Source organism: Kibdelosporangium aridum (assembly GCF_900176515.1).
Classification (GTDB): domain Bacteria; phylum Actinomycetota; class Actinomycetes; order Mycobacteriales; family Pseudonocardiaceae; genus Kibdelosporangium; species Kibdelosporangium aridum.
This window is the reverse complement of the sequence record NZ_FWXV01000011.1, coordinates 230,687-346,029: the sequence shown is the minus strand read 5'-3', so window position 1 is coordinate 346,029 and position 115,343 is coordinate 230,687. Positions and strand designations below refer to the sequence as shown.

Below are 115,343 nucleotides of genomic sequence, written 5' to 3'. Positions count from 1 at the left end.
GTTGGCCATCACCACCGTGTGGTGGACACTCGGCTTCAACTTCGTGCTGTACCTGGCTGGTCTGCAGGAGATCCCGCGTGAGCTGTACGAGGCCTCGGCCATCGACGGCGCCGGACCGTGGCAGCAGATCCGCCTGATCACCGTGCCGCTGCTGGCCCGTACCACGTCGCTGGTCGTGGTGCTGCAGGTGATCGCTTCGCTGAAGGTGTTCGACCAGATGTACATCATGACCCAGGGCGGCCCGAACTTCGCGACCCGTTCGCTGCTGCAGTACGTCTTCGACATCGGGTTCACCGACTTCCGCAGCGGCGCCGCCGCGGCTGCGTCCACATTGTTCTTCGTTGTGGTGCTTGCGGTGTCGGCCTTCTGGCTCGTCATGACCCGCCGCCAGGAACCGGAGCTGTAGACATGGCAATCCTCGCGCACAAAGACGCCCAGCCGCTGACCGCCACACAGGCGGAGCGCTACGCCGCGTCCGCGGACCGCCGCACACGCCTGTTCAACCGGTGCTGCACCGGGGTGCTCATCGCGTTCGCTCTGCTGTGGCTCGTGCCGCTGGCCTGGGCCCTTGACACCGCCCTCAAACCCAACGGCGAGACCATCGACCCGACCTGGGTCATCGAGAACCCCACTCTCGCCTCGTTCCAGACGATCCTCGCCGAGGGCAACATCATCAACTGGTACGCCGCGAGCTTCATCATCTCGGCGCTCGCGGCGACCGGGACGGTGCTCACCGCCAGCCTGGCCGCTTATGCGTTGTCCCGCATGCGGTTCCGGTACCGCTGGCTGGCGTTCTGGTTCATCCTGATCGGGATCATGATCCCGCGCCAGGTGCTGATCGTGCCGCAGTTCCGCGAGCTCGGCGCTGTCGACTTGTTGAACACGTACTGGGCAGTGATCCTGCCCGCGATCCCCACCGCGATCGCGGTGTTCGTCTTCAAACAGTTCTTCGACGGAATTCCCAAGGACCTCGACGAGGCAGCGCGCATCGACGGAGCGAGTTTCTTCCATACCTACCGGCGGATCGTGCTGCCCCTCGCGCGCCCGGCCGTGTCGGCGGTGGCGATCTTCAGTTTCGTCTGGGCGTGGAACGACCTGCTGTGGCCGCTGCTCGCGCTGACCAACCCGGACATCATGACGATCCCGGTCGGTCTGGCGACGGTGCAGGGCTCGTACGGGATCCGTTACGCCGACACGATGGCCTCGGCCATTCTCGGCGCACTTCCACTGGTGCTGGTGTTCCTGCTTTTCCAGCGCCGCATTGTCGAAGGAATCGCCGGCACCGGCCTGAAGGGATAGTTCATGCAGCACGTCGCGTTGACGATCGACCCCGCGTTTCGCATCGGCGAGGTGGACCCACGCCTCTACGGGTCCTTTGTGGAACACATGGGCCGGTGCGTCTACACCGGAATCTACGAGCCGGGCCACGCCACCGCGGACGGTGAGGGGTTCCGGGGCGACGTCGCCGAACTGGTCAGGGAACTCGACCCGCCGCTCATACGGTACCCGGGCGGGAACTTCGTGTCCGGCTACACCTGGGAAGACGGCGTGGGCCCGCGGGAGAAGCGGCCGGCCCGGCTCGATCTCGCCTGGCGCTCGGTGGAGACCAACGAGGTGGGCCTCGACGAGTTCACGAAATGGACCCGCAAGGTCGGCAGCGAGCCGATGATGGCGGTCAACCTCGGCACCAGGGGCATTGAGGCGGCCCAGAACCTCGTCGAGTACACCAACCACCCAGGCGGCACCTACTGGTCCGATTTGCGCCGCCGGAACGGAACCGCGGAGCCACACGGCATCAAACTGTGGTGCCTGGGCAACGAGATGGACGGGCCGTGGCAGATCGGCCACAAGACCGCGGAGGAGTACGCGCGACTCGCAGCCGAGACAGCGAAGGCGATGCGGCGGGTCGACCCGTCGATCGAGCTGGTCGTGTGTGGCAGTTCGCACCAACGGATGCCGACGTTCGGCACGTGGGAGGCGACTGTGCTCAGCGAGACGTACGACCTGGTCGACTACGTCTCACTGCACAGCTACTACGAACAACGCGGCGACGATCGTGGCAGCTTTCTCGCCAGCGGGACCAACATGGACCGGTTCATCGAGTCGGTCATCGCCACCTGCGACCACGTCCGTGGCGCAGGACAGCACAAGAAGCGCGTCAACCTCGCCTTCGACGAGTGGAATGTCTGGTACCAAAAGAGGTTCGCCGGTCCGGACAACCTCGACGTGGCCACACACCCGCGCCTCATCGAGGACGAGTACTCGGTGGTCGACGCGGTCGTGGTCGGCAGCCTGCTGATCTCCTTGCTGCGCCACGCCGACCGGGTGAAGATCGCCTGTCTCGCCCAGCTCGTCAACGTCATCGCACCGATCCGGTCCGAACCGGACGGTCCGGCGTGGCGGCAGACCACCTTCCATCCGTACGCACTGACATCCCGCCATGGGCGCGGGGTCGTCCTGCGGGTCGAGCCCATCAGCCCCACCTACGAGACCTCATGGATGGGGGAGGTACCGGTCGTTGACGCCACCGCAGTCCACCACGAGGAATCCGGTGCGGTCACGCTCTTCGCGGTCAACCGCGACCAACACGAGCCACTGACACTCGACATCGACATACGGTCGTTGCCGAGCCTGGCGATCGGCGAGCACGTGGCGCTGTTCGACGAGGATCCCGACGCCACCAACACCCGCGACAACCCGGACCGGGTCACCCCGACCCGATTGGCCGACGTGAAGACCGCCGACGGAACGATCACCGCGGTGCTGCCTGCACTGTCCTGGAACATGATCCGGCTGCGGACCGCGTAGGCGCCAGGCGACGGACCAACGACGGTGCCTAGAAGGTGGCTTCTCCATCGCCCTCGGCCATGTGCTCGCGCAGCCAGCGCTCGGACGTACCGACATGGATCAAAGCGGTCGCGTGCGCCGCAGCTGCATCACCGTCGACCAACGCCTGATAAATCGCGGTGTGCTGGGCCAAGGTGAGAGGTGCCGCGTTGTTGTCGGTCATGCCCCGCCATACCCTTGCCCGCAAGGTTCTGCTGGAGATCCCGTCCAGCAGCGTCGCCAGCGCCTCGTTGCCCGTGGCGGTGATCACCGCGCGGTGAAAGGCCGCGTCGTGGAAGTTCAGCAGTTCGACATCGTCGGCGGCCGCATGCATCGCCTGCAGGTGCTCGTGCACGACCGCCAGATCGGCCTGCGATATCCGGGTCGCGGCCAGTGCCGTCGCGGCGGGTTCCAGCAGCCGACGGACCTCCATCAGTTCAAGCAGTGTGTTGCCCTGCATGAGTTCCACCGCGCTGCCCAGCCCCGCCAGCAGCAGGCTCGGCGCGAGGCTGGTGACGTACGTGCCGTCACCACGACGCACATCGAGGACACCGGCCACCGCCAACGCCTTCACAGCCTCACGCACCGGGCTGCGCGACATGCCGAGCTCCGCGGTCAGCTCATGCTCGGCAGGCAGCTTCGCACCAGCCGGGAACCGGCCAGACCGAACCAGCTCACGGATCCGCGAGATGGCCTCGTCGGTCAGTGACATCTCGGCTGAACTCCTCGACACCTCAGGCGGCCGGACGGATATCGGGCCTGGTCCATCCCATCGTAGTGACGTGGTGGCCGGTAGTCGCGTGGTTGCGGTGGCGTCAACCTAACAAACATATGATGTATCGACGCTATTCGGATCGAATCTGGACATTCTTAGGTTGATGGCGTAGCCATACATGTGATGTCTCCGCAGTGGTGAGGACCGAGCGAGAGGTGATCACGTGGTCGAAGTGATCAGTGCCATCGAAGCCTTGGACGTTCGGTTCCCGACCTCACTCAGCTTGGACGGGTCGGACGCGATGAACCCGGAACCCGACTACTCGGCGGCCTACGTGACCATCCGGACGAGCGCCGGTGAGGAAGGGTACGGCCTCGCATTCACTGTCGGCCGCGGCAACGACGTCCAAGTCGCTGCCGTCCGCGCGCTGGTGCCGCTCGTGCTGGGCATGCCTGTGGCCGACGCGTTCGCCGATCTCGGAGCGTTCTCTCGTCGCCTGACTGGAGACAGCCAGTTGAGGTGGCTGGGCCCGGACAAGGGAGCCATCCACATGGCCGCGGCCGCGATCGTCAACGCGGCCTGGGATTTGCGGGCACGCCGCGAAGGCAAACCAGTCTGGCGCCTGCTCGCCGAGATGTCGCCCGACGAGTTGGTGGACCTCGTCGACTTCCGTTACCTCCAGGAAGCGCTTACCCGCGATGAGGCGCTGGACATCCTCCGCCGCGCCGAACCAGGGCGTGCCGCTCGCCAGGCCGAACTGCTCGCGTCGGGCTATCCCGCGTACACCACGACTCCAGGCTGGCTCGGCTATTCGCCGGAGAAGCTGGCCACGCTCGCGGCGGCGGCGGTCAACGACGGATTCAGCCAGATCAAGCTCAAGGTCGGTGCCGATCTGCACGAGGACGTCAGGCGGCTGCGGCTGGCGCGTGAGGTCGTCGGGCCCGGTATCCGGATCGCCATCGACGCCAACCAGGCGTGGGGCGTCGGGCAGGCCATCGACTGGCTGCGGCCGCTGGCGCAGTTCGACCCGTATTGGATCGAGGAACCGACGTCGCCGGACGATGTGCTGGGGCACGCCGCGATCCGCCGGGCGGTGGCGCCGATCAAGGTGGCCACCGGCGAACACACGCACAACGCCGTGATGTTCAAGCAGTTGCTGCAGGCGGATGCGATCGACATCCTGCAACTCGACGCCAGCCGGGTCGCGGGGGTGACCGAGAACATCGCGATCCTGTTGCTGGCGGCCAAGTTCGGCGTTCCCGTGTGCCCGCACGCGGGTGGTGTCGGGCTCTGCGAGATGGTGCAGCACCTGTCGATGTTCGACTTCGTCGCGGTCAGCGGTACGCAGCAGGACCGTGTCATCGAGTACGTGGACCACCTGCACGAGCACTTCGTCGACCCGGTGCGAATCGAGGCCGGGAGATACCTCGCGCCGCTGACACCCGGACTCGGCGCCCGGCTGCACGCGGATTCCGTTGCTCGCTACCGGTTTCCCGACGGCCCGGCGTGGCGCGAGACCAAGGCGGTGGTCGCGTGAGGGGCCACCTTCGCCAGAGAACCTGTCAACGAGGAGAGGTCATGAAGTTCCAGCACCTGTGTGCCGGCGTGCTCACCGCAGCCGCGTTGGCCGCTTGCAGCGGCGGGGGTACCGCCACCTCGTCCGGGGCGACCGTCGTGGGCGTCGACTATCCACGCTCCGACACCGACTTCTGGAACGCCTACATCAAGTACGTGCCGCAGTTCGGCGGGCAGTCCGGGCTGGAGTTGAAGACCACGAACTCGCAGAACGACGTCGCCACCCTGACCGCGAACGTGCAGACGATGATCAGCCAAGGCGTCAAGGGCGTGGTGATGGCGCCGCAGGACACCGCGGCGGTCATCCCGACGCTGCAACAGTTGGCCAGTAAGAAGATCCCGGTCGTGTCCGTGGACACCAGGCCGGATCAGGGCAACGTCTACATGGTCGTCCGGGCGGACAACCGGGCGTACGGCGAGAAAGCGTGCCGGTTCCTCGGTGCGAAACTGGGTGGTGCGGGCAAGGTCGTGATGCTGCAAGGCGATCTGGCCTCGATCAACGGACGGGACCGCACCGAGGCCTTCAACGAGTGCATGAAGGCGAACTTCCCCGGGGTCACGGTCTTCGGCGAGGCCACCAACTGGGACGCGAACACCGCGGCCCAGAAACTCCAGGTCCGGCTGACCGCGAACCCGGACATCAAGGGCGTCTACATGCAGTCCAGCTTCGCGCTCGCGGGAACCCTCCAGATTCTCAAGCAGCGCGGGCTGCTCGTGCCCGCCGCTGACCCGAAGCACGTGTTCATCGTGTCCAACGACGGTATTCCCGAGGAACTGGACAAGATCCGGGCGGGGGAGATCGATGCCACCGTGTCGCAGCCCGCTGACCAGTTCGCCAAGTACTCGCTGCAGTACATCAAGGACGCCATCGACGGCAAGACGCCGGTAGCGGGCAAGACCGATCACGACAGCACGATCGTGCAGGTTCGGGAGGGCCTGATGGAGGACCAGCTGGCCGCGCCGCTGGTCACCGCGGACGGCGGCACCTTCGGGCCGGTAACCAGTGTCAAGGTCGACGACAAGTCCTTGTGGGGCAACAGCAAGAGCTGATCGCGCCTGCGGAGGAGGAGACGAAACATGAGCACGGTGCCGGTCGCCGAGGCACGTCAGCTGGTCAAGCGGTTCGGTGCCACGGTCGCGCTGGACCATGCCGACCTTACTGTCCTTCCTGGACATACACACGCCCTCGTCGGTCGCAACGGCGCGGGCAAGTCGACTCTGGTGTCCATCCTCACTGGACTGAGCGAACCGGATTCCGGGACCGTACAACTGGATGGGCGACCGGCGCCGGGACTGTCCGATCGGGACGCCTGGCGTGCCAAGGTCGCCTGCGTGTACCAGAGATCGACGATCATCCCGGAGCTGTCGGTGGCCGAGAACGTCATGCTGAACCGGCAGGAGACCCGCGGTGGCCTCATCCGTTGGCGTTCGGTCCGCAGGCAGGCCACTGAACTGCTCGAACGCTGGTCGGTGGACGTCGACGTCCGGCGGATGGCGGGGGAGCTGGGTGTGGAGCAGCGGCAGTTCGTCGAGATCGCGCGATCGCTGTCGTTCGGCGCGCGGTTCGTCATCCTCGACGAGCCGACCGCACAGCTTGACGGGGCCGCCATCACCCGACTGTTCCGGCACATCACCGAGTTACAGCGGCAGGGCGTCACGTTCCTGTACATCAGCCACCACTTGGACGAGGTCTACGAGATCTGCGACACGGTCACGGTGTACCGCGACGCCAGGCACGTCATGACCGCACCGGTGGCCCAACTGCCCAAGGCCGATCTCGTCGCGGCGATGACCGGTGAGAACGCCGTCACGGCGGAAACCCGGGCCACATCGGTCAAGAAGGGCTTGCGACCGGTGCTCGAGGTACGCGAATTGAGCCTCGATTCCTTGTACCACACCGTGTCCTTCGACATCGCGCCAGGCGAGATCGTCGGCTTGGCCGGGGCAGGCGGCAGTGGCAAGACCGAACTCGCCGAGACCCTCACCGGGCTGCGCAAGGCCAGCAGCGGATCCATCCTCATCGGAGGCGACAGTCCTCGTCCCGGCGACGTTCCGGCGGCACTCGCCGCCGGAATCGGGTTTGTCCCGGAAGACCGTCACCACCAGGGTTTCGTGCCCGAGATGTCCATTGCGGACAACATCACCATGACGGTGATGGACCGGCTCGGACCGGGGGTCTTCGTGCGTGCGGGCGAGCGTGACCGGCTGGCCGGGGCGATGATCACCCGGCTTGAGGTCAAGACCCCAGGCCCCGAACTGCCGGTGTCGGCGTTGTCCGGCGGCAACCAGCAGAAGGTCGTCATGGCCAGGGCACTGGCCGCGGATCCCCGCCTGCTGGTGCTGATCACGCCGACCGCCGGAGTGGACGTGCGCTCCAAGGAGTTCCTCCTCGGCAAGGTCGCCGAAGCCGCCGCCCAAGGCACCGCGGTGCTGATCGCCTCCGACGAACTGGACGACCTGAGGCTGTGCGACCGGTTGCTGGTCATGGTGCATGGACGGCTGACCACCGAACTGCCCGCAGGCTGGCAGGACCGAGATGTCGTGGCCGCCATGGAAGGAGTCGACCTCGATGCCTGACAGTCCCGCCGCGTTACGCGTCGAGTCGCGGACCGAGTCCGGTGCCGTGCCGTCACGCCGAATCGCCCTCGCCCGCCTGCGCGACTTCGCGCTGGTACCCGGGATCATCGCCATCGCTGTCGTCGGACAGTTGGTCAACCCGGTGTTCCTGCAATACGACAACGTGATCAACATCGTGCAGACCATGTCGGAGATAGCACTGCTGGTGCTCGCCCAGACCATGGTGCTCGTCGTCGGCAAGATGGACCTCTCATTGGAGTCCACGTTCGGCCTGGCGCCGGGAGTGGCGGCCTGGCTGACGATCACCGGCGGTCATTCCCTTGGCCTGCTGCCCGGCTGGGCCGCGCTGCCCGTGGTACTCCTCGTCGGGGTACTGGTCGGCGCGCTCAACGCCCTGCTGATCGTCCGGTTCGGGCTGAGCGGGTTCGTGGTCACCCTCGGCATGCTGATCGTCCTGCGCGGCCTGCTCACTGGTGTCTCAGGTGGACAGACGTTCTTCGGCCTGCCCGATTCCATGCTGTACCTCGGAACCACGCTGTGGGCCGGTATCCCGGCATCGATCTGGCTGTGCCTGCTGTTGTTCGCCGGTGGCATCATCCTGTTGGGCCACACCCGGTTCGGCCGCAGTCTCTACGCGATCGGCGGCAACGTGGACGCGGCGAAGGCCGCGGGCATCCGGACCGATCGCATCATCTGGATCGTCCTCATCACGGCCAGCGCCCTCGCCGCACTCGGCGGGCTGTTGCTTTCCGGCCGGCTCGCTTCCGTGGCCGCCGCACAGGGCGACGGATACATCTTCACCGTGTTCGCGGCAGCGGTGATCGGCGGCGTCAGCCTCAACGGCGGCCGTGGCACCATTTTCGGCGCCTTCACCGGAATCCTGCTGCTCTACATGATCCAGAACGTGCTCACCCTCGCCGGTGTGCCCGCGCAGTGGATCGGCGCACTCAACGGCACGATCATCCTGGTCGCGCTGGTGATGTCGCGCATCACCAGCGGCAAACGGCAGAACTAGCACAGTGTTGGCGCCCTCGCTTGGTGGTCCAGTTCTAACTCCTGCTTGGTTCTGCGCTGGACTCGTCGGTATCGCGGGTGTCCGACAGGCCGCTGAGCAGGTCGGCGACGGTGTGGGCGCGGATGCCGGGAAGGGGGTCGGTGGTGAACCTGCTCGCCACCGCCCGTACGTAGTCCTCGGCCGGCGTCGCGAGGCCGTCGTAGACCTCGGCGAACAGGTTTCGGGCGGGCTCTCGCAGCCAGCCCGGCGGGAGCAGTTGGATGGGTAGCTGGGGGTCGAGGATGGGCAGGCGGCGGTAGCTGTCCATGACTTCGGTACGGGCCCGCACCGCGTCAGCGCCGACGATCCGGGCGGCGTGTATCCGGTCCGGCAGTGGGCTCCACTGCCGGATGAAGGATTCGTACTGCCGGGCAATGGCGTCCGTGTCCCATGCGTCCATGGGGTCGCGGCGGATCGTCGAGTCGAGGTCGACGTGCCGGGCGCGGAACACGGTCAAGGTGCCGAAAGTGAGCCGGGCCAACTGTGTTCTGGTGCGTTCGGTGAGATCGCGTGGTGAGATCCAGAGGCCGTCGTACAAAGGGGCGTAGCCGAGCCATCGCAGGCGGCTGCGCAGTTCGCGCCGCTGGGTGACCGCGTCCCGCGGCAGCGAGAAGGCGATCAGCGTCCACTGTTGGTCCCAGGTCTTCGTTCCGGCGGCCGAGGAGACGATCGCCCTGCCGCCGGTGGACAACACGAGCGCGGCGGCGGATGTCAGCCGGTAGGAACTGTTGCGGCCTTGCCTGCTGACCTCCAGCACGCCGCGCCGGGCGAGCCGGCTGATGGCTGCCCGGGCACCCGCGTGGCTCACGCCGGCCTCGCCCAGGAGGGCCACGATGGCAGCCGACGGCAACGCGGCCCGGCTGGCGAGGGTGTAGTCGGCCAGCAGCGTCACGGCCAAGCCCTGTGGCGCGTTTCCGGCTTGCCATCGGGGAAGCCGGACCGTTTCGCCAGGGAAGATCTCCTCGATGTCGTACGGGCTTGTCACAGCGACGGCTCCGGCAAGGTTCAGGCGGACCTTTCGACACCTGACTGTAGACGGCCTGAGCCGTGCTGTCGGTCTGCGTGATCACCTTGTGTCGCACGGGTTCTCACCGACCGGGACGGTGCATTGACACTTTCTGTACCGAGGTACATGCTAAGTGTCACGCGATGGTCATGGTGGCCGATCCAGGCACCAGGCACAGCAGTCGCTGCCCACTCCGCCTGGCACCTGATCGCGTGGCACCCAAGGCGCGCGTCGCCTCTGTGACTGTTGCTACGCCGACTGGTCGACCCACGCGGCTTGTCGGCGGACACACCACGCGTACTCCAGCCCTGTAACGCGGGTCGTGCACGCACGCCCGCACTCAACCGCGCATGTCGGCAGTTTCCGCGCGGAACAAAGGAGTTCGGCAATGAAGATCAGACGAAAGCTCTCAGTCGCCGCAGTCGTGTCACTGGCCTTGGCCGGTCTCGTCCTCCCGATGGCCACTCCCGCGGCCGCGGCGTCGTTGACCGAGGTCACCAGCTTCGGCAACAACCCAGGCGGGATGCGCATGCACATCTACGTGCCTGATTCCCGTCCGGCCAACCCAGCCATCGTGGTGGCGATGCACGGCTGCGGTGGCTCGGGACCCGGCTTCTACTCCAGCAGTGAGTTCGCCTCGCTGGCCGACCGGCAGGGGTTCATCGTCATCTACCCGAGCGCGCAGCAGCAGGCCGGGTTCGGCAAGTGCTTCGACACCTGGTCGGACGCGGCCAAGCGCCGTGGCGGCGGCAGCGACCCGGTCTCGATCGTGTCGATGGTGACCTATGCCCAGCAGCGCTACGGCGGCGACCCGAACCGGGTCTTCGCCACCGGATCATCGTCCGGCGGCATGATGACCAACCACATGCTGGCTGTCTACCCGGACGTGTTCAAGGCAGGCGCCGCGTTCATGGGCGTGCCCTTCAACTGCTTCGCCGGCGCGGCGGACTTCCCGCCCGGGCGAAGCAAGTGCACAGGCGGAAGCATGAACCGTACCCCGCAGCAGTGGGGAGACGCGGTCCGGCAGGCCTACCCCGGCTACACCGGCCCTCGCCCGCGCATGCAACTGTGGCACGGCACTGCCGACACACTCGTGCCGTACTCGTTGCTGGAAGAGGAAATCGAGCAGTGGACCAACGTGTTCGGGCTGAGCCAGACGCCGACGTCCAGTGACACGCCTCAGCCCAATTGGAACCGCCGTCGCTACGCGAGCAGTTCCGGCACTGTCCCAGTGGAGGCGTACAGCATCCAAGGCGCCGGGCACAGCCTGCCGTCCGGTGGCATGGCCGCGCAGGCCATCGCGTTCTTCGGACTCTGAACGACAACCTGATCTGACCGCGATGAAGGGCTCGCCGACCGGCGAGCCCTTCGTATCTGTACGAATCCCTAATGGTGATGCCAAGTGACGTACGTGCAACCGTCGACGTCAGCGGGCACGGTGTGGGCGTTGGGGATGTCGACTGGTCGGCACCACAGGTAGTGCAAGCCAAGGCGTTCGGTGCCCACTTGCCCGGCGGTGATCGCGAACCCGTTGCCGAAGGCCCAGTCGGGGTTGTCAGTGAGCTGCCCGGTCGACATCCCGCGCTGCCAGAACTCCTGCAGCGCCCGCTGCTGGTCCGGTTTGAACAGCACCAGGCCGAGCTTGGCGTGTGGTTTCACCGAGCACGTCGCCCACTCCGCGACGAACGGCTCGTACCAGGAATACCGCAGTGGACCGAGATAGTCGGCCAGTTCCTCCTTCGACGCCGTCTTCACGTCGTCGCACTCGTCGGTGGATCGCTGCACCCAGGCGGACACATCAGGCAACGACGTGAAGTGCTGGCCGAGCGCCGCGGCGCCGGAGCTGGCCGCCGGAACGACACCGTGGCTGTGGGACTGCGGCTCGCTGGAACAGCCGGCCAGCAGAAGCACAGCCACGGTGACGATTCGCCGCATGCGGGTCATTTCCTTTCGCTGCTGGGAACGCGCGTCAGGATGTGGCACAACTCGTTCCGTTGAGCGTGAAGGTGGTTGGTGCGGTGGCGGTCGATGCGGTGATCGTGCCGTTGAATCCGAACTCGACAGTCGCACCCGGCGCGATGACGCGGTTGGAACCGCCGTTCTGTGCGCTCACCTCGGCCGCTGGCTGGGAAACCTGCGCGTTCCACGCGTGGGTCACCTTCTGCCCGTCGGCGTGTGTCCACTGCAGAGTCCAGCCGTCGATGGCGGCCGAACCGGTGTTGGTGACCTTCAGGTTCGCCGTGAAGCCGCCGGACCACTGACTGGGCACGGTGTAGCCGACCTGGCAGTTGCCAGGCGGTGGCGTGGATGTCGTGGTGAAACTGACCACTGTGGACGCGGGGGAGCGGTTCCCGGCAGCGTCCTTGGCCACGACGTAGTAACCGTACACGGTCTGCGGCGACAGGCCGGTGAGGGCGAGCGAGGTGCCGCCGGAGGAGGAGACGAGCACGTCGGTGGTGCCGGTCCGGCGGTATACCTCGTACTCGGTCACGCCGACGTTGTCGGTTGCCGCGGGCCAGCTCAGCTGTGCCGTCGTACCGGTGACGCCGCTGACGGCTGGGGTTCCGGGCGCGGTGGGCGGCTGGGTGTCCGGAGGTCCGCTGCTGCCGCCGAAGTTCACGTCCGAGCAGTTGTAGAACGCCTCAGGGCTGTCCGACCGCTGCCAGATCGAGTAGATGATGTGCCTGCCGGACTTGTTCGGCAGCCGCCCGCTCCACGTGTACTCGGCGCCTTCCGGCCCGCTGCCGTTGATCGGCGGGTTGGTGACGCTGTTGAACGGCGCTGACTCCAGGTCCGACCACTTCAACGGCTGGCTGGGGTTCCAGCCGTCACGGGTGATGTACTGGCTCCATGTGCCGGGGTGCGGCGCCCAGGCGTTGTACCGGAACGTGATCGCGGCGCCGGACTGCAGCTGGGTGGTCGGCCAGTCCGTGCGGGCCAGGTTGTAGCCGTCGTACTTGGTGGTGGGGCCGCACAGCTTGCCGTCCGGGATGATCTCGCGGTGCCTGCCGCCCGCGTTGCTGATCAGGTTGCCGAACCAGTCCCACAACGGTTGTTTGCCGCCGATGGCCACGGCCGCCTTGCACGCCGGGTTCTGCGGGTTCAGGTCGCCGCCACCCCCGGCTTTCCCGTCGACGTAGCAGGCATGTGTTCGGGTGGACGGAAACGTCATGCCGCCGTGGGCCTGTGCTGTTGTGGCTGGAACGACCAGCAAGGCGCCGACCACGGCCGAGCCAAGCACAGCGGCAAGGAACGCGCCGTTGCGTCGATGTCGCACGAGATGTCTCCCTCGGGTGCAGGGGTGAGGATTTCTGGGAGCGCTCCCAGAAATGGGTAGCATCCGGAGCATTCGGGTGTCAACCCGCCGCCCGCGACCAAGATCGCTTACGGCACAGCTCATTCCCGTCACTCAGGGGCTGAAATCGAAGCGCCCCATGAACATCGGGACCAGTTGAAACGTCCGCGGCCGGCGGCGATTTCGACGAAACTGCCACACCGCCGCTCGCCGCGAGCGGCCCGTGATCGGCGCGATCAGGAACTGTTGGGTACCAGTCGCCATCGATTGTCGGCTGAGCCGTTGTCCGGGTCCTGCACCGCCTGGGCGCCTGCGCTGCTGGAGCCGTTGAGGATGCCCAGGAGTTTGCCGCTGTTGACGTTCCGGATCTTGTACGTGCCGTCGCTGTTGTCGATCAGAGTCCACTTGTGGTCGGCGGTGCCGGTGTCGGACCACTGCAGGACACGGGCGTTGTCCGCGGTCGACATGTTCTCGACGCCAAGGACCTTGCCGCTGTTGAGGTTGCGGATCCGGACGTTGCCGCCGTCGGTGATCAGTTGCCAGTTGTGGTCGGCGGTGCCGTTGTCGTGCCACTGCACGGCCATGGCGCCGTCCGCGAGGGACATGTTCTGGATCCCGAGCACCATGCCGCTGGCCGCGTTGACGAGCCGGTAGCTCGCGGAGCCGCTGGCGACGCTCCAGTAGACGGTGTAGTTGTAGCCGTGCGCGTCGTGGAACGCGCCAAGGTTCACGGTTGTGCCGTCGGCGGTGGCGGTGAAGGCGAGCGACGAGGTGCTGGTGCGTGTGATGGAGTTGACGTTGAGTGATGGCAATCGGTTCAACGTGGTGCTGCCGTAGTTGCCTGCCAGGACCGCGGGGCCGTAGGTGATGGCTGCGACATTCGGATTGTCGTTAGCGGGCCGCATGATCACTCGCATGGGCAGGCGGAGGGTGACTGTGTCGCCGGACGTCCATGTGCGGGTGAGGTTCGCGTAGCTGCCGGGAGTGGCTGCGATGTTCTGGGCCACCCCGTTGACGCTGACGGTTGCGTTGCTGGTCCATCCGGGGATGCGCAGGCGCATTGTCCACGAGCCGCTGACGTTGCCCGTCACGCTGATGGTGGTCGTGTCGCTGGCCGGATAGTTGGTGGTCTGGGTGACCGAGATGTTGCGAGCCGACCACGTCAGGACTGACGGCGTGTAGAGGTTCACCGTCAGGGTTGTGCCGTTGTGGAAGTAGATGGAGTCGGCGAGCTTGGTGTTGGTCTCCAGGCCTGTGCCCTGGCAGCACCAGAAGGTGCCGTAGTCGGTGCTCCAGGTGCCGCCGCCCCACGCAGGCCCGGTGTTGCCGCGGCGGTGACCGGGGTTGAGGCCGGTGAAGTAGCAGATGTGGCCGTGGCTGTCGGTCGGGTTCTGCTGGCCGATGAGGTGATTGAGCAGGGCACGTTCGTAGTAGTCGAAGTAGCCGGCGTCATTGGGGTCAAGCAGCCAGAGTTCCCTGGTCAGCTTCAGCATGTTGTAGGTGTTGCACGCCTCGGCGGTGTCGGTGTTCAGGTAGGAGGCGATGGCGTTGGGCGCACGGAAGTGCTCAGCCTGGCTGTTGCCTCCGATGACGTAGGTGTGCGCTGCGACGGTGATGTTCCAGGCGTTGCGGGCGATGTCCCGGTAGCGCGTGGTGCCGGTGGCCTTGTACTCACGAATGGCACCGATCCACTTGGGTACCTGCGTGTTGGCGTGCAGGCCATTGAGCTGGTCGCGGTTTGCGGCCAACGGGTCGAAGACGGCCGCGTGGTCGAATCGCTGCGCCGCGACGAGCCAGCGGGAATCACCCGTCTGCTGGTACAGATCGGCCAGCACGGCGTTCATCCCGCCGAATTCTGTTCGCAGCACGGTCTGCATCTGGCTGTAGGACAGCCTTCCGGTGCGCCAGTCCACCCATCCGGCGAACCGGAGCAGCACGTCACGCGCCTGGGTGTTGCCGATGTACCGCCACGCGTCCAGCAGACCGGCCAGCGTCTTGTGGATGGCGTAGTAGGAGACGGCCTTGGGCGTGCCTGCCTCAAGCGCATCCAGATCCGACTCCGGGAACCCCGCCAGGTAACCGGTGGAGAAGCCGGCCGCGGAGTTGTTCGCCTGGCACTTGGCCAGCTCCGCGACCATGTGATTTGCCTTGTCACGGCATGTGGTGTCGCCAAGAACGGCCCACGCCTGCGCCCACGCGGTGAGGAAATGCCCCTGACTGTGGGTGCGGAACGGGAAGTTCGGCGCTTCCCAGCCCCCGAGCGGGGTCGCGCCGTTGGTCGAAAGCCGGTGATTGGCACGGAAGTTGTACAGCAGCCGGTTGACGTCGACGAACCGCAGGTAGGACAGGGTGCGGTTCTGGTTGTCCAGCCAGCGGCCCGCGGTGAGCCGGACCTCTCCGAGGTCGAAGGGATGGGCCGAGACGCCGATGTCAGTGCGGACCGGAGGAATGGCAGCCGCCTGCGCGGGCGTGGTGAACAGCGCTGGTGCGGTGGTGGCCACACCTGCGACACCCAAGGCCTGAAAGAGCTTTCGCCGGTTCAACGGTGAGGACGACATTGTTCTCCCAAGATCGCGGATTACGGCGTTGTCAGATCGAAGCGCCGGACTGTGACCGTGCCGCCGAGGGCCTGGGTGGCGTGGTTGAAGATGCCGTACCGGTAGCCCATGAAGAACTGCCATGTGTTGTTCAGCGTGAAGGCGGGGCCCAGTGCGGTGAAGGTGACTCCGTCGGTGCTGTAGGAGAAACGGGCTTGCCGGTTCGCCCCGGGGCGGATGTCGGCCTGGATGCGTAGCCAGATCCTGCCACCTGACACGTTGGCGCTCGCGGCTTCGGTGCCGGTACCTGTGGTGTTCCAGTTGCTGTCCATGGTCAGGTTGTTGGTCATCACGACCCGTGTGCCGCCGTTGTCGCGTTTGACCCCGACCCACGCCGAGGATTGGCGGAGCATGGCCAGCCCGGCGCGGTCGCCGTCACGCATGCCGCTGTAGTCCAGTTCGATCGTCGCTGTCGACGTGGGGCCTTGGATGCGGTGCGTCAGTGTGTTGCGGGCGGAGTACAGGTCGTTGGTGACGGTCGCGGTCTGCAGCCGCAGACCGTTGTCGACCGACCAACGGGAATTGTCGGGGTTGTGGTTCCACTCCCATTGCGGCCCGAGTGTGGTGCCTGGGAACGTGTCAGTGCCCGTGAGGGGTTTGACCGTACGCGGCGGTCGAGGCACGTTGGGATAGGGGTAGTTCACGCCCCACGTGCCGTTGACGGTTTGCAGGACAGGCCATCCATCCGAGGTCCATGAGATCGGTGCCAGTGCGGGGACTCGGCCGCCGGGGTACGCGTCTACAAAGGACATGTAGTGCCACTGGCCGTTCTGGGTCTGCACGAGCCCGCCCTGGTGCGGAACACCGCCGCCCGGGATCGGTCCGGGAAGGTCGAGAAGGAGTTGCCGCATGGTGTACGGGCCGAACGGGCCGTTGTCGGACTTCAGGATGTACTGGCCGTTGGCCGGGCGGGTCAGGAAGATGTAGTAGCTGCCGTTGCGCTTGTAGAAGCGGGCTCCTTCCAAGGTGCCGACGTTCGGGGGCGTGCTGAACACCTGCTGGGCCCGAACCTGGCTGCGCCCGTCGGCCGACAGCTGGGCGACGCTGATCGTGGTGTTGCCGTAGGCGACGTACATGGTGTCGTTGTCGTCGATCAGCAGACCGGCGTCGTAGTAGCAGTTGTCGATCGTGGTGTGCCGGGTCCACGGCCCTTCGACAGTGCTTGCCGTGTAGATGTAGGTGTTGTCGAAGTCGATGCAGCCTGCCCAGTAGAAAGTCTTGTTGCTGGGCCGGTAGTTGAGGGTCGAGGCCCAGATGCCACGGACGTAGCCGCGGCTGCCGTTGAGGTCGTACTTGGATCCGAAGTCCAGGGAGGGGACGGAGTGACCGGCGAACTCCCAGTTGACGAGGTCGTAGGAGCGCAGGATCGGGGCGCCGGGGGAGTAGTGCATTGTCGATGCGGAGGCGTAGTACGTGTCGCCGACGCGAATGATGTCGATGTCGGCGAAGTCCTGCCAGACGACCGGGTTGGTGTACGGCGTCGACGGTGGCCACTCGCCGCTGCCGGTGCCGACTCGGACGAGTTGCCACTGCTGGTTGGCGCCGTTCCAGTCGGTGTACTGGACGACGTTGGCGCCATCCATTGTGGACGCGTTCTGCACTTCGACGGATTTGCCGCTGTTGCGGTTGATCAGGCGGACGTATCCGCCGTCGGAGTCGCTGAGACGGAACTGCTGGTTGGCGCCATTGCCGTCGGCCCACTGGACGATGCCGGCGCCGTCCGCGGTGGACCAGTTGGAGACATCGAGAACCTTGCCCGAGTGGCGAGACTTCAGACGGTAGTAACCGTTGCCGGAATCGACGAACTGCCACTGCTGGTTGGCGCTGTTGCCGCGGGTCCACTGGGTGATCCGGGCGCCGTCGTTGGTGGCGAGGTTGTAGACGTCCAATGCCTTGCCGCTGTTACGGTTCACCAGGACGTACCAAGCGCTCGTGTCGACTGTGGCTGCCGTACTCGGTGTCGCACCGAGCGCGGCCACAACACCGCTCACCAGGACCGTTGCCATGATCGACGCCAGCCTTGACCGCCAGCCACGTCGCTGTACGGCAGACATCGTGTATCTCCTTCCGGGCAGGTGCGGGCAGATCCGTGCCGAACGGCTGTTGTGAGTACTCAGAAATCCAAGATCAACCCGCTGAAGCGGATCCGTCGGATGTTCCCGGGCTAGGCCACGGAGACCCGATATCGCGGCGGCAGTCCCTGTTTCGGACGATGCTGGGCCATCGCGAGCGGTAGGACCATCGGTGGTTCAGGACGAACCACCTGCAGTGCGCTCAGCGTGAGTGTTAGCGCTAACATAACTGTCCGTTCGTCGTGCAGGCGCGAATCGGCTCATGGGTGGGCGAAGCCAGGGGCTCCAAGGATGGATGCAACCCTGGCAATGCTTGCCCTAGACTCTGAACGACAACGTTCCAATAGTCAAGACGCGTAATCGGCCTGGCTCTTGGCGATCAAGCGCTGTGACTGTCCAATGTGGAGCACTGACGGCCGGCTCTGCCGTCCAGGGGGCATGTCGTCCACGGCCTGAAGTTCGAAACTTTCGCCTCTGGGATCGGTGTGACCAAACATATGATGTCTGGCTAACGGGATGCTGGGTGGTCCCTATCGTCTTTCCGCAAGGAATGCCTAGGTCGTGCGGTGTCTGTGGGTATAGGGCTGGACGGATGTGGGCGCGTCCTCTATACATACATATGTTGTTTGCGATCCTGGTGAGTCGAAGCGGATCAATGGACTGGTCGCCGCTCATCGGCAGGACAAGGGAGTCCACAGTGGAACAACATTCGTCCTGTGCTGCGCCTGACGTTCACACTCCCATGTGAAGGACTGCCTGTGGGCGCCTCTTCTTCGCAGGAGCCGTGTCGATCATGAGTGTTATCGCTGACACGAGCCTTGTGCACTGATGGAGCGCCTTGGCGGACCGGGTCGCACTGCCCGCACGTGAGTCCGGTCAGTCCCAACACAGCAAGGACCAGTGGAGGATCGACATGCCGGATGTGACGCGACGGCAAGCGATGAAGTTCGGAGCCGCGGGTGCCGGAGCGGTGCTGTTACCGGCCCAGTGGACGGCGGACGCTCGAACCATCGACGCGCAAGCGGCCGACGATCTGGCATTGTGGTACGACAAACCGGCTGGCACGGACTGGCTCCGAGCGCTGCCGGTCGGCAACGGACGGCTCGGTGCCATGGTGTTCGGCAATACCGACACCGAGCGGCTGCAGCTCAACGAAGACACGGTCTGGGCTGGCGGCCCACACGACTACAGCAACTCGCGGGGCGCCGGAGCCTTGCCGGAGATCCGGCGCCTGGTGTTCGCGAACCAGTGGACGCAGGCGCAGGATCTGATCAACCAGGCGATGCTCGGCAACCCGGCGGGCCAGCTCGCGTACCAGCCTGTCGGCGATCTCAGGCTCACGTTTCCCAGTGCTGGCGGGGTGTCCGGTTACCAGCGGCGGCTCGATCTCACCACCGCCACGACGGTCGTGACCTACGTGGCGAACAACGTGCGGTACCGGCGTGAGGTTTTCGCCAGCGCTCCGGACCAGGTGATCGCCGTGCGACTGACCGCGGAGACCCCGGGTTCGATCTCGTTCACGGCTTCGTTCAGCACTCCGCAGCGCGCCACGGCATCCAGCCCTGACAACACAACGATCGCCCTGGACGGCCGTTCCGGTGACCAGCGAGGCATCGCCGGCTCGGTGCGGTTCCTCGCTCTGGTCAAGGCCGTCACCGAAGGCGGAAGCACCACCAGTTCGGGCGGCACGCTCCGAGTGTCCAATGCGAACAGTGTGACCCTGCTGATCTCGATCGGCACGAGCTACGTCGACTACCGCAACGTCAACGGTGACTACCAGGGCATTGCCCGCAGGCACCTCAACGCCGCCCAGGGCACCGCGTACGAGACTCTTCGAAGCCGGCACATCGCCGACTACCAGAAGCTGTTCGGGCGCACCACCTTCGACCTCGGCCGCACCCCGGCGGCCGACCAGCCGACCGACGTCCGGATCGCGCAGCACAACAACGCGAACGACCCGCAGTTCTCCGTCCTGCTCTTCCAGTACGGCCGGTATCTGCTTATTTCCTCCTCGCGGCCCGGAACGCAGCCGGCCAACCTGCAGGGCATCTGGAACGACCAGATGGCCCCGTCGTGGGACTCGAAGTACACCATCAACGCCAACCTGCCGATGAACTACTGGCCAGCCGACACGACGAACCTCGCCGAATGTCACGAGCCGGTGTTCAAGATGATCAACGACCTCACAGTGACTGGTGCCCGTACCGCGCAAGTGCAGTACGGCGCCCGCGGCTGGGTCACGCACCACAATACCGACGCCTGGCGCGGATCGTCGGTCGTCGATGGCGCGTTCTGGGGGATGTGGCAGACCGGCGGCGCCTGGCTGGCCACGATGATCTGGGACCACTACCGGTTCACCGGTGACGTCGCGTTCCTGCGCGCCAACTATCCCGCGATGAAAAGCTCCGCCCAGTTCTTCCTCGACACCCTGGTCACCGAACCGAGCTTGGGATACCTCGTCACCAATCCGTCGAACTCGCCGGAACTGGCACACCACGCGAACGCGAGTGTGTGCGCGGGGCCCACAATGGACATGCAGATCCTGCGTGACCTGTTCGACGGCTGCGCTCGCGCCACCGAAGTGCTGGGTGTGGACGCCGAATTCCGAGGGCAGGTCGTGGCCGCACGCAACCGGCTGGCCCCGATGAAGGTGGGCTCGCGCGGGAACATCCAGGAGTGGCTGCACGACTGGGTGGAGACCGAGCCGGGCCACCGGCACATATCGCACCTGTACGGCCTGCATCCCAGCAACCAGATCACCAAACGCGGTACGCCCCAGTTGTTCGAGGCCGCCCGCAGGACTCTGCAGCTGCGTGGCGACGCCGGAACCGGCTGGTCGCTGGCCTGGAAGATCAACTACTGGGCCCGCATGGAGGAAGGCGGCCGAGCACACGATCTGCTCCGGTTCCTCGTGACGCCGGACAGGCTCGCCCCCAACATGTTCGACCTGCACCCGCCGTTCCAGATTGACGGCAACTTCGGCGCGACGTCCGGCATCGCGGAAATGTTGTTGCACAGCCACAACAACGAGCTGCACCTGTTGCCCGCGTTGCCGTCGGCGTGGCCGACCGGAAATGTCCAGGGCCTGCGCGGGCGCGGCGGGTACACGGTCGGCGCCGCGTGGACCGCGGGCCGGGCCATGGAGCTGTCCGTCACGCCCGACCGCGACGGCACTGTCCGCGTCCGCAGCCGGATGTTCACCAGTGGCTACGAACTGCATGACCGCACCAGTGGCAACCAGATCCAGCCGCAACGGATCGAGCCCGACCTGATCGAGTTCCCTGTCCAGGCCGGACACGCCTACCGCGCGACTGCCGTCGGATCGCCGCCCTCGGACCCCGAACCGGGCGTGTACTACAGGTTGACGGCTGCGCACAGCAGCAAGGCCGTCGACATCAACGGCGGGTCCACGGCTGCTGGTGCGACGGTGATCCAGTGGTCGGCCACCGGTGGCCCCAACCAGCAGTTCGACTTCCTCGACTCCGGTGGTGGCCACTACCGGATCCGGGCCCGGCACAGCGGCTTGGTGCTGCAGGTCGCCAGTACGAGCACCGGGGCCGACATCACCCAGCAACCGGACACCAACGCCACAAGCCAGCAATGGCGCGTGGCCGACCAGGGCGGCGGCACGGTCAGTCTGGTCAATAGGCAGAGCGGCCTGGCGATGGACGTGTGGAACATGTCGAACGCCGACGGCGCCCGCATTTCGCAGTGGACAGTCACCGGGGCGGCAAACCAGCGGTTCCAACTGCAACGGTCCTAGCGAACGGTGGACAGTCCGCAGTGGACGTTGTGTCACCCTTGGACCTTGGGCTGGCGGCGGGGACCCTGAGAGACTTCGCGGTCCGGTGGCGTCCACCGGACCGCGACAGTCAGATCTCAGACACGCACGATCCGCCATAGTTGGTTCTGGCTGCCGGTCGGCGGCCACTGCTTGGCCTGCGCTCCCATCTGCGTGCCACGGCCTGCGCCGTCGAGCAGGAAACCGGTCGCGCGGTTTGTGAGCGTGAACAAGCCGTTGCCGACTTCGACCGGGATCCATTGCAAGGCAGAGCTGCCGTCCCACCAGCGTTGCCCCACCCATGATCCGGCTGTCGTGGCTCCTCGGCCGTCGACGGTGAGACCGTTGGTCCGGTTGACCAGCCGGTAGTGACCGTCCCCGGTCTCGATCAGCTGGAACTGCAGGTTCGTGCTCGGGCTGCCGGGTTCCCACAACTTCATCGCGGTTCCTGGGTGGACCGGACCGCCACTGTCGAGCACCAGCGAGTTCACATGGTTGACGATCCGGTAAGACGCCGATGGATCGAACCGGGCCGCCACGGGTCCTTGCCCGGTCGAGGGCTGCGGCGGTGGTGAGTTCGTCGGGGATGGCTTGCTGGCCGGTGGTTGCGGCGTCGACCGAACCGGTTGCTTGTATGTCTCCGGTGGTGCCGCCACAGACGGTGCCACCACGGTGAGTTCTGTCGCCGCGATTTCCGTCGCAGTCACCGGCGGCACAGGGTCAGTGCTGTCTGGCAACGGTACGACGATGCCGGAGGCTCGATCGTCTGAGTCTGACACGATCACGGCCAGTGTCGTGGCGACGACCGCGACCATGACACCGGCCACTACTCTTTTTGCCCTGCGCCCCACGCGGATCTCCTCTGTGCTCGATCATTTGCGTGCTCCTCCTGTGCTCCCGCGAGAAGGCGTATTGCGGGCACGGTGGACAGTCAAGTGATCATGTGCGCGCGGCATCGTTTCCATGTACCTTCGCGGCAGGACAGGGGGCTTGAAGTGGAAAAGCGACAGGTGATCCATCTCGACGTGCGCGCGGACACCGACGAGACGCTCGAACAGGTGGCCACGAGGGTCGGGCAGGCGCTGAACTGCACCTTCGCCGAAGTTGAGCAGCCGAAGAATTGGTATCCCCATGTCGCCGAAGTGTTCGGTCTCAAACTCCGGCTGATCGGCGTTGTCGGGATTGACCGCAAGAAGGTCGCCAAGCTCGTCGGTTACGTCAGCGACAGAGGCTTCTACGTTTCAGGCAAGGGCCTGTCGGAGCACGACCAGGTGGACATCTCCGCCTACATCGCCGACCTCCTCACCATGCGCACCGGCCTGCAGTGGTACCGGCCTACTGCCGAAGACCGCGCCGCCGAAGGCAGATGGGCCTCCGCGTACGACGACTGGCTCGGCGGCATAGAGGATCAACGCCGTATACAAGATCTCTACGAATGACACGCCTCGAGGCGAAGCAAAACGGCGCTTAGTTGCCACGATCGGGCGAGGTGGGGCACCCGCCGAACCGCAACAGCGTGTGCTTCGTATGGGAGTCGGTTGGCGATCGCCACCGCCGGAAACCACACGGAGAGACGCGAAAACATGAGTCGGGTTCGGAAAATCTCTGTCGGTCTCACAGTCGCCGCATTCGCGGCCGTCGGTCTGGGCGCTGCCGCAGCGCCTGCCGCCGCAACACACGTTCCCAACGTGCCCGAAGTTCTGAAAGTGCCGGACGGCAACAAGCTGATCGCGGTGATGCCCGCCCGAGGCGTGCAGACCTACCAGTGCACGAACAGCGCGTGGACGTTCGTTCAGCCGGATGCGATCCTCACCAACCGAGGCCGTCCTGAGGTTCTGCACTCCAAGGGCCCAGTGTGGACCTCGGTGCTCGACGGCAGCTCGGTGACCGGTGCCGCCGTCGCGAACTCACCCGTCCCGAACGCCATTCCGGAGCTACTGCTGCGGTCCACCGGCAACCGTGGCCCGGGCAAGCTCAGCACGGTCACGTTCATCCAGCGCTTGAAGACCAAGGGCGGCCTCGCTCCCACCGGATCGTGCACTGAGGGCGTCACCGCCTCGGTGCCTTACACCGCTGACTACGCCTTCTACAACCCCGCCTAATGCTCTAAGGGCATAGCGTTCAGTCGACCCCACCGGCGATGCACAGCCGGTGGGGTCGGCTGGATTCCGATCAGCCCCGGCGCGACCTCGACTTATTGGGTAACCGTGTTCGGTGAACAGCCCACTCCCCAGGGAGACACATGCTGATCGGTGACATCGACATCCATCCCTTCACTGACGGGGTCTTCCGGGCGTCGCCCGCTTACTTCGGTGACCACGCCCGGCCGGACGGCCACGAGGACCTCTTCACCCGGCACGGAATGGCCTGGCTGCCCATCGGCTGCTTCCTCGTGCGAACCCGTGACCGGACGATCCTCGTCGACGCTGGCATGGGGCCCGACATAGCCGACGCAAGCCCTCGGCGGCTGCTCATCGGCGGCCAGTTGCCGCTCGGGCTGCGTGCCCTCGGCGTCGCGCCAGCCGACGTCACCGACGTGGTCTGCACCCACTTGCATTCCGACCACTGCGGCTGGCTCTTCGACACCGACGCCGTCCCGATGTTTCCCGACGCCACCATCTGGTTCGGGGCTGGGGACTGGGACCACTTCGTCGAAGGCCCAGCAGCGATGCGCGAGCACATCCGGCACGGTTTGCTGGCTGCCTCGCAGAGCGGCGACCGACTGAGGCTTGTCAGCGGCGACACGACCATCGCGCCCGGCGTCACTCTGACCTTGACCCCGGGGCACACACCCGGGCATGTCTGCGTCATCGTTTCCTCCGCAGGCCAGCGCGCGTTGCTGCTCGGCGACGCGATCGTCTGCCCGGTCCAGCTTGATGAGCCCACCTGGCAGTCCATGGGCGACGTCGATCCCACGCTCGCCCGGCAGGTTCGCGAGCGGCTGTTTCGCGAACTGGAGGACGGCGTGACCCTCGGCGCAGGCGCTCACTTTCCCGAACTGCGGTTCGGCAGGGTTCTTGCCGGAGAAGGGCGACGCTGGCTCACCTGACGGGCGCGACCCGCGCGCCCGAAGGCCTGGATGAGGACGCGGTCGTCAGTCTTCGGCCGGGGGTTGCTCTCCGAGCATCGCCGCGGTGGCCTCTTCGACGATGTCGCGCATGGCGCGCTCGGCGGCAGCGGCGTCGCTGGCTTGCACCGCCTGCGCGACGTCGGCGTGCCAGCGGATCGCGCCCCTGAAGCCGGAGCTTCACCACACTGCTGAATCAGTCATTCCAGGATGAACGTGGCGGCGTCCCGGCCGGCTGCGTCGCTGATCGGCTGGAGGTTGAGCAGTGAGTCGCTGTGCCGGATGTAGCGTCCGGGGTAGTTGTGCGACTCGAAGGACACGCCGGAACTGTTCGCCAGCCCGGTGCGGCGGAAGAAGCTGGCGTCGCCGCGGAATGCCGTGGTGGTGTCGTCGCGTTCCACCCATAGCTCGAAGTTGCGGTGCCGCAGGTAGTAGCCGGGGAAGTTGGTGGACTCCAGCGACACCGTTCCCGAACCGGCGAGGCCGGGAACGATCCGGAACTGCGTGTCCGCCACCGGTTTGACGTTCGACTCCACCCGGGCACGGAAGTCGTAGTGCCGGACGAACCGGTCCGGCAGGTTGTAGGACTTCAGGCGGACCGGTGTACTGCCGTCCGGCACCGGGATGCCGAAGTCCGGTGTGCCGTCAGCGTTCCAGTAGACCTTCTGCACACGGGTGCGCCGATTGGGGTCGTTGAGGGGATCACCGCTGATGTCGCGGTAGTTCCTGTCGTGGTAGACGAGGATGTCGCTCTGGCCGTCCTCGGACACGGTGAACGAGTTGTGGCCGGGGCCGTACTGGCCGGTGGCGTCGTTGCTGGCGAAGACGGGGTTGGCGGTCTTGGTCCACGACGCCGGGTTGAGCAGATCGGCCGACGCGGACGCGGTGAGCAGGCCGAGGCAGTAGTTGGCATCGGTGGCGCTCGCCGAATACGTCAGGAAAATCCTGCCGTTGCGCTGGATGACCGACGGCCCCTCATTGACACGGTGGCCACGAGTCTCCCAGTTGTACGTCGGCACCGACAGCCTCGCGACCGTGCCCGTGATCGTCCACGGGTTGGCGCCCATCCGCGCGAGGTAGAGGTTGGTGCCTGAGCCCACCGCCGGGTCGTTCTGGGCCCACGTCAAGTACCGCACCCCGCCCGCTACGAACGTCGAGGCGTCCAACGAGAACGTGTCCAATGGAGTCATGATCCGGCCGCGTTCGGTCCATCCGCCGGTGAGCGGGTTCGCGCTGGAGTTCTCCAGTACGTACATCCGGATGCGCCAGACGTCGTCTGTCCGGCCCGCGGCGAAGTAGATGTACCACTTGCCGTTGATGAAGTGGATTTCCGGGGCCCAGATGTGTGCGCCCAGCTCACCGCTGGAGTGTTTGCGCCAGATGACGGTTTCCGGTGCGGTGGCGAGTCCTTGCAGCGTGGTGGCTCGCCGCAGCACGATCCGGTCGTACTCCGGCACTGTGGCGGTGAAGTAGTAGAAGCCGTCGGTGTGCTTGACGATGTGCGGATCGGCGCGCCGGTTGGCGATCGGATTCGTGTACTGCACTGCGGGCGAGGCATTCGCCTGCGTCACAGGCAATCCCGCGATCAGCGCAACGACCGTCGAAGCCAGCACGGCCGCACGGCGGAGGATCGTCGTCATTGACTGTCCTTCCCGTCAAGTTGTGATCCGGAAGGCGGCGTCGCCACGAACTCGTCGTGCCTGGCGCGCACCCGGTCGAGGAAAACGTCGATCACACCATCCCCGATCCGTACCACGCCTTCGACTCGGTTCTCGCCGGGCACCGACCGGATTTTGCCTGCCGCACTTGCCAACGCGTCCATCTGCTGCCGCGCCGCCGCTGCGGCTGCCCGGTCGCCCGCGGTGATGGCGTCCAGCGTGTCCAGGCCGCTGCTCATGGCGCGCGCCCAGAGTTCGGTGGCGTCCAGCCAGTTTGCTGCGTCATCGAGAAAGGCCTTGTCGGTGACGGTGGCGCGGATCGTCGCTGGCGCCTCGATCATCTGCCTGACGTAGCGGCGCAGTTCATCAGGATTGCCGTCGATCCGTGCACGCAAAGCCGGGGCCTGGGGCTGCCACGGCTGAGGACCGAACGTCGGCGCGAGGTGGTTGAGGTCGAAGAAGACCAGCAACGCCCGTGTACCAGCCGGGTTACCGCCTGCCAGGTACGACGCCGCCTGGGTCCAGCTGGCGTCGCGGTTGTAGGCCTGGTCGTTCCACATGAAGTCGGCCATGGTGAAGACGGCGACCTTGCTCGCGGCTGCCTGGTTCATCGGATTGGACACGATACCTGCGACGTGACGTGAAAGGCCTGCCTCACGGTGGTCGTACGGCGCGAGCAGCAACCGGCCGGCGGACTGGCTGTAGTCGTTCACCGGATAGTTGTCCCAGACAAAGACGTTGCGGCCGAACAACGCGGACGCTCGCTGCGCCTGATCGACCGTGATGCTGGGCGGCACAACGTCGGTTCCGGTCCACATCACCAGGATCGCGGGATCGAGCGTCGCGCGGATTACCTGCTTGTAGGCGGTGTCGGTCAGATCGCCGTACTCAGTCGGAACCATTTGCAGCGGATGCGTTCCGGGATGAGAGGCGACGAAGTCCCGCTGGACATGGTTGAGAAGGTCAACTTGAGCCCGGGCGGCCGCCGCACGTCCGGGCGCGCCGTAAGTTTCCTGATCTCCCTGGCAGTTCCAGCGTGTGTAGCTGATGTCGTCCAGCGGAATGGAGAAGGCGCGGGTGCCGAGGTCATACATGGCTTGCAGCTTTTGGGTGAGCGCCGCCCGGTCCAGTTCGCTCGAGTAGCAGATGGACGTTCCAGGGGAGAGCGCGTACGTGAACCGCACATGGTGGTCAGCGGCGGCTTTGACCAGCTCGCCTAGTTCTTTCAGCGTGTCCTGCGGATACGGCTCACGCCACCGCTCGCGGTGGAATGGATCGTCCTTGGGCGCGTAGATATAGGTATTGGCTTTGACCGCGCCATAGAACGCCAGCTGAGCAAGGCGTTCACTGTGGGTCCATGGCGAACCGTAGAAGCCCTCGATCGTGCCGCGCAACGGCATCGCCGGATAGTCACTGACCATGACGCCGGCGATGCGCCAACGGTGGTGCGCGCCAACGAACAACTGCCGCAATGTCTGCACGGCGTAGTACTGTCCGGCAGCGTCCGCGCCACCCATAGCCACAACACGCCTGCTGGTGACGTTCAGGGCGTAAGCCTCAGCGCCGTGCGGGATCGGTGTCCTGCCCAGCGCGGCCACGATGTCCGGCCGATCGAGCGGTCCAAGGTGGATGGTCAACGGGGCCTTGCCGGACGCCTTGGCACGGACATCGATGTCGCGCACGCCACGCTCACGCAGGGTCTTGTCGAGCAGGACACGCGCGACCGGGTCGGTGGTGTCAGTGACCACCAGTTCCGCTCGTCTGCCGACGACGACGTCCGGTCCGCCGCGCCGGATGTCCTGCGGTGCTGGCGAAACTGCCGGAAAGTGGCCGTTCGGGTCGGCCGTGGCGTGTACCGGGACCGAGGCGATCAGCGCCATGGCCACCAAGAGCGGAACGGTTCTGCTGGCCATGCGATCTCCTCGCCCGCGGCAGCGTTAGCGCTAACACTTCGAGCCAGTATTGAGCAGACCGTGACGGGCCGTCAACGTCGCAACGTGGCGGACGGCGACTCGCCGAAGCGTGCACGGTAGGCAGCGGCGAACCGGCCAGCATGGGTGAACCCGTGGCGCAGTGCCACGTCGATGACCTTGATCCCAGCAGCGGGATCGAGGCTGAGCAGCTCGTCGTGCGCGTGTTCCAGACGGCGCTTGCGTACGTAGGACATGGGTGTCGAGCCCAGTTGCCTGCGGAACGCAGCGTGCAGCGAGCGCGCGCTGACGCCAGCGAACGCAGCGAGGTCCGCGACCGTGAAAGCGGTTTGCGGCGCTGAGTCGATGAGTTCGGTGACACGCCGGACGACCCTGGGCGCGGGCAGTGTACGAGCACCGAAGATCCGGTCGGTGTAGTTGTTCGGCTGACCGAGCAGCAGCGCGGTCAGGATGCCGTGCTCGATCTCCGCGGCCAGTACGGGTGGCGGCCCTTGTTTGCCGCACAGTTCCAGTGCCCGCTGGAAAGTCCCCACCGCGGCCACGATGCCTTGGCCGCCGTCAGCGAGGTCCACCTCGCCGGTGAAGCGCACTGGCTCGTGCGGCGCGGTGTCCAGCAGCGTGCGCAGGTGCCTCTCGATCATGGATTTGTCGATGGTCAGCATCAACTGCCGCATCCCGGGGCTCCACCGCATGGTGAGCTCTTCGTGGAAACAGAACACGGCGCCGCGGCCGGGATCCGCGACCGTGGTGGCTCCGCCGTCGTCGACGAACATCTGGCCGCCGTGCACGAAGTTCACCGTCACCAGGTGGATCGGGGGAGAGCAGCCGATTTCCACCGCCGAGCCGTACACCGAGGACATCAGGCCGAGCCCGTTCATCGATCGATGCCGTACGCGAGCCAGGAACGGACGGTCGCGGTCCAGCACCGTCATCCGATGCGCACAGCCCAGGAATTCCTGCGTCCGGACCCGTGCTTCGAAAGGGTCATCGGTGTGGATCGACAGGGCGTACGGAACGTCGATGTCGCCCATCGTCACCTCCGCCCGGACTGACGTCTGGCTAGCAGGATCGAGGCTGCGTGCGAGCAAGGTCAAGTGTTCGATGCGGAAACTGGCCCGACAGTGCGGAAAGTGGCTCGTCGAGGTGTTCAGGCACCTTCTAGGGTCGTTGCGCCGGCGCGAATGCGGAGGTGGGGGATGTCGAAGACCGAACATCTGGACTTTCCCGGTGGCCGCGTACAGGTGCTGCGCGGCGGCGACGGCCCACCTCTGCTTTTCCTGCACGCCGCTGGTGGCGCAGGCCAGTGGCACGAGTTCCACGAGCTGCTCGCCCGCCGGTTCGAGGTGTTCGCGCCCGACCATCCCGGTTTCGGCGGGTCCGACGACCTGGCCGAGATCGAAGGAATGGACGATCTCGTGTACCACTACCTCGACGTCATCGAGCGGCTCGGGTTGGACCGGCCGAACGTCGTGGGTGCGTCCTTCGGTGGTTGGCTCGCCGCCGAGCTGGCCGTGGCCGCTCCACACGCTGTGGGCTCGATGGTTCTGCTCAGCCCGGCTGGGCTGCGGCTTCCCGGGCACCCGATCGCGGACTTGTTCCTGATGACGCCACAACAGCTGGTCGCTGCGCTGTTCCACGGTCCGGCCAAAGCCGCAGGAATGTTTCCTGCCGAGCCCGACATCGACGCGATACTGGCGGGCTACCGCGACATGACGGCACTCGCCCGGTTCGCGTGGACTCCGTTCCTGTGCAACCCGAAGCTGGAGCGCAGACTGCACCGCATCACCGCACGCACCCAAGTGGTCTGGCCGTCCGACGACAGGTTGATTCCTATCGCGCACGGCCACCGGTACGCGGAGTTGATCCCGCACGCCGATTTCACCGTGGTCGAGGACTGCGGGCACGCCATGTACTTCGAACGCCCGGCCGAATTCGCCGCGGTCACCAGTGAGTTCCTGGCCGCCGAGCTGAACGGGGTGAGCCGGTGAAGTTCGTCTTCTTCCACCTGATGCCCTACCCGTACCTGCCCGACGACTTCGACGAGAAGTACCCGTCGCCGTCCCTCACGTTCCCGAACAAGCACTTCGACCGCGAGGCCGGGCATCGGCTCTACCACCGTTACCTGGACGAGCTCGAGTACGCCGAGCGGCTCGGGTTCGACGGGATCGCCGTCAACGAACACCACCAGAGTGCCTACGGACTGATGCCCTCGCCCAACATCATGGCCGCCGCCCTCGCCCGGCGCACGCAGCAGGCACGGATCATGGTGCTGGGCAACGCGATCGGCATCCGCGGCAATCCCCTGCGCGTGGCGGAGGAGATCGCCATGCTCGACCACCTGACCGACGGGCGGGTCGTGTCCGGGTTCGTCCGCGGGATCGGCTGGGAGTACTTCGCCCACAGCGTCAACCCGACGCGGTCACGCGACCGGTTCACCGAGGCACACGACCTGATCATCAAGGCGTGGACGTCGGACGAGATGTTCCAGTGGATCAGCCCGAACTACGAATACCGCTACGTCAACGTCTGGCCCCGGCCGTTGCAGCAACCGCACCCGCCGATCTACATCCCGGGCGCGGGCAGCACCGAGACGATGCGGTTCGTCGCCGAACGCCGCTACACCTACATGTCGGTCTACGCGCCGACGCGCGTCGTCCGGCGCTGGTTCGACGGATACCGCCAAGCCGCCGGGGAACTGGGCTACGTGCCCGATCCGGAAAAGATCGCGCTGTCCATCCCGATCTACGTCGCCGACAGCGACGACGAGGCACACCGGGAAGCCCGCAAGCACCTGATGTGGCTGTTCCACAAAGGACTCAAGCAGGGGTTCGAGCTGGTGTACCCGCCGGGGTACATGACGCCCTCGTCGTTGCGTGGCCTGCTGATGGCCGGGATGAAGCCGTTCGCCGAACTGTCCTATGAGGAATTGCTGGCTGAGGGGTACGCGGTCGTCGGGAGCCCGGAGACGGTGACGGCCCGGTTGCGTGAGCTGCACGACGAACTCGGCTTCGGCCAGCTCATCGGGTTGTTCGCGCTCGGCGGCATGACGCACGAACAGACGGTTCATGGCATGGAGTTGTTCAGCGCCGAGGTCATGCCGGCCGTGCGACCGTTGGGTGTCGTGGATCCAACGAGCACCCCGGTATGAGCCAGGCCCGGTGTCGCGTGGCGCACCGGGCCTGGTGCACTCGGTCAGGACAGGGCCGGGGTCAGCCAGTCACGCTCGCTCTTGGCATCGGCGGTCAACGTAGCCGGTGGCAAACCTGCTCACGGTCGTCGATGGGCGACCGTGAGCAGGGCAGGTCAGTTGTTGAGGGTGATCGTGATCTGGCTGCTCCCTGGTGTCACCGTCACCGTCCGGCTGGAGGAGTTGTAGGTCCCGCCTGCCACGCTCGTCACCGTGGAGCTGGCGAAGACGGGCAGTTGAAGGAAAACCGGACCGCCGGGCAGAGTGCCGGTCAGGCTGACGGTGATCACCCGACCGGTGCTGGGGCGCGTGGTGGACAGTGAAACCCCATAGGTGGAGCGGGCGCCAGTGGTGATGTTGTAGGAGGACGTGATGTTGTTGACTGCCACGGTCTGGCCGGGGGCGATCCAGGTGTCGGGAATGCCTCGGCCGATGTAGAGCGGCTTGCTGTACGTGAACGGCCCGCTGCCGGTGGCGGTGAGGCCTTCGGCGGCGATGGCACGGATCAGGGCGAGTTGCTGGTGGGCGATGGGCCAGGCGTAGGGGATCGCGCCGAACTGTGGCCCGGCGTGGTTGCCTGCCCAGATGTTGCTGGGGCTTGGGCCGCTGCCGTTGGCTTCCCACCAGGCGTTCGGGCCGCCGGTGGTGTTCTGGATCTGCCAGGCGTAGCTGGTGATGGCCAGGTCGCGGTACTGGTTGGCGTAGAGCCCGCCCTCGGCGTACGCGGTGTTGTATCCGGTGCTGTAGCCGGGAAAGGAACCCATGGACGGGAATGGGACGCGGCCGGCCAGCCGGTTGTAACCCCAGGCGTACATCCGGTCGAGTTGAGCCGGGTCGCCGATGATGCCGGACATCGCGCCGCCCATCAGCATGGTGTCCCACTGGTTCTGACCGGACCAGCCTGCCTGGGCCCAGTTGGCGTCGTTGTACGTGTTGCACCGGTTCGCGGTGTTGGGCCGATGCACTTCGCAGGGCAGGAAGTTGAACCCGCCTGCCTGCTGGTTGCGGGCGATCACGGTGTTCAACGCGTTGTGCAGGCTGGTGTACGCCTGCTGGGCCCACTGCGCCTCGGCGGTCTGCCCGATCCGCGTCGCGATGTACTTGTACGCGGCAAGGCCGATCAGCGCTGAGTAGTTGGACAGGATCCATTTTCCGGTGGAGTCGTTGTCGAAGTTCGCCTTCAGTGTCCCGTCGGTGTCCAATTGGGACACGAAGTGGGTGCGCATCATCGTGCGCAGACTCGGACCGAACTGAGTCTGGTTGTCGTTGAAGAACTCGCTGACGAACGCCGTGTCATTGGTCTTCATCAGATAGACCGCCCACGCCCACGGCGTCTTCCACACGCCGTCCCAGTACCAGTTCGCGCCCACCGACGGGAAGCCGGGACGCTCCGAGGCGCGGCCGGTGAGCAGCAGGTTCTGTGCGTCGGAGAAGTCACCGGTGGTGAACCGGGCGACCAGCTCACCGGGGATGTCGTGGTTGAGCAGCCAGGCGTAGTTGTTCGCGCCGGAGAACGGGGCTTTGCCGACCTGCATCATCAGGTGGTACACGGTGCCGGCCCGATAAGCGTTGCGCAGTGCGGTTCCCGGATGGGCCAGGCCGGTGTTCGGCAGCGTCAGATTGGGTAACGCAGGTTGCGCGGTGTCGTTGACGCGCCCGTTCCAGAACGCCGCCATCTGGCCGTATGCCGTGTCATAGCCTGGCGCGGACGAGGTCAGTGTGGCAGTCGACGGGTAGGAAACGTTCGTCCCGAACCGGTCGATGGCCGCGACGAAATCGTGGTTGCGAGTCTGACCGGGCGCTACCGTGTCGGCGACCGGCGTCAGCCGGACGAGGTTCGGCCAATGAAGTGAGGTGAGGGCCTGATGATGCCTTACACCACTGCACGTCGGCACATGCTTGACCGTGCGGGTGTATTGGCTGCGTCCCAACGATGTGCCGTATGACCAGCGCTATCCGGACGGCATCGCGCGCGTCATGGCCGAGGCGCAGCAGTACTACAAGCAAAAACTGAACCGTTGGTACGGCGGAATGGTGCACGAACTCGGGCACACTTTCGGGCTGCCGGACTCGTCGTACACCGACGGCACGCCGATGTCCGCGTCCTTCTACAACTACCCGAACACGCACTTCAACGAGCAACAGAAAAACGCGATCCGCAACGGCCCGCACGGCAGTTTCCTGTTCTGAACTGTCTCTTGTGGATGATGCGGGCGGATTTCCGGCGGGTCAGTCCTCGGGACGGGGTTCTTGGGTCACGTCCGGGGTGGTCGACTTGGCGTTGATCGTGGCCTTTTCCTTGCCGTTGTCGAGGCCGTCGTCAGGCTTGGTGTCAGAGGGTGGCGTGGTCTCGGTGGGCTTGTCTGTTTCGCCGAGGACTTCGCGCGAGCCCTTCTTACGAGCCAGGAAGAAGTAGGTCAGCGCGCCAACGAACAGCAGGATCGAGACCCACACGTTCACCCGGACGCCGAACACAGGCGTCGCCGGGTCGGTACGCATCAGCTCGATCCACGTCCGTCCCAGGGTGTACGCCGCGACGTACAGAGCGAAGGCTCGGCCGTGACCGAGGCGCTGCTTGCGGTCCACGTACACCACAAGCGCGGCGACACCGAGGTTCCACAGCAGTTCGTAGAGGAACGTCGGGTGCACCGGGCTTTCCGGCAGCGGGATGCCGTTGGAAATGCCGTTGAGCTGATCGGCCTCGCCGCGGGCATTGACGCGCTGGTAGATCTCCAGGCCCCATGGCAGCGTGGTGTGCGCGCCGTACAACTCCTGGTTGAAGTAGTTGCCGATCCGGGCGATCGCATGCGCGACCGCGATACCAGGAGCGACCGCGTCGGCGAACACCGGCAGCGGCAAGCCTTTACGTTTGCAGCCCAGCCACGCGCCGACCGCGCCGAGGGCGATCGCGCCCCAGATGCCGAGACCGCCCTCCCAGACGTACAGCGCGCGGACCGGGTCCTTGCCTTCGCCGAAGTACAGGTGATAGTCGGTGATCACGTGGTACACCCGGCCGCCGATCACGCCGAACGGCACGGCGAACATGGCGACGTCGACCACTGTCCCGGCAGCGCCACCCCTGGCTTCCAGGCGCTTCTGGCCCCACCAGATGGCCACGACGATCCCGATGATGGTGAACAGTGCGTAGGCGCGGATCGGGAAGGGACCGATCTCCCACACACCCTGCGGCGGGCTCGGGATGGTCGCCAGAAACGCAGTCGAGGCGGTCACGGGGCTCACCGTAGCGGTCGGCGAACCCTTGAGGGTCTGGTTTGGGCACATGGTTGTTGTCCAGAGACTCACGTGCGAACGGTCCTGCCCACATGGTGTGCGAGGCAGGACCGTTCGAGGTGAATCAAGCAGCGCGCCGAAACCCGGTTATCGCGGTGATGGCTCCGAGGCCGGCGAGGATTCCGATGGCGACGAACGCTGTGTGGAAGCCGTCGAGACCGGTTCCGGCCACGAGAACTGTTGATATGGCGGCAACACCTGCCGCGGCGCCGATCTCGCGCGTCGTTTCGATCAAGCCCGAGGCGAGTCCTGATTCCGATTCGGTGACACCGGACAGCGCGCCGATTTGCAGCGAGGGCACGCAAAGCCCGAAGCCGAGTCCGGCGAGCAGGAACGCTGGAAGCAGGTCGGTGACGTAGTTGCCGTCGGCGGGAACCTGGGCAAGCCACACCATTGCGGCGGTCAACAGCGTCAGGCCAGTTCCCAGCAGGAGACGGACGCCCATGGCGGCCGCGAGGCGGCCGGCGATCGAGGCTGTCACGAACTCGGTCACCGTCGTGGCCAGCCACGCCAGACCCGTTTGCGTTGACGAGTAGCCGAGTTCCTGCTGCATCAACAGCGATCCGAGGAAGATGAACGAGAAGAACGCGCCAAACGCGAGCAGCGCGGTGAGGTTCGCCGCGACGAGCGTGCGGTGCCTCAGCGCACTGGCCGGCACGAGCGGGGCGGGCGAACGCTTCTCGATCCGCACGAACGCCGCTATCAGCACGCCGGCCGCGACGAACCACGCCAGCGTGGAGGCAGAGGTCCATCCGTGGGTCGAGGCATGGTGAAGTGCGTAGACGAACGTCAGCAGTCCGCCGGTCACCGTGCTCGCCCCCGCGACGTCAAGCCGCCCGGAACGGCGACGGGGCTGATCTGCAGCAAGGCAGGTGATGGCGAGCGCGATGAGCACGAGGCCCACGGGCACGTTGATGAAGAACGCCCACCGCCAGCCCGGGCCAGCGGCAATGAGACCGCTCGCGACAACGCCGACAGTTCCGGCCACTCCGCCGACTGCTCCGAAGACACCGAGGGCCCGATTGCGTTCCCGTCCTTCGCGGAAAGTGACGGCCAACAGCGACAAGGCTGCCGGTGCCACGAGTGCGCCACCCAGACCTTGCAGCCCACGGGCTGTGATCAGCACGCCGCCGTGCTGCGCCATGCCCGCCAGCAACGATGCGGCAGTGAACAAGCCGAGACCGGCGAGCAGGATGCGGCGTCGTCCCAGCAAATCGGTCATCCGGCCACCGACGAGAAGGAATCCGCCGAGGAGCAGGCCGTAGGCGACGACAACCCACTGCACACTGCTTTGGCTGACGCCGAGGTCTCGCTGGATCGAGGGCAGCGCCACGTTCACGATGGCGATGTCGAGGCCCACCATCGCCTGGGTGGCACACGCCAGTCCCAGTACGAGCTTTTGGTGAGCGCTTGCCTTCTGCTGGCCCGTGGTTTTCACGGGGCTGTTGATGACAGACATGGGTTCGGTGTCCTTCGCGGCTCGCGGCGGGTCAGTGCTCGTAGGCGGGAATGGGCTGACCGATGCCGGTGGTGATCAGCTGCGGCAGGCTCCTGGTGATGTAGAAGGTCCAGCCGCGCGAGCAGGCTTCGAAGCACGCGGATTCCGTCGCGGTGAGGCCTTCGTGCGTGAAATGCAGTGTGGTGCCCTGCGCATCGGTGGTGATTTCGAAGATGACGTCGGTGCCGGTCCACTCGTGGTGGTCGTCGATGAAGTCGAGGTAGGAGTCCACGACGTGCCAGACCACTCGGCGGCCGGGCACGACCTCGGTGACCTGGAACCGGGCGAACCGGATGCCCGTCTTGGTCCGGGCGGCCTCGCCGGGGTACTTGCTGTCGTCGGTGAAGACGAACTCGTCGCGCGGCGCGGCGCTGTTGCCGATGAGATTCTCGCTCCACCATCCGCGGACGTTGGTGATGGCCTCGAAGACCTCGTCCGGCGTCTGGTCGACGGTCATGGTGGCGGTCAGGTACTCGGTGTTCGACATCGTTCTTGCCTCTCCGTCTGGTGGTTTTGCCCCACCGACGAACCAGGCCCGCCCGGGATCGACATCGATCAGCGAAAAACTTCGAAAAACTTGGCCGCGATGGTCTTTGTGCTGGTCAGAGCGCAGAAAGGCGACTCGTCAGATAGCGGCGTTCGGCGTCGGTCGGCGCCAGACCCAGTGCCTCTTCGTAGTACCTGGCGGCCTCGGCGAGGCGGCCGTCCCGGCGGAGAAGATCAGCGCGGGTCGCGGGCAGCAGGTAGTAGCCATCGAGCTTGCCGGACTCGGCGAGCTCGTCGACGAGGGCGAGTCCGGCGGAGATGCCGTCGGCCATCGCGATCGCCACGGCGCGGTTGAGGTCGACCACGGGGGACGGCGCCAACCGCGCGAGCTCTGCGTAGAGGGCGGCGATCTGCGGCCAGTCGGTGGCCGCGGCGTCAGGCGCCGTAGCGTGACAGGCGGCAATCGCGGCCTGTACCTGGTACGGCCCGGGACGCCGCATGGCCAACGCTTCGTCAAGCGTCGCAACGCCTTCGGCGATCAGGGCGCGGTCCCACAGGGATCGGTCCTGGTTCTCCAACGTGACCAGCACGCCGTCGTCGGTGCGATTCGCGCGCCGGGCTTCGAGCAGCAACATCAACGCCAACAGGCCGCGTGCCTCGGGCTGACGCGGCATCAGATGAACCAGTACCCGGGTGAGGTGGATTCCCTCAGCCGCGAGCGCCCTGCGTCCGTCCTGTTCGTCGTAGCCCTCGTTGAAGATCAGGTAGAGCACCGCGAGGACGGCTGTCAGCCGCTGCGGCAGGAGCTCCGCTGGTGGAACCCGGTACGGTATCCCGGCTTCGACGATCTTGCGCTTGGCGCGTACCAGGCGTTGCGCCATCGTCGGCTCGGCGGTCAGGAACGCCTTGGCGATTTCAGCTGTGCTCAGTCCCGCCAACGTGCGTAACGTCAGGGCGACCCGCGCGGGGAACGGCAGTGCGGGATGGCAGCACGTGAAGATCAGTCGCAGCTGCTCGTCCGGAATCTCCTCGGCTGGCGGCTCAATCGGACTGCGCTCCAGTACAGCGAGCTGCCGAACCTTCGCCGCCCCCGTCGTGTCACGCCGCAGCCGATCGATCGCCCGGTGCCGGGCCGTCGTGGTGAGCCACGCACCCGGACGATCTGGAACCCCATCGCGCGCCCACGTGGTCAGCGCGGCGGCGAACGCGTCCTGCGCGCAGTCCTCTGCCAGATCCCAGTCTCCGGTCAGCCCGATCAGCGTGGCGACGACTTGGCCCCACTCGTGCCGATACGCCGCATCGACCGCTGCTCGAACCGCCTCTGGCGCGGTCATTCCCACACTGGGCGGACTTCGACACAACCCCAGCTCGCGTAGGGGTGCCGCGCCGCGATCGCGATCGCGTCGTCCAGATCGGCACATTCGATGATGTCGATACCGCCGACGAAGTCCTTCGTCTCCGCGAACGGGCCATCGGACACCAGAGTCTCTCCGTCGCGGACGCGCACCGTCGTCGCACTGGCCACCGGACGCAGCCGCGCGCCACCGAGGCTGGCTCCCCGCCGTTCCACCTCCGCGTCAAAGGCTTGGTACGCCGGGTCCGCCGCGATCTCCTCCATGGTCGGCGACGCCTTCTCATCGTCACAGATCAGCAAGACATACTTCATGACCCCACTATGCCCGACATACTCGAACGCCACGCCTTGGCCGACAGCCGGCCAAGGCGCTACCCGGCGTCAGCGATTCAGGAGTGCGGGCATGTGTGCCGGTACTCCTCGATCAGTGAACTCGGTGGTGGTGGCGGGCAGAGGAACTGTTCGTAGCGGGTGTCGTTGTCGATGAACCGCTTCAACCACGAGATGCTGTACTTCGCGATCGTGGTGTTGGCGGATGTCGGCGCGGAATGGCCGGCGTTGTTGAGTTCAAGGTATGCCTTGTCCGGTGTGGACGAGAGGCTTTGGTAGAACGGCTCGGAATGCGCGCTGACCGACGCTGTCGTGTCGTTCTCGGCACCGACGATGAGCGTCGGAACCTGTACCGATGACCAGTTCTTGGTGGTGTGCCACGCGGTGAGCGGAATGGCCGCCTGAAGAGCCGGCCGCGTGGCCGCGGCTCGCAGGCTGCCACCGCCGCCCATCGAGTGGCCCATCACGCCGAGCCGGGTGCCGTCGATCCTTGAGCGGACGGAACTGGTCTGCACCAGATAGTCCAGTGCCGCAAGCAGTTGAGCACCGCGCTGGTCCGGCTGGTCCAATGTGGACAGGGTGTCGATGGTGATCACCACGAACCCCTGGGAGGCCAGCCGCGGGCCGTACCAGGCGACGCTGGTTTGGCGCGCGGTGAATCCGGGGGAGATCGCGACGGCACCGAACGTGCCCTCACTGGTGGATGTCGGGTAGTAGATCGTGCCGCCGCCGAACCCTCGGACAGCACTCGCCGCCACAGTGGTCTGCGCGATGGCGAACGGTCCGCGGGACGCCTCGATACTGGCGACGGTAGGAGCGGGACCGCGTTCGTAGGGATTGGCGGCCGCCTGTGCCTGTGCCGGACTGACAAGCGTGGCGATCGTCAACGTGAGCAGGGCGAACAGACTTCGAGTATGCACGTCGTCGTACACCTCATAGGTCGCAGGGAGACCGAAGCCCCTTTACGTTACCGGCCGGTAGGCAACAGGCGAAAGCGACGAATTGGGGTTGTTCGCCCCGAGCTATCCGCGCAGTGCCGGTGCGATCCAGCGGCGGACCAGAGATCGCAGCTGATCGTCAGTGAGCGCTGGTGTCGAGGGGTACTGCAGGAACGACAGGAAGAGTCGCATCAGGATCTCGGCGAGTCCCTTGAGGTCCTCGTCGGTGGTGACGCCGACGGCAGGCCAGTCGACCGGCACGTTGCGCAGGATCCGTGCGCCAAGGGCGAAGGACATGGGAGAGGTGACCGCGACGGTGAAGACGTCGGCTTCGCCTGCCTGCAAGAGCAGGCCGAGGTAGGGCTCGTTGGGGACGGTCCGGACGCCGAACACCACGGACTCCACGGCAACCTCGGCGGCGCTGTCGAACTTGGCCAGGTGACGTTCCATCCGCCCCGCGAACTCTTCGACTCTGGCGAGGGCGACGGCGCTGAGAATGTCCGTCAGGCTCGGGAAGTAGCGATAGACGGTCTGGCGGGTCACTCCGGCCTCGGCTGCGACGTCGGAGAGGTTGGTCTTGGCGAGCCCGAAACGGTCGATGCACGCCGTCGCCGCCTCGACGATCCGGCGGCGTGCCTCGTCTTCAGAACCGGGTGGGTTGCCCTGCCATCCGTGGTGCCCCATGCGCTCTATGTTCCACGAACGGGGTTGGCAGGTGTCTTGCGGTGTACGCGATACAGCGTGGCCAGCAACAGACCGGCCCCGATGAAACACGCGAGCGCGTAGGCTCCGCTTCCGATCGGGGTGCCGTCGCTGGTGATGCCGTTCTCCGCGGCGAGGTATGCCGGTAGGGCACCGATCCAGCACACAGCCATCCCACTTAGGTAGGCCGCAGGATAGAACCGGGCGAAGGCGGACAGGGGCTCGTCCGTTTTCCCTGCGTGGGCGATCACAATCCACGCACCTGCCAACCAGACCAGGGCCAGTTCGATGCCGAGGACCCACGCCTGCGCAGTGGTGTTTCCGCTGAAGAAGCTCGACGGGATGCCCGCGATGGCCATGGTCGGCGGCGTGAGGACACCGGCCAGCAAGGTGCGCAGCGCCAGTGACCGCCCGCGCCGCCCACTGGTCAGACGCACGACCAGGTAGGTCATGGCGCCCATCGAGACAGACGCGAACAGCAGCATGCTGTTCATCGGTACCGACGCCATCGCAGGGTGGTTGACGATGTGGTTGTCCATGTTCCAGGCCCACCACTTCAGCTGCGGGCCGACGTGATCGAAGACCTCGTAGAACACCTGGCAGGCAAAGGCAACGGCTACCGAACCGGTCAGCGCGCCACGGCGGAAAACGCCGAGCGACCGGACAAGCTCGTAGGCGAGCTGACTGATCGCCGGGTAGAACGCCACGATGTACAGCGGCAACCGGTCCCACATGAACTGCACGGTGAACTGGTTGTGCGCGAAGATGAAGCCGTACAGCTTGTCGAGACCGAACCACTCCGGGAAGTACAGCGGCGGTTCGGTCACGAAGAGATAGACCAGCGAGGCGCACCACAGCGCCAGGTTGACCGGATCGCCCGCACGATGGCGGCGGATGGCGTGCACAAGGGCGAAAACGGCGCCGCTGATGATCAGCACTTCGAGTAGCGGCATCGTCCAGTGGGCCAGATCCCAGGGGAAGCGGATCGAGACCACGGGGGAGACGTCGTGGCAGTCGAAGCCAAGCTCGCGGGTGACGGCCTCGGCCTGCGGCCCGCACAGGACGCTCATCGCGTCGCCGCGCTGTAGTCCCTGGCCGGAGGATCGACCTGGGGATCGAATCCGTAGGGAACCCGGTGGCGCCCCAGCGCAGCACGGATGCGGTAGCGCACGAGCCCTGCGAGCACACGTGGGTTCCTCATCATCTCGCCCAGCGACTCCTCCATGTTGAACACCTTGGCGAAATGCTCGTCGACCGCATCGTCCTCCCGGGCCGCACCGACGATGAGGTTGAACGCCGGGCCTGACGCGGCCGCGACGATGCGACGTCGCCACTCGCGCAACTTCTCGGTCCCCACCGCGCACTCGTAGCCCTGGTCCCTGGCCATCGCCAGGCGCCACGGCACGTCGAGCAGTTTGCGCTGGGCCACGAGGAAGCGTGTGTGGAACGCCGCGTCGAGACGGCTGGCGCGGGCGAGGTGCTCACGCAGCAGCAGCGCCGAAGCCGAGGCGGAACTGATGCCCTGTGCGTAGAACGGGTTGAACGCGCAGATCGAGTCGCCGATGAACACAATCCCCAGTGGAGGGTTGGCCCACCGGTCGTAGCGGCGCCACTTGTTGCCGGTCGACCGGGTCAGATGAACCTCCGAGGTAGGGGTGCACCGGGCCATCGCGGCCGCGAACAACGGCGTCCGCACTCGGCCGGCCGACTCGACGAACGTGTCGGCGGTGCGAGGCATCTCGATGCCCCACGAGCCCATGCAGGCGATGACACGGTTGCCCTCGATCGGGAAGAAGTTCACCAGGAACTCGTGCTCGGCGGGGTGCTCGCCCTTGTCCAACGTCGGCATGACCACCAGGTGCTGCCACCACCAGGACGGCGGTCGCTCCGCAGGCAGGTCGTACCAACGCGAGGTGTAGGTGACCTTGGCGTCGAGGGTCCGCACCTCGGGCTCGGGCCAGCCCGCCGCCACCAGCCAGTTGCCGACCGAGGAACCACGGCCCATCGCGTCCACCACGAAATCGGCGTCGACGTGCTCGTCACCAGTGGGAGTGGAGAAGTCGACTCCAGTGACCGCCCCGTCGCGGGTGCCGCCACCCCGAACCGTCAGGCCGGTCACCGAGACACCTTCGCGAATGACCACATTGGACAGATCCCGCACCTTGTCGCGCAGCACGCGCTCGATGAGGATGCGAGAGCTGTAGACCATCGTCATCGAGCTGCGCTTGCGTGCCGACCAGCCCTCCCCGCCGAGGTAGGCGGCATCCATCGACGGCATCAGATGCAGCCCGCCAGCACCGATGAGGTCGTCCTCGAACCCGGGGAACAGCTCGCCAATCGCGCGACGGCCGGAGTTCAGCAGGAAATGCGGGTGCTTGCTCTGCGGCACGCCACGCCGGTGCTCAGCCTCGGCGGGGAGCTCATCGCGTTCCAGCACCAGCACCTGACCGAAGTACGGCGCGAGCGCCCCCGCGGCGCAGAGACCGGCGGCACTGCCACCAAGGACGACGGCGGTCTTGCCGAGCTCCATGCGGACCGACTCCCCACGTCATCATTCATACAAAGTGACACTGAATGTATGAATGACCTGAATGCGTGTCAAGGAACCGATTGGCGGAGCCGTCATGCGGATCGGGGCGACTTTCCGGCTATAGGTTTGTGGCCTCGTCGAGCTTGCAGATGGCCACGGTGGTTTCCACGCTGTCGTCGTGCAGTACCTGGCGGATGCGTGAGAAGTCGATGAAGGCGTCGTCGAGGGGATGCGCGGCCAGGCGTGAGAGTGCGGTGCCGTACTTGGCCATCGAGCTCTTGCCGGGGATGCGTATCGACAGTTCCGTACGAGCCTCGAAGGTCTGCACCTCGATGTCGCCGGGCAGTGCCGCGAGTGCGTTGTCGTCGGTTGCGACGGGGACCTTCACCAGCCAGTGCGGTCCCGCGGCGGTGAGGTTCTGTTTCTTCTGTTCCGGGGTTTCGATGGCCGGGGCTCGCCACGGGGTTCCCGACACAACGACTCCGCAGGACTCCACGGTCTCGATGACCTCTCGGACTGTGGCGTAGAGGGCGGCATCGGCTTGGTCCCAGTCGTACTGGTTGAGCCCGGCCGACGGGCCAGGCACCACCTTTGACACCACGGTCATTTCCGGCACGTGGCGCACATGGGCTTGCGGCCACGAGCTGAGCAGTTCGTGGGCATCGCTGATCGCCTCGTCCTGGGCCTCCCGCTCGCGCTGCACGTCGGCAGCGTGTTGCCGCAACAAGGCGTGGGCTGTGTCCGGCTCGTCGAGTGCACGCCGGACGAGTTTGACGCTCATCCCCGCGCCGCGTAGCACGGTGATCAGCATGGCCTGTTCGATCTGGTCGAACGTGTACGAGCGGTAGCCGGTCTGTTCGTTGACCTCAGCTGGGACAAGCAGGCCCTCGGAGTGGTAAAACCGCAGCGTCTGCGGCGACAGGCAGCACATCTCACTGAAATCGCTGATGGACAACATGCCCCCATGGTCACCTTTGCGGTAACTACAAGGTCAAGCGTCAACCGCGATGAGTCGGCAGGACCAGGCCATGGAGCTGGAGTCCGAGCACGACCGGACTGTGACGCAGGTCTCGTTGAAGGTTGTACTGAGGTACAGCCTTAGCGTTGTCGGTGTTGGTTCTGGTTCGCGCAGCCCGGAGGTAGGGCATGACTTGTGGATGTGGTTGCACCACCGAGGGTGGACTCGGTGGTTCGGCGGCGATGACCGGATGGGTGCTGACTGAGGCGTGCACTTTGCCGACTGCCGGGCAGGCGGTGCGTATCGCCGAGTTCGACGGGCTGTTCACCACCTCTTTGCTCGACATGAGCCGCGAAGAGTCAGGGTGGCTGCGGTTGCGGCTCGGCGGTGGCGCGGATGTGGAGAGCCGTGCGCGGGACCTGACCGCGCGGGAGGCGGAGTGCTGTGCGTTCTTCGACTTCGCTGTTGGCCGCGATGGCGGCCAGGTGATCGTGGACGTCCGGGTGCCCGCTGACAAGGAACTGGTGCTGGATGGACTGGCTGCGCAGGCCGAGGCCGTCCTGACCGCTCGGGGTGGGCGATGAGGTCGGGAGAGTTGGCCGCGGCGGCCGGGGTGAACGTGCAGACGTTGCGTTACTACGAGCGGCGAGGGTTGCTGCCGGAGCCGCGTCGGTCGTTGGGCGGCTATCGGGATTACGACGAGAACGCGGTGGCACTGCTGCGGATGGTCAAAGCGGCCCAGCGGCTCGGCTTCACACTCGACGAGGTCGCTGAGTTGCTGGACACCGGCCGTCCGCGGCATCCGACACCGGATCTGCAGGCACGCGCACGGGCCAAGCTCGCCGAGGTCGACCAGCGGATGGCGGATCTCGCGAAGATCAGGCAGGGACTCGTCCAAGTCATCGACGCCCGCTGCGACAGCCTGTCGCACTGCACGTGCGAGGACTGTCCGCTGCCCTTCGTCGACCTCGCCACTGTCCAGGAAGGACTCGAATGAGCAGACCCGATGCCGCTTCAGGGCCGCCCAAACGCAGCAAGGTGATCGCAGCTGTAGCGGCAGTCGCCTGTGCAGGGTGTTGCGCAGTGCCTCTATTGGTGCCGCTGGGGCTGCTCGGCGGTGCAGGTGTCGCCGCGGCGACGACCGGCCTGCTCGTCGTGTCCGCGGTGCTGTTCGTGATCGCAGGCCTAGTGTGGTTCCTCCACCACCGGCGGACGCGGCCACACACCTGTTCCGGTGCATGCTCGTGCTGAAGGCTGACTGACCTGGTGCCTTCGCGTCCCTCTGTCTTGGCGGCTACGTTCGGTTTTCGGGCGGCGTGAGTCCGCACTGGCCGGATCGGCAGTCCTGCAAGGTTTTCATCGCGTTGCGCCGGGCGTGGCGCAGTTCGGCGATCTTGGCGTCGAGCCGGTCGACCACGGCCTCCAGCCGCCAGCGTTCGGTCTCACAGGTGCCGTGGGAGTGCAGCGCGTCGACGATCTCGTCCAGCGTGAATCCCAAGTCCTGCAACGCCTTGGCCATGCGAATCCGGTCGACCGCGTCCGGTGCGAACATTCGATACCCCGATGGGCGGCGTTGTGCCGCGGGCAGCACGCCGCGGCGTTCGTAGAAACGCACGGTGTCGACGCTGACACCGGCCTGCTCGGCGACCTGTCCGATTTTCATGCCCGATTTCCCTTGACTCTGGAGTTAGGTCCAGACTCTAAGGTCTGCGGTATGGATATTCCAGCTGCTTCCACACCGATCGTGTGTGACATGACCACCGCGCCTGACACCGAGGACGAGCGTCTCGCCGAATACAAGCGGCTGTTCGGCGAGGCGCTTGCGGGCAGGGAAAGGACCGGGACGGGCATCCGCTTTCTGTTCCACGCCAACCCTGGCGTCGAGGCCTGGGTGCGGGACCTCGCGGCACGGGAGAAGGCCTGCTGTGCGTTCTTCGCCTACGAGATTTCCCTTTTAGGCCAACAGGTCGCCTGGGACATGGCTGTTGGTGACAACGACATGGCTCGGGCCGTTCTTGACGAGTTCTACGAACTGCCGGTCACGCTCGCGAGCGGCTTCGACGAGGTGCGGGACCGGTTCACCGGCCACGGCATCGAGATCATCTCCAAGGACTCCGTGCACCACGCCCGGCCTTCGGCGCCTTGACGCACGCCAAGGCCGAGCAGGCAATCCGTCGGCCGACTGGGGGTGTCGACCCGGGTCTGCCTGCTCGGCCGGGCGTTCGTGACTTCATCGACCGGGCTGTCCGCCGCAGATCACCTTGTTGACGAGCGTCCGGTCGGCCTTGTCGTACGCCTGTCCCAGGTCGGCCGCGGAGTCACCGTAGGTCAGCGACAGCTCGAAGGCCCTGCTGCCGTCCGGGGTGCTTGCCATGATCGTCCCGTAGCCGTGGAAGCCGCCCATGCCTTTGAGGACGATGCCACCGCAGTCCGGTCCCGCGTCCTGCACCCACAACCCGAGGCCGTAGCCGCCCTTGGGGTGCGGCTTACGCATCTCGGCCAACAGCGGGCTCGGGAGGAGCTTCCCGCCCAGCAGCGCGGAGAAGAACGTGTGGAGGTCCTTGGTGGTCGAGATCAGCTCACCGGCGCTGCCCGCCCAGGACGGGTTCTGGCGGGTGATGTCGACCGTCTTCCACTGCCCAGCGTCCTGGTAGCGGTAGTAGCCGTGGGCGTGCGGCCCGGGGATCCCCGGCTGCGTGCCCGGCACCACGGTGTCCCGCAGCCCGAGCGGCCGCAGGATCCGGCGCTGGAGCTCGTCGCCGTAGGGGCGGCCGCTGATCTTCTCGATCAGCAGTCCGGCCAGTATGTAGTTGATGTTGGTGTAGGTCCAGTCCGTTCCCGGCGCGAACAGCGCCGGCTTGGACAAGCCGAACCGCACCAACTCCTCCGCCCGGTAGGTGTGGAACCGGTTGTCCACGAACTCCTGGCCCACCAAGGGAATCCCCGGCACGATCGTCCCGTCGGGCAGCATCGCGCCGGTGTAGTCGAACAACCCGCTGGTGTGCTGCAACAGCATCCGCACCGTGATCCGCCGGTCCAAGCCGAACTCGGGCAGGTAGCCGGCCACCGGTGCGTCCAGGCCGACACTGCCCTCCGCGACCAGTTGCAGCACCACGGTCGCGACGAAGGTCTTGGTGTTGCTGCCGATCCGGAACCGCCCGTTCGTCGGCGGCTTCGCGGTCTCGCCCAGCTTGCGCACGCCGGCGCTGCCGACCCAGTGGCCGCGCTGGTCGTGCACCCTTAGCTGCGCTCCGGCGAAACCGGAGTCGACGATCGCCTGGACCGTCGCCTGCAGGTCCGGGCGATCCTGCCCGGCCTCGGCCACCCCGGACAACGCCGCCCCGGCCAGCAGTGCGGCCGCCACCGCCGTGACCCCCGCTCGCCGGACGAGCCGCTGCATCCGGCCCTTGTTGTCGTTGGCATCGCTGGTCATTCGCGGCTCCGGGGCCGCAATCGATGAGCTGTTCATGGCAGCAACGATCGCCAACCGTCCTGACACAGGACGGTCACCGCGCTGTCAGCTCCCCTGACACGGCGTCCCAACAACCAATACAGTGCGCATCTTCTGGCACCGGACACATCGCGGTCCAGGACTGGCGGGCTATCCGGAAGTACGGGCTGGCACAAGCCGCGTGACTGTCCCGGTGGTGGTGAGGTCGTAGCCGCCGAGTTCGGTGATGGCGTTGTGGAGGGTGGGACTTTTGAGGGCAGTCAGTAGTGGTTGCGCGGCGCCAAGGGCGGATCCGGGCAGGGCGATGTCGTAGGACTCCCATGTCAGTGGGACGAAGTCGAGACCGAGTTCGCTGGTGTGGGCGCGGATGCCGAGGCCGGTGTCGGCGATGCCTGCCGCGATGGCGAGTGCGATCTCGAGGTGGGAGTGCAGTTCGGGCCCGGCGATGGTGTCCGGCTGGATGTTGTCGGCGATGAGCAGTTGATCCAACAGGACACGGGTGCCTGCGCCTTGTTCACGGCGGGCGACCAACAAGCTGGCGAGGTCTGCCGCGCTACGGAGATTCCGTGGATTTCCCCGTGGGACAAGCAAACCTTGTTCACGTCGCCACAGGTGGAGCATGTGCGGGTCGTTCTCGCGCAGCAGCGCGCGTGCGAAGGGAGCGTTGTAGTCACCGTCGCGGTGTCGCAAGTGGATCGCGGCGCCGTCGGCGGCACTACGGGCAAGGGCTCGTAATGCTTGGAAGCTGCCACGCGTGCCGACTGGTGTCACCGAGGGCGTGGTGTGGTCGAGCAGGAGCTGGAGCGCTGGGTCGTCGCTTCCGGCGAGGCGGAAGACGCGGTCTGCTTCGAGGAGACGCGCCGCGGCGATGACGCCATCGGTGGCTACGCGGGCTCGGCGGCGGTCAGCCACGATGACGACGCCAGCGCGGGCGAGGTGGCGGTAGGCGCGCACGATCGTGGATGACGTTGCCCCGAGCTCCGCCGCGTACGCCCGGACCGCGGGTAACGAGGCGCCTGGCGGCAGGTCACCGGACCGAACACGCTGGGCGAGCTGTGACGCGATCTCGATGTAGCGGGCCATTCGGCGTGCTCTGCTTCGTTGAGTAGGAACACAGATTGGTTCGGGATCTCATTGTATCCCGCCACGAGCTGCGGAAACAGTCTGCCGATTCTGTTTCGCCTGCTGTTGCCTGTGGGGCGTGGGCGAGTGGGTGACGGTGTCGGAACGGCCGTGGTTGACGCGTGGAGTCAGTGGGATCGGCGCCGCCAGCTTTCTGGCCGATGTGGGTCATGAGGTGCCGACGTCGCTCATGGCCAGCTTCGTCACCTCGACGTTGGGTGCCCCCGCTGCGGCGCTCGGAGTGATCGAAGGTGTTTCGGAAGGGCTTGCGGGAGCAGGGCGGTTCGTTGGCGGAGCGTTGGCCGACGACCCAAAGCGGAGGCGATCGGTTGCTGTGGGCGGATATTCCGCCACGGCGGTTTTCTCGGCGTTGATCGGCACCGCGAGCTCGGCTGTGCAGGCGGGTGTTCTGCGCGGGGCGGCGTGGGCAGCTCGTGGTCTGCGGGTACCGGCCCGCAACGCGTTGTTGGCGGACTTAGTGCCCAAGCACGCTTACGGTCGTGCTTACGGCTTTGAGCGCACCATGGACAACCTCGGCGCGATTGCCGGGCCGCTGCTCGCGCTTGGTCTCGTGTCGCTGGTCGGGGTACGAACAGCGATCCTGCTCTCGGTCATTCCCGGATTGCTTGCCGCGGCAGCGATCGTCTACGCGATCCGGCGAACGAAAGCGCCCAAGGTGGCGCAGCGACGGGAGCTGCGTTTCCGCGTCCGGCCGGTACTGCGGGGACAGCTCGGACGCGTGATGGCCGGGTTCACCGCGTTCGAAGTGGGCAACGTCGCGGCCACGTTGCTGATCCTGAGGGCGACCGACTTGCTCGCTCCCGGCCACGGTGTCGACACGGCAACCCAGATCGCGATCGGGCTGTACGTCGTCTACAACATGGCGGCCACCGTTGTGTCGTTTCCCGCTGGCCGATGGTCTGATCGGTTCGGGCCGCTTGTGGTCACGATGCTGGGTGTGGCGGCGTTTTTGCTTGCTTATTCGGTGTTCGCGGTCTCCGGGCCGGTGATCCTGTTGCTGGGAGCGGCGTTCGCGTTGGCCGGATTGGGTATCGGGTGCGCGGAGACAGCCGAACACGCGGCTGTGGCCACGTTGGCACCCGAGGAACTTCGAGGTTCGGCTTTCGGTCTCCTTGCGACGCTGCAGGCTGCTGGCAATGTCGCGGCCAGTGCGGTCGCGGGTCTGCTGTACACGTTCGTGGCGCCGAGCGTCGCATTCGGTTATCTGGCGTTGTGGATGGGGATCGCGTTGGTTCTGCTGACGCGGGCAGGTTCACGAAAAGGTGGATGATCCTTCGGCCGCCTGCGGCCGAGCGACGGCAGTCAGACTTCATCAGCTCGGCCGATGGGGTCAGCCCGAGCGTCGACCTGACCTGACTCAGGCCGGCGGACTGGCGACCGCCGACCGGAGCCTTTTGCGTGAACGGTCAGCGTCGCGGCACGGCGAGGGCGGCAGGTGGGGTGTTTCCGGCAGTGGAGCCGACGTGGAACTGGGGCGTGACGATGTAGACGAACTCCGACACGCCGTCGGCGACCAGTTCCTCGGTCCGGATCCCCTCGCCGATGCGCACGCCGTGCTGGGTGAGCAGCACCTGGTGCACCGGGAAGACGTTCTGGCCGGTGACGGCCGGATCGGTCACCTCGAGTCCCCAGGTGTCGCTGCCGACCATGGCGACGCGGCGAGACGCGAAGTACCGGGCCTCACGCAGATAGATGCCCGGCTCGTTGGTGATGTACCGGCGGTTGTTCGGGTTTTCCGGGTTGTCGAACCCCGCTCGGTCAAGCAGGTGCGTCCACCCGGTGCGCAACAGCGCGACGTCGCCGGGCCCAGGCTCACGGCGCACGCCCTGCCTGCGGAGCGCAGCGCCCAGGTCGGCCAGGGTGATCCGATAGTTGTCGCGCAGCACCCATTCACCGTTCACGGGTGAACGGAACAGGTCGGTACGAGCTCCCTGCGCCAGCTTCAGCCCGACGATGTCGTAGACGATCCCGCGGGTCACGATCGGGCCGGTGTGTTCGTTGCCGAGTTTGGCCAGTCCACGCGGAGTGGCGATGTCCGGCCCGCGGAAGCCGTTGTAGTAGATCTCGCCGACACCGATATGCCCGAGGTTGTCGAGCTGGGTGGCGATCTGGTACGTGCCGCTGTGCGGAAACCGCTCCTCGTGGAAGGAGATGATGTTGGCGCCCAACGGGGTGGGCGATTGCAGGATGCCCGACTCCGGATGCGTCCGCGGGTCGTAGCTCGCGGACGGGATGAAGTCGCCCTGCGGCTGGTAGCCGGTGACGAGCAGCCGCTGACGCAGCACCCTGGGCGGGACACCGGCGAACGCCGGGAAGTTGTCCTGCAGCAGTTCGCCCAGGTTGTACGTCTTCACCGGGCCGCGCCCGTCAAGCAGCCGCAAAGCTTGGCCGGTCCGTTCGGGCGTCACCTCGTTCCACGTGCCCCGTTGGTCATCGCGGCCGTAGCGGCGGGCGGTGCGCTCGGCCCATCCCGCTACCTCGTCCAGCGAGAACATGCGGTCGCTGAACTCCTCTTCGGCGGCCGCGGTGGACGTGTCCATGCCCACCGAGACAGCGGCCGTGACTGCCGCCGCCTTTGCTGTCAAACCAAGAACATCGCGCCGGCTATGTAGATGCGTGCGCAGTATGTCGGGTCGCATGACTCGCCAGCGTACTGAGAGTCACCGCTGCACAACATCGCTGCGGTCAACGCGGCCAGCTGTTGTCAAGATCGGATTTCGTTGAACTCCACCAAGGTCGCAGTCCGCGAACTGCGACCTTGGTGGGGTTGATCAGGCGGTGACCAGCGAAAGGCCGTAGACGCCAAGGATCTCGTTCACCGGCTGGAACCAGGTCTCACCGCCGGTGGAGCAGTTGCCCCACCCGCCGGACGTGACGCCTTGGGCCTGCTCACCGGTGATGAACGAGCCGCCGGAATCGCCGGGCTGGGCGCACACACTGGTCTTGGTCATCTGGTGTACCGCGCCCTGCTGGTAGTTGACGGTCTCGTTCTTCGCGAGGACCGTGCCGCAATGCCAGCGCGTCGTCGAGCCGGATCGGCAGATCGACGAGCCGACCGGCGCCTCGGCCGAGCCTCGCACCAACCGGTCGGGGACGGCGCCCCACCCGAGCACGACCGGCGCGGTCCACCAGCCGCCGCCGATGCGGATGAACGCGTAGTCGTTGCCCGGGAACGACGAGCCCGCGAAGGTGCCCATCCATGACCCGTCCCAGCCCACCACGGAGCTGTTCACGCCGCCGCAATGGCCCGCGCTGACGAACCCGCCATGTACCGAGAATCCGATCGAGCAGCGCGTGTTGCCGTTGATGTAGTACGGGTCGCCGCCGACCGTCCCGGCCGCGAATGTCTTCGGCGTCGTGGTGATCTCTTCGACGATCACGGGCCCGAACTGGCGGGCCGCAGCGAGGAAGTCCCCGGTGTCGCCGCCTTTCCGGACAGTGACGACCAGCCCGCCACGCCGCGGGTCGACGCGCCATGCGGCGACGTCGACTGGTGCTTTGAGCGTGTCGAGCTTGGCCTTGGCCGCGTCGAGCGCGGCGAGCGACTGTCCGACGTGGACGGTGTCCGCACCGGCGGCCCGGACCGCGTCGTGCACCGCCTTGTCCGACGTGGACAAGCCGACCGTGAGCCGCCCTGTCCTCGCGTCGAACCAAGACCCGCCAAACGCGGTTCCCGCCGCGGCTTTGGCGGCCGGGTCGACGGCCATGGCGGTGGCTTCCTGGCTCAGCCGAGTCTGAACCTGGTCGGCGGTGAGTCCGAGGTCGCGCTGCATGGCGGCGACAAAACTGCCCTCTTGTGGTGTCGGGCTCGCGGCGGCGGACGTGCCGCCACCCAGGAGACCGGTGCCCAGCACAAGGAGCGCGCCCGCGACGGACGCGCACAGCTTCTTGGATCTGTTCATGTGGTGCTCTCGCTTCTCCGCAGGGTCGAGAGAGGATGAGAGCGCTCTCGTAGACACTGTGGTACGCGGGACGGCCCGCCGTCAAGGTCAACGGTTACGGCCCGATGGAGATCGAGTCGAGGGCGCGGTGGATGAGCTCGGGAAGATCGCCTCCCTGGTCGATCCAGTCGTCGAGGGATATGCGCACCGCGGCCATGACGAGTGCTGCGAGTAGGCGTGGTCGTGGATCGCGTGCTTCGACATTGGCGAAGCGTGGAGCAAGCAGTTCGGCGATGGCGTGTTCGTAACGCTGATATGCCTGTGTGGTCCAGGCGTCGAGGGTGGGAGACGAGCGGGTGAGCCGGGCCAGTTCCCGGATCTGGTCGTGGTAGGCGGGGAATTGCCCGGCGAGTTCGCTGAAGGCGGCGACGAGTGCGTCTTTCGCGGGCAGGTGATCGGGCTGGCGGGCGATCGCGTCGCTGACGAGGGTGAGCCATGGCCCGGTGACGCCTTCGGCGACAGCGCTCTCTTTTGTGTCGTAGTAACGGAAAAAGGTCGCGCGTGCGACTTCGGCGTCCGCGGCGATCTGGTCCACCGTGGTGTTGGCGATTCCCTGCGCGCCGACGAGCCGGGCCGCCGAGGCGGCGATCCGGGCGTAGGTGGCCCGCCTCTTGCGAACTGCGAGGCTCTCCGGTTCACTGTGAGACACAGTCTCATTCTGGACTACGTCTCATCGAGTGGCAAAGGGGCTCTCATGGGAGTGAACCAGCGCGCGCAGATCGTGATGTCCGCCGAAGAGATCACCCAGTTCCTGACCGAACAGCGGGTCGCGACACTCGCCACGATCGCCCCGTCCGGGCAGCCTCATCTCGTCGCGATGTGGTACGCGGTGATCGACGGCGTGGTGTGGTTCGAGACCAAGGCCAAGTCGCAGAAGGCCGTGAACATCCGCCGTGACAACCGGGTCACCGTGATGATCGAGACCGGCCACACCTACGACACGTTGCGCGGGGTCGCGCTGGAAGGCCACGCCACGATCGTCGACGACCCCGACGCGTTGTGGGCGGTCGGCGTGAACGTGTGGGAGCGCTACAACGGGCCCTACACCGAGGAAACCAGGCCGATGGTGGAGTTCATGCTCGCCAAACGGATCGCCGTGCGGGTTGACGTCACGCGAACCCGATCGTGGGACCACCGCAAACTCGGCCTGCCTGCGCTCCCGCTCGGCGGTACGACCGCCGCCTACTTGTGAGGCACGGCAATGGAATTCAACCTCGCTGACCTGTTCGAGCACATCGTCGACGCCGTCCCCGGCCGGGAGGCCGTGTACGCCGAGGGGCGGACACTGACCTACCAAGAGCTGGATCGGCGAGCCAACTGCCTTGCGCACCACTTCACCGCGGCCGGTATCGGCGCGGGGGATCATGTCGGCTGTCACATGATGAACGGCCCCGAGTACCTCGAAACTATCGTGGCGCTGCTGAAGATCCGGGCGGTGCCGATCAACGTGAACTTCCGGTACGTCCGTGACGAGTTGCGTTACCTGTACGACAACGCTGATCTCGTGGGATTGGTGTACGACACCGAGTTCACTGACCGCGTGGCCGCTGTCCTGCCGCAGGTTCCCCGCCTTCGGCACCTGCTGGCTGTGGGCGAAGGTGAGATCGTGCCCGGCACGCAACGGTACGAGGACGCGCTGTGTGCCCATCCGGGCGACCGCTCAGGATTTCCCAAGCGGTCTGCCGACGACCTCATGATCATCTACACCGGTGGCACCACCGGCATTCCCAAGGGCGTCATGTGGCGACACGAGGACCTGCTGTTCGGCGCCATGAGCGGCGGCGTCGCACCTCTCAGCACGCCCGAGGAAGTCGGCCCACGCGCGGCCGCCGCCGCCCCGCACGTGATGTTCGCGGCGCCACCCTTGATGCACGGCACCGCCGTCCTCGCCACGTTCATCACGTTCCTGGGCGGCGGCAAGGTGTGCCTTGTCCGCAAGTACACCGGCGACGGTGCGATCCGCGTGATCCAGGAACAGAGCTGCCAGACCATGATGATCGTCGGCGACGCGATGGCCACGCCGCTAGTCGAAGCACTCGACGCCGAACCGCAGTCCTTGCCATCACTGCACGTCATCGCCAGCGCGGGAGCCCTGCTCACCCAACCCGTCCGCGACCGTCTCCAAGCCCATCTGCCAGAGTTGTACATAGTGGACAGCTTCGGATCCACGGAGACCGGCCACAGTGGAGCAGGAGTGGACCATGACCGGCGGTTCACCGTCAACGACACCACCACCGTCCTCGACGAAGCTCTGCGACCGGTCATCCCAGGCAGCGGTGCCGTGGGTCAGGTAGCCCGCCGCGGCCACATCGCCCTCGGCTACTACCGCGACCCTGACAAGACAGCCCGCACATTCGTCGAAGTCGACGGCGTCCGCTGGGCGTTGTCCGGTGATCAGGCCACAGTGGACGCCGACGGCTCTGTCCGTTTCCTCGGCCGCGGCACCATCTGCATCAACTCCGGCGGCGAGAAGATCTACCCCGAAGAAGTCGAAGCCGCCCTCAAAACCCACCCCGCGATCACCGACGCCGTGGTGGCCGGGATCCCAGACCCCCGCTGGGGCCAGAAAGTCGCCGCGGTACTCCAACTCCACCCCGGCACGCCCGTCCCGACCCGGCAAGACCTTGAAAACCACCTCGCGCCGCTCATCGCCCGTTACAAACTTCCGCGCCTGACTCACGTCGTGGGCCGTATTCAGCGTTCCCCGTCAGGCAAACCGGATTACAAGTGGGCCACTGAGATCCTCTCCCAGGCCGCGAGCCTGCACGCTTGAGTATTGACGCCCACGTAACGGGTTTGTGGCTAGCCTCGGCGTAAGGGCTCGTGGCAGAAGGGGGTGCGGGTGGCTCGGATCCGGAGCGACTGTCACCGCGACCTCCGATCGAGCTGGATATGTGCACCGTCACCGTCGGGGTGGCCAGTGGAACAGGTGGCTGTAGCGATGTTCACCAAGTGGCGGTTCTGGGTTCTGCTGTTCCTGGCGGCCTGGATGGTCCTGGTCATCGTGCAGATCTCCTTGGGCATGGGCGGCGCGCCGGGTGGCGGCGGAGCCCCCTGACGCGACCGCATCCCCGCCATGGACGTGCCTGTGTGCGGACCGTCGCGTCCTGGTTCGTGAGACTCGCGCAGGTCGCGTGAAAGTGAGGATGTCAAGACCGCTGTCACCGCAGTGTCGAACATGATTATCATGTGCAGATGGTCGAACGTACCCCTGTCACCGTGCTGTCCGGTTTTCTCGGCTCCGGGAAGACCACGCTGCTCAACCATGTGCTGGCCAACCGGGAGGGCCGGCGGGTCGCCGTGATCGTCAACGACATGAGCGAGGTCAACATCGACGCCGCTCTGGTCGCCGGTCAAGGCAGGCTGGACCGCACCAGTGAGCGGCTGGTCGAGCTGACCAACGGCTGTATCTGCTGCACGCTGCGGGAAGACCTGCTCGAGAGTGTCGGTGAGCTGGCTCGTGGCGGCAGGTTCGACACGATCCTGATCGAGTCGACCGGGATCTCCGAGCCGATGCCGGTGGCCGCCACGTTCGACTGGACCTTTGAGGACGGCACGAGCCTGTCCGACCATGCCCAGTTGGACACCATGGTGACTGTCGTGGACGCTGCGGGATTCCTGCGCGAGCTGACCGTAGGGGACCGGCTTGCCGAACGCGACATGGCCGCGGCTGAGGAGGATGAGCGCACGGTCTCGGACTTGCTGGTCGACCAAGTCGAGTTCGCCGATCTGTTGGTGGTCAACAAGACCGACCTCGTCACGGCCGAGCAGCTCGCCATGCTCGAGGCCGTACTGCGCCGGATGAATCCGACCGCACGAATGATCCGTGCCCAGCACGGCGCCGTCGACCTGTCAGAGGTGCTCGACACCGGCCGCTACGACCCGATCACTGCCGCGCAGACTCCCGGATGGGCCGCCGAACTGGCAGGCGGGCATACGCCCGAGACCGAGGAGTACGGCATCCGGTCGGTCACCTACCGCGCGTCCCGGCCGTTCCACCCGGAACGGCTGATGACAGCATTGTCCGATTGGGACGGTGTGCTGCGCAGCAAGGGCTTCTGCCACATCGCCACGCGGCCCGACGTGCTCGCTGTGTGGTCGCAGGCGGGACCCAATCTCACCCTGGAACCCGGGCAGTTGCTGGAAAAGCCCGTGGCACGCCAGGAATTGGTCTTCATCGGCGTCGGCCTCGACCTTGACGAACCGCGTCGCCGCCTGGATCCGGCATTGCTGACCGACGCGGAGTTTGCGACCGGGCCGGAGTATTGGCGCACGCTTGTGGACCCGTTGCCAGTGTGGGACACCGCCGATCTGCACGAGCACACGTCATGACCGGCCCATCAACAGGCGATCCCGCTGCCGCGGAGGCAATGTTCGCGCCTGCCGAGCGGGCACTGGTTGATCCGCTGCCCGTCGGGGACGCTGTGGCCGACATCGGGCCTGGCGCGGGCACGATGACCGTGCGGCTCGCCGAGCGGGTCGGCCCGACCGGTCGCGTCTACGCCGTGGACAACGATGAAACGATGCTCGAACTCGTACGTGACCGGGCCGAACAGGCCGGACTGGCTGATCGGGTTCGCACGCTGAAGCACGACCTTGACGATGGGCCGGTACCGCTGCCCGAGCCTGTGTCGTTGGTCTGGTCCGGAGCCTGTGTGCACCACGCCTTGTCGTGGAGCGTCGCCGTGACGGGGCTTGCTGGGCTGCTTGCCCCGGGAGGTGTGCTCGCGTTGGGCGAAGGCGGCTTGCCGATGCGCTGCCTGCCGTGGGATGTGGGCGTCGGCCGGCCTGGGCTCGAGGTCCGCTTGGACGCCGCGCACAACGAATGGTTCACCGCGTGGTTCCAAGACAGGCAAGGGGTTGTACGTCAACCGCGAGGGTGGCCGGACCTGCTGCGGTCGGCCGGTCTTGAGCAGGTCACCAGTCGCAGTGTGCTGCTGGACCTGCCTGCCCCGCTACAAGGTCCGGCTCGGCGCGTCGCACTCGCCGAACTGGCCGCCAGAGTCGGCCGGGCTCAGCAGTTCCTGGATGCCGATGACCGCGACGCGTGGACCCGGTTACTCGAACCAGATTCCCCTGACTGGCTGGGCCGTCGTACGGACGTCGCTCTGCTCACTGCCCGAACCGTCCACACCGGTAGCGCTACTTGATAATGATTACCATGTGCGTTAGTGTGTGCTAGTCGTGGAACCGGGCCTGGGGAAGTGATTCGTGCGCGGGCGAAGATGTGTGCGGTGGGTCGCCTCGGTGCTGGGGGCCGTACTTCTGCTGGGGTGTTCGACGGCCGGCGGGTCCGGTTCCACGCGGCTGAAGGTCGTGACGACCACGGAGATCCTCGCTGACCTTGCCCGCAATGTCGGCGGTGACCGGGTCGAGGTCTCCTCGATCGTGCCGCCTGGGGGTGATCCGCACTCCTATGAACCCACGCCGAAGGACGCCGCGCGCGTCGCCGAGGCGGACGTGACGTTCACGAATCATCTGCTGCTGGAAGAACAGTCACTGATCAAGACGATCGATGCCAACGCGCGCACCAAGGATCTGAACATCTCGCTGGCCGAGGCGTCGGAGACCTATGGCGCGCATGTGATCCCGTTGGTGGAGAACATCGGGCTCGACGTGCTGTGGCTCGGTTTGCGGGTACGCGGTGAAGGCGCCCAACGTGGTGCCACCAGGACCTCGGACGTCCGGTTGTCGGCCACCAAGCTTGACGGGCCGGGGAACCTGGTGGTGTATCTGACGGAGTCGTTGGGGCAACCCAAGGTCTACTTCAACTCCGCCGACGGGCTTGGCGCGGCGACGGACTCGACGTCGTTACCGCCCGCCGCCCACACGCACGTGAACTGGGCATTCACCAAGCCGGGCACCTACCGGCTGACGCTCAACGCGGCCTTGGACAAGGGTGACGGAAATCCAACTCCGTTGGGAGAGAGCACTTTCACCTTCGCTGTCGGCATCGACCCGCACACCGTGGCGGGCACGACGGTGCTGGACAAGGGACATACGGATCTGACTGTCGATCTGGATTCCGGCAGGCTGTACACGTTCAACGACACCAAGGGCGGTGCGCAGCAGACGGAGATTGCGGCCGAGCAGGCAGTGATCGACGTTCCCAACCGCGCGCTGGTGAGCGTGCCGGATGATCCGCGGTTCGCGTTCCTCGGCCAGCCGGGCAGCCAGATACACCAGTTACCGCAGGCCGTGCTCGGCAAGCACGTGCACGGCGAGATCGACCCGCATTTGTGGCAGGACGTCAAGAACGTCAAGGCATACGCTCAGCTGATCCGCGACGGGCTCAAGCGAGCGGACCCGGACGGCGCGGCCACCTACGATCAGAACACTCGTGACTACAACAGGAAACTCGACGAACTCGACGCGTACGTGGCCGAGCGGATCGGGCGTATCCCGGCCACGAACCGGCAATTGATCACGACTCATGACGCGTTCGGATATCTGGCCGACGCCTACGGCATGACAGTGGCCGGATTCGTGGTTCCGAACCCGGCGCAGGAACCGAGTGTGCAGGACATCCGCAAGCTGACCGAGACGATCCGCAACCTCAGGGTGCCCGCGGTGTTCATGGAACCGAACCTGGTGCAACGCGCGTCGGTGCTCACGCAAGTGGCCAAGGACCAGAACGTGCAGGTGTGCATGCTGTACGGCGACGCGTTCGACGACAAGGCAACGACTTATCTCGACATGATGCGGCACAACGCCGACGAACTGCTGAAGTGCCTGGGAGGCAACCAGTGATCCGGCGTCTCGCCGCGCTGACCTTCGCCGTGCTGGTGCTGGTGGCGCCGTTCGCGGCTGCTGACACACCGAAAGTGATCGCGGACGGTCACATCGACATGGGGCCGCGGTTTGTCGATGGCAAGTGGACTGTGCAGATCCGCGACGACACCGTCAGTCCGACCGTGTGGCGGGATCTGTCCGATGTCGTCGTGCAAGTTCCTGACGCGGCCAAGACACAGATCCCATCCGACGCTGTCTATGGATTCCTTGGTGTGGCAGGCAGTCCGGTGTGGTTGTTGCCGCAGGTGCAGCGGCCGGGCGTGGTGTGGCCGGGCTGGAACACCCAGGACCCCGAGGTGGTCGCGAAGGTCGGCCGGGAAGTCGCGTGGCGGTTGGGCGGTGTGCGTGGGCCGGGCACGTTCGTGTTGTTCCTCAGCGGGAACTTCGGTGCGCCACAGGTGATTTTCGACAGTTCCAAGCCGTATCCCCAGGAGACCGGGATCGAGGCCAACACCCACGTGCACGGCAATTGGGCGTTCTCCGCGCCTGGCACGTACCTGCTGGACATCGAGATGACCGGAACGGCCATCGATGGCAAAGCCCTCGCTGATCGCCGGACGCTGCGGGTGCACGTTGGTGACGATCGGCCGGAGCAGGCGTTCGACGTGTCCACATCGGCTCCTGCCAGCCCGCCGACTCCAGTTGCAGTAAGCGGCGAAGCGCAGCCGTTTCCGTGGGCGTGGGTTGGTGGTGGCGCTGTGGTGGTTCTGGGTGTGGTCGTTGTTGTTGTGGCGCTGAGGAGACGGACACGTGGCTGACAAGGCTGTGTTGAAGATCCGGGACCTGGCGGTGGATCTGGCAGGACGCCAAGTCCTACACGATGTGGAGCTCACCGTGCACTCCGGTGAACTGGTCAGCCTGATCGGGCCGAACGGCGCGGGCAAGACGACACTGCTGCGGGCGGTTCTCGCACTGACACCGATACGACGTGGTGTCATCACGATCGATGGCCGGACCGCGGTCGAAAGCCGTGGCCGGATCGGTTACGTGCCACAGCGCCACGAGTTCGCATGGGACTTCCCGATCTCGGTCGAGAAAGCGGTGATGTCAGGGCGGGTGCACCGGATCGGGTGGATGCGGCGTCCCCGGCAGGCCGATCGGGACGCGGTCGGGCACGCGCTGGAGCGGGTCGACATGACCGCCTTGCGTGCCCGGCCGATCGGGGAGTTGTCCGGCGGTCAGCGGCAGCGGGTCCTGGTGGCGCGGGCGTTGGCGTTGCAGCCTGCGCTGTTGATGCTGGACGAGCCGTTCACCGGTCTGGACGTGCCGACACAGGAATTGCTGACCACGTTGTTCGCGCAGTTGGCCGACGAGGGCAACGCGCTGATGATGACCACCCACGATCTCGCCGCGGCGGCGGGAATGTCGACCCGGTTGTGCCTGCTCAACGAGACAGTCGTGGCCACGGGGCATCCTGATGAGCTGCGTGATCCCGCGATCTGGCTGCGTGCCTTCGGAGTGACACAGTCCGAGGGGTTGTTGCGGACGATGGGAGCGGGCGCGTGATCGAATTTCTGACCGCGCCGTGGGATTTCGCTTTCTGGCAGCGTGCGTTCCTGGTCGCGGCGATGTCCGGTGTGGTGTGCGGTGTGATCGGCAGCCATGTTGTGCTGCGCGGCATGGCCTTCATCGGCGACGCGGTGTCCCACGCGGTTTTCCCCGGCGTCGCAGTCGCTTTTGTGTTCGGCTTCGATCTTGTGGTCGGTGGTGCGGTAGCGGGTGTGATCACCGCGGTCCTCGTCGCGGTCTTGGCACAGAACCGCCGCCTGAAAGAGGATTCCGTGATCGGCATCCTCTTCGCCGCCGCGTTCGGCCTCGGTATCGTGATCCTGTCCACCGCGCCCGGCTACAGCGGTTCGCTCGAGTCCTTCCTGTTCGGATCCATCCTCGGCATCAGCGACCAGGACGTGACCAACGTCGCCGTGATCGGTGCACTTCTCCTGCTGGTTGCTGTGTTGCTGCACAAGCATCTCGTCGCGGCCACATTGGACCGTGAGCTGGCGCGGTCGGTCGGTCTTCCGGTGTTCGCGTTGGACATCGCGCTCTACGTCATGGTGACGCTGGCGATCGTGATTTCCCTGCAGGCCGTGGGCAACATCCTGGTGCTCGCGCTGCTGATCACCCCGGCGGGCACCGCGCGGCTGCTCACCGATCGGCTCGGCGTGATGATGGTGCTCGCGCCGATCATCGGCGGTGTCTCGTGTCTCGTCGGGTTGTACTTGTCGTATGCCTTCGACTTGGCTGCGGGCGGGCTCATTGTGCTTGTGGTGACGGGTGTTTTCGTGCTGGCGTGGTTCTTCGCGCCGAAACACGGTCTCGTGGCGCGGATGCGAGCGCGTCAGGCACAACTGGTCTAGCTCGCCGTACACTCATCGCAGATCCCGACGAGAGTGATCCGGACGGAGTCGTCAACGAATCCGAGGTCCTGCAAGCCGGGTGGTGAGTCGTAGATTTCGACCGCGCGATGGCATTCCCGGCACAGCAGATGGTGGTGTGCCGCCGGTGAACAGTGGCGGTAGCGGTGGTGCCCATCTGGTCCAAGTAGGACATCGACGTGTCCGGCGCCCGCCAATGCGTGCAGCGAGCGGTACACCGTGATCAGTCCGACGTTCTCGCCGCGGGACGAAAGCATGCGGTGGATTTCGATCGCGCTCGTGAACCTGTCCTGCTCGACGAGGATGTCCCAGACTTGCTGGGTTCTGCCGGAGAAGCGCATGTGCAGTCCTTCGGCGTGACTGCAGCCGGCGAAGACCGGCAGCCGCCGCACAAGGGCGGCTGCCGGAATCACCGTACTGTCAGGGTTGGACTTCGAATGTGAACGAGGCCGGTGCGGACGTCACCGTCCCGCCACCGGCGAGAGTGCCGGTGACCTGGAACGTGACCGTGTAGGTTCCTGCGGACTTGAAGGCCCAGTTGGCGTGCGCGTGTGTGCCTACGCCCACTGTCCGGGTGTCGGGCACGCCATCGCCGCTGTTGAACAACACCGTCGGGGTGCCGAAGGCGTTCGTCGTGTAGATGGCGAACTGTCCACCGGAGACAGACAACAAGGTGGTCTGCGTCGTGGTGAAGGTGCTGCTGGACAACCGTTCGGTGTTCCAACCCGGCCACAGCAGGTTCGCGTTCTGCGTCTGGGGCAGGACCCACACCGTCGAACCAGGCGTGCCGAGGAAGGAGTACGCCGAGTTGCTGGGCACCGTGGTCTTGGCACCGGGAAGGACCTGGAGCACCACGTCGGCTGGGTCGCGGTGCACCGGGGTCGCCGTGGTGGAGTCCTTCACCTCGATCTTCAACGTCCCCGCGGTGTATGCGGGATCGATCACATCGACGTGTCCCGCGCTCAGGGTGACGGTGGGAAGCGCCTGAGCCGGAAGGGAAATTGTCAGCGTCGCGGCGACTGCCGTCACGGCGGCGAGGACGGTTGTGCGTAAGCGCATGGTGTTCCTTGTCACGGGTTGAGGACCTTGAAGGTGACGGTCATCGGTTCGGAGGTGACCACCTGTCCGGTCGAAGCCAGCCGCGCGGAGACGTGGAACGTCACCCGGTACGTGCCTGCCGCACTGAAAGCCCAGTTGGCGTGCTGGTGGCCGGCGACCGGCAGAGCGGTGGCGTCCGGCAGACCGTCACGGCTGTTGAACACGACGCCGGGGTTGCCGACGGCATCGGTGGTGAACACGCTGACCTTGCCGGGACCGGATACCGCGCACAGCGTCACAGTGACCTGGTCACCGGTGAAGACCCCGGCTTCCAGTTCCTCTGTGGACAGCCCGGCGAACAGCAGGTCCGGGTCCTGCACCTGCGGCAGGATCCAGACCGATCTGCCCGGCGCGCCGAGGAAGGCGTACGCCGGGTCGTCCGGCACGGTGGTCTTGGCCTTGGGCAGCACTCGCAACAGCGTGTCGGCCGGGTCGAGCTCGCCCTGGGTCTCGTGGTGGATGTGCAGCTCGAATCCGCCGTCGGCGTACTCGACATCGACCACGTCGACGTGTCCGGTGTCGAGGGTGACCAGCGGTGCGGCCTGCGCAGGCACGCCGGTGCCGATGGCCAGCACGAGCGCACCAGCCAATACGGCGGTGCGGCTTCGTAGACGCATGGGTTCTCCGTTCATCGAAGGAGCCTCACGGCGAGGCTTATTGAACACGATAAGCGTTTTCAACTAAGATGAACATCATTCCCTGTAAGTGGGAGAGGGGACCTGGGATGACAAGACGCTGGCTGAGTGCCGGGGCGGCGGCCGCTGTGCTGATCGCGACCACGTGGGTCGTGTCGGCAGTTCCGGCGACTGCCGCGCCGGACAGCAAGAACCGGACGGTGCTCAACGATGTGCACACCGATGCCGTCGATGTGCAGTACGCGGACGGTCGGTTGGCGCTCAGGACGCGGGTAGGCAACGCGCCGTACCAGTTCTACGAAGCGAGCGACGTCATCTTCCAACTCCGCGACGCAGGCCAGCTGGCCGTGCCGGACGTACCCGAGTACGCGTTCCTCGGCCCCGCGAACAGTCCTGTGTGGATCGCGCCGCAGGTGCAGGATCCGTCGCTGTTGTTCGCCGGATGGGACACCGAGAGCGTGCCGGTCGGCGTGCTGGCCGGGGACACTGTGGACTTGCACTTGCGTGGCGTGTCCGGGCCTGGCCGGGTCGAGGTGTTCCAGACCGACGGCGTCGGCCAGCCGGTCCGGATCTTCAGCTCCGCCGACTCCGCGTACACCAGCAAGCGGGAAGGCGTCGGGCCCGGTCACCACGTCCACGCCAACTGGGCCTTCGGTGCGCCAGGCCGTTACCGGCTCACTTTCGAGGTCACCGCCACAACGACCGCGGGCGCCAGCCTGAGTTCCGGGCCGGTGGATTACACGTGGTTCGTGGGCGGGACCAATCCTCAGGACGTGGTCGCTGACGCCACGACCACCACACTCACGGCCGCGGCGGGCGTGACGTTGACGAGCAGCGTGACACCCACCAACGCGCCGGGCTGGGTCGAGTTCTTCGACGGCTCGACATCGTTGGGATACAGCGAAGTCAGCAGCGGCACCGCCGTGCTGACCACACAGGCACTGTCGCCGGGAAAGCACACGCTGACGGCGAAATTCATCCCGCGCTACGCCAACGACTACTTATCGTCGGTGTCCGCACCAGTGCCCTATGACGTCGTTGGCGGTCCCACGACCACGAACCCGACGACAACGAACCCGACGACAACGAGCACCACGACGACGACCAGCGCGACAACGCAGCCGACGTCGACCACGACTCAGTCAACCACCTCGAATTCGACCACAACAACGACATCCTGTGTGCCGACGACAAGCCGCACCGGTGTTGTCCTCGACCAAGGCCATGTCGACTACGCGGCCCGCGTCATCGATGGGCGCCTTGTCTCCCAAGTAAAAGACGGAACCACAGGCGGAACGCCCCAGTGGCGCGCGCCCGGTCAGGTCGTATTCCACCTCAAGGCCGCCGCGGCGACCACGGTGCCGTCCGACGCGTTCGCGTTCCTGGGTCCCGTCTCGGCAAAGATCTGGCAAATCCCCCAGACGCAGAAGCCGGACGTGGTCTGGCTGGGCTGGAACACCGAGGAAATCACCTCGGCGCAGGCGGCGGGTGACGTGAAGTGGCAGCTCACCGAGGTCAGCGGCCCGGGATCGATGGCCGTGTACGAGCTGGACCCGTTCGGCAAACCCGTGGTGATCTTCAACAGCAAGGACGGCCTGCCGGACAACTACGGCATCCGGCTCGGCACTCACGCGCACGGCAACTGGGCGTTCACCGCGTCCGGCGCCTACCGGCTCACCTTCACCCAGTCGGTCACGCTGACCTCCGGAGCGACCGTCTCCGACAAGCAGGTCGTGACCTTCGCAGTGGGTGACGTCGACCCGAAGACTCTGCTGCCCACCACCACAACAGGCTGCGGCGCGAGCGGGACAGCGAATTCCGCTGCCACGAGCCGTTTGGCGAGCACAGGCGTATCGATATTGCCGCCGTTGGCTGTTGGGACGGCATTGGTGCTGCTGGGCAGCGGCTTGCTCTTCGTGCTTCGCCGACGTCGAAACGAGGCCCGATGAGCCTCCGTGACGCTTTCGACGCTGCCGACTTCACAGCGCTCGGTCATCACCTTTGGAATCCCATCGGCGCGGCCACGGTCGCCATCGCCATGCCGAAGCCGGGCGAGCGTGTCCTCGACGCGTGTTGTGGCGCAGGCGCTTCGGCAATTCCAACGGCTCGAGCGGTCGGGCCGGGCGGTCTCGTCGACGCCGTTGATCTGTCCGCCTCCATGGTCGACGAGTTGCGGCGGCTGTCGACAGACCTGCCACAACTCCATGCTCACCAAGCGGATGTGACCGCGTGGGCAACGGGCGGATATGACATTGTGCAGTCGGCTCTCGGCATCTTCTTCTTCCCCGACATGACGGCCGGAACCGACCGGCTGATCAGCCTGGCCCGGCCGGGTGGCCGGATCGTGTTCACCATTTGGCGCGGCGACGCGATGGCCGCTGCCGGTGAGCACCTCGGCAGGGCGGTCGCAGAGGCCACGAAGACACCACTCCCGGAGAAACGGCCGCCGCACCTGTTCGATCAGATCAACCAACCTGACAGCTACGCGGCCTGGCTGACCGAGCGCGGCTTGTCCAATGTGGATGTCGCTGTGCACGAGCTGCGGCTGACGATGACTCCCGAACTGGCGTGGCTGGTGATCCTCGGATCCGGGTACCGAGGCGCACTTGCCAAGTTCTCTGCCGACACAGTGGAAGCCGTGCGCGGGTTCTACCTCTCTTCGCTTCGAGACGGAGGTGTCACCGAACTGGAGGCCACGACGTTGATCGGCAGCGGCTACCGCCCCCGAACGCACGCCGGATCAGGGATCCCATCGGCCCCTGTCCGCTGGTAACGATTTTCTTGGGGTGAACTGACAGCCGCAGGCGGCCAAGACCGCGACGGCATGATCGATACCTTCATTGGCCGCAGGCGTGGTCGCATTGCTGGTGGTCGAGGTGGACAAGCTGATATGGCGGTCTCGCGACACACTGCGTGCGGGGTAGGCAGTGTGTCGCGGGAGCGGTGATCACTGGCGGTTCGTTGCGTAACTCAGCACCACGTTGTCCGATCCGCCCCAGGTCCGTACACCGATCAGGTGCAGGTTGGTCTCGGGCACTCCGGTGAAGGCACGATGGTCTCCTGCCACGATCTTGGGGCCGATCATCAGGTGGAGTTCGTCGATCAGCCCGTGGGCCAGCAGGTCGGTCCAGAGGGTGCGGCTGCCGAACATCAAGGCGTCACCGTCCTGCTCGCGCAGCTTGGCGACGGCATTGTGGCTGTCAGCGCGCCGGACGATTGTCGTCTGATCACGCCATGGGCCCGTCTCGTCGGTGGTCAGCGTGTCTGAGACGACGGTGATGGGGATGCCGTCGGCGTACCGCTTGGCGATGTAGTGGTTGAGTGGTGACGCGTCCGGGTTGTTGTGCTGGGCGGGCCAGTAGGTGAGGGCTCCGCGATAGGTCGTCGCGCCGAACAGGAACGAGGTCGCAGTGCGGGTTCGGTCGATGTTGTGCTGGGCGAACGCCGCGTCCATGGGCATCGCCATGACGTCGCCGCCGGCGCCGTCGGTGTATCCGTCGATGCTGAGCATGGTGCAGACAACGATCTTTCCCATGGCTGGATCTCCTTCGCCTTGTGCTGGTGGGCCGCGGCCCGGTGGCTGCGTCCGGCCCTGGGACGGAGCTGACAGGCCAGGCTCGACATCCTCGGCGACAGATTTTTCGATGAGGTCTTTCGGCCCTGCGTTGTGAACCGATGGCCACTGATTCGGACAGGCGTGGTCCCGGCACAGTGTCGGTATGCGATGACCGTCCAGCGGACTAGCTTCGGAAGCTACGAACATGGATCCTGTACGGGTGGCAGGCAGACGTGCGCTGGTCGTCGGATCTCAATGCGACACGCTGCCTGGCCTCTCGTTCCTGCCAGGAATCGCCCACGATCTGCACGCGGTCCTGGCGGATCCGGCTATTGGGGCATGCGACCACGCGGAGCTGCTGATCGACCCGACGGTCGCGCAACTCGACTCGGCGATCGACCGGGCTGTGCAGATGGCTTCGGAGGCTGAGGAGACGCTCATCCTCGCCGTGGTGGGTCATGGCGAGTACGTGTCCGAGGACTTCTACGTCATGGCCCGCGACAGCGCGTGCCCGGCGAACTCGGCACGTGCGTACTTGCTCGGACAACGGATCAAGGAAGCCGTCCGAGAGTACTCGATGCTCGACGGCCTTGTCGTCCTGATTGACACGTGCCACGCCGGATTGGGAGCGGCGCAGGCCGCGGAGCACTGGGTACGAGTGATCGGCTCGGCGGGCCGAAGATTCGAGGTGCTGACGGCCACGGACGACAGAACGGCGGCGGACGGCTGTTTCACCCGCGCGTTGACCGCGATATTGCGCAAAGGCCAACCCCGAAGCAGCAGTCACCTGCGATGCGCGGACCTCAAGCGGCTCATTGCCGACCATTGTCCTAAGCAGACAGCTCAGCACCTTGCCTTTGACAGCAACCGAGCTGTGCCGTACAGCGATGAGGCCCTGTGGCTGGCGCGCAATTCTGTGCGGTCGGCGATGGACGATCTCACCGACGCGATCATCACAGACCTGACGCGGTCGTGCGTCTTGACGCGACCGGTTCGTCACCTGGCCAGGGCCGTTGCCTCCGAGGACAGACTGGTCACGATCAGCGGGCCGGCCGGTAGCGGGAAGTCCACGGCCTTGGCGTACCTGGCCAAAGCGTTGGGCCGCCGGTTCGTCAACGCCGTGGTCTTTCCCGCCGAGCGCGATTCGCCCGATGACATCGCCGTCAAGATCGCACGGCAGTTGGGCTCGCCCTCGCACACCTTGCCCGAACTGCTCCAGTGGATGTCGACCAGGTCTACCGGGCGGATCACGGTCGTCATGGACGCCGCGCCTGCCAATGAACACGTCGTGGAGCAACTGCTGTCCCTGCGCGATGTCCCCGTTCAGGTGGTCACAGTCGGCTCACACGGAACAACCGTGCGAACTTGCCTGCCGACGCGAGCAGAACTTACCTCGTACTTCACCAGACGTGCCGTTCACGAGTCCGACGTTCCCGACTTGGTCGACCGGTCGGCAGGCAGCTGGCTGGTGGCGCGCGCCCTCGCGGATGTGGCCTGCCGGGGTGACGCATGACAGACGCTCTCGCCAACGCCTACGACCAGTTCATGGATCAACCAGATTCGGTCCCGGTCCTCACAGTTCTTGCCAGCGAAACGACCGAAACGGTCATGTCACTGCAGGACTTGTTCGCTGCGGCATCCACTCTCGGCGGACCGAGCAGCGTTCCGCGGCTTCGGGATGTGCTGTTGTCACTTCAACCCCTGCTGTTGCGCGTAAATCCGGGCACCGCCGCGGAAATGGTCGGCCTCCGGCACAGCTCGATCGCGGCACATTTCCGCTCGCGTCAGAGTCCGCACATCGAGGAAAACGAGCTGTGGCTCCTCGTTGATGTCGAGTTGGCTCTGGAGCGCCAAGAGGAGCTTCTGGAGCATCTGGACGAGTGCACGCCTTGCCTGGAACTCCTGGCCCGTGTCGAACGCCTGAAGCGCCTGTTCGCGCGAGCCGGGGGTGATCGGGCACCACAAGGACTTCATGAGCGTATCCGCGCCGGAGTGTTCAGGATGGCCACCGGACAGGCCGGCATGGAACTCGGCGAACAGCAGGAAAGTCAGCGACCGCGTACTTAGTGGTCCACTCGGGACTGACGTGCTGCCGGACGACTTGCCGTTACCTTGCGGTTCCGCCTGGGTGTATCGCAAGAAAACCGGAAGCCTCGCTGAGGATGATGCTCGGCCGGAGCTCAATGGTTGAGCGAGGTGGGGATGGTTATGCGACGCGACTTTGGGCATGCCAGACGGGTCATCGCTTACGTGGTCGGCGTTGCCGCACTTTCCACGCTCGTGGCAAGCGACTGGCAGGCGCAACCTGCTCAGCCAACCGCAGTAACTCCATTGCGGACCGTACCCACCCGAGACGAGGCTGTCGCGCAAGCCAGTCAAGTCATCGCAGCACGACCAGAGTTGGTCGGTGCTTCACCCGAAGAGGCTCATCCGCTCGTCAACGTGACCGTTGATCAGGACGGCCGAACGCACGTCCGTTACGACCGCACGTATCGAGGCCTGCCGGTCCTCGGCGGTGACTTCGTTGTGCACCACTCACCAGGCGGCCACCTCGACACCGTTTCCGGCGCCCGGTCTGCGCCGATCGCCGTGTCCACGACCCCGACAGTGCCTGCGGCGAAGGCAGCTGCGACCGCGGTGGTCCAGCTTTCGCGCCCGGAAGCCGTTGCTGAAGATCCGGAGCTGGTGGTCGACGCGAGACCGCAGTCGCCGAGACTCGCCTGGCGCACCAAGGTCAACGGTCCCGTGCACGGCTTGCTGGTAGTGACCGATGCCCAAACAGACGAAGTGCTGTCGACGGCAGAAATCGGGACGGCGCAACGGCGGTCGGATACGGCGGCGTTGGCACCGGCGGTCGGCACTGGCCGTGGCGTTTACACCGGAAGTCAGCCGGTGCAATTGAACATCTCCCAGAACCCTGACGGCTCGTTCACCTTGCGCGACGAGCAGCACGACGGTAGTTGGACGTGCGACTACCAGCGGGCAGACAACGACTCCGCCACCTGCAGACTCTTCACCAGTGCGGACCCTGAGTTCGGCGATGGCACAACGCTGAACGATGAGAGTGTCGCCGTGGACGCGCACTATGCGCTCGGTCAGACAGCGGATTACTTCGCGGCCAAGCATGGCCGGTCCAGCTTGATCACCGACCGGACGACCGGCGCGCCGCAGTCGGTGCAGGTCGGTGTCCACTTTGATGTGAACTTGGAGAACGCCGAGTGGGTGTTGTCCAGCAACAAGATACTCGTCGGTGATGGCGAAGACGGCCGAACTCCGTTTGCGGAGCTTGACGTCATGGGACACGAGCTGACGCATGGGGTGGAGGAGTCCATTCTGCCCACCCTGCAGATGAGGTATGGCGAACCGCGCGCGGTGATGGAGTTCACCAGCGACATTTTTGGCGAGATGGTCCAGTTCCACGCCAACAACCCGGAGCAGCCAGCTGACTATCTACTCGCTCAGCGAACATCGGCCCAGCGGTCGATGAGCAACCCGAGTCAAGACGGACACACGAAGAACTGCTGGGACGGACCGCCACCTCCGTATTCGGAAAACGTCTATGACTGGGTCGGGATCGGCGATCGCTTCTTCTACATGCTGGCCGAAGGCTCCGGGCCGACCCGGTTCAACCAGTCCCCGCCACCACCATGTGGCAACGCTCCCGGCGTGACCGGGATCGGCCGGGACAAAGCGGCGAAGATCTGGTACCAGACGTTCAACTACATGACCGCGACCATCACCTTCGCCGGCGCACGCCAGGCCTCGCTGAACGCCGCTCGGGACCTCCACGGCTTGTGCAGTGCCGAATACCGGGCTGTGCAAGCGTCGTGGACCGCGGTGAACGTGCAAGGTACCGATCCGGCGTGTCATGTGAACCCGTCCAGCGACCTCAACACCATGTGGAACAACTACGGCAACGCAGGCGGTCATTGGACTGGCGGCGATGGCACAGTGTCTGTCCGGCTTCCGGATGGGCGTACGGCGTGGTTGTTCTCCGACACGTTCCTTGGCACCGTCAACGCCGACTTCACCAGACCGACCAGCACCCCGTTCGTTCGCAACTCAATGGTCGTGCAGCAGGGAAACGCGTTGACGGAGACGCGGACCGGCGGGACGCCCGCACAGCCGGTGTCGCTTGTGGAGCAACCTGATTCCGGGGAGCACTACTGGATCGGTGACGCGGTGGTCGAGGGCGGCTCGATCCGGGCGCTGTACAACACGTACCGCACTACTGGCAGCGGCGGACTCGACTTCCAACTCACGGGAACGTCACTGGCCACCTTCGATGCCAACACCTTGCAACGCACTGGTTTGCAACGGCTGCCGACCGGCGCGACGACAGCGTGGGGCTCAGCCTTGTTGGAGGACAAGGACTACACGTACGTCTACGGCACCGAGAGTGCTGGTGGGATGAAGTTCGGCAAGGTCGCGAGGGCGGCTCGCGGCAACGTCGGCGGGACGTGGCAGTTCTGGACCGGATCGCAATGGTCGGGGGACGAGTCTGCCGGTGCGCGACTGCTCAGCGGAGTGGGTACGAACTTCGCCGTCGAGCGGGTCGACGACCGATACGTGCTGATCACCCAGGACACGAACATCCCGTTCAGCAGGTCGTTCGTCGCGCACGTCGCGGACTCGCCCACCGGCCCGTTCGGCGAGTCGATCTACCTGTTCGACAGCGATGTCCAGTACCCGGGCAAGCCGATCATCTACTACGACGCCCATGTTCACCGGGAACTCAGCCCGGCTGGCCGGCTGGTCGTGTCCTACAACGTCAACAGCCTCAACGCGGCGGACAACTACGCGGACGCCCGGATCTACCGGCCTAGGTTCGTCGATGTCAGCGTTCCGCTGCCTGGGCCGTGCACCGTGGGAGCGCCTCAGGCACCGACCAACCTGGCTGCGACGAACAATGCCGATGGAACTGTCGGTCTGACGTGGACACCACCGTCCGGCAGCGGCCTCAAGTACCGGATCTACCAGCGTGACGTGACTGCGGGCCAGACGCATTTCGCTCGGCAGGAACAAACTCTGACGACACCGGCGACTACCGTGCCCTTCTTGAAGAACGGCAGCACATACGAGTTCCGGGTCTCGGCAGTCAACGGCACCTGCGAAGGCCCGCAGACGCCGACAAAGAGCCACACCGTCCAGGTGCCAGCGCCGCGCCCGCCGGTCAATCTCCGCGCCACGGCTGGGCTCGACGGTGACGTCAAGCTCGAATGGGGCGCGTCGCCCGACGTTGTCACGTACGCGGTTTACAAGCGGGACGTGACCGGGCAGCAACCGGGTTTCGAGCCGGTGGATCATCCCCAGCCGTTGAACACCACGTTGACCGTTCGCAACCTCGAGCACAACCACGTGTACGAGTTCAGAGTCACCGCGAAGCACGGCGGCGGGGAGAGTGCACCGTCCAATGTGGTCACAGCCACCGCGAAACATCGTCCGCCGGGAGCGCCGACCAACCTGACAGCCTCGATAGGCTGGGACGGAACGATCCTGTTGAGATGGACTCCGCCGCCGTCCGATGAACCGCTCTGGTATTGGGTCTATCAACGGGATGTGACCGCGGGGGAGACCACGTTCACCCAACTGCCGTATCCCATCACCTCGGGGCCTGAGTTCCGAGCGGGTCTGTTGATCGACAACCACGTGTACGAGTTCTACGTGACGGCCATCAACAGCGTCACGACGGGACCGCCTTCCAACACCGTACGTGCCACGGTATGGATGCCCCCTCCGCCGCCACCAACAGGGCTGCGCGCTACACCAGGCGACGGTGAAGTCCGGCTGAACTGGACCGCCCCGCCAGGCGACGATGTCTGGTACTGGATCTACCAGAAGGATGTTTCGGCAGGCGACACCTCGTTCAGCAGATTGCCTTATCCGTTGACCGACGGCGGCACGTCGTTCACCGCTGGGCTGCTGGCGAACGGGCACGAGTACCACTTCTACGTGACGTCCATCAGCAACGGAGGTGAAAGCGCACCGTCCAATGTGGTGTCAGCGACCCCGCGGCCGCCCAAGCCCGCTGCTCCTGGTCTGACCGTGACGGCGAACGGCGACTCGACCGTGACTCTCAAGTGGACGGAACCGGAACCGGACCTGCTGTACTGGATCTACCAGCGGGACGTGACCGCAGGGCAGACGTCGTTCACGAGACTGCAGTACCCGTCGAACGGCACGAGTTTCTTGGCTTCGTTGACTGTCCGGCACATCTACGAGTTCCGAGTGTCCGCGGTCAACGCGGGTGGCGAGGGTCCGCAGTCGGCGACCGCCAGGGTGACGACCCGGGTCGACGCCCCGACGAATCTCGCGATCACCGTGTCGGACGGCGGACATGCCCACTTGAGCTGGAAGGGCCCGAATCCGGATCTGTTCTACTGGATCTACCAGCGCGATGTCACCGCGGGGCAGACGCAGTACACGAAGCTGCAGTACCCGGTGGAGGGCACCAGTTTCACCGCGAGCCTGCTGATCAACGCGCATGTGTACGACTTCTACGTCACGACAAGTGCGGGCGGTGGTGACAGTGGGCCTTCGAACGTCGTCCGGATCACCGCTCGCGGCGGAAAACCGCCTGCGGCACCGACCCTGACCGCGCGCGCCGGTGACAGCAAGGTCACCCTGTCGTGGAACGACACCGGTGACTTCTACTGGATCTACAAGCGCTGCATCACTTGTGGCGAGGCGAACTACACCAAGTACGAGTGGCCGACCCAGTCGTTGAGCTTCGTCGACACCGGCGTGTTGAACGCGTTCGTCTACGAGTACCGGGTGGCGGCGAACAACGCCAACGGTGACAGCCCGATGTCCAACGCGGTCCGGGCCAAGCCGCTGCCGCCGCTGCCAGGAGCGCCCACGAACATGCGTGCTGTCCCAGGCGACGGCAAGGTGACCTTGAGCTGGACAGCGCCTGGCCCGGATTTGATGTACTGGATCTACCAACGTGACGTCACAGCCGGCCAGACCAGTTTCACCAGAAGCAAGTACCCGGTCACGGTGACGAACTGGACGGTCAGCTGGTTGATGAACAGCCACCGTTACGAGTTCTACACCGAGGCTGTCAATGGCGCCGGTGCCGGCCCGCGGTCGGCGATTGTGAGCGCGACGCCGATGCCGCCCAAACCGACCGCACCGGGCAACCTCGGCTACAGCTGGACCGGCTCGAACTCGATCCGGCTGACATGGGGCGCATCCACACCGTCGAATGTGTTCTATTGGATCTACATGCGAGACGTCACGGCGGGTGAGAGCTTCAGGCGGCTGTACTACCCGACGACGAACCGTTCCGTCGAGATTGGACTGCTTCGTGGTGGCCATCGCTACGAGTTCTTCGTGACAGCGGACAACTTGGCAGGGGAGAGCGGACAGTCCAACCACGTTTTCGCCAACCCTGGGCCACAGGTTGGCGCGGTTCGATGCGCTTCAGTGGCCTCGTCGTGGCGAGGCATGCCGGAAGGTGAACCTGCCGTGCAGTACGACTATCCGTTCTCGCAGATGTGCGGTACGAGGCGGGGAGACTACTTCGACGTCCGGTGGTACTGGACGACGCTGGGCCACCATCTCTACTTCGGCAGTTTCATCTACCAGCTCTGGGATTGCACAACCGGCACGATGGTCTGGCAGAAACGGCGGGACTACCCGGACAACCCATCCCTCACCGAAGAGGGGAGTACCGAACCGGTGTATGTGAACTCGACACATACCTACCGAGTGAGGGTTGTGGGGTATGGCCAGGTTCAGGGTGAGGGGCAGCTCAATCTCAGGTTCTCACCGATGCCGGCGCCAGGCGTCACCCCGTTCGACAAGTATGGCGAGTGCTTCTGATGGCCGGGCGACGCAAGGGCATCATCGGCGTGCTGATCTCGCTGGTGTCACTGGTCTACGTGACACCTGCGACAGCGGCTGTATCCCTGGTGACCAACCCGGCCGCACTCGTCAACCCGATGATCGGTACGAAGGGGGACGGAAACACCTTCCCCGGACCGAGCGTGCCGTTCGGAATGCTGCAGTGGGGACCGGACTCTTCGCCGCGGCACCCAGGGGGTGGCTACAACTACGACGCCACAGTGATCTCAGGTTTTGGCCTCAACCGGATGAGCGGTGCTGGTTGTTTCGACTACGGCGACGTGCCGTTTCTTCCGTTGACTGGAACGCCACCGGCGGACAAGAACAAGGCGACCATCGGCATCAACCACGCCAACGAGTCCGCGAGCACCGGGTACTACTCGTTGTTGCTCAACAACGGGGTCAAAACCGAGCTTACCGCGGCCAAGAGATCCGCCCTTGGCAGGTTCACCTTCCCGGCTGGGCAAGCCGCCACCTTGTTGCTCAAGGCCGCGTCCGGTGCGGCGGTGTCAGATGCGGCCGTCACGACATCCGGCACGACGGAAGTCACCGGATCGGTCGGCAACGGCGCGTTTTGCGCTCAAGGCAATCACTACCAGCTCTACTTCGCCGTGACGTTCGACAAGCCCTTCACCAGCGCGACAAAGTGGAGCCCGCCACCGCTGGTAACCGGTGACGGTGGGATCGCGCTGTCCTTCCCTGCAGGCACAGTGGTGCAAGCAAAGGTAGGTATTTCGTTCGTCAGTGTCGCGAACGCGCGGGCGAACCGCGACACCTTGACCGGGTGGGATCTGGCTGGCACCAGACAAGCCGCTGTCACGGCATGGAACACGCTGCTGAACAGGATCCAGATCGGTGGCGGGACCGTAGACCAGCAAAAGATGTTCTACACCGCGCTCTACCACGCGCTGTTGCACCCCAACGTGTTCAGCGACGCCAACCGGCAGTACCGGGGATTCGACGGCGTTGTGCGTACGCTGCCTGCCGGACAAGGTGATCAGTACGCGAACTTCTCCGGCTGGGACGTGTACCGAACCCAGATGCAGCTGGCCGCGATGGTGGCGCCGGATGTGATGTCCGATTTCGTCACCTCCATGCTCAACGACTACGACCAGTCCGGCAGGCTGCCGAAGTGGTCAGTCGCGAACGGCGAAACGTATGTGATGGTGGGCGATCCCGCTATCCCGGCTATCGCAGCCGTGCACGCGTTCGGCGCCCGTCGGTTCGACACGGCCAAAGCGTTGCGCGCGATGGTCGCCCAAGCGAGTCGGCCCGGAAACATCCGGCCGGGCAACGTCTACTTGGACAACATCGGATACTTGCCAGACGGGAGCCTGTATGGCTGCTGCTACCACTACGCGACAACGTCCAGCTCGCTGGAATATCACGTCGCCGACGCCGCGCTCGCTGCTTTCGCCAAGTCGCTCGGTGACAACGCCGTGCACGCCCGATTCGCTGACCGGGCACAGGGTTGGCAGTACCTGCTGAACCCGCAGAGCGGGTTCGTCCAGCCCCGATCCGCGAACGGTCAGTGGCGGCCGGGGTTCAGTCCGACGGACTTCTCGTTGGGCGACTGGGCTGAAGGCAACTCGTGGAAATACACACCGATGGTGCCGCATAACGCTCGTGGGCTGATCAATGCGAAGGGCGGAAACGGTGCCATGGTCGAGTACCTGAACACACACTTCGCCGCGCTCAACGACATTCCTGGCGAGCACGCGTGGATGGGCAACGAGCCGAGCTTCGCCGTGCCGTGGCTGTACGACTGGACCGGGTCGCCTTACCTCACCCAGATCGTGGTGCGCCGGATCCAGAACGAACTGTTCCGCAACGCAACGGACGGTTTGCCGGGCAACGACGATCTGGGAGCGATGTCCGCGTGGTACGTCTTCGCGGCTCTCGGTTTCTACCCGGCCGTGCCCGGGACAGCGGACCTGGCGTTGGGCAGTCCGTTGTTCCCGCAAGCCGTTGTCCACCTTCCCGGTGGCGCGACACTGACCGTGAACGCTCCGGCTGCGGCCTCCGCGGCGCCATACGTCCAATCGATGACACTCAACGGCGCCGCCTGGGACAAGGCATATCTGCCACCGTCGGTGATAACCGCCGGCGGCACCATCGATCTCACCTTGGGTACGACTGCGAACGTCGCGTGGGCGAGCGGTCCCGGTGCTGAGCCGCCGTCGTATGGATCGAACGCGATCGCAGCCGCCGACAACAGGGGCAACAGCCACGATGCCGCTACTGGTGCGGCGAACTACGACGGTTGGGGATCCGGATACTCAGTCGAGGCACTCGCCAACGCAGGAGTTGTTTCGGGCAGCCGGCTCTCGGTTGATGGCGTCACCTACACGTGGCCCAACGTACGACCAGGCTCGCCCGACAACGTCGTCGCATCCGGACAACGTTTGACTGTCTCAAGCCCGCCTGGCGCGACCAAACTCGGCTTGCTCGGCAGCGCCGAAGGCAACGCGGACGGCGCCGCTGGCACGGCGACAGTGATCTATTCGGACGGCACGACTCAGCAGGCGACGGTCGGCTTCTCGGACTGGACGCTCGCAGGCGGCTTGAGACAGCTCCGCCCCGACAACGCGGTAGCCGCGACGATGCCGTACCGCAACAACGCCCTGATCGGTGGACAGGAGCAGGTCACGACGTACTTGCTCGCCACGTCGATCGCGATCGACCCAGCGAAGACGGTGATCGGCCTGACCTTGCCCAGCCCCACAGCCGGCCGGATCCATGTCGCAGCCGTCGGATTCGGTGGGCACCGCGACAACGTCGGGATCAGCGACGACAGTTACCGCGGCGGTGGCGACTTCGACAGCGTGGGCTCCAGCTACTCACGGCAGGCACTGGCCGCGGCAGGACTGACGCCAGGCGCGAGCATCGTCCATGCCGGAGTCCGTTATACCTGGCCGGCAACAAACCCAGGCGACCGGGACAACATGATCGCAGCAGGCCAGCGGATCGCAGTCGCGTCCGCCGGTTCCGTGACCAAACTCGGTGTGCTCGGTGCTGCCGATGGCTGGGGTGCACAAGGCCCCGCGACGATCAACTACACCGATGGCTCACAACAGTCGATCACATTGGGCTTCACAGACTGGACGCGAGCAGGCGGCCAGATTCCTGTCCAGTACGGCAACACGATCGCGGCCCAAATGCCGTACCGCAACAAGGGCTCAGGCGAACGGGAGAACGTCCCGACCTACGTGTTCGCGGCCACCTTCCAGCTACAGGCCGGCAAAACCGTGGAGTCGGTCACCCTGCCGACGGAAGTCAGCGGCGGCCGCCTGCACATCCATGCCGTCGGCACTGGCTGACGTCCGTACCTACAAGGAGAAAAATGCGGTCCATCAACAAGAGAAGAGCTGGCGTCGTCGCCACCGTCCTGCTGTCCAGCGTCCTTATGGTGTTTTCGCTGACTCAACCGGCATCGGCCGCCGTGCGTAGTTGGGCACCATGGGTCGATCACAACGGCAGCAACTGCGACTGGAACGACTATGGGTTCGTCACGGTCAAAACGTGCCTTGAAGAGGGCCACAACGGAGTCGAACCGACGTATCGAGCAATTCTGCAGATCTGGAACGGCAAATCGACGGGCGTCCAGATGAGCGCCGCGGTGATCAACATGTGGGCCGTCCCCAGTCCGGCTGTGCAGATCCGGGACGACGGATGCCTCAACAGCGGGCTGTCCGGAGGCTATGGGGCGACCTGTTACGGGACAGTGGCAACTCGATCCGCGGTGTGCCACTACAAGCGGACAGCTACCCACATCACCGCGAACGCGGCGATCAACATCCCCGCCGTCAGTAGTTCCCGGCTGACGCAGAAGAGTATGCCGGTCTACGTCGGCTGCTGACGGCATCGCGGCGTGCGCTCAAAAGCCCGCTGGTTCTGGACAGACATCCAGAGCCAGCGGGTTTCGTCGCTCTCCCTCATACGGATTCGGTCACGGGCGTAGTCCGTCCAAAGTGACCGTGACGAGACGGCGGACCGCGGCCTCGGAACGCAAGCTGCCCGCCGCCATAAGGGCATGCACGCAGTAGGCCGCGAGCTCCTCTGGCCGGACGTCGTCACGGACGGTCCCAGTTGCAGCTGCCGCGGCCATCAACTGCTTGACCAAGTCGTGGACGTGTTGCTGTGCCTCGTCCACGTAGTCGCCGCGGTGCAGGAGGGCTGCGAGCGCTGCGTCATGGCGAGTGCGTTGACGGCAGATCAGCGCGTAGGCGTTGAGCACGGCTTCTAGCCTCTGCATTGGATCGTCGGCGCCGGCGTTCAACTGGCCGAGGTGCTCGAGGTGGCCCGCGATGTGGCGTTGGTGCCACGCGTGCAGGATTGTTTCGACGTCGGGGAAATACTTGTACAGCGTGGCGCGGCCGATGCCGGTCTTCTCCGCGATCTGCGACATCGTCACCGACAACGGGCCGTGCTCGGTCACCAGCGCCCACGTGGCTTGCAGGATCGCGTCATGCACCTCGCGGCGGTGCGCCTCGATCGTCTCGTTCCACAGCTTCGGCACCTTCGCAGTGTACATACTGGCTGCATCTCGACAGGCTGTCTTTAAAGAGACAGACTGTATCGAAAAGTCGGTGTCGAGAGGACGCGAAGATGGCTCGTCAAACTGGACGTGGATCGCCGCGATGGGTGAAGTGGTCGGTGATCGTGGTCGGTGTCCTGGTGTTGATCGTTGTGGTGCTGCAGCTGACTGGCCTCGGCGGGCAACACGGCCCGGGGCAGCATCTACCCGGCAGCCAGGTGCAGCCCTCAGTCGGCGTCGGCCACAGATGACGATGCCGCCCCGGCTCCGCAAATTCGTGCTCACCCTGCACGTCGCCACATCGGTCGGCTGGCTCGGCGCGGTCGTCGCCTACATCGCACTCGACATCACCGCTGTCAGCAGTGGCGAGGTCCACGTTTCCCGCGCCGCCTATCTGATGATGAACGTGACGGTGTGGTACGCGATCGTGCCGCTGGCGCTCGCATCGGTTGTGATCGGGACGGTCAACGCGCTGGGCACCACATGGGGACTCGTCCGTCATTACTGGGTGTTGGCCAAGTTAATGCTGACGATCTTCGCGACCGTGATCCTGCTGGTGGAGACGCGGACGGTGTGCGCTCTGGCGGACGTCGCCGCGTCGGGCGCCGACCCGCGCCAGCTGCCCGGTTCGCTGCCGCACTCGATCGGCGGAATGGTGCTGTTGCTCGTAATTCTGGCGCTGTCGGTTTACAAGCCGCGGGGGATGACTCGATACGGCTGGCGCAGGCAGCAGAAGACACGCGTACCGGCGGAGTGAATGCCACTTGCGTGATACCCCCAGCCGGTATATAACTCCCCATGTGTCAAGTACCCCATGGGGGTATCAACGGAGGGTTGAGATGTCTGAAGCGCATGAGCACCACGGTCACGCCGGAGTCACCTGGTCAACGGCCGCGTCGGCCACCCTGCACTGCTTGACCGGTTGTGCCATCGGCGAGGTGCTCGGCATGGTCATCGGGACGTGGCTCGGCCTGCCGAATGTCGCGACGATCGCGCTGGCTGTCGCCCTCGCGTTCGTGTTCGGTTACGCGCTGACGATGCGCGGCGTTCTCAAGGCCGGACTGAGCCTGAAGCAGGCGTTCAAGGTGGCGCTCGCCGCGGACACCGTGTCGATCGCCGTCATGGAGATCGTGGACAACGCCGTGATGATCGGCGTTCCTGGCGCGATGGACGCCGGCCTGGCCAATCCGCTGTTCTGGGGTGCGCTGGCCTTCGCGCTGGTGGTCGCGTTCGTGATCACGCTACCGGTGAACAAGTGGATGATCGGGCGCGGTCGTGGGCACGCGGTCGTGCACGCCCATCACCACTGACAGTTGACGCGGGCTGTCAGGAATCGGATGCCTGGGCTTCGGCTGCGCGCTCGTGCAGCCGGAGCCTGATCTGTTCCGGGGTGTAGGCGCGGCGCCGTCGCTCGCTACGGGCGATGACCACGCCGGTGGCCGCGACACCGAGGAAACCGGCGATGCCCAGGATCTTCCACAGTCGCATTTGCGTAGCCTACAGCCGTGCCTGACAGCTCGATCAGCCTCGACGAGGCCGTGCATCTGACCCGGACCGGCGACGTGTGGGTGTTCCGCGGCAGCTCACCGGCCGACCGCGCGATCCGGGTGACCACCAACAGCCCGGTCAACCACGTCGGCATGGCGGTGGTGATCGAGGACCTCCCGCCGCTGATGTGGCATGCGGAACTGGGCCGCTCTCTGCCGGACATGTGGACTGGGACACACCAGCGCGGCGCCCAGTTGCACGACCTGCGCGACGCGGTCACCACATGGACGGTCAAGTACAAGCAACGTGCCTGGTTGCGCCAGCTCGACCACGAGATCACCCGCGAGATGGAAGACGCCGTGCTGCGCACGATCGCCCGTCTTGACGGCACCCCGTTCCCGTCCACCGCGCGTCTGGCCAGCCGTTGGCTGCGGGGACGGTTGCCCAGCCGCCGGCCAGGAGGGACCTTGGAGACGGCGTTCTGCGCGGAGATCGTCGCGCTGACCTACGAATCGATGGGCCTGCTGCCCGCGCGGCGGCCGAACTGGTACGACCCCGGTCGGTTCTGGAGCGGTGACGATCTCGAGTTGCAGGACGGCGCGCGGCTGGGCGAGGAGATCGCCGTCAGGGTGCCGTGAGGGATGCTCAAGGCAACGCTGATCCGGTCTTTGGCGTGCTGATTGGTGTGACTGCACAGGTGACAAGGGACGAATGCGCTTCGCCGGACGGGGGTGATGCGGCGGCCGCACCGCGGCGTTTCATGAGGGCCGTCCTGGGATCGGGCGCCCGTGTTCTTGGTTCTCTGTGGGGTCCTGCGCTGCTGTATCTCGCCGTCCGCGGGCTCGGCACCCTGATCTTCTGGGGCATGACCGCGGCCCAGGACCGCATCGACTGGCGGCCGTGGGATGCCGACTGGTATCTCAAGATCGCCGAGCACGGCTACGTCGCGTCGGGCGTCGGCATGCTCGACGCGAGCGGGAAGCCCTCACCTGACGGGGCCTACGCCTTCTTCCCGCTGTACCCCATGGTGGTGCGGCTTTTCGCGGCCGTTTTCGGAGACAACTACACCGTCGCGGGCATTGTGGTGTCCACGCTCGCCGGTGTCGTCGGTCCCTACGGTATGGCTCGTTTGACGCGGCTGCTGGGAGGCAATTCGCGCGCCGAGGCGATCGCCGTCGTGCTCGTGGCGGCCGCACCGATGTCGGTGGTCTACACGCTGCCGTACCCCGAAAGCCTGTTGATCGCGCTCGTCGTGTGGGCCCTGGTTGCTCTGCTTGAGCGCCGATGGTGGCTGTTCGCGCTGCTCACGGGCATCGCGGGGACGTCGAACCCGATGGCAGGCCCGCTGATCGTGGTCGCGATCGTCGCGGCTTGTGCCGCCGTCGATGAGCGGGGACAGCGCCGTTGGTGGGCCGGCGTCACACCGCTGCTCGCGGCCGCCGGGATGCTGGGCTACCTGTTCTGGGTGGCGGCCAACACGGCCCGCGGGTACTTCCACATCAGTGAGGTTGGTTGGGGCAACCGCATCGATGGCGGTCTCGTGACCGCGGAATGGGTGTTCGACGCGGTGACCACGAACCGCGATTTGTTCGTGGTGGTAACCGCCGTGGCCATCGTCGCCTCGGTGGTGGCGGTTGTGATGGTGCGGCGGCAGATGCCGTGGCCGGTGTGGCTGTACACGTTGGGCACGGTCGCGTTGATCGTGGTGCACAGTGGCCTCGTCCAGGACCGGGTACGGCTGCTGCTGAGCGCGTTCCCGCTGCTGATCTTGGCGGCGATACGGCTGACGCGCTGCTCTACACGCGTCGCAGTGGTGATCACGGGACTGGTGTCACTGTTCGGGTTATGGTTCGGCGCCTACGCGCTCGCTGTATGGCCCCACGCAATCTAACTAAGGCCCGCGTCGCCGTCCGCTGCCTTGGTGTCAGGCGGGATCGCGGTCGTCTACCGGACCGGCACCGGTTAGATCGCGCGTTGGGGGACAAGGTGTTGACCGGATTCTCAGGGGAAATTCGACCGTCACAACCACCGGCGCGGTGTTCGCCCGTGCCTCGGCGCGAGGACTCGCGGTCAACACTGGCACAGGCTGGCGCGACCTAGGTGGACAGATACTCGACCAGTCCCCCATGGCGCGGACGTGGTCGTACCCGGCCCGGATGGACAAGTGCGCACTTTCCACGCGCAGGGTTAGGCCCGGACCGGGAGGGTGATGGCGGACGGGTGTGCTGGGTCGTGGTGGACGGTCTGGTCGGCCGCCAGAAGGGTGGTGGCCGTCGCGCGTGGTTGTCCCGTGCCGGAATTGCGGGCGTAGCGGGGGAAGGCGCCGCTGGACACTTGGACGCGGATGCGGTGTCCGCGTTTGAAGCGGTAGGCGGTGGGCCAGAGTCGCACGGTTGCCCGGCTCAGCTGGTCGGCCTCGGTCAGGCTGACGAGGCCGTCGCAGATGTTCCATGAGCGCCCGGCCGGGTCGACGTCGCAGAGCCGGACGAACACGTCGGCGTGGGCCAGGCTGGACTGGAACCAGATCTCGGCGCTGACCTCGCCGATGACCTCGACGTCCGCATCCAGCACCGGCGTGGTGTAGGTGAGCACGTCCGCCCTGGCCTCCAGTGCGGTGTTGTCCACCCGGCTGTTGTCCTTGACCATGCGCACTCCGCCCACCGCAGGCGTCGGGTCGGCCGGGTCGTAGCGGTAACGGTCCGGTTCGGACTCGGCCGCCGGTTCGCCTGCCAGCAGGCCACTGGCGTGCAAATGGAACCGCTTGGGCTCGTAGCCGCTCGGCGGCCAGGACTCGAAGTCACGCCAGGCTTCCTCGCCCATGACGTACAGGCGAACCGGAGGACGTGCGGGAGGCTGTTCGCCGCGGCAGTGGGCCAGCCCGAAGTCGAGGGCTTCTTCGACGGGCGCACTGGTGAACTCGGTATGGGCCCATGGGCCGACGGTCAGCCGGGCCGGACGTCCCGCGTCCTGAAGGATCCGGAAGTCTCGCAGCTGGCCGGGCAGGAAGATGTCGAACCAGCCGCCGATCGAGCTGACCGGCACGGTCGTGTCCGCGACCCGGTGGCTGTGGTCGAGACCGGCCCAGCGCGAGCTGCTGGCGTCGTGGGCGAGGATGTCCTGGATGTAGTCCGACCGCTCACCGATCGCGGCGATGTCGGACTGGCCGAGCGGAAGCGTCCACAACGCACGGGCCGTCTTCTTGGCTTGCCACAGACTGCGCAGCAGGGCCAGCGGGCGTTGCTGGGTGCCGACCATCGCACCCCAGGCGAACGGCGTCTCCAGGGACATGCCGTCGGCGCGCAGGAACTCCAGCGTCAGTGCCGACTCGGTCACGACCGGGATCATCGCTTTGACCTGGGGCGGCAGCTGGTCGGCGACGGCCCATTGTACGAAGCCCAGGTAACTCATGCCGAAGAGCACGATCGCGTCTCCCGCCCACGGCTGCTTCACCAGCCAGTCCAGCGTCGCCAGGCCGTCCTCGCGCTCCTGGCGCATCGGGTCGAAGGTGCCGCCGGAGCCGAACCCGCCGCGCGTGCTCTGCACCACCACCTGGTAGCCCCGTTCGGCCAGCGGCCGGGCCATCCCATGGGCGATGAGTCCGCTGCGGCCGTAGGGCGAGCGCAGCAGCGCGACCGGCAGGTTCTCACTTTGGGTGCGCGGGGCCATCCTGTCCGCCAGCAACTCGACCCCGTCGCGCATCGGCACGCGGAGATCCCGCTGGACGACCAGGTCGCGGGTGTGGGGCGGGCGCAGCTTCAGCTTGCGCTGGATGACGTGACTGATCAGGTTCATCGGAGTGTCCCCTCGCCGATGGCGGTCATCAGGACGGACATCACGTGCAGCACCCGGTCGGTGAACGCCTCGGGGTCCAGCGGGTCGGGCCCGTCGACCACCCACGCCGTGATGAAGGCACCGGCACCGCCGGTCAGGAAGGTGGCGAGGTCGTCGGCGAGCTGCGGAGCGAGGCGGTCACCCGCCACCTGCTCGATGCCCTGCCGGTTGACCGGGAGGAACAGGCCGCTCAGCCCGCGGTCCACGGCGAACCCGCAGGACCCGGTCAGCAGGGAGCGGTAGAACACCCGGTGGTCGGCGAAGTGGCGCGCTACCGCGAGCGTCAGCTCTCGTTCGGTCGCCTGGGTGTCGTGTTTGAGGCGTGGCAGCAGTTCCTGCCGGACCAGGTCGAGACCGGCCTCCAGCAGCAGTGTGTCGCGATCACCGAAGTGCTGGTAGACGACCCGTCGGCTGACGTCCGCGGCTTCCGCGATGTCGGAAAGCGGGATCGCCGTCGTGGCGCGTTCGGTGACCAGGGCGACCGCTGCCTTCATGAGCGCCGCGCGGGAACGGCGCACGCGGCGGTCTTGGGCAGGTTCGGCCGCAGTCAGGTCCACATCCACGATCGTGCACACTTGTTACCAAATGCGCAAGTGTTACTGATTGTGCGCCTTCTGCTGTCCGTGCAGGACGATTTCGCTGTGGGGTTCGCGAGGTGGAATCCCGACGGATGGCGGGGGTCGTCTGGCCGATCGGCGGGCGAGTTCCAAGCAGCCGGGGCGACAGCATGGCCGCATGAATCCAACGACAAGGCGGTCCATCGGGATATCCATGGCGATGGTCGGTGTCCTGGCTGGTGGTGCGGTCGTGGTCAGTGCGGAGCCAGGGCTGGTCGCGGATCTGCGGGCGGATGTGAACCGCGATGGCGTGGTCGACACTGCAGGCCAGTCGGATGTGGCGGGCAAGCAGACCTGGACACTGGACCGGGGTGCGATCTTCCTGCCGAACATCGGTGACCAGCACCGCCGATGCCCCGTCAAGGACGCCAACGGCAAACCGCTGCCGGATGACAAACTGGCCGAATGCAACGACGCCTCGGATGACGTCGCGCGTGCTCCCGAGAATCTCGCCCCGCTGAAGACGGTTCCGCTCGGCAACGCTCCGTCCGATGTATGGGGGACAGTGGCAACGGTCGGTCCGGGACAGGACAAGGTCAGGCTGTTCGTCAACCGTGCGGGCGCGTGGACCAAGGTCTCCGGTACCGATCGGCTCACCGCTGATGAGCTGCGTTCCGGCGTGAACCTGGGCATCGACGCCAAGGACGTCGTGCGCGACAGCAAGATCTGGAACGGGCGTATCACGGTGCGATTCACCGTCAACGACGGCGCGAAGACAGCCACGGATCATGTGGTGCTGCGCGTGTCGCCGGTTCTGACACATCATCATCTCCAACGGACACAACAGGTTCTGACGTCCGAAGGAACCGACGAGATGCCCGCGCAGCAGCGGTTCGTCAAGGAGCTGGCCGACCGGGTCAAGGCCGCCGGGATCGACGCGCCACTGCGACTGTTCGACCAGGAAGACCCGTGGGCACAGGACTTCTTCGAGCCGGGCTACGTCACCATGCCGGGTGCGGACGGAAAGCCCAGGGGATTGCGTATCGCGATCCGGTCGGCCCAGCCTGATCGGCCGGCGGGCAGGCAGGTGTTCGAGAAACTCCGCGGTCCTGGAATCGGGGCGATCCAGATCGCCGGCCGCGGTGGCGGCTTCAGAAGTGTCGATTCGATGGGCAACCTGGAGACGATTCCGCCTTACGAGAACCGGGGGAGGAGTTACCCGGTCGGCCGGATCGTCATGGGTGACACCGGCTCGGCCGGTGAGGGCGCTCCCGACCAGGCGATGCAGACGTTCTTGCGGTCGCAGGAATATCAAACGCCGCTGATGGTGGACACCTCATGGCTCGCGGTCGGCCATGTCGACGAGTTCGTCCAATTCCTGCCAGCCGCAGGCCGACGCGGCTGGACGATCGCCGTGGCGGACCCGCAGGCAGGCCTTGACCTGCTGCGTACGGCACAACGGGCCGGGCACGGCGCCACCAGGATGTTCTCGCAACCCGAAGCTGGTGCCGAGACCATTGACCAGGTACTGCGTAACGACACGCTGTTGCGTGCCAACGCACTCGCGACACGACGTATCGAGGCCAACCTCCGGATCCTCAAGCGCGAGACCGGCGTCCGCGACGATGAGATCGTCAAGGTGCCTCAGCTGTTCACGACGGCGGACCTGTCCCGCGCGGTGAGCAAGAGGCGGCAAACGACGAAGGTGAACATGCATGGACTGGGCGCCTATGTGCCAGGGGCGGTCAACGGCATCGTGCTGAACTCCAAGCACTACGTCGCGGCGCAGCAGTGGGGACCGGTTGTCAACGGCCAGGACATCTTCGCCAACGCGGTGAGCGCCGCCTACGGAAAGCTCGGCATGACTGTCCACTATGTCGATGACTGGAGCAGCCACCACATCGGGGGTGGCGAAGTCCACTGTGGAACGAACACGTTCCGGGAGACCAGCAGGCCATGGTGGCCTGAACGGAGCTAGGGCTTGCCGGGCTGATCTACAGTCTCCTTTTCAGCTTGAGGAGGCGAGGCGGATGCCGAGGAACCGGTCGGTCATCGTCGCGCGGCTGGTCAGCGAGCGGCCTGGCAGTTCGCAGGCGGCAATCCTCACCGAGTTGCGCCGGTGTCTGCTCGATGGCGGCGTTCCGCCGGGCAGCTCCATTCCGCTCGACGAGGTGGCCGCCGTGTTCGGGGTCAGCCGGATCCCGGTCCGGGAGGCGCTCAAGACGTTGATCGGTGAAGGCCTCGTCGAACACCGTCCCAACTTCGGCTACACGGTGGCCAAGCTGACACCGGCCGAATTGCACGAGTTGTACGTCGTGCGAGGCGTGCTGGAGACGGCGGCGCTGGGCGCGGGGGTGGGACAGGCCGACACCGACGACGATCAGCGGGCCCAAGCGGCCCATCAGGCGTTGGAAGACGCCTTGGCCGCCGGGGACGTCCGGGCGTATCACCGGGAAAGCCGGAGTTTCCACATGGCCTTGGTGCGGCCGTGCGGGATGTTGCGGCTCTTGGGGATGTTCGAGTCCGCGTGGAACATGACGGAGCCGCTCCAACCGATGGCGCACGTGTCCGCCGACGAACGGGCGACGCTGCACCGCGATCACGACGAGATGCTGGCGGCGTTCGTGGCGCGGGACAGCGTGGCCCTGGTCGAAGCCGCCCGTGAGCACCACGAGCGGCTGAAGTCGTCGTTGGCCTCGGTGCCTCGGCACACCGGGCTCTTCGCTGAGGCGTGAAGATATACGTTTCCGTTGACGAGCGTGTAACAACCGGCTCCTACGGTGGCGGGAACCACCAGGCAGGAGCGCAGCGATGACTGATACCGCTCAGCAGGTAGTCAAGCCCGTCCATCACCCACGGCTGACCAACGCCGACCTCGCGCCACTGGAGAAACAGACGTGGGGGTCGTACAACATCTTCGCGTTCTGGATGTCCGATGTACACAGTGTCGGCGGGTACGTCACCGCGGGCAGCCTGTTCATGCTCGGCCTGAGCAGCTGGCAGGTACTGGTTTCGCTGCTGATCGGGATCGGCATCGTGTACCTGTTCTGCAACCTGGTCGCCAAGCCCAGTCAGGCGGCCGGAGTGCCGTACCCGGTGATCTGCCGCAGCGTGTTCGGTGTGCTCGGCGCGAACATCCCGGCGGTGATCCGTGGGTTGATCGCCGTCGCCTGGTACGGGATCCAGACCTACCTGGCGTCCGCCGCGCTGGATGTCGTGCTGCTCAAGCTCTTTCCCGGACTGATGCCGTACGCGGACGTGAGCCAGCACGGCTTCCTCGGGCTGTCCCTGCTGGGGTGGTTCTCCTTCGCGCTGCTCTGGGTGCTGCAGGCCGCGGTGTTCTGGACGGGGATGGAGACCATCCGCCGGTTCATCGACTTCTGCGGACCGGCGGTGTACGTCGTGATGTTCCTGCTGACCGGGTACCTGATCGCGAAGGCGGGCTGGGGTGCGATCGACTTCAGCCTCGGTGACGTCCGGTACTCCGGGTTCGACGCGCTGCCGGTGATGCTGGGCGCGATCGCGCTGGTGGTGTCGTACTTCTCCGGCCCGATGCTGAACTTCGGCGACTTCTCCCGGTACGGCAGGTCGTTCAAAGCGGTCAAACGGGGCAACCTGCTGGGCCTTCCGGTGAACTTCCTGCTCTTCGCGATCCTGGTGGTGGTCACGTCCTCGCTGACCATCCCGGTCTTCGGCGAGCTGATCACCGATCCGGTCGCGACTGTCGCCCGGATCGACAGCACGTTCGCCATCGTGCTCGGCGCGTTGACGTTCAGCATCGCCACTGTGGGCATCAACATCGTCGCCAACTTCATCTCGCCCGCGTTCGACTTCTCCAACGTCAGCCCGCAACGGATCAGCTGGCGGGCAGGCGGGATGATCGCGGCGATCGGCTCGGTGCTGATCACACCGTGGAACCTGTACAACAACCCCGAAGTCATCCACTACACCTTGGAAACCCTCGGTGCCTTCATCGGCCCGCTGTTCGGTGTGCTGATCGCAGGGCACTACGTCGTGGCCCGCCAGCAGGTCACCGTCGACGACCTGTTCTCCATGTCGCCGGAGGGAAAGTACTGGTACCGCAAGGGATACAACCCGTCCGCGATCGTGGCCACGGTGGCCGGTTCGTTGGTGGCGATGGTCCCGGTGCTGTGGACGGACGGGCCAGGGATGAAGACGACGGCGCAGTACAGCTGGTTCATCGGCATGGCGCTGGGCTTCGTGGTGTTCAGCGGGCTCTCCCGGCGCCGCCGATGAGGATCAAGGTCATCAACCCCAACACGAGCACTTCGATGACCGCGCTGATCGACCGTGCGGCGACATCGAGGGCGAGTCCGGACTGTCTCGTTGAGACGGTCAACCCGGCCATGGGGCCTGAGTCGATCGAGAGCCACTATGACGAGGCGTTGAGCGTTCCTGGTGTCCTCGCGGAGATCGCCGCGGAGCAGTTCGACGGTTACGTCATCGCGTGCTTCGGCGATCCGGGCCTGGATGCCGCCCGGGAGCTCGCCGACGGTCCCGTTGTCGGGATCGCTGAAGCCGCGATGCGTACGGCTGCTTATCTCGGTCGCGGCTTCAGCGTTGTCACCACGCTCGAACGCACCTGTGGCCGAGCATGGGACCTCGCGGAACGGTATGGCGTCAGCAGATTTTGCCTTGGCGTGTCCGCATGCGACATTCCCGTGCTCGAAGTCGAGGCGGCGCTGGACGAGGTCGCTTTCGCCTGCCAGAAGGCCGTTGCCACGGACCGGTCGGATGTGGTCGTGCTCGGCTGCGCCGGTATGACCGCGCATTGCGCGCAAATCTCGGCACGTGTCGGCGTCCCGGTCATCGACGGTGTTCAGGCCGCGGTACTCCAGGTGGAGTCGCTGGTCCGGATGGGCCTGCGCACGGGCTCCATGCGGGAGTACGCGCCACCGCCACCGAAGCTGTACACGGGTGTCCTCGCGCAGTTCGGGACCTGATCAGTGCTTGTCGGTGGATCGGGACTGAGTGTTAAGTCTGTCGGCGGGCACTTGCTCGAGGCGGGTCCAGCCCCGCCAGCCCCGCTCCTCGAGGATCGCCACCACCCGCTTGGCCCACGGTGAGGACTGGACCAGTGTCGCGTCCAGCAGGTCCGCGAACTGGTCGTCGAAGCCGTCCGGACCCACCTCACCGGCCTGCACAGCGCGAATCTGCGCGCGCTCGAGGATGTCCGCGATCTCGACGACCCGCGGATCGTCGGCCGGGCAGTCCAGTGGCCCGTTGAGAAAGCTGTAGAGCTTCACCATATCGGGGTGGTCCAGTTGCTCGTGCTTCTTGGCGATCACGGCGTCGATCAGGTGCGGCACCTGGGCGGCGACCATGATCCAGGCGTCCCGCTCCATCTCGATGTACCGCTCCTCGGCGCCGAGACCGCGCAGCCGGTCGAGGTAGCCCACGACGCTCTCGGGAAGCGCCAGGTGATCTCCGGTGGCGAGCTGGGCGAGCCGTTTGCGGGTGTCCTGCAGCCGCCGGATCTGGGCGCGCAGGTTCCTGTCGATCTCACCGACGCCGTCGGCGAACTCCTCCGGGCCGGCGTCGAGGAGTTCCTGCACCCGGGCCAGCGGCACGCCGGCATCTGCCAGTGTGCGGATCCGGATCAGTCGCACCACCGCGGCAGCGTCGTAGGTCCGGTATCCCGAATGGTCGCGTTCAGGCTCCGGTAGCAGCCCGATCTTGTGGTAGTGGCGTACTGCCCGCACCGTCGCCCCGGCGTACGCCGCTAGCTGGCTGATGGTGAGCATGGGTCGCAGCCTGCCTCAGGCGATCTTGCGGCGGTAGACGACCATCGCGAAGACGTACGCCACGACAAGGATGCCGACGCACCAGGCAAGCGCGATCCAGATGTCGTCGCCGACTGGCTGCTGGGCGAACAGGCCACGGATCGTGTTGACGATCGACGTCACCGGCTGGTTCTCGGCGAACCAGCGCAGCGGGCCGGGCATCGTCGCTGTGGGCACGAATGCCGAGCTGAGGAACGGCAGGAAGATGAGCGGGTAGGAGAACGCGCCCCCGCCTTCCGCCGACTTCGCGGAAAGACCGGCGATCACGGCGATCCAGGTCAACGCCAGGGTGAACAACGGCAGGATGCCGGCGACCGCGAGCCAGGCCAGCACGCCCGCTCCGGAACGAAAACCCATGAGCAGAGTGACGCCTACGACGATCACGAGCGAGATCAGGTTGGCGACAAGGGAAGTGAGGACATGTGCCCACAGCACGCCCGACCGTGCGATCGGCATGGACTGGAATCGCTCGAAGATCCCGCTCTTCATGTCCACGAAGAACCGGAGCGCGGTGTAGGCGATGCCCGACGCGATCGTGATGAGCAGAATGCCGGGCAGCATGTAGTCGATGTACTGGACTGGACCGGTGTCGATGGCGCCGCCGAACACATAGACGAACATCAACATCATCGCGATCGGCGTGATCAGGATCGTGATGATGGTGTCCACGCTGCGGGTGACGTGGCGCAGGGTCCGTCCGGTGAGCACACCGGTGTCGCCGAGGAAGTACGTGGTCATCCTTGTTCCCTAGTTGTTCGTGCCGGTGGCGTCGCTCTTGTCGTGGCCGCCGATGATCGCGAGGAAGATCTCCTCAAGGGTCGGCTGCTTCTCCACGTATTCGACCGTGGCGGGCGGAAGGAGCTGCTTGAGCTCGGCCAGCGTGCCGTTCGCGATGATCCGTCCCTTGTGGAGGATCGCGATCCGGTCGGCGAGCTGTTCGGCCTCGTCCAGGTACTGCGTAATGAGCAGGACTGTCGTGCCATGCCCAGCGAGTTGCTTGACCGCATGCCACACCTCGATGCGCCCCTCGGGGTCGAGCCCGGCGGTCGGCTCGTCCAGGAAGATCACCGGTGAGTTCCCGATGAGGCTCATCGCGATGTCCAGGCGGCGGCGCATGCCACCCGAATAGGACGACACCCTGCGTGCGGCCGCGTCGGTCAGCGAGAAACGCTCAAGCAGGTCGTCCGCGATCGCGCCGGAGTCCTTGAGGTGCCGCAGCTTGGCGACCAGGACGAGGTTCTCCCGGCCGCTGAGGATTTCGTCGACGGCGGCGAACTGCCCGGTGAGGCTGATCGACTCCCGCACGTTCGCCGGTTGCGTGGCGACGTCGAAGCTGTTGACGCTGACCGTCCCCGCATCAGCTTTCAGCAGCGTGGCGAGGATCCGGACGGTCGTGGTCTTGCCCGACCCGTTGGAGCCGAGCAGGGCGAAGATGCTGCCCCGCGCCACGTCGAAGTCCACACCGCGCAACACCTCCAGCTTTCCGTACGACTTCTCCAGACCCTGCACGTGAATCGCGGTCGATCGGGCTTGTGCTGTCGCCGTAGTCGCGTGTTGGCCGGGGGTCTTCTCGACGAACATGGTCATCTGCCTCCTTGCGGAGCTGTCCCGCGGAAGCTCCTGCCAGAAGCATGGAGGGTTGACCCAGGGGCAAGGTCAAGCCGGCGGCGATGCGTAGAGTCCAGGAAGACGTGCCAGGCACTGCACCGGGACCCGGCCGGGAGGACCAACAGCGATGGCGTCAGCCAACACAACAAGGGGCCACAGTCCTGTCGGTGGACTGCTCCACCGATATTTGACCAGGACGTCGGCCGACCGCATCGACTCAGGAGCGGCTGCCTTCTACGCGGGGCTGGACACGATCGGTGCGGTCGTGCCCGATGTGGCGGCCTCCATCGTCAACGAGCTCGCCGACCAGCGGTCCAACGTGAAGCTGATCGCGAGCGAGAACTACAGTTCGTTGGCCGTACAGTTGGCCCAAGGCAACCTTTTCACCGACAAGTACGCCGAAGGCTTCGCGGGGCACCGCTTCTACGCCGGATGCGACAACGTCGACGCGATAGAACTGCAGGCTGCGGAGCTGGTCCATAAGCTGTTCGGCGCCGACCACGCTTACGTCCAGCCACACTCCGGTGCCGACGCGAATCTCGTTGCTTTTCTTTCCATCCTTGCCACGACTGTCGAATCGCCGGAGCTCGAGCGCTTCGGCCAGACCAATCCGGCGAACATCTCGGACGCCGACTGGGAAAACGTGCGTCAACGGTTCGTCGGGCAGCGCCTGCTCGGGATGGACTACTACTCGGGTGGGCATCTCACCCACGGGTATCGGCACAATGTTTCGAGCCGTTTGTTCGAGGCGCACTCCTACACAGTCGATCGCGGCACGAACCTGCTCGACTTCGACGCGATCCGCCGGCAGGCGCTCGAGGTTCGGCCAAGGATCCTGCTCGCGGGGTACAGCGCCTATCCACGCAAGATCAACTTCGCGCGGCTCCGTGAGCTGGCCGATGAGGTCGGCGCGACGTTCATGGTCGACATGGCGCACTTCGCCGGGCTCGTCGCGGGCAAGGTGTTCACCGGCGAGTACGACCCCGTGCCGTATGCCCACGTCGTGACGAGTACGACGCACAAGACACTGCGGGGCCCGCGGGGCGGCATGGTGTTGTGTACAAGCGAATTCGCTCCGGCGGTCGACAAAGGATGCCCAATGGTCCTCGGTGGGCCGCTGCCACATGCCATGGCGGCCAAGGTGGTGGCCTTCCGCGAGGCATTGGAGCCGAATTTCCAGACCTACGCGCATTCCATTGTCGACAACGCCCGAGTGTTGGCCGATGAGTTGCAGAAGCGTGGCGGAGCGGTTGTCACCGGTGGCACCGACAACCATCTCGTTCTGCTTGACGTCACCAGTTCGTACGGCCTTACCGGGCGGCAAGCGGAGTCGGCGCTGCGATCGTGCGGGTTGACGCTCAACCGGAACTCGTTGCCATTCGACGCGAACGGACCCTGGTACACCAGCGGCCTGCGGCTTGGCACAGCGGCGGTGACGACGCTCGGGATGGGTGCCGCTGAAGTGGCCGAAATCGCCGAGATCATCGTGTCAGTCCTCAGCAAGACATCGCCCGCGGCGACGGCGAAAGGCGATGGCACGGTGAGCAAAGCGAAGTACGAGCTACCAGACACAGTCGCCGATGGAGCCAGGGGACGCGTCTCCGATCTGCTCGATCGGTACCCGCTTTATCCCGAAATCGATCTCGACTTCGTTCGCTCGGCAGGAGTCACCAACGCCGACACGTAGAAGCCATCACAAGCGGCGAGAGCCAGGAAGACGTGCTTCCTCAGCGGAAAGCCGTGCGAACACAGCACTGCCACCGCCGGAGAAACTCACCTCAGCGGTGGCAGCTTTCGGCCCCGACCGTGCCGTCGGGTCTCTCGTGCAGGGTGGTGTCGTCGCCGGAAAATACGCGGCAGCCACATGAGCGGCAACAGTTTCAGTCACTCCTGAACCTGCTTGCCGAAAGGCCAACGGGCCACCAGCGTGTCGCATTGGGACAGATATCACCGAAATGCGGCCAATCCGTGAGGACGCTCGCCCTTTGCTCACTTGACCCGCCCGAGGCGGCGCTTGCCGATAGTCGTGACAGTCAGTGTCGCGGCCACTCGGAGTTCACGGTACGGGGTATGACAACGACGTCGTCATGCTGCCGTAGACTGAACCCTATTCGTCGCCGGGGAACGGAGAAGTGACATTGCGCCTGCACGAGCAGACTTGGCCCGGCGGGATACATTCGCCCCGAATCGGCGAAGGTTCGTTCTTCTGCCAGTTTCGTGCACTTTCCGTCCCGGACCTGGCCAGGCGGATGTGCGGTCCTACGTCGGCGGCGATCGTGTTGTCACACTACGGGCTGCTTGACGACAAGTGGCGGGCCGGTGAGTCGTTGGCGCCGTTCGTGCGATTCATCCTGGACGAACACGTCGATGGCGACGTCGAAGTGCTGCGACGTAGCTACGAAAGCGATGGCCAGGATCTGACCGTGACGGTCCGGCGAGTGGCGCAGTCGACCGAATGCGCGGATGGCGCGCTCGTCACACGTGCCAGTGACCGGGTCGAGCGTGGTGATCAATCGCGGTTCAATCCCACCTTCACGATGGTCGGTGGGTATGACCACAGGTTCTCGTCCGCGCTGTTCCAGCGGTTCGGGGTGGATGCTGAGCTGCGCCACGTTGACGTCGCCGCACTCGCGAGGCTGTTCGAGAGCGGAAGCGCGGACTTCTTCCTGGCCTCCGTGCGTAGTGCTTTCTACGAAGGCGGACACGTAGTGGTCATCGACAGCTATCGCAACGGTGTGTTCACGGTCGTCGATCCCTCGGACCCGATCTACCGTGCAGGCGTGCGCTTCTACCCGGAAGACGCCATGTCGCATATGTTCAACGGTTTCGGGACCGCCATCATGCGGTGAGCTCTGAGGTCGGGCCAGCATGTGTGCGTAGAGTGCATGGCGTGCCAACGATTCGAGCCGCGACGGTCAGCGATTTGCCTGCTGTCCTTGGCCTCTACGCCGAACTCCACCCGGATGACCCAGTCCCGTCGACGGAATCCGCGCAGCGCGCCTGGCGGGCGATCCAGGCGCAGCCCTGCCGGACCATCCTGGTGGCCGAGGCGGATTCGGGTCTCCTTGGCACGACCGACTGCGCGATCCAGGCCAACCTCACCCGTAACACCCGCTCGCTGATGTTGATCGAGAACTTCGTGGTCGTGGCGGCCGCCCAGCGCACGGGCGTCGGCTCCGCCCTGCTCCGGGAAGCCGTCCGGCTGGCGCGCGAGGCGGACTGCTACAAGGTCCAGTTGCTGTCCCGCGCCACCCGGACGGACGCACACGCCTTCTATGAGTCCCAGGGCTTTCAACCGCTCGCTCAGGGGTACCGGCGGTACCTCTGAGAGTGCTGGGAAAGTCCTTTGTGGACTATAGGCGCCAGGTCGTCGTAGAGATCGGTGCCGGCACTTGCCAAACGCCGCGCGAAACGAGCTCGGTGAGCGCGACGTCCAAGTGCCGAGAATGTGAAGTTGGTGAAGCTACGCCGCGCGCGGTCCGATGCAACGAGACGGCGTATATCGTCGGCGGATCAAAAATCGCATACGTGCAGGCAACACCACGCTGCCTTGACTGACGGCATGCCTACAGCGAGCCAAGTGGCTGATCGCACGCGCACGACAGGGCGATGGCTCCCAACTGAATGCTGTTGAACGCGAAAATTCCCTATTTTCGCCTGTATGATCCTGATCTACAGTCCGATCGTGTTCGAGCTCCGCTCGCCAACACCCTGCAAACAGCGGCTCACGACCGTCCCATCGGACCCGCATTCACATGACGCGGTTCCGCGCTCGTCCCCTTGGCACATCACACTCGGATGACCTGCCCGTCCAGTGCGACGGGCATCTGTCGGTGTGCTTGATCGGGCACCCCCAAACCCGAGATGGACACCGGCACCGAAGGTGGGACGCACGAACGGTCCCCGCAACCAGGAGTGCGTCCCACCTCCGGCTTTTACGCGCGGCATGGAACAACAAATGCTCGAGTGGGCCAACCGTCCACTCAAGGCGGTGTTCAGTCACTGTGGACGGCCCACAAAGGACGTGGAGTTCTTGGAATACGGGCAGCAATTACGCCCCTGAGCCAAGCGAGCCGTGGCTGAAAATGCCTGTAGGGACGCGCGGCGGGGAGCCGGTTGGCGCAGACCATGCCAATTGGACCGTGCGCTGGAAACATGTGATCACCCGTTCGTATCACGTTGGGTGGTCACCGGCCGTCATGTCGAAACCTACTGAATGGCCGACCTGGGCCGGAACGCGGCCAGCGAATACCATGATCGCCTCGCGCAGGCAATGTGGTTGTTCATTAATTGCCAACAACGATTGGCCGTGCCATGCTGCCCGGTGTGGACTTACTGGGGAGAACACAAGATCGAGCATGTCCTGAGGTGTCACATTACGGCGGGCGTCGGCCTTGGTCCGGCCCACGATGAGTAGTGGTTTAGCGGCGATCACCGCCAAGGGTGCGAGCTCCGGTCACTTGTCGAAGGGCACGCTGCCGCCGGGCACCTGGCAGACCGTGGAGGCGGTCCGCGCGCACGCGGACCTGCCGGTGGTGTTCAGAGGGGTCCTCACTGGCGAGGACGTCCGCTGCGCCGCAAAGGCTGGCGTGGACGGGGATCGTGGCGTCCAACCGCGGAGGCCGGACGGTTGGACGGCAGGCACTCGAACTGCTCGCCGTCGAACTGTGAGATGGCACGGACCTGGTCGGACGCGTCTGGGTGGACACGGCTCGCAAGATCCTGAACCGGCGGCAGCCGAAGAGCGGGGGCGACTGTCCGGAATAGGGGGGTGGTTCATGTATACCACCCCCTTTAACATGTCCGTGAGGGGCCCACAAAACCGGAGTGGCTGGAATGCTTGCGGGAAGCGTTCTGCAATTCGATGAGTCGCGCGACTATGAGTTCATCGCGCCAGATGATGGCGGGGGAGACGTAGTCTTGCACATATTCGAATTCACCGGGAACCCCTGAGGTTCGGGCCGAGTTCCATGCATTTCTGGGGGTAGGCCGTGCGCGCGTACGCGAACTCGGTTCGCCTTCACCGAGGGAAATCCTGAGAGAACTCTCAGTGTGCACTATCGGCGCAGTTCGAGCAACCGGTGGTAACGCCGAGTTCTGTGCCGCACCGAAAAGTTGACGAAGAAGAGATCCAATTTGGGGGCTAAGTGGATCCGACGAGAGATGACGTAGTCGCTCTCCCGGTCGTCGAAATCGAGCTGTCCCGGCTGTCTTCCACATCCTCGCCACGAACCTCTGGCGAGGATCCGGAGCATGTCGAGACACTGTTGTCGGCAGAAGGGGAACTCCCACCTATTCTCGTTCACCGCCCGACGATGCAGGTGATCGACGGCTTGCACAGGTTGAAGGCGGCGCGAGTCCGAGGCGATACGAAGATCCTTGCGAGGTTCGTGGACGGTACCGAATCAGACGCCTTCGTCATGGCTGTCGAGGCGAACATACGGCATGGTTTGCCGCTCTCACTCGCCGATCGCAAGCGTGCGGCAGTCCAGATCATCGGGACACATCCGCAGTGGTCCGACCGGCGGGTGGCCTCGGTGACCGGTATATCCGCCGGCACAGTGGCTGACCTGCGCAGGCGAGGAGGCGAGGGTGGAAACGAGGCGAGGATCGGACGGGACGGGCGCATTCGCCCGGTCGACGGTTCGGAGGGCAGGAGACTCGCCGCCGAGCTGATCCGCAGTGATCCGGGTCTTTCGCTGCGGCAGGTCGCCAAGAAGGTCGGCATCTCGCCGGAGACGGTCAGGGATGTGCGAGGCCGGTTGGAGCGTGGTGAGAGCCCGACCCCGGACGGGAGCAGACGATTACAGGCAAAGCCGCAGCCATTGCGTTGGACGGAGCCTGACTTCGGCCGCATCGTCGACCGTGATCGTCTTGCCGTGCTGGAGCGCCTCAAGGCCGATCCCGCGCTGCGCCTGACCGAGACCGGCCGAATCCTGTTGCGGATGTTCGCCATGCATTCCATTGACGGTCAGGAGTGGGGACGGGTCCTGCACGGCGTCCCACCGCATTTGTGCAGCGTGGTCGCCGGATTCGCCAGGGATCACGCCCGGGTGTGGGCGGAGTTCGCGGATCGCTTGGAAAACCGGGCGAGCGATCTGGCCGCGGGATGATCGCGTAACGAACGCGTTGACCAGCCGTGTACAGCAACGAAAAGGATAAATCGGGTACACGGCACAAACATCACGGCAGAGTGACTGGGGCTGGGGAAATGGCAGGGACCGATAGCGGCACGATGAGGCGGTGTGCGGTGTCCGCGGAGATACGAGGGGACGCGGCGACGATGCCGGAGGGGTATGCGCGAGGCCTCATCGAACGCCCCGACGGAGTTTGGCTACCTCGGCAGAAGAGCGCCGATCGCGGCGATCGAGCCGTGAATCCAGTTGGTCATGGCAATGGTGCCGGTCCGACACACCCGCCGCTCACCCGTGCCGAGTTGCGGGTGGCCGCACTCGCGGCGCAAGGATGCGTCAACCGGGAGATCGCGGAGCGGCTGTTCATCACGCCGAGCACCGTCGAGCAGCACTTGACTCGCGTGTTCAAGAAACTGGGAATCACCGGCCGGGATTTCCTGCCGACGTCGTTGTCGGCGGTGGGCCGGGAGGATTGAGGCGCTCGGTGAAGGGGCGGACAGCGACACACGCGGTCGCTGTCCAACTCTTGGACGGCTCGTAGCATCGCCGGTCGCCGTGTCGGCGGTGACGACGACGCCCGGCGCTGGCCGGTCGCTTGTGAAGCATTGACGGTAGCCCGCCGGGTCATTACTTTCGGCGAAGATCGCACCCGATCTCGTTGCGACGCGGGCGAATCAGGCGTGGATGGCTCTTCGCTGCGCGGCCACGATCGTGAGACCCATCGGCGAGCGCCCCGCATTCTCCTGCCATGGCACGGATGTAAGGGGATGTCTTTGAACACCCATCAAGTGGTCTTCTTGTTGCTCGATCTCGCGGTGATCGTCGTGCTGGCGCGCCTGCTCGGCGCGGTGGCACGGCGGTTCGACCAACCGCCGGTGATCGGTGAGCTGCTCGCGGGAATCCTGCTTGGCCCGACGTTGTTCGGCGAGGGGTTCGCGGCCGCGCTGTTCCCGACCGACGTACGCCCCTTCCTGGCCGCATTGGCGAACGTCGGTGTCGCCATGTTCATGTTCATGGTCGGCCTTGAACTGGAACAAACCCTGTTGCGTGGCAGGGGGAAGCTCGCGGTGACCGTGTCGGTCAGCTCGATCGTTCTTCCGTTCACCCTTGGCGTGGGGCTGGCGTTCTACCTGGCGATGAACCGTCCGGTCGAGCACCGGCTCGGTTTCGTGCTGTTCATCGGCGCGGCGATGTCGGTCACCGCGTTCCCTGTGCTGGCAAGGATTCTGCAAGACCGCGGCATGCTGCGAACGATGCTCGGTGGGCTGGCGCTGACGTGCGCGGCGATCGGCGACGTGCTGGCGTGGTGCTTGCTCGCGGTCGTGGTGATCGTGTCCGGCGGTGCCAGTGGTGTCGAACAGTGGCTGATCGTGCTCGGACCGATCTACGTCGCACTCATGCTCTGGGTGGTACGGCCGCTGCTGCGCAAGCTCTTCACAGCCGGCGCCACCGGGGCACTGCCGACGGTTCTGGCAGGAGCGCTGATTTCCGGCGCGGTGACCGAATTGATCGGTCTGCACTTCATCTTCGGCGCGTTCCTGTTCGGTGTCATCGTGCCGCGGGAAGGCACCGACACGCTGCGGCACAGGATCATCGACCGGGTGGAGGAGTTCAACTCGGCGTTGCTGCTGCCCGTGTTCTTCATTGTCAGCGGCTTGAAGGTGAACCTGTCCACGCTCAGCACGACGGGCCTCGTCGAGCTCGGCCTTGTGTTGCTGGTCGCCATCGCGGGCAAGTTCGGTGGCGCGTTCGTGGGTGCCCGCTTGCATGGCCTGCCCGCTCGCAAGTCCGCCGCGCTCGCCACACTGATGAACACCCGTGGCCTGACCGAACTGATCATTCTCACGGTAGGCCTTCAGCTTGGCGTACTGGACCAGTCGCTCTACTCGATCATGGTGGCGATGGCGGTGATCACGACAGCCATGGCGGGACCGTTGCTGCGACTGATCTATCCGGCCTCGGTGATCGAGCGGGACCAGGCCATCGAGCAAGCTCGGCAACCCGCCGCGTGACTTTCCTGTGCATACAGGCCGCCAACGGCTACCAGCATGTCTACATTGGACAGATGCTGGGCTTGATGGTCCACAGAAGACGGAGGTGCTCGGTGATTCGTGCTGTCCATTGTGCGGTGCCCAGGCCCCATTGCTGGACTTCGCCAAGTGAGCGGCCTAAGAAGTAGCGGTGACCATGGAGAAGGTGCTCGTTGCCGGCACCGGGCTGATCGGCACTTCGGCCGCGCTTGCCCTTCGCGAGAAGGATGTCGCGGTCTACCTCTCCGATATTGACGCGGATGCCGTGCGGCTGGCACGAGAGCTCGGTGCGGGCCAGGAGTGGACCGGCCAGGACGTGGATCTGGCGGTGATCGCCGTGCCGCCGCACCTCGTGGGGGAGGTGCTGGCGGATCTGCAGAAGCACCGGGCCGCCCGGGCGTACACCGACGTGGCCAGCGTCAAGGTCGATCCGATCGCTGACGCGCAGCGGCTTGGGTGCGACATGACCTGTTATGTACCGGGGCACCCGCTCGCCGGGCGGGAGCGGTCCGGACCGGCCGCTGCTCGTGCTGATCTGTTCTTGGGCCGTCCTTGGGCGCTGTGTCCCGGCCCTGACACGAATGTCGGTGCCGTACGGCTGGCGCGGGAGCTGGTGTCAACGTGCGGTGCGAATGCCGTCACTGTGGGCGCGCGCGAGCACGACTCGGCGGTGGCGCTGGTATCGCACGCGCCGCACGTGGTGTCGTCGGCTGTGGCGGCGAGTCTGATGGGCGGCGACGATGTCGCGCTGGGCCTGGCGGGGCAAGGGCTGCGCGACACGACGCGCATTGCCGCCGGAGATCCCTTGCTGTGGCAAAGGATCCTTGCCGGGAACGCCCTGCCGGTTGCCGAGGTGCTCGAGCGGATCGCGGCCGATCTCGCCGCGTCGGCGTCGGCTCTGCGGTCCGGCGATCTGGATGACGTGACGGATCTGCTGCGGCGTGGGGCCGACGGCCACGACCGGATCCCCGGCAAGCATGGCGGGCCGGTGCACGATTACGGCGTGGTTCAAGTGGTTCTGCAGGACAGACCGGGGGAACTGGCTCGGTTGTTCAACGCGGCGGGGCTGGCGAACGTCAACATCGAGGACGTCCGGCTGGAGCACTCGACGGGTCTGCCGGTCGGTGTGGCCGAGATGTCCGTACGCCCGCAGGACACCGACCGCCTCGCCGACGCACTGCGGTTCCACGGCTGGCATGTTCCGCCTGTTCCCAGCGGGAACGCGGTGGGTCCCGCGGTGCGTGGCCGGGCGACATCGCCGCAGCCGTCCTGAACGGTGCGTTTCGCCGGGCACGTTGTGGCGAGAAAGTGTTGTAGCCCACAGATTTGGCGGTAAGTCGTCCGACCAGTGCCGGGCGCGTTCTTCCGACGCGCTCGGACATTTCCGTCATAGCCAGAAATGTTCGCTCAGATCCACTCGTGGACATCGACTCGATTCAGCACGATTGTGATCGCCGACTTCGCGTGTGAGAGGGGTGCCTGCATGGATGTGGTTATGCGCTTCGGGGGGGTGAAAAAGAGCGATGACGACCCCGATCCCTGGCAGACCAAGATCCGCCCGGGAACGCTGCGCAGAGTCCTCGCCTACTTTCGCCCGCATATCGGCAAGGTGGCGCTCTTCTTTCTCGTCGCCGGGCTGGAGTCGTTCATCGTCGTCGCAACGCCGTTGTTACTGCTGGAGCTCGTCGACAACGGCATCCTCAAGAACGATGCCGGGTATGTGACCCTGATGGCTTTCCTGACCGCCGGGCTTGCCGTGGTCGGCGCGCTGCTGTCGCTGTTGGCGGCGTACATTTCCGGGCGGATCGGGCAAGGAGTCACCTACGACCTCCGGGTTCAAGCGCTCGACCACGTCAGGCGGCTGCCGATCGCCTTCTTCACCCGCACCCAGACCGGGGTGCTGGTCGGCCGGCTGCACACGGACCTGGTCATGGCGCAGCAGGCATTCAGCGCCATGCTGATGGCGGCCACCAGCGTGGTCACGGTCGTGCTGGTGATAGCGGAGCTGTTCTACCTGTCGTGGCTTGTCGCCGTCGTCTCGCTGCTGCTGATTCCGCTGTTCCTCGTGCCATGGATCTTCGGGGGGCGGCTGATCCACCGGTACGCCAGACGGCTGATGGAGGAGAACACCGGCCTTGGCGGGCTTCTCCAGGAGCGGTTCAACGTCCAGGGCGCGATGCTCTCCAAGCTCTTCGGCCGTCCGGACGAGGAGATGGCCGAGTACGCCGATCGTGCCGGGCGGATCCGTGGGATCGGCGTGCGCCTGTCCGTGTACGGCCGGCTGGGCTTCGTCGTCATGGCGCTGATGGCCTCACTCGCCACGGCGCTCGTCTACGGAGTCGGTGGCGGGCTCGTGCTCGCCGGGGCATTCCAGCTCGGCACGTTGGTGGCCATCGCCACTCTGCTCGGGCGGCTGTTCGGGCCGATCACCGCGCTGTCCGGGATCCAGGAGACCGCGCTGACCGTCGTGGTGAGCTTCGACCGGATCTTCGAGGTGCTTGATCTGAAGCCGCTCATCGAGGAACGTCCCGACGCGGTCGGGCTCGCCAAGAACGAAGCGCCGGACATCGAGTTCGAGAACGTGTCGTTCCGCTATCCCAGCGCGGACGAGGTCTCGCTGCCGTCGCTGGAGCAGAACGTGCGTGCTGGACGCGGCCGCGGGGAAGAGACGCCGGATGTTCTGCGCGACGTGAGCCTGCGCGTGCCTGCCGGAACCATTACCGCGCTCGTCGGCCCGTCCGGCGCGGGGAAGAGCACCCTCACCCACTTGGTGACCCGGCTGTACGACCCGACCTCTGGGATCGTTCGCGTCGGCGGACACGATCTGCGGGACCTCACCTTCGAGTCGCTGCGCCAGACGGTCGGGGTGGTCAGCCAGGACACCTACCTGTTCCACGACACGATCCGGGAAAACCTTCTCTATGCTCGCCCGACCGCGACCGAGGACGAGCTGATCGAGGCGTGCGAAGGGGCCCAGATCTGGGATCTGATCCAGTCGCTTCCCAGCGGGCTGGACACCGTCACGGGCGATCACGGCTATCGCTTGTCCGGCGGGGAGAAGCAGCGACTGGCCATCGCCCGGCTGCTGCTGAAGGCGCCGTCGATCGTCGTACTCGACGAAGCCACCGCTCACCTGGACTCCGAGTCGGAGGCAGCCGTCCAGCGGGCGCTGAAGACCGCGTTGCGCAACCGTACCTCGGTGGTGATCGCCCACCGGTTGTCCACGATCCGCGAGGCCGACCAGATCCTCGTGATCGACGGTGGCGGGGTGCGGGAGCGCGGGACGCACGAGGAACTGCTCGCCCAGGGCGGTCTCTACGCCGAGCTTTATCACACGCAGTTCGCCAAGCCGGAGAGCAACGGAGCCAAGCCGGCCAGCAAAGCAGCCGAGGTCGACGACGAGCCTGAGCCGGTGCACCACGTGGTTCGTGGAGGATGACGATGAATTCCGCAGCCCAGGCCACGCCGTCGGTGCTGGACCTGTTCGCCGCGCATGTGGACCGGACGCCCGATGCGGTGGCCGTGGTCGACGGTGATCGGGTCCTGACGTATCAGCGACTCGATGAGCTCGCGCGCGGGTTGTCCGGGCGTTTGATCAGCCGGGGCGTCCGCCGTGGCGACCGCGTCGCGGTCATGATGGACCGTTCGGCGGACCTGCTGGTGGCGCTTCTCGCCGTATGGAAGGCCGGGGCGGCGTATGTGCCGGTGGACGCCGCCTATCCCGCCAGGCGGGTGGCGTTCATGGTGGTGGACGCGGGCGTGTCCCTGATGGTGTGTTCGGTCGCGACGCGCGACGACGTATCGGACGGCATCGAGTCGATCGTCGTCACGGAAGAGGATGCGAGCGATGCGCCGGCGGTCCCGGTGCGCCCGGGAGATCTGGCGTACGTGATGTACACCTCCGGCTCGACGGGCACGCCGAAGGGCGTGGCCGTCCCGCATCGCAGCGTTGTGGAGTTGGTGGGGAATCCCGGCTGGGCGGTGGAACCCGGCGATGCGGTCCTCATGCACGCGCCACACGCCTTCGACGCGTCCCTGTTCGAGATCTGGGTGCCGCTGGTGTCGGGTGCCCGTGTGGTGATCGCCGCGCCGGGGACGGTTGATGCCCAGCGCCTGCGGGAGGCCGTCGCGGCCGGGGTGACGAGGGCGCACCTGACCGCGGGGAACTTTCGCGCGGTGGCGGAGGAATCGCCGGAGTCGTTCGCGGGCCTCCAAGAGGTGCTGACCGGCGGTGACCTGGTGCCCGCACACGCGGTGGAGCGGGTCCAGGCGGCGTGCCCCGGAGTGCGGATTCGACACCTGTACGGCCCGACCGAAACGACATTGTGCGCGACGTGGCATCTGCTTGAGCCGGGTGATGCGGTGGGTCCGGTGTTGCCCATCGGCCGTCCGTTGTCCGGCCGTCAGGCTCACGTGCTCGACGAGTCGCTGCGGCCCGTGCAACCGGGTGTGGTCGGCGATCTGTACCTGTCCGGTGCTGGTCTGGCGGACGGCTACCTGGACAGGGCGGGGATGACTGCGGAGCGGTTCGTCGCGGATCCGTCCGCGCCAGGGAAGAGGATGTACCGGACCGGGGACCTCGCGCAGTGGACCTCGGGCGGTGAGTTGCTGTTCGCGGGCCGGGCCGATGACCAGGTGAAGATCCGCGGGTTCCGGATCGAGCCCGGCGAGATCGAGGCTGCGCTGACCGCTCAGTTGGACGTCCACGAGGCCGTGGTGCTGGCGATCGACGGGCGCCTGATCGCCTATGTGGTGGCGGACGAGGCTGCGGATCCCGTGCTCATCCGTGAACGTGTCGAGACGGTACTGCCGGACTACATGGTTCCGGCCGCGGTGATCAGGCTGGACGCGCTGCCGCTGACCGGCAACGGCAAGGTGGACCGGGCGGCGTTGCCCGCGCCCGAATTCACGGCGAACGGCGCGGGCCGCGAACCAGCCACCGAGGCCGAGCGAGTCCTGTGCGACTTGTTCGCCGAGGTGCTCGGCGTGGACCGAGCCGGTGTCGATGACGGCTTCTTCGAGTTGGGCGGGGATTCGATCGTCGCGGTGCGGTTGGCTGCGCGTGCGGCCAAGGCAGGTCTTCTGGTGACGCCCTCCCAGATCTTCGGGGAGAAGACTCCTGCGGGGCTGGCGGCCGTGGCACGGGCCGTACCGGCTGACAGTCCCGTCGACGGCCCCTTGATCGTTCTGACCGCGCAAGACGAGGCGGAGTTGGCGATCGCTGTCCCTGGGGCGGAGGACATCTGGCCACTGGCACCGCTTCAGGCAGGGTTGTTCTTCCAGGCGACCCTCGATGACCAAGGCCCGGACATCTACCAGACGCAGTGGATCGTGGAGCTGACCGGGGCGCTGGACGTGGCCCGGCTGCGGGCCGTGTGGGAAGCGGTTTTCGCCCGGCACGCCGAGCTTCGGCTGAGCTTCCACCGGCTCGCGTCGGGCAAGACGGTGCAGGCCGTCGCCGGACAGGTCGACCTGCCGTGGCGTGAGGTGGATCTGACGGGTGCGAGCGATGTCGACGCGGCCGTCGCAGTGCTGGCCAGACAGGAGCAGCAGCAGCGGTTCGATCTCGCCAAGGCACCGCTGTTCCGGCTGGTGCTGGTCCGGCTGGCCGACGACCGGCACCGTCTGCTGGTCGTCAACCACCACATCCTGACCGACGGCTGGTCGGTGGCGGTCATCCTCAACGAGGTGGCCGAGGCCTACACGGCCGGTGGGCAGTTCCCGGATCGGACGGGTGCCGCCTCCTACCGGGACTACTTGACTTGGCTGGACCGGCAGGACAAGGACGCGGCGTCCGCGGCCTGGCGGGCCGAGCTGTCCGGCCTCGACGAGCCCGCGCTGATCGCCAAGACGGCCGCGGGGACGGACTACGACTACCGCGTCACCATCCTGCCGCCACATCTGCACACCAGGCTGATCGAGTTCGCCCGCGACCACGGGCTGACGCTGAACACCCTGGTCCAGGCGGCGTGGGCGATGGTGCTGGCGCGGCTCGCGCGGCGGACCGACGTGGTGTTCGGCACCACGGTCGCCTGCCGTCCCGCGGAGCTCCCGGGCGTGGAGTCGATGCCGGGGCTGTTGATGAACACGGTGCCGGTCCGGGTGGCGCTGGACGGCAGGCAATCGGTCGTGGACATGCTCACCGACCTGCAGCGCCGGCAGGTGGCCATGATGCCGCATCAGCATCTGGGGCTGCCGGAGATCCAGAAGGCGGCCGGACCGGGCGCGGTGTTCGACACGCTGCTGGTGTTCGAGAACTACCCGCGGGACTTCGCCGACCAGTTCACGTATCTCGGCACGATCGAGGGGACGCACTACCCGGTGACCCTCGGCATCATCCCGGGAGATCAGTTCCGGATCCAGCTCGGCTACCGGCAGGGACAGGTCGACCAGATCGTCGCCGACTCGGTTCTCGAGTGGTTCGTCGGTGCTCTGGACAACGTGACCGCCGATCCGTCCGGCCTGGTGGCGCGGGTCGGTGTGGGTGACGGGACGGTGGGCCACCCGGACCCGGCGTTGCTGGCGGGAGAGTCGCTGCCCGCGCTGGTAGGGCGGATGGTGGCGCAGCGGCCGGATGACGTGGCGCTGGCGGACGGCGATGGTGAGTTGACGTATGGGCAGTTGTGGGAGCGGTCGCTGAAGTTCGCGGCCGCGTTGCGGGCTCACGGGGTCGGCTCCGAGCGCCGCGTCGGCCTGGTGGTGGGGCGGTCGTCCTGGTGGGTCACCGGGATGTTGGGCGTGATGCTGGCAGGCGGCACGTTCGTGCCGGTGGATCCGGCGTATCCGGACGAGCGCAAGCAGTGGATCTTCCGCAGCGCGGATCCGATGTTGGTGGTGTGTCAGGGAAAGACGCGAGGGGCGGTACCCGCGGAGTTCGCGGACCGGCTGATGGTGATCGACGAGCTGGATCTGGCGGAGACCCCGAGCGCGGCATTGCCACGGGTGGGTCCGCGTGACGCGGCGTACGTGATCTACACGTCGGGGTCGACGGGAACTCCGAAGGGCGTCGTCGTCACCCACTCCGGGCTGGGGAATCTGGCCATGGCGCACATCGACCGGTTCGGTGTGACGCCGTCTTCACGGGTCCTGCAGTTCGCGGCGCTTGGCTTCGACACCATCGTCTCCGAGGTGATGATGGCGTTGTTGTCGGGGGCGACGCTGGTGATGCCGCCGGAGCAGGACTTGCCGCCGCGGGTGTCGTTGACTGAGGCGTTGGAACGGTGGGACATCACGCACGTGAAGGCGCCGCCGTCGGTGCTGGGCACAGCCGACGCGTTGCCGGCACGGGTGGAGACGGTGGTGGCGGCAGGGGAGCTCTGTCCGCCGGGTCTGGTGGACCGCCTGTCGGCGGACCAGCGGATGATCAATGCCTACGGGCCGACCGAGACCACGATCTGCGCGACGATGAGCATGCCGTTGTCGCCGGGCCAGGATCCGATCCCGTTCGGCAAGCCGGTCCCGGGAGTTCGCGGTTATCTGCTGGACGCGTTCCTGCGCCCGTTGCCGCCGGGGATCACCGGTGAGCTGTATCTGGCCGGGATCGGGGTGGCCCGCGGCTACCTGGGCCGGTCGGCGTTGACGGCCGAGCGGTTCGTGGCCGATCCGTTCGTTCCCGGTGAGCGGATGTACCGGACCGGGGACCTGGCGTACTGGACCGACCAGGGTGAGCTGGTGTCCGCCGGGCGGGCCGACGACCAGGTCAAGATCCGTGGGTTCCGGGTCGAACCCCGCGAGATCGAGTTCGCCTTGTCCGGCTACCCACGCGTCACCCAAGCCGCGGTGACCGTCCGCGAGGACCGCCTGCTGGCCTACGTGACGCCGGGCGATATCGACACGCAGGCGGTGCGGGACGATCTCGCGTCCCGGCTGCCGCAGTACATGGTGCCCGCGGCGGTGGTGGCGCTGGATGCCCTGCCGCTGACGGCACACGGGAAGATCGATCGGCGCGCGCTGCCGGATCCCGACTTCAACGCCGGGACGCCTGCCCGGCAGCCGGCCACCGACGCCGAACGGGTGTTGTGCAAGTTGTTCGCCGACCTGCTCGGTCTGCCGCAGGTTGGTGTGGACGACAGTTTCTTCGAGCTGGGCGGGGATTCGATCCTCGCCATGCAGCTGGCGGCGCGGGCGCGGCACGCGGGTCTGACGTTCGCCGCGGCGGATGTCTTCGACGGGAGAACACCGGAGCGGATCGCGCAGCTGGCGGCCGAATCGTCGCTGCCGGCGCCGGGTCGTTCCACGATGGCTGACGGTGTGGGCGATGTCGCGTGGACGCCGGTGATGTGGGTGTTGGGCGACGGCGTTGTGGGGCCTGGGTTTGCGCAATGGGTCGTGGTGGGGGCGCCTTCGGATCTGACCGAGGAGACGCTGGTGGCCGGATTGGCCGCCGTGGTGGATACGCATGACGTGTTGCGGGCCCGCGTCGTTGACGACGAGGCGGGGCGGCGGTTGTCCGTGAGTGATCGTGGGTCGGTGGATGTGCGCGGACTGGTTACGCGTGTGGAAGTTGACGGCGGTTCGGTGGATGAAGTCGTGGAGGGTGCGGCGCGGGATGCCGTGGCCCGGTTGGATCCCACGGCTGGCGTGATGGTGCAGGTGGTGTGGGCGGACGCGGGGCCGAGTCGGCTGGGGCGGTTGGTGGTGGTAGTGCACCACCTCGCGGTCGACGGGGTGTCGTGGCGGGTTTTGCTGCCGGATCTGCAAATGGCGTGTGAGGCGGTGGCCGCGGGGCGGGAGCCGGAGCTGGACCCGGTGGGCGTGTCGTTCAGGCGGTGGGCGGGTCTGCTCGAGCAGTGGGCGGTCTCCGCGGAGCGGGTCAGCGAGCTGGCGGCGTGGAAAGCGATCGTCGGTCAGGAGGAGCAGCCGCTCGGTGCGCCTGAGACGACGGCAGGCCATGCCGCGGCTGGGGAAGTGCGCTCGCGGTCGTGGATGGTGCCGAGGGCTGAGACGTCGGTGTTGGTGGGGCGGGCTCCGGTGGTGTTCCACTGCGGGGTGCATGAGGTCTTGCTGGCCGGGTTGGCAGGCGCGGTTGCGCGGTGGCGCGGCGGGGACTCGGTGCTGGTGGACGTGGAAAGCCACGGCCGTCATCCAGCCGACGGGATGGATCTGTCCAGGACGGTGGGCTGGTTCACCAGCGTGCACCCGGTGCGGCTGGATGTGGCGGGGATCGACTTGGCGGACGTGCTTGCCGGTGGTTCGGCGGCCGGGCGTTTGCTGAAGGTGGTCAAGGAGCAGTCGCGGGCGGTGCCCGGCGACGGGCTCGGATATGGCTTGCTGCGTTATCTCAACGGCGAGACGGGTCCGGTTCTGGCCGCATTGCCGTCGCCGCAGATCGGGTTCAACTACATGGGCCGGTTCGTCACCGTTGACAGTGATGTGCGGGCCTGGCAGCCGGTCGGTGACATCGGTAGTTCGCTGGAACCGGGAATGGGCTTGCCGCACGCGATCGAGGTCAATGCGATCGTCCAGGATCTGCCGGACGGTCCCGAATTGATACTCACGGTGGAATGGTCGGGCGAGCTGCTCGACGAGAGTGCGATCGACGGACTGGGCCGGGCATGGCTGGACATGTTGTCAGGGCTGGCCCGTCAGGCGGATGATCCCTCCGCGGGGGGACATACGGCTTCCGACTTCGACCTGCTCGACCTGGACCAGGACGAGATCGAGGAATTCGAAGCAATTGCGGCCGAACTCCTGCAATAGCGGTGGAAAGCAATGGAGGCTAGATTTCGTGAATACTCCGACCACGTCCTCCGGAATGGCGCTCGCGGAAGTCTGGCCGCCGTCACCGATGCAGGAGGGAATCCTCTTCCACATCGCACTCGATGACGAGGCCCCGGATACTTATCGCATCCAGCAGACGCTGATCGTCGACGGGCCCATGGACACCGACCGGTTCCGGACGTCCTGGCAGACCCTGCTCAACCGGCATGCGGCGCTTCGGGCGAGCTTCCACCGGCGCAAGACCGGCGAGATGGTCCAGCTCATTCCCCGGGAGGTGAAGCTCCCGTGGGAGGAACGCGATCTGTCGCACCTGACCGAGCAGGACGCGCTGGCCGAGGTGAGCGTGCTCGCGGCGAAGGAGCGCGCCAAGAAGTTCGACGTGGCGAAGCCTCCGCTGCTGCGGCTGATGCTGATCCGGATCGCCCCGGAGAAACACTGCCTTGTCACCACAAGCCACCACCTGGTCCTGGACGGGTGGTCGCGGGCGCTGCTCGAGTCGGAACTCCTGCAGATCTACGCCGCGGGCGGCGTTGCTTCCGCGCTGCCGCCCTCTCGCTCCTACCGGGACTATCTGGCCTGGCTGGACCAGCAGGACAAGCAGAGCGCCCGCGCGGCATGGCAGGCGGAGCTGGCCGGTGCCGAGCGATCGAGGCTCGGGATCTCCGAACGAGCCAGGAAGGCCCCTGGCCAGCAGGCACGGGAGGCGATCGGCTATTCACCGGAGTTCACGTCCGCTCTGGCCGAGTTCGCCCGCCGTCATGGGTTGACGCTGAACACGCTGGTGCAAGGGGCGTGGGCGTTGGTGCTCGCCCGGCTGGCGCACCGTCGTGACGTGGTGTTCGGCGCCGTGGTTTCAGGGCGTCCCGCGGAGTTGCCCGGCGTGGAACAGGTCGTAGGGCTGTTCATCAACACCGTGCCGGTGCGAGTGCGGTTGGACGGCGAACGGACGGTCCTGCAGATGCTCACCGAGCTGCAGGAGCGGCAGGTCGCGCTGATCTCGCACCAGCATCTCGGACTGCAGGAGATCCAGAAGCTGGGCGGGGCGAGTTTCGACACGGTCGTGTCGTTCGAGAACTACGTCGACCCGGCCGCGAAATCGGACTCCGACCGCGGTCTGCGGCTGCGCCTGAAGGAGTTCCACCAGTCGGCGCCGTACCCGATCCTGCTCGGCATCATGCCGGGCGAGAGCCTGCAGACCGAAGTGGAGTACCTGCCGGAGCTGATCGACGACCAGACCGCCAAGGAGGCTCTGCACGGGCTCGCCCGCGTCCTTGAGCGGATGATCGCGGAGCCCGGGACGGCGGTGGGCCGTCTTGACGTGGTGAGCGACGCCGGGCGTGAGCTGGTGGTCGAGCGGTGGAACGACTCGGGCGACGCGATCGACGCGCCGTCGGCGGTGGATTTGTTCCGCCGTCAGGTGGAAAAAGCACCTGACGCGACGGCGGTGACGGCTGGGGACCGGGCCTGGTCGTACGCGGAGCTGGACCAGTGGTCCGGTCGGCTGGCGCGGATCCTGGCGGATCACGGCGTGCGGCGCGGCGACCGCGTCGGGGTGGTGCTGGAGCGGTCGCCGGAGGTACTGGCGGCATGGCTCGGGGTGTGGAAGGCAGGAGCGGCGTTCGTGCCGGTCGATCCGGGCTACCCGGCGGACCGGGTGGAGTTCATGCTGGCCGACGCCGCGGTCTCGGCGGTGGTGTGCCGAGTGGAGACCTCGGGTGTGGTGCCATCGGGTCACCAGCAGATCCTCCTGGACGACGCCAACGACGGTGACGTTTCCCTTGTCCCGGTCGGGGCGGACGATCTGGCGTACGTGATGTACACGTCCGGATCGACCGGGACTCCGAAGGGCGTGGCGATCTCGCACGGGGGCGTGGCGGCTCTCGCCGGAGATCCGGGGTGGGACGTGCATGCCGGCGACGCGGTGCTGATGCACGCTCCGCACACCTTCGACGCGTCGTTGTACGACGTGTGGGTGCCGCTCGTATCGGGTGCGCGTGTGATGATCACCGAGCCCGGCGTGGTCGACGCTGCGCGGCTCGCCGCACACGTGGCGGACGGTCTCACCGCGGTGAACTTCACCGCAGGACACTTCAGGGCGCTCGTACAGGAGTCGCCGGAGTCTTTCGCGGGGCTGCGCGACGTGGCGGTGGGTGGCGACGTGGTGCCGCTCGATGTGGTGGAGCGGGTAAGGCAGGCATGCCCGCAGTTACGCGTTGTGCACACATACGGCCCGACGGAAACCACGCTGTGCGCGACCTGGAAACCGATCAAGCCCGGCGATCAGGTGGGACCGGCGCTGCCGATCGGCCGGCCGATGCCTGGGCGGCGGCTGTACGTGCTGGATGTCTTCCTGCGCCCGTTGCCGCCGGGCGTCGCGGGTGACCTGTACATCGCCGGCGCCGGAGTGGCCCATGGCTACCTGGGTCGTTCGGCGTTGACGGCGGAGCGGTTCGTCGCCGATCCGTTCTCCCCAGGGGAACGGATGTATCGGACAGGGGATCTGGCGTACTGGACCGACGAGGGCGAGCTGGTGTTCGCCGGGCGGGACGACAACCAGGTCAAGATCCGTGGCCACCGGGTGGAGCCGGGTGAAGTCGAGGCGGCGCTGGCCGAGCAGCCGGGCGTCGACCAGTCGGTGGTGGTGGCACGCGACGGACGGTTGATCGGCTATGTCGTGTCCGACGACGACGTGGATCCGGTACGGCTGCGCGATCTTCTCGCCAGGGTGCTGCCTGAGTACATGGTGCCCGCGGACGTGATCGTGCTGCCCGCTCTGCCGGTGACGGCGAACGGGAAGGTCGACCGGGAGGCGTTGCCGGATCCCGACTTCAGCGACCGTGTCACCTACCGGGAGCCGCGCACGGCGGCCGAGCGGGAGCTGTGTGAACTCTTCGCCGGGGTGCTCGGCCTTGACCGGGTCGGCGTGGACGACAACTTCTTCGAGATAGGCGGGGACTCCATTCTTTCGGTGAAGCTGGCGGCGCGGGCGATGCGTGCCGGAATGGCCTTCACCGTGGTCGAGGTGTTCGAGCACAGGACACCGGCTGGGCTCGCGACAATCGTCGAATCCGGCGTCGATTCCGGCGCCGAGCCTGCGGCTGGTCAGGCTGATTCCGCGGCCGACGCCGCCCTTCTCGATCTCGGCAAGGACGAGATCGACGAATTCGAGGCGGAATTCGACGAAGTCCCGCAGGCATCCAGCTGATCGCGGCGGCCTTCGTCGCCGGGTGCCTGAAAATCGACAGCTCGTACGAAATAGCGACAAGAACGCACGACGTGGCCGGTGCCGGCGCTTTTCCGGTACCGGCAAACGACTGCGCCAAGTGCGGTTGGACAGATTGTCCGGGCTGACCCGTCCGGCGGATGATTTCTTTTGCGGGGCCCGCAGATGATCGAGGGAGAAATTGATGGCTCAGTCGCGGATCGAGGACTTCTGGCCGCTGTCGCCACTCCAGGAAGGATTGCTCTTCCACACGGTCTACGACACCGAAGGGCCCGGCCTCTACGTGGGCCACTGGATCCTGGACCTGGACGGGCCGGTGGACGCGGCCAGGCTGCGCGCGGCATGGGAGGCGCTGCTGGCCCGGCACGCGGCTCTGCGGGCTTGTTTCCGGCAGCGCAAATCGGGCGAGACGGTGCAACTCATCGCCAGGCAGGTGGAACTGCCGTGGCGGGAGGCCGACCTTTCCCACCTCGACGATCCCGAGCCGGCCGTGCGCGAGCTGGCCGAGGAGGATCGCACGAAGAGATTCGACCTCGCGAACGCGCCGTTGCTGCGGCTGACCCTGATCCGTCTCGCCGATGAGCACCACCGGCTGGTGGTGACCTGCCATCACGCGATCATGGACGGCTGGTCGATGCCCATCATCTTCGACGAGCTGGCGATGCTCTACGCGGCCGACGGCGGCCCGCTGGAGCTGCCCGAGGTGCGGTCGTACCGGGAATACCTCGCGTGGCTGGACCGGCAGGACAAGGAACGGACGCTGTCGGCATGGGCAGCGGAGCTGCGTGGTGCGCAGGAGCCGACGCTGGTGGCGCCAGCGGATCCGGGGCGAGCGCCCGTCATGCCGGACAACATCACGGTCCACCTGCCCGCTGACCTGTCGCGGTCGGTGGGCGAGCTGGCTCGTCGCCACGGGTTGACCCTGAACACCCTCGTGCAGGGCGCGTGGGCTTTGGTGCTGGCACAGCTGGCAGGCCGGACAGACGTGGTGTTCGGTGCGGTGGTGTCGGCCCGCCCGCCGGACCTGCCCGGTGTCGAGGGGATGGTGGGGCTGTTCCTCAACACCGTCCCGGTGCGCGTGCGGCTGGACGGCTCGACGCCGGTCATGCAGCTGCTGGCGGAGTTGCAGAAGCGGCAGTCGGCGCTCATCCCCGACCAGTACGTGGGCTTGGCGGACATCCAGAAGACCGTCGGACCTGGCGCGATCTTCGACACTTTGCTCGTCTTCCAGAACTTTCCCCGTGAGCTCGGCGAAGCGGACTCGGGACAGACCTTCCGCATCCGGATCGACCAGGGCAAGGAAGCCGCCCACTACCCGCTGACGCTGGTCGCCGTCCCTGGCGAGTCGGTGCTGCTCAATCTGGACTATGTAACGGATTTCTTCGACCGGGACGCCGCACTCGCCATCATCGAGCGGTTCACGGGCGTGTTGCGTCAGCTGACGGCTGCGGGCGACATCACGGTCGCCGACGTCGATGTGACGAGTGCGGCCGAGCACGAGTTGGTGGTGAACGAATGGAGCGCGGCGTCCCAGGTGGCGCCGAGCCGTCTGGCTCTGGATCTGTTCGACCGACAGGTGGAGCGCCGCCGCGACGCGGCCGCGGTCGTCAATGGCGATCAGGCGATGACATACGGAGAGCTGGCTGAGTACGCGGAGCGCCTCGCTGGCCACCTGAGCGGCCGTGGGGTGCGGCGCGGGGATCGCGTGGCCGTGGTGATGGACCGGTCACACGACCTGATCGCGACGTTGCTCGCGGTATGGAAGGCGGGCGCGGCGTACGTGCCGGTGGATCCCGCCTATCCGGCAGAACGAGTGAAATTCATGCTGGCGGACGCGGAGCCGGCGGCAGTGGTGTGCACGCAAGCGCACCGGGATGCCGTACTGGACGGCGGGCTCGACCCGATCGTCCTTGACGATCCGCAGACGCGGCAGGCAGTGGCCGAGTGCACTCGTGTTTCGGTTGAGGCGCAAGCCAATGACGTCGCATACGTGATGTACACGTCGGGCTCGACGGGGACGCCGAAGGGCGTCGCGGTGTCGCATGGCAACGTCGCGGCGCTGGTCGGCGAGCCGGGATGGAACGTGGGCCCCGACGACGCCGTGTTGATGCACGCCTCACACGCGTTCGACATCTCGCTGTTCG

General features: G+C 66.0%; 94 protein-coding genes and 1 pseudogene (2 of these 95 running past the window's edge). 56 read left to right on the top strand and 39 right to left on the bottom strand.

Features of this window, described 5'->3' with window-relative positions; translation table 11 throughout:
- The 3 genes in view from B9C43_RS44265 to arfA are tightly spaced (at most 3 nt apart) and all read left to right on the top strand, a layout consistent with a single transcriptional unit that may run on beyond the window.
- On the top strand, window positions 1-406 hold the end of the coding sequence (locus B9C43_RS44265; RefSeq protein WP_200825971.1) for a carbohydrate ABC transporter permease. It extends 578 nt beyond the left edge of the window; only the last 406 of its 984 coding nucleotides appear in the window; its start codon lies beyond the left edge, outside the window; its stop codon occupies window positions 404-406.
- A 2-nt stretch (window positions 407-408) separates the two neighbouring features.
- On the top strand, window positions 409-1,299 hold the full coding sequence (locus B9C43_RS44260; protein ID WP_084433354.1) for a carbohydrate ABC transporter permease: 891 nt from the start codon (window positions 409-411) through the stop codon (window positions 1,297-1,299).
- 3 nt (window positions 1,300-1,302) lie between these two features.
- A complete protein-coding gene (gene arfA / locus B9C43_RS44255) occupies window positions 1,303-2,808 on the top strand; it encodes an arabinosylfuranosidase ArfA (RefSeq protein WP_084433353.1) in 1,506 nt (501 codons plus the stop codon).
- A gap of 28 nt (window positions 2,809-2,836) precedes the next feature.
- Here arfA and B9C43_RS44250 read toward each other — a convergent pair whose 3' ends face one another.
- The gene (locus B9C43_RS44250) at window positions 2,837-3,538 is read right to left on the bottom strand and encodes a FadR/GntR family transcriptional regulator (protein ID WP_033383805.1); all 702 of its coding nucleotides are present in this window, start codon (window positions 3,536-3,538) and stop codon (window positions 2,837-2,839) included.
- A gap of 226 nt (window positions 3,539-3,764) precedes the next feature.
- Between B9C43_RS44250 and B9C43_RS44245 the strand changes: the two genes are divergently transcribed.
- Genes B9C43_RS44245 through B9C43_RS44230 form a run of 4 tightly spaced genes read left to right on the top strand, consistent with a single transcriptional unit; the run spans window position 3,765 to window position 8,708 of the window.
- Complete coding sequence (locus B9C43_RS44245; RefSeq protein WP_033383789.1) at window positions 3,765-5,078, top strand: enolase C-terminal domain-like protein; 1,314 nt, start codon at window positions 3,765-3,767, stop codon at window positions 5,076-5,078.
- 41 nt (window positions 5,079-5,119) lie between these two features.
- A complete protein-coding gene (locus B9C43_RS44240; RefSeq protein ID WP_084433352.1) occupies window positions 5,120-6,166 on the top strand; it encodes a sugar ABC transporter substrate-binding protein in 1,047 nt (348 codons plus the stop codon).
- Between the two features lie 27 nt (window positions 6,167-6,193).
- Window positions 6,194-7,693 (top strand): sugar ABC transporter ATP-binding protein, encoded by a 1,500-nt coding sequence (locus B9C43_RS44235; protein ID WP_084433351.1) that lies wholly within the window; start codon window positions 6,194-6,196, stop codon window positions 7,691-7,693.
- Window positions 7,686-8,708, top strand: coding sequence for an ABC transporter permease (locus tag B9C43_RS44230; protein ID WP_084433350.1), 1,023 nt, complete (start codon window positions 7,686-7,688; stop codon window positions 8,706-8,708). The genes B9C43_RS44235 and B9C43_RS44230 overlap by 8 nt, the downstream gene beginning before the upstream one ends.
- Window positions 8,709-8,742: 34 nt before the next feature.
- Here the strand turns inward: B9C43_RS44230 and B9C43_RS44225 are convergent, their stop codons facing one another.
- Window positions 8,743-9,732 (bottom strand): PaaX family transcriptional regulator, encoded by a 990-nt coding sequence (locus tag B9C43_RS44225; RefSeq protein ID WP_051895597.1) that lies wholly within the window; start codon window positions 9,730-9,732, stop codon window positions 8,743-8,745.
- A 478-nt stretch (window positions 9,733-10,210) separates the two neighbouring features.
- Between B9C43_RS44225 and B9C43_RS44220 the strand changes: the two genes are divergently transcribed.
- Window positions 10,211-11,071, top strand: a complete 861-nt coding sequence (locus tag B9C43_RS44220) for an extracellular catalytic domain type 1 short-chain-length polyhydroxyalkanoate depolymerase (protein WP_380143967.1) — start codon at window positions 10,211-10,213, stop codon at window positions 11,069-11,071.
- Between the two features lie 68 nt (window positions 11,072-11,139).
- On the opposite strand, the gene B9C43_RS44215 is transcribed toward B9C43_RS44220, so the two are convergent.
- The 4 genes from B9C43_RS44215 to B9C43_RS44200 all read right to left on the bottom strand — a co-directional run bounded on the left by B9C43_RS44215 (window position 11,140) and on the right by B9C43_RS44200 (window position 17,699).
- Window positions 11,140-11,688: a hypothetical protein gene (locus B9C43_RS44215; protein ID WP_084433349.1), complete on the bottom strand. Its 549-nt coding sequence runs from the start codon at window positions 11,686-11,688 to the stop codon at window positions 11,140-11,142.
- A gap of 34 nt (window positions 11,689-11,722) precedes the next feature.
- Entirely contained in the window at window positions 11,723-13,030 is a 1,308-nt protein-coding gene (locus tag B9C43_RS44210) for a lytic polysaccharide monooxygenase (protein WP_235039209.1), read from the bottom strand.
- A gap of 254 nt (window positions 13,031-13,284) precedes the next feature.
- Window positions 13,285-15,549: a beta-L-arabinofuranosidase domain-containing protein gene (locus B9C43_RS44205; protein ID WP_235039208.1), complete on the bottom strand. Its 2,265-nt coding sequence runs from the start codon at window positions 15,547-15,549 to the stop codon at window positions 13,285-13,287.
- 77 nt (window positions 15,550-15,626) lie between these two features.
- Window positions 15,627-17,699, bottom strand: a complete 2,073-nt coding sequence (locus tag B9C43_RS44200) for a family 43 glycosylhydrolase (RefSeq protein ID WP_084433347.1) — start codon at window positions 17,697-17,699, stop codon at window positions 15,627-15,629.
- A gap of 856 nt (window positions 17,700-18,555) precedes the next feature.
- On the opposite strand from B9C43_RS44200, the gene B9C43_RS44195 reads away from it, so the two are divergent.
- Window positions 18,556-21,480 carry a glycosyl hydrolase family 95 catalytic domain-containing protein gene (locus tag B9C43_RS44195; RefSeq protein WP_235039207.1) on the top strand — a complete coding sequence of 975 codons (2,925 nt, stop codon included), beginning with the start codon at window positions 18,556-18,558 and terminating at the stop codon, window positions 21,478-21,480.
- 116 nt (window positions 21,481-21,596) lie between these two features.
- Here B9C43_RS44195 and B9C43_RS44190 read toward each other — a convergent pair whose 3' ends face one another.
- On the bottom strand, window positions 21,597-22,349 hold the full coding sequence (locus B9C43_RS44190) for an RICIN domain-containing protein (protein ID WP_143447028.1): 753 nt from the start codon (window positions 22,347-22,349) through the stop codon (window positions 21,597-21,599).
- A gap of 72 nt (window positions 22,350-22,421) precedes the next feature.
- On the opposite strand from B9C43_RS44190, the gene B9C43_RS44185 reads away from it, so the two are divergent.
- The 3 genes from B9C43_RS44185 to B9C43_RS44175 all read left to right on the top strand — a co-directional run bounded on the left by B9C43_RS44185 (window position 22,422) and on the right by B9C43_RS44175 (window position 24,547).
- Complete coding sequence (locus B9C43_RS44185; RefSeq protein WP_143447027.1) at window positions 22,422-22,937, top strand: hypothetical protein; 516 nt, start codon at window positions 22,422-22,424, stop codon at window positions 22,935-22,937.
- Window positions 22,938-23,186: 249 nt separating this feature from the next.
- Entirely contained in the window at window positions 23,187-23,600 is a 414-nt protein-coding gene (locus tag B9C43_RS44180) for a DUF3455 domain-containing protein (RefSeq protein WP_235039206.1), read from the top strand.
- 140 nt (window positions 23,601-23,740) lie between these two features.
- The gene (locus B9C43_RS44175) at window positions 23,741-24,547 is read left to right on the top strand and encodes an MBL fold metallo-hydrolase (RefSeq protein WP_084433344.1); all 807 of its coding nucleotides are present in this window, start codon (window positions 23,741-23,743) and stop codon (window positions 24,545-24,547) included.
- 218 nt (window positions 24,548-24,765) lie between these two features.
- Here B9C43_RS44175 and B9C43_RS44170 read toward each other — a convergent pair whose 3' ends face one another.
- The 3 genes from B9C43_RS44170 to B9C43_RS44160 form a co-directional block, all read right to left on the bottom strand.
- Window positions 24,766-26,205: a family 43 glycosylhydrolase gene (locus B9C43_RS44170; protein WP_084433343.1), complete on the bottom strand. Its 1,440-nt coding sequence runs from the start codon at window positions 26,203-26,205 to the stop codon at window positions 24,766-24,768.
- A complete protein-coding gene (locus B9C43_RS44165; RefSeq protein WP_084433342.1) occupies window positions 26,202-28,136 on the bottom strand; it encodes a glycoside hydrolase family 84 protein in 1,935 nt (644 codons plus the stop codon). Before B9C43_RS44165 ends, B9C43_RS44170 begins: the two co-directional genes overlap by 4 nt.
- A 71-nt stretch (window positions 28,137-28,207) precedes the next feature.
- Complete coding sequence (locus tag B9C43_RS44160) at window positions 28,208-29,185, bottom strand: AraC family transcriptional regulator (RefSeq protein ID WP_160097138.1); 978 nt, start codon at window positions 29,183-29,185, stop codon at window positions 28,208-28,210.
- A 165-nt stretch (window positions 29,186-29,350) separates the two neighbouring features.
- Here B9C43_RS44160 and B9C43_RS44155 point away from each other — a divergent pair, with 165 nt between their 5' ends.
- Together B9C43_RS44155 and B9C43_RS44150 are read left to right on the top strand one after the other, a co-directional pair.
- On the top strand, window positions 29,351-30,142 hold the full coding sequence (locus tag B9C43_RS44155) for an alpha/beta fold hydrolase (RefSeq protein ID WP_160097136.1): 792 nt from the start codon (window positions 29,351-29,353) through the stop codon (window positions 30,140-30,142).
- Complete coding sequence (locus B9C43_RS44150; protein ID WP_084433340.1) at window positions 30,139-31,302, top strand: LLM class flavin-dependent oxidoreductase; 1,164 nt, start codon at window positions 30,139-30,141, stop codon at window positions 31,300-31,302. The genes B9C43_RS44155 and B9C43_RS44150 overlap by 4 nt, the downstream gene beginning before the upstream one ends.
- Before the next feature lie 155 nt (window positions 31,303-31,457).
- Here B9C43_RS44150 and B9C43_RS44145 read toward each other — a convergent pair whose 3' ends face one another.
- Window positions 31,458-33,236, bottom strand: a complete 1,779-nt coding sequence (locus tag B9C43_RS44145; protein WP_084433339.1) for a hypothetical protein — start codon at window positions 33,234-33,236, stop codon at window positions 31,458-31,460.
- Window positions 33,237-33,246: 10 nt separating this feature from the next.
- Between B9C43_RS44145 and B9C43_RS44140 the strand changes: the two genes are divergently transcribed.
- On the top strand, window positions 33,247-33,531 hold the full coding sequence (locus B9C43_RS44140; RefSeq protein WP_235039205.1) for a hypothetical protein: 285 nt from the start codon (window positions 33,247-33,249) through the stop codon (window positions 33,529-33,531).
- A 39-nt stretch (window positions 33,532-33,570) separates the two neighbouring features.
- Here B9C43_RS44140 and lgt read toward each other — a convergent pair whose 3' ends face one another.
- The 10 genes from lgt to B9C43_RS44090 all read right to left on the bottom strand — a co-directional run bounded on the left by lgt (window position 33,571) and on the right by B9C43_RS44090 (window position 43,428).
- The gene (gene lgt, locus B9C43_RS44135) at window positions 33,571-34,572 is read right to left on the bottom strand and encodes a prolipoprotein diacylglyceryl transferase (protein WP_407657162.1); all 1,002 of its coding nucleotides are present in this window, start codon (window positions 34,570-34,572) and stop codon (window positions 33,571-33,573) included.
- Window positions 34,573-34,696: 124 nt separating this feature from the next.
- Window positions 34,697-36,091: an MFS transporter gene (locus B9C43_RS44130; protein ID WP_084433337.1), complete on the bottom strand. Its 1,395-nt coding sequence runs from the start codon at window positions 36,089-36,091 to the stop codon at window positions 34,697-34,699.
- Window positions 36,092-36,122: 31 nt separating this feature from the next.
- The gene (locus B9C43_RS44125) at window positions 36,123-36,617 is read right to left on the bottom strand and encodes an SRPBCC family protein (protein ID WP_084433336.1); all 495 of its coding nucleotides are present in this window, start codon (window positions 36,615-36,617) and stop codon (window positions 36,123-36,125) included.
- A gap of 115 nt (window positions 36,618-36,732) precedes the next feature.
- Window positions 36,733-37,950, bottom strand: coding sequence for an RNA polymerase sigma factor (locus B9C43_RS44120; protein ID WP_084433335.1), 1,218 nt, complete (start codon window positions 37,948-37,950; stop codon window positions 36,733-36,735).
- Entirely contained in the window at window positions 37,947-38,282 is a 336-nt protein-coding gene (locus tag B9C43_RS44115; RefSeq protein ID WP_084433334.1) for a YciI family protein, read from the bottom strand. Before B9C43_RS44115 ends, B9C43_RS44120 begins: the two co-directional genes overlap by 4 nt.
- 77 nt (window positions 38,283-38,359) lie before the next feature.
- Window positions 38,360-39,220, bottom strand: a complete 861-nt coding sequence (locus B9C43_RS44110) for a poly(ethylene terephthalate) hydrolase family protein (protein WP_143447025.1) — start codon at window positions 39,218-39,220, stop codon at window positions 38,360-38,362.
- A 102-nt stretch (window positions 39,221-39,322) separates the two neighbouring features.
- Window positions 39,323-39,922 (bottom strand): TetR/AcrR family transcriptional regulator, encoded by a 600-nt coding sequence (locus tag B9C43_RS44105; protein WP_084433332.1) that lies wholly within the window; start codon window positions 39,920-39,922, stop codon window positions 39,323-39,325.
- A 5-nt stretch (window positions 39,923-39,927) separates the two neighbouring features.
- Window positions 39,928-41,010: a hypothetical protein gene (locus B9C43_RS44100; RefSeq protein ID WP_084433331.1), complete on the bottom strand. Its 1,083-nt coding sequence runs from the start codon at window positions 41,008-41,010 to the stop codon at window positions 39,928-39,930.
- Window positions 41,007-42,470, bottom strand: coding sequence for an NAD(P)/FAD-dependent oxidoreductase (locus B9C43_RS44095; RefSeq protein ID WP_084433330.1), 1,464 nt, complete (start codon window positions 42,468-42,470; stop codon window positions 41,007-41,009). Before B9C43_RS44095 ends, B9C43_RS44100 begins: the two co-directional genes overlap by 4 nt.
- 118 nt (window positions 42,471-42,588) lie before the next feature.
- The gene (locus B9C43_RS44090) at window positions 42,589-43,428 is read right to left on the bottom strand and encodes a MerR family transcriptional regulator (protein WP_084433329.1); all 840 of its coding nucleotides are present in this window, start codon (window positions 43,426-43,428) and stop codon (window positions 42,589-42,591) included.
- 242 nt (window positions 43,429-43,670) lie between these two features.
- Here B9C43_RS44090 and B9C43_RS44080 point away from each other — a divergent pair, with 242 nt between their 5' ends.
- The 3 genes from B9C43_RS44080 (at window position 43,671) to B9C43_RS57125 (ending at window position 44,679) form a co-directional block, all read left to right on the top strand.
- The gene (locus B9C43_RS44080; protein WP_084433327.1) at window positions 43,671-44,012 is read left to right on the top strand and encodes a hypothetical protein; all 342 of its coding nucleotides are present in this window, start codon (window positions 43,671-43,673) and stop codon (window positions 44,010-44,012) included.
- Complete coding sequence (locus B9C43_RS56140) at window positions 44,009-44,425, top strand: MerR family transcriptional regulator (RefSeq protein ID WP_033383749.1); 417 nt, start codon at window positions 44,009-44,011, stop codon at window positions 44,423-44,425. Before B9C43_RS44080 ends, B9C43_RS56140 begins: the two co-directional genes overlap by 4 nt.
- A gap of 86 nt (window positions 44,426-44,511) precedes the next feature.
- Complete coding sequence (locus B9C43_RS57125) at window positions 44,512-44,679, top strand: hypothetical protein (RefSeq protein WP_160097134.1); 168 nt, start codon at window positions 44,512-44,514, stop codon at window positions 44,677-44,679.
- A 43-nt stretch (window positions 44,680-44,722) separates the two neighbouring features.
- On the opposite strand, the gene B9C43_RS44070 is transcribed toward B9C43_RS57125, so the two are convergent.
- A complete protein-coding gene (locus B9C43_RS44070; RefSeq protein WP_084433326.1) occupies window positions 44,723-45,091 on the bottom strand; it encodes a MerR family transcriptional regulator in 369 nt (122 codons plus the stop codon).
- A 90-nt stretch (window positions 45,092-45,181) separates the two neighbouring features.
- Between B9C43_RS44070 and B9C43_RS44065 the strand changes: the two genes are divergently transcribed.
- Complete coding sequence (locus B9C43_RS44065; protein WP_084433325.1) at window positions 45,182-45,574, top strand: hypothetical protein; 393 nt, start codon at window positions 45,182-45,184, stop codon at window positions 45,572-45,574.
- Window positions 45,575-45,658: 84 nt separating this feature from the next.
- Here the strand turns inward: B9C43_RS44065 and B9C43_RS44060 are convergent, their stop codons facing one another.
- Together B9C43_RS44060 and B9C43_RS44055 are read right to left on the bottom strand one after the other, a co-directional pair.
- Entirely contained in the window at window positions 45,659-46,861 is a 1,203-nt protein-coding gene (locus tag B9C43_RS44060; protein WP_084433324.1) for a serine hydrolase domain-containing protein, read from the bottom strand.
- A 168-nt stretch (window positions 46,862-47,029) separates the two neighbouring features.
- Complete coding sequence (locus B9C43_RS44055) at window positions 47,030-47,962, bottom strand: substrate-binding domain-containing protein (protein WP_084433323.1); 933 nt, start codon at window positions 47,960-47,962, stop codon at window positions 47,030-47,032.
- Between the two features lie 118 nt (window positions 47,963-48,080).
- On the opposite strand from B9C43_RS44055, the gene B9C43_RS44050 reads away from it, so the two are divergent.
- The gene (locus tag B9C43_RS44050) at window positions 48,081-49,292 is read left to right on the top strand and encodes an MFS transporter (RefSeq protein WP_235039204.1); all 1,212 of its coding nucleotides are present in this window, start codon (window positions 48,081-48,083) and stop codon (window positions 49,290-49,292) included.
- A gap of 136 nt (window positions 49,293-49,428) precedes the next feature.
- Here B9C43_RS44050 and B9C43_RS44045 read toward each other — a convergent pair whose 3' ends face one another.
- From B9C43_RS44045 to B9C43_RS44035, 3 genes are all read right to left on the bottom strand, one after another.
- Window positions 49,429-50,607, bottom strand: a complete 1,179-nt coding sequence (locus tag B9C43_RS44045) for a cyclase family protein (protein WP_200825970.1) — start codon at window positions 50,605-50,607, stop codon at window positions 49,429-49,431.
- Window positions 50,608-50,793: 186 nt separating this feature from the next.
- Window positions 50,794-51,924, bottom strand: a complete 1,131-nt coding sequence (locus B9C43_RS44040; RefSeq protein WP_084433321.1) for a S1 family peptidase — start codon at window positions 51,922-51,924, stop codon at window positions 50,794-50,796.
- 94 nt (window positions 51,925-52,018) lie between these two features.
- Window positions 52,019-52,612 carry an acyl-CoA-like ligand-binding transcription factor gene (locus B9C43_RS44035; RefSeq protein ID WP_084433320.1) on the bottom strand — a complete coding sequence of 198 codons (594 nt, stop codon included), beginning with the start codon at window positions 52,610-52,612 and terminating at the stop codon, window positions 52,019-52,021.
- A gap of 45 nt (window positions 52,613-52,657) precedes the next feature.
- Here B9C43_RS44035 and B9C43_RS44030 point away from each other — a divergent pair, with 45 nt between their 5' ends.
- The 9 genes from B9C43_RS44030 to B9C43_RS43995 all read left to right on the top strand — a co-directional run bounded on the left by B9C43_RS44030 (window position 52,658) and on the right by B9C43_RS43995 (window position 61,112).
- Window positions 52,658-53,155 carry a pyridoxamine 5'-phosphate oxidase family protein gene (locus tag B9C43_RS44030; RefSeq protein WP_033383737.1) on the top strand — a complete coding sequence of 166 codons (498 nt, stop codon included), beginning with the start codon at window positions 52,658-52,660 and terminating at the stop codon, window positions 53,153-53,155.
- Between the two features lie 9 nt (window positions 53,156-53,164).
- Entirely contained in the window at window positions 53,165-54,736 is a 1,572-nt protein-coding gene (locus B9C43_RS44025) for an acyl-CoA synthetase (protein WP_084433319.1), read from the top strand.
- A 147-nt stretch (window positions 54,737-54,883) separates the two neighbouring features.
- Window positions 54,884-55,021 (top strand): hypothetical protein, encoded by a 138-nt coding sequence (locus B9C43_RS57120; RefSeq protein WP_160097132.1) that lies wholly within the window; start codon window positions 54,884-54,886, stop codon window positions 55,019-55,021.
- A 137-nt stretch (window positions 55,022-55,158) separates the two neighbouring features.
- Window positions 55,159-56,295: a GTP-binding protein gene (locus tag B9C43_RS44020; protein ID WP_084433490.1), complete on the top strand. Its 1,137-nt coding sequence runs from the start codon at window positions 55,159-55,161 to the stop codon at window positions 56,293-56,295.
- Complete coding sequence (locus B9C43_RS44015) at window positions 56,292-57,113, top strand: class I SAM-dependent methyltransferase (RefSeq protein WP_084433318.1); 822 nt, start codon at window positions 56,292-56,294, stop codon at window positions 57,111-57,113. Before B9C43_RS44020 ends, B9C43_RS44015 begins: the two co-directional genes overlap by 4 nt.
- 166 nt (window positions 57,114-57,279) lie before the next feature.
- Window positions 57,280-58,713: an anchored repeat ABC transporter, substrate-binding protein gene (locus tag B9C43_RS44010; RefSeq protein ID WP_235039203.1), complete on the top strand. Its 1,434-nt coding sequence runs from the start codon at window positions 57,280-57,282 to the stop codon at window positions 58,711-58,713.
- Window positions 58,710-59,513: a TIGR03773 family transporter-associated surface protein gene (locus tag B9C43_RS44005; RefSeq protein ID WP_200825969.1), complete on the top strand. Its 804-nt coding sequence runs from the start codon at window positions 58,710-58,712 to the stop codon at window positions 59,511-59,513. Before B9C43_RS44010 ends, B9C43_RS44005 begins: the two co-directional genes overlap by 4 nt.
- A complete protein-coding gene (locus B9C43_RS44000; RefSeq protein ID WP_084433316.1) occupies window positions 59,506-60,261 on the top strand; it encodes an anchored repeat-type ABC transporter ATP-binding subunit in 756 nt (251 codons plus the stop codon). Before B9C43_RS44005 ends, B9C43_RS44000 begins: the two co-directional genes overlap by 8 nt.
- Window positions 60,258-61,112, top strand: a complete 855-nt coding sequence (locus B9C43_RS43995; protein WP_084433315.1) for an anchored repeat-type ABC transporter permease subunit — start codon at window positions 60,258-60,260, stop codon at window positions 61,110-61,112. Before B9C43_RS44000 ends, B9C43_RS43995 begins: the two co-directional genes overlap by 4 nt.
- Here the strand turns inward: B9C43_RS43995 and B9C43_RS43990 are convergent.
- From B9C43_RS43990 to B9C43_RS43980, 3 genes are all read right to left on the bottom strand, one after another.
- Window positions 61,109-61,471, bottom strand: a complete 363-nt coding sequence (locus B9C43_RS43990) for a Fur family transcriptional regulator (RefSeq protein WP_084433488.1) — start codon at window positions 61,469-61,471, stop codon at window positions 61,109-61,111. The two genes, B9C43_RS43995 and B9C43_RS43990, sit on opposite strands and share 4 nt — an antisense overlap.
- A 79-nt stretch (window positions 61,472-61,550) precedes the next feature.
- Window positions 61,551-62,189: a choice-of-anchor M domain-containing protein gene (locus B9C43_RS43985; protein WP_084433314.1), complete on the bottom strand. Its 639-nt coding sequence runs from the start codon at window positions 62,187-62,189 to the stop codon at window positions 61,551-61,553.
- A gap of 11 nt (window positions 62,190-62,200) precedes the next feature.
- Window positions 62,201-62,845 (bottom strand): choice-of-anchor M domain-containing protein, encoded by a 645-nt coding sequence (locus B9C43_RS43980; RefSeq protein WP_084433313.1) that lies wholly within the window; start codon window positions 62,843-62,845, stop codon window positions 62,201-62,203.
- A 107-nt stretch (window positions 62,846-62,952) separates the two neighbouring features.
- On the opposite strand from B9C43_RS43980, the gene B9C43_RS43975 reads away from it, so the two are divergent.
- Together B9C43_RS43975 and B9C43_RS43970 are read left to right on the top strand one after the other, a co-directional pair.
- A complete protein-coding gene (locus B9C43_RS43975) occupies window positions 62,953-64,812 on the top strand; it encodes a TIGR03773 family transporter-associated surface protein (RefSeq protein WP_160097130.1) in 1,860 nt (619 codons plus the stop codon).
- On the top strand, window positions 64,809-65,636 hold the full coding sequence (locus tag B9C43_RS43970) for a class I SAM-dependent methyltransferase (RefSeq protein ID WP_084433311.1): 828 nt from the start codon (window positions 64,809-64,811) through the stop codon (window positions 65,634-65,636). Before B9C43_RS43975 ends, B9C43_RS43970 begins: the two co-directional genes overlap by 4 nt.
- Before the next feature lie 174 nt (window positions 65,637-65,810).
- On the opposite strand, the gene B9C43_RS43965 is transcribed toward B9C43_RS43970, so the two are convergent.
- Window positions 65,811-66,398, bottom strand: coding sequence for a dihydrofolate reductase family protein (locus B9C43_RS43965; protein WP_084433310.1), 588 nt, complete (start codon window positions 66,396-66,398; stop codon window positions 65,811-65,813).
- A 226-nt stretch (window positions 66,399-66,624) separates the two neighbouring features.
- On the opposite strand from B9C43_RS43965, the gene B9C43_RS43960 reads away from it, so the two are divergent.
- From B9C43_RS43960 to B9C43_RS43940, 5 genes are all read left to right on the top strand, one after another.
- Window positions 66,625-67,932: an AAA family ATPase gene (locus B9C43_RS43960; protein WP_084433309.1), complete on the top strand. Its 1,308-nt coding sequence runs from the start codon at window positions 66,625-66,627 to the stop codon at window positions 67,930-67,932.
- A 95-nt stretch (window positions 67,933-68,027) separates the two neighbouring features.
- Entirely contained in the window at window positions 68,028-68,486 is a 459-nt protein-coding gene (locus tag B9C43_RS43955; RefSeq protein WP_160097128.1) for a hypothetical protein, read from the top strand.
- A gap of 141 nt (window positions 68,487-68,627) precedes the next feature.
- Window positions 68,628-74,246, top strand: coding sequence for a fibronectin type III domain-containing protein (locus B9C43_RS43950; RefSeq protein WP_160097126.1), 5,619 nt, complete (start codon window positions 68,628-68,630; stop codon window positions 74,244-74,246).
- Entirely contained in the window at window positions 74,246-77,587 is a 3,342-nt protein-coding gene (locus B9C43_RS43945; RefSeq protein WP_084433306.1) for a GH92 family glycosyl hydrolase, read from the top strand. The genes B9C43_RS43950 and B9C43_RS43945 overlap by 1 nt, the downstream gene beginning before the upstream one ends.
- 23 nt (window positions 77,588-77,610) lie before the next feature.
- The gene (locus B9C43_RS43940; RefSeq protein WP_084433305.1) at window positions 77,611-78,126 is read left to right on the top strand and encodes a hypothetical protein; all 516 of its coding nucleotides are present in this window, start codon (window positions 77,611-77,613) and stop codon (window positions 78,124-78,126) included.
- 90 nt (window positions 78,127-78,216) lie between these two features.
- Here B9C43_RS43940 and B9C43_RS43935 read toward each other — a convergent pair whose 3' ends face one another.
- Window positions 78,217-78,786, bottom strand: coding sequence for a TetR/AcrR family transcriptional regulator (locus B9C43_RS43935; RefSeq protein WP_084433487.1), 570 nt, complete (start codon window positions 78,784-78,786; stop codon window positions 78,217-78,219).
- A gap of 89 nt (window positions 78,787-78,875) precedes the next feature.
- Here B9C43_RS43935 and B9C43_RS56135 point away from each other — a divergent pair, with 89 nt between their 5' ends.
- The 3 genes from B9C43_RS56135 to B9C43_RS43925 all read left to right on the top strand — a co-directional run bounded on the left by B9C43_RS56135 (window position 78,876) and on the right by B9C43_RS43925 (window position 80,114).
- Complete coding sequence (locus tag B9C43_RS56135; protein WP_143447023.1) at window positions 78,876-79,055, top strand: hypothetical protein; 180 nt, start codon at window positions 78,876-78,878, stop codon at window positions 79,053-79,055.
- 2 nt (window positions 79,056-79,057) lie between these two features.
- Complete coding sequence (locus tag B9C43_RS43930; RefSeq protein ID WP_084433304.1) at window positions 79,058-79,561, top strand: DUF2269 domain-containing protein; 504 nt, start codon at window positions 79,058-79,060, stop codon at window positions 79,559-79,561.
- 82 nt (window positions 79,562-79,643) lie between these two features.
- Entirely contained in the window at window positions 79,644-80,114 is a 471-nt protein-coding gene (locus tag B9C43_RS43925) for a DUF4396 domain-containing protein (protein ID WP_033383721.1), read from the top strand.
- A 16-nt stretch (window positions 80,115-80,130) separates the two neighbouring features.
- On the opposite strand, the gene B9C43_RS57885 is transcribed toward B9C43_RS43925, so the two are convergent.
- Window positions 80,131-80,292, bottom strand: coding sequence for a hypothetical protein (locus tag B9C43_RS57885; RefSeq protein ID WP_200825968.1), 162 nt, complete (start codon window positions 80,290-80,292; stop codon window positions 80,131-80,133).
- A 17-nt stretch (window positions 80,293-80,309) separates the two neighbouring features.
- On the opposite strand from B9C43_RS57885, the gene B9C43_RS43920 reads away from it, so the two are divergent.
- Together B9C43_RS43920 and B9C43_RS43915 are read left to right on the top strand one after the other, a co-directional pair.
- Window positions 80,310-80,930, top strand: coding sequence for a hypothetical protein (locus B9C43_RS43920; protein WP_084433303.1), 621 nt, complete (start codon window positions 80,310-80,312; stop codon window positions 80,928-80,930).
- A 122-nt stretch (window positions 80,931-81,052) separates the two neighbouring features.
- Complete coding sequence (locus tag B9C43_RS43915) at window positions 81,053-82,183, top strand: hypothetical protein (protein ID WP_143447022.1); 1,131 nt, start codon at window positions 81,053-81,055, stop codon at window positions 82,181-82,183.
- 296 nt (window positions 82,184-82,479) lie between these two features.
- On the opposite strand, the gene B9C43_RS43910 is transcribed toward B9C43_RS43915, so the two are convergent.
- The gene (locus B9C43_RS43910; protein ID WP_084433301.1) at window positions 82,480-84,084 is read right to left on the bottom strand and encodes a CocE/NonD family hydrolase; all 1,605 of its coding nucleotides are present in this window, start codon (window positions 84,082-84,084) and stop codon (window positions 82,480-82,482) included.
- Complete coding sequence (locus B9C43_RS43905) at window positions 84,081-84,680, bottom strand: TetR/AcrR family transcriptional regulator (RefSeq protein WP_235039202.1); 600 nt, start codon at window positions 84,678-84,680, stop codon at window positions 84,081-84,083. The genes B9C43_RS43910 and B9C43_RS43905 overlap by 4 nt, the downstream gene beginning before the upstream one ends.
- Before the next feature lie 178 nt (window positions 84,681-84,858).
- On the opposite strand from B9C43_RS43905, the gene B9C43_RS43900 reads away from it, so the two are divergent.
- The 4 genes from B9C43_RS43900 to B9C43_RS43885 all read left to right on the top strand — a co-directional run bounded on the left by B9C43_RS43900 (window position 84,859) and on the right by B9C43_RS43885 (window position 89,644).
- Window positions 84,859-86,658: a protein-arginine deiminase domain-containing protein gene (locus tag B9C43_RS43900; RefSeq protein ID WP_084433300.1), complete on the top strand. Its 1,800-nt coding sequence runs from the start codon at window positions 84,859-84,861 to the stop codon at window positions 86,656-86,658.
- Window positions 86,659-86,710: 52 nt separating this feature from the next.
- Complete coding sequence (locus tag B9C43_RS43895; RefSeq protein ID WP_033383708.1) at window positions 86,711-87,415, top strand: GntR family transcriptional regulator; 705 nt, start codon at window positions 86,711-86,713, stop codon at window positions 87,413-87,415.
- A gap of 76 nt (window positions 87,416-87,491) precedes the next feature.
- Window positions 87,492-88,937 carry an NCS1 family nucleobase:cation symporter-1 gene (locus B9C43_RS43890; RefSeq protein ID WP_084433299.1) on the top strand — a complete coding sequence of 482 codons (1,446 nt, stop codon included), beginning with the start codon at window positions 87,492-87,494 and terminating at the stop codon, window positions 88,935-88,937.
- Window positions 88,934-89,644: an aspartate/glutamate racemase family protein gene (locus tag B9C43_RS43885; protein WP_084433298.1), complete on the top strand. Its 711-nt coding sequence runs from the start codon at window positions 88,934-88,936 to the stop codon at window positions 89,642-89,644. Before B9C43_RS43890 ends, B9C43_RS43885 begins: the two co-directional genes overlap by 4 nt.
- Here the strand turns inward: B9C43_RS43885 and B9C43_RS43880 are convergent, their stop codons facing one another.
- Genes B9C43_RS43880 through B9C43_RS43870 form a run of 3 tightly spaced genes read right to left on the bottom strand, consistent with a single transcriptional unit; the run spans window position 89,645 to window position 92,065 of the window.
- Entirely contained in the window at window positions 89,645-90,445 is an 801-nt protein-coding gene (locus B9C43_RS43880) for a MerR family transcriptional regulator (RefSeq protein WP_084433297.1), read from the bottom strand.
- 15 nt (window positions 90,446-90,460) lie between these two features.
- The gene (locus tag B9C43_RS43875; protein WP_084433296.1) at window positions 90,461-91,222 is read right to left on the bottom strand and encodes an ABC transporter permease; all 762 of its coding nucleotides are present in this window, start codon (window positions 91,220-91,222) and stop codon (window positions 90,461-90,463) included.
- 9 nt (window positions 91,223-91,231) lie between these two features.
- Entirely contained in the window at window positions 91,232-92,065 is an 834-nt protein-coding gene (locus B9C43_RS43870; RefSeq protein WP_084433485.1) for an ABC transporter ATP-binding protein, read from the bottom strand.
- Between the two features lie 154 nt (window positions 92,066-92,219).
- Here B9C43_RS43870 and B9C43_RS43865 point away from each other — a divergent pair, with 154 nt between their 5' ends.
- From B9C43_RS43865 to B9C43_RS43855, 3 genes are all read left to right on the top strand, one after another.
- Entirely contained in the window at window positions 92,220-93,779 is a 1,560-nt protein-coding gene (locus B9C43_RS43865) for a glycine hydroxymethyltransferase (protein ID WP_084433295.1), read from the top strand.
- Between the two features lie 445 nt (window positions 93,780-94,224).
- Window positions 94,225-94,941: a hypothetical protein gene (locus B9C43_RS43860; RefSeq protein ID WP_084433294.1), complete on the top strand. Its 717-nt coding sequence runs from the start codon at window positions 94,225-94,227 to the stop codon at window positions 94,939-94,941.
- Between the two features lie 41 nt (window positions 94,942-94,982).
- The gene (locus B9C43_RS43855) at window positions 94,983-95,420 is read left to right on the top strand and encodes a GNAT family N-acetyltransferase (protein ID WP_084433484.1); all 438 of its coding nucleotides are present in this window, start codon (window positions 94,983-94,985) and stop codon (window positions 95,418-95,420) included.
- Between the two features lie 846 nt (window positions 95,421-96,266).
- Here the strand turns inward: B9C43_RS43855 and B9C43_RS57880 are convergent.
- Window positions 96,267-96,533: a hypothetical protein gene (locus tag B9C43_RS57880; RefSeq protein WP_200825992.1), complete on the bottom strand. Its 267-nt coding sequence runs from the start codon at window positions 96,531-96,533 to the stop codon at window positions 96,267-96,269.
- Here B9C43_RS57880 and B9C43_RS59010 point away from each other — a divergent pair.
- The 8 genes and pseudogenes from B9C43_RS59010 to B9C43_RS43820 form a co-directional block, all read left to right on the top strand.
- Window positions 96,502-96,960, top strand: coding sequence for an alpha-hydroxy-acid oxidizing protein (locus tag B9C43_RS59010; protein WP_235039201.1), 459 nt, complete (start codon window positions 96,502-96,504; stop codon window positions 96,958-96,960). The genes B9C43_RS57880 and B9C43_RS59010 overlap by 32 nt on opposite strands.
- 447 nt (window positions 96,961-97,407) lie before the next feature.
- A complete protein-coding gene (locus tag B9C43_RS43850) occupies window positions 97,408-98,205 on the top strand; it encodes a winged helix-turn-helix transcriptional regulator (RefSeq protein WP_456077601.1) in 798 nt (265 codons plus the stop codon).
- Window positions 98,206-98,465: 260 nt separating this feature from the next.
- Window positions 98,466-98,702, top strand: coding sequence for a helix-turn-helix domain-containing protein (locus B9C43_RS59005; protein WP_327224722.1), 237 nt, complete (start codon window positions 98,466-98,468; stop codon window positions 98,700-98,702).
- Between the two features lie 297 nt (window positions 98,703-98,999).
- Window positions 99,000-100,238, top strand: a complete 1,239-nt coding sequence (locus B9C43_RS43840; RefSeq protein WP_084433483.1) for a cation:proton antiporter domain-containing protein — start codon at window positions 99,000-99,002, stop codon at window positions 100,236-100,238.
- Window positions 100,239-100,413: 175 nt separating this feature from the next.
- Window positions 100,414-101,529 carry a prephenate dehydrogenase gene (locus B9C43_RS43835; RefSeq protein ID WP_084433482.1) on the top strand — a complete coding sequence of 372 codons (1,116 nt, stop codon included), beginning with the start codon at window positions 100,414-100,416 and terminating at the stop codon, window positions 101,527-101,529.
- A gap of 210 nt (window positions 101,530-101,739) precedes the next feature.
- A complete protein-coding gene (locus B9C43_RS43830) occupies window positions 101,740-103,695 on the top strand; it encodes an ABC transporter ATP-binding protein (protein ID WP_084433481.1) in 1,956 nt (651 codons plus the stop codon).
- 32 nt (window positions 103,696-103,727) lie between these two features.
- Window positions 103,728-113,181 (top strand): annotated as a pseudogene (locus B9C43_RS43825) (amino acid adenylation domain-containing protein).
- 202 nt (window positions 113,182-113,383) lie between these two features.
- On the top strand, window positions 113,384-115,343 hold the 5' portion of the coding sequence (locus tag B9C43_RS43820; RefSeq protein ID WP_084433291.1) for a non-ribosomal peptide synthetase. Its footprint extends 10,220 nt past the window's final position; the window shows 1,960 of its 12,180 coding nt (coding positions 1-1,960); its start codon is at window positions 113,384-113,386; its stop codon lies off the right edge, out of view.

What these genes read in the sequence shown, in the direction of transcription:
- B9C43_RS43900 (WP_084433300.1), top strand. Translation starts at nt 84,859, where the DNA reads ATGAATCCAACGACAAGGCGGTCCATCGGGATATCCATGGCGATGGTC.
- B9C43_RS44065 (WP_084433325.1), top strand. Translation starts at nt 45,182, where the DNA reads ATGACCACCGCGCCTGACACCGAGGACGAGCGTCTCGCCGAATACAAG.
- B9C43_RS44015 (WP_084433318.1), top strand. Translation starts at nt 56,292, where the DNA reads ATGACCGGCCCATCAACAGGCGATCCCGCTGCCGCGGAGGCAATGTTC.
- B9C43_RS44260 (WP_084433354.1), top strand. Translation starts at nt 409, where the DNA reads ATGGCAATCCTCGCGCACAAAGACGCCCAGCCGCTGACCGCCACACAG.
- B9C43_RS44105 (WP_084433332.1), bottom strand. Translation starts at nt 39,922, where the DNA reads ATGGGGCACCACGGATGGCAGGGCAACCCACCCGGTTCTGAAGACGAG.
- B9C43_RS44200 (WP_084433347.1), bottom strand. Translation starts at nt 17,699, where the DNA reads ATGTCTGCCGTACAGCGACGTGGCTGGCGGTCAAGGCTGGCGTCGATC.
- B9C43_RS43975 (WP_160097130.1), top strand. Translation starts at nt 62,953, where the DNA reads ATGACAAGACGCTGGCTGAGTGCCGGGGCGGCGGCCGCTGTGCTGATC.
- B9C43_RS44040 (WP_084433321.1), bottom strand. Translation starts at nt 51,924, where the DNA reads ATGAACAGATCCAAGAAGCTGTGCGCGTCCGTCGCGGGCGCGCTCCTT.
- B9C43_RS43835 (WP_084433482.1), top strand. Translation starts at nt 100,414, where the DNA reads ATGGAGAAGGTGCTCGTTGCCGGCACCGGGCTGATCGGCACTTCGGCC.
- B9C43_RS44165 (WP_084433342.1), bottom strand. Translation starts at nt 28,136, where the DNA reads ATGGCCAGCAGAACCGTTCCGCTCTTGGTGGCCATGGCGCTGATCGCC.
- B9C43_RS43990 (WP_084433488.1), bottom strand. Translation starts at nt 61,471, where the DNA reads ATGCGCTTCTCCGGCAGAACCCAGCAAGTCTGGGACATCCTCGTCGAG.
- B9C43_RS43915 (WP_143447022.1), top strand. Translation starts at nt 81,053, where the DNA reads ATGAGGGCCGTCCTGGGATCGGGCGCCCGTGTTCTTGGTTCTCTGTGG.
- B9C43_RS43895 (WP_033383708.1), top strand. Translation starts at nt 86,711, where the DNA reads ATGCCGAGGAACCGGTCGGTCATCGTCGCGCGGCTGGTCAGCGAGCGG.
- B9C43_RS44070 (WP_084433326.1), bottom strand. Translation starts at nt 45,091, where the DNA reads ATGAAAATCGGACAGGTCGCCGAGCAGGCCGGTGTCAGCGTCGACACC.
- B9C43_RS56135 (WP_143447023.1), top strand. Translation starts at nt 78,876, where the DNA reads ATGGCTCGTCAAACTGGACGTGGATCGCCGCGATGGGTGAAGTGGTCG.
- B9C43_RS43960 (WP_084433309.1), top strand. Translation starts at nt 66,625, where the DNA reads ATGGATCCTGTACGGGTGGCAGGCAGACGTGCGCTGGTCGTCGGATCT.
- B9C43_RS44090 (WP_084433329.1), bottom strand. Translation starts at nt 43,428, where the DNA reads ATGTTGTCCATCAGCGATTTCAGTGAGATGTGCTGCCTGTCGCCGCAG.
- B9C43_RS44020 (WP_084433490.1), top strand. Translation starts at nt 55,159, where the DNA reads ATGGTCGAACGTACCCCTGTCACCGTGCTGTCCGGTTTTCTCGGCTCC.
- B9C43_RS43945 (WP_084433306.1), top strand. Translation starts at nt 74,246, where the DNA reads ATGGCCGGGCGACGCAAGGGCATCATCGGCGTGCTGATCTCGCTGGTG.
- B9C43_RS44095 (WP_084433330.1), bottom strand. Translation starts at nt 42,470, where the DNA reads ATGGAGCTCGGCAAGACCGCCGTCGTCCTTGGTGGCAGTGCCGCCGGT.
- B9C43_RS43885 (WP_084433298.1), top strand. Translation starts at nt 88,934, where the DNA reads ATGAGGATCAAGGTCATCAACCCCAACACGAGCACTTCGATGACCGCG.
- B9C43_RS43910 (WP_084433301.1), bottom strand. Translation starts at nt 84,084, where the DNA reads ATGAACCTGATCAGTCACGTCATCCAGCGCAAGCTGAAGCTGCGCCCG.
- B9C43_RS43930 (WP_084433304.1), top strand. Translation starts at nt 79,058, where the DNA reads ATGCCGCCCCGGCTCCGCAAATTCGTGCTCACCCTGCACGTCGCCACA.
- B9C43_RS43890 (WP_084433299.1), top strand. Translation starts at nt 87,492, where the DNA reads ATGACTGATACCGCTCAGCAGGTAGTCAAGCCCGTCCATCACCCACGG.
- B9C43_RS43955 (WP_160097128.1), top strand. Translation starts at nt 68,028, where the DNA reads ATGTCACTGCAGGACTTGTTCGCTGCGGCATCCACTCTCGGCGGACCG.
- B9C43_RS59010 (WP_235039201.1), top strand. Translation starts at nt 96,502, where the DNA reads ATGAGTAGTGGTTTAGCGGCGATCACCGCCAAGGGTGCGAGCTCCGGT.
- B9C43_RS43980 (WP_084433313.1), bottom strand. Translation starts at nt 62,845, where the DNA reads ATGCGTCTACGAAGCCGCACCGCCGTATTGGCTGGTGCGCTCGTGCTG.
- B9C43_RS44055 (WP_084433323.1), bottom strand. Translation starts at nt 47,962, where the DNA reads ATGGCCCGCTACATCGAGATCGCGTCACAGCTCGCCCAGCGTGTTCGG.
- B9C43_RS43940 (WP_084433305.1), top strand. Translation starts at nt 77,611, where the DNA reads ATGCGGTCCATCAACAAGAGAAGAGCTGGCGTCGTCGCCACCGTCCTG.
- B9C43_RS43865 (WP_084433295.1), top strand. Translation starts at nt 92,220, where the DNA reads ATGGCGTCAGCCAACACAACAAGGGGCCACAGTCCTGTCGGTGGACTG.
- B9C43_RS44220 (WP_380143967.1), top strand. Translation starts at nt 10,211, where the DNA reads ATGGCCACTCCCGCGGCCGCGGCGTCGTTGACCGAGGTCACCAGCTTC.
- B9C43_RS44115 (WP_084433334.1), bottom strand. Translation starts at nt 38,282, where the DNA reads ATGAAGTATGTCTTGCTGATCTGTGACGATGAGAAGGCGTCGCCGACC.
- arfA (WP_084433353.1), top strand. Translation starts at nt 1,303, where the DNA reads ATGCAGCACGTCGCGTTGACGATCGACCCCGCGTTTCGCATCGGCGAG.
- B9C43_RS44025 (WP_084433319.1), top strand. Translation starts at nt 53,165, where the DNA reads ATGGAATTCAACCTCGCTGACCTGTTCGAGCACATCGTCGACGCCGTC.
- B9C43_RS43870 (WP_084433485.1), bottom strand. Translation starts at nt 92,065, where the DNA reads ATGTTCGTCGAGAAGACCCCCGGCCAACACGCGACTACGGCGACAGCA.
- B9C43_RS44060 (WP_084433324.1), bottom strand. Translation starts at nt 46,861, where the DNA reads ATGACCAGCGATGCCAACGACAACAAGGGCCGGATGCAGCGGCTCGTC.
- B9C43_RS44170 (WP_084433343.1), bottom strand. Translation starts at nt 26,205, where the DNA reads ATGACGACGATCCTCCGCCGTGCGGCCGTGCTGGCTTCGACGGTCGTT.
- B9C43_RS44130 (WP_084433337.1), bottom strand. Translation starts at nt 36,091, where the DNA reads ATGTCTGTCATCAACAGCCCCGTGAAAACCACGGGCCAGCAGAAGGCA.
- B9C43_RS43850 (WP_456077601.1), top strand. Translation starts at nt 97,408, where the DNA reads ATGCAGGTGATCGACGGCTTGCACAGGTTGAAGGCGGCGCGAGTCCGA.
- B9C43_RS43875 (WP_084433296.1), bottom strand. Translation starts at nt 91,222, where the DNA reads ATGACCACGTACTTCCTCGGCGACACCGGTGTGCTCACCGGACGGACC.
- B9C43_RS56140 (WP_033383749.1), top strand. Translation starts at nt 44,009, where the DNA reads ATGAGGTCGGGAGAGTTGGCCGCGGCGGCCGGGGTGAACGTGCAGACG.
- B9C43_RS57885 (WP_200825968.1), bottom strand. Translation starts at nt 80,292, where the DNA reads ATGCGACTGTGGAAGATCCTGGGCATCGCCGGTTTCCTCGGTGTCGCG.
- B9C43_RS44175 (WP_084433344.1), top strand. Translation starts at nt 23,741, where the DNA reads ATGCTGATCGGTGACATCGACATCCATCCCTTCACTGACGGGGTCTTC.
- B9C43_RS44080 (WP_084433327.1), top strand. Translation starts at nt 43,671, where the DNA reads ATGACCGGATGGGTGCTGACTGAGGCGTGCACTTTGCCGACTGCCGGG.
- B9C43_RS44030 (WP_033383737.1), top strand. Translation starts at nt 52,658, where the DNA reads ATGGGAGTGAACCAGCGCGCGCAGATCGTGATGTCCGCCGAAGAGATC.
- B9C43_RS43970 (WP_084433311.1), top strand. Translation starts at nt 64,809, where the DNA reads ATGAGCCTCCGTGACGCTTTCGACGCTGCCGACTTCACAGCGCTCGGT.
- B9C43_RS44250 (WP_033383805.1), bottom strand. Translation starts at nt 3,538, where the DNA reads ATGTCACTGACCGACGAGGCCATCTCGCGGATCCGTGAGCTGGTTCGG.
- B9C43_RS44125 (WP_084433336.1), bottom strand. Translation starts at nt 36,617, where the DNA reads ATGTCGAACACCGAGTACCTGACCGCCACCATGACCGTCGACCAGACG.
- B9C43_RS44155 (WP_160097136.1), top strand. Translation starts at nt 29,351, where the DNA reads ATGTCGAAGACCGAACATCTGGACTTTCCCGGTGGCCGCGTACAGGTG.
- B9C43_RS43950 (WP_160097126.1), top strand. Translation starts at nt 68,628, where the DNA reads ATGCGACGCGACTTTGGGCATGCCAGACGGGTCATCGCTTACGTGGTC.
- B9C43_RS44235 (WP_084433351.1), top strand. Translation starts at nt 6,194, where the DNA reads ATGAGCACGGTGCCGGTCGCCGAGGCACGTCAGCTGGTCAAGCGGTTC.
- B9C43_RS43880 (WP_084433297.1), bottom strand. Translation starts at nt 90,445, where the DNA reads ATGCTCACCATCAGCCAGCTAGCGGCGTACGCCGGGGCGACGGTGCGG.
- B9C43_RS44230 (WP_084433350.1), top strand. Translation starts at nt 7,686, where the DNA reads ATGCCTGACAGTCCCGCCGCGTTACGCGTCGAGTCGCGGACCGAGTCC.
- B9C43_RS43985 (WP_084433314.1), bottom strand. Translation starts at nt 62,189, where the DNA reads ATGCGCTTACGCACAACCGTCCTCGCCGCCGTGACGGCAGTCGCCGCG.
- B9C43_RS44240 (WP_084433352.1), top strand. Translation starts at nt 5,120, where the DNA reads ATGAAGTTCCAGCACCTGTGTGCCGGCGTGCTCACCGCAGCCGCGTTG.
- B9C43_RS43965 (WP_084433310.1), bottom strand. Translation starts at nt 66,398, where the DNA reads ATGGGAAAGATCGTTGTCTGCACCATGCTCAGCATCGACGGATACACC.
- B9C43_RS44215 (WP_084433349.1), bottom strand. Translation starts at nt 11,688, where the DNA reads ATGCGGCGAATCGTCACCGTGGCTGTGCTTCTGCTGGCCGGCTGTTCC.
- B9C43_RS44120 (WP_084433335.1), bottom strand. Translation starts at nt 37,950, where the DNA reads ATGACCGCGCCAGAGGCGGTTCGAGCAGCGGTCGATGCGGCGTATCGG.
- B9C43_RS43925 (WP_033383721.1), top strand. Translation starts at nt 79,644, where the DNA reads ATGTCTGAAGCGCATGAGCACCACGGTCACGCCGGAGTCACCTGGTCA.
- B9C43_RS44160 (WP_160097138.1), bottom strand. Translation starts at nt 29,185, where the DNA reads ATGGGCGACATCGACGTTCCGTACGCCCTGTCGATCCACACCGATGAC.
- B9C43_RS44100 (WP_084433331.1), bottom strand. Translation starts at nt 41,010, where the DNA reads ATGAGCGTCCTGTGCGGGCCGCAGGCCGAGGCCGTCACCCGCGAGCTT.
- B9C43_RS43830 (WP_084433481.1), top strand. Translation starts at nt 101,740, where the DNA reads ATGGATGTGGTTATGCGCTTCGGGGGGGTGAAAAAGAGCGATGACGAC.